Genomic DNA, 90354 nt, shown 5'->3' with positions numbered 1-90354 from the left:
TGCGGCGGCGTGCCGGACTCCGTCCGGCGTTACGGGCGCCAGGGGATGCGGTGGTCGGACCAGAAGTCCCAGGTGGCCATCATCGCCTCCCACCCGTCCGGGAACTTCACCGTCACGCCCAGTTGGACCGGTTCCGTCGACGGGTGGTCGTCCAGGAGGGACGCGACGCCCGCGCGGGCCACGATCACGCAGGCGTGCCGGTGGCGGGAGGCCAGCACGCACAGGCGGCCCGTCTCCAGGTGGAAGGCCGTGGCGTCGGGGCGGCCCGAGAGGGGGTGCAGGACCACCGTGAGGTCGTACTCGCGGCCCTGGAGACGGTTCGCGGTGTCCACGGTGACGCCCGCGACGCCCAGGCCGGCCAGCGCCGCGCGGACCGCGGCCGCCTGGTCACGGTGCGCGGTGCCCACGGCGATCCGGTCCGGGGTGAGCGGGGTCGGACCGCCGGGGTGCTCGTCCTGCGTCACCGCCCCCCGGTCCAACGCCCGACGGACCACCAGTGCCACCGCCGCGACCGCCTCCGGATCGGTACGCGGCGTGTGCCGCGCGGGCAGCTCCAGCAGGCCCCACCCCGACGCGGCGGCCTCGTCGAGCACCCGATCCGGGCCCGACCCGTCGGAGGCGACCCCGTACGACAGCCGCCGTTCGCCCGGACCCGTACCGCTGCGGAACTGGCTGTACGGGTAGAAGGCCCGCGAGACCAGCGGCGCCGCCGACGCCGGGAGCCGCCACGACACCGGCAGCCGGTGCTGCGGCAGGTGCGGGTTGTGCGCCAGCAGGGTGGACACCGCCGAGGCCGAGGGATCGTAGGATAGCCCCGCCCACTGCTCGGCGCCGACCACGCTGAACGGGTCCAACTGCCCCGGGTCGCCCACGAACAACGCCCGCTCGAACAGCCCCGCCACGGCCAACAGCGCGTCCGAGCGCATCTGGTACGCCTCGTCCACGATGGCGTGCTCCCACGGTTCGGCGTCCTTCACGTACGCCCACTTCGCCGCCGTCGACACGGTGATCGGCAGCTCCGTGAGGTCGCCGGGCTTCGCCGAGAGGGTGACCGACGGCAGTTCGCGCAGCGCCGGGTCGTAGGCGTCGCCCTCGCTGCTGTGCAACCGGCCGACCTTCAGCTCGGGGTCCTTGTCGTGCAGCCGCAGCACCAGGTCGTCCACCTGGGCGTTGGTCTGCGCGACCACCATCAGCCGGCGTCCCGCGGCGGCCAGTTCGCGCGCGGCCCGCACCACCAGCGTGGACTTTCCGGCCCCGGGCGGGGAGTCGACGACGACACCCCGGTCGGTGCCGTGCAGGGTGTCGTGCAGGATGGCGGCGGTCGCCCGGGCGGCCGCCGCCCCCGGGTCGAAGGCGGTCAAAGGATGTCTCCCTCGGTGACGGGGTCGGGGAGGGGGTGCGCGACGGTCGCCGAACCGGGCGGGCCGCCGTGGGTCCACGGGGTCCGCTCCGGATCCGGCAGCTTCGGGCCGCCGCGCGCATCGTGCTCGAACAGCGTCCAGCAGAGCCGGTCGCCCTTCTCCGGCACCGTGCCCGGCGCCGGTTCCCGGCCCGGGCCCATCTTGTCGAGCAGGCGCAGCACGATCCCCCCGGCCTCGTCGAAGCGTACGAACTCGGCGGCCTGCGGGCGCCCGTCCAGCGAACGGAACACCTTCACGCCGCTCCCGTCGGTCAGTTGTGGCCGGTCCTCGGTGACCACGGTGACCAGCGGTCTCGGGCGGGGGCGCGCCGACTGTGTCCACTCCATCGTCACTTCGGTCACCTCGCCGGCGAACGCCTCGCCCGCGAGGCGGCGGCCGGCCATCACCAGGGGGTCGTCCAGCGCCTCCTGGGCGTCGAGCCGGACCTGCTCCGTCTCCCGCGTGGCCAGCTTCTGCGCCGCCGTCACCGCGTCGTCGCGGCGCGGCTGCGGCGGCTCGCCCGCCCGTACGCGGTCGCGGTGGCCGGTGTACGACCAGCGGTCGCGGGTCCACCGCTCCTCGGTCCGCTCCCCGGCGGGCAGGGCGCGCAGCAGGTCCAGGGAGCGCCACACGGCGTCCCAGGTGGGGCGCAACTGCGCGTCGACCAGCTCGCGCACCACCCGCTCGGCCCGTTCGACGGCGCCCCGGTCGGTCGCCTTCCCCTCGGCGCCCTCGGCGCCCTCGGCGCCCTCGGCGCCCTCGGTGCCCGCGGCGCGCGCCGCGTCATAGCGGGCCATCGCAGGCGCCAGCAGCTTGTTGTCGAAGGCGGGGTCGGTGGCGGGGCCGGCGGGCGGGACCAGCAACTGCCCGTCCCGGTCGCGGGCCAGTTCCGCGCGCAGCGCGGCCCGTGCCCCGGTTTCCCCCTCGGGCGGCGCGATCCAGGCCAGCAGCGCCCCCAGGTGCTGGTCCTCGACGCTGCTCTGCCCGGTCGCCCAGTGCCGGGACAGCAGCTCGGTCGCCGACAGCAGCAGGGCGGAACCGGGCACCCGCGAGCGTTCCGCGAGGTGGGTGAACCAGCGGCCCAGCAGCGGGACGTGGGTCGGTACCGGGTAGGGGTTCTCGGGGTCCTCCTCCGCGGTGCGCCGGAACCGCATCGACCGCCCGAGCAGCCGGACGTACTCCACGCCCGCCCGGCTCGGCACGATCAGCTGCGGCGCGTCCACGCACAGCTCGGTCTCCACCTTGACCCGCTTGCCGGTCTCCGGGTCGGTCTCGGTGCGCTCGGCCGGCTCGACGACGTCCGCGTACCCGTCGATGTACGGCATCACCTGCCGGGCCAGTTCCGCCAGGAACTCCCAGCGCAGGTCCCGGTCTCGCGGCTGCGGTATGACCAGCAGGCAAGGGTCGTCCCGGTCGGTGCCGACCAGCGCGCCGAGCGGCGCACCGGCCTCGCCGGAGGTCGTCAGCGGTACGAGGACCAGCGGGCGTTCGCTCAGATGCCGGTGCCGTACGGTCGCCAGGGCTTCGGCCCGGCCCGAGCGGACCGCCTCGAGCCGCGCGAGGGTGTTCAGCAGGGGCATGCGGAGTCCTCCGGGTCCGGTGACGGGGTGCGTGCGGACGCGAGTGCCAACGCCTCGGCCCGCAGCCGGGCGGCCCGGCGCAGCGCGGCGGCGGTCGGGTCCTCGGCGGGCCCGGCACCGCCGGCGGCCGCCAGGGCCCCCTCGACGGTGGTCAGCCCGCCCAGCTCGGCGCGCAGGGACCGGCCGAGCGCGCCCACCTCGTCGGCGGCGCGGGCCCGCTGCCGGCAGTGGAAGGCCAGCTCGCAGGCGGCCAGGCATTCGGGCGCGTAGGAGGCGGGGACCGCCGAGACGGCCTCGGTGAGATCCTCGGCCGACCGCGCGGGATCGAAGCACAGGTGCTCGGGCAGCAGGGCGGCCAGCTCCTCGACCCGGGTCAGCCGCTCCAACTGGCGCCGGGTGACGGCACGCTCCCGGCGGACGTCGACCAGCGCGGCGGTCGGCAGGTTGGAGAAGTCCTTGGGGCAGACCAGCACCACCTCGTGGCCCACGGTGGCCCCGGGCAGCTTCTCGGCGGTGCCCTCCAGGGCCAGGACGTACACGGCGGCCTGCCGGGCGGCGGCGCCGACCTTCGCCGGGTCGGCGCTCCCGTCGATCATCGGGAACGACTTGATCTCCACGACCGTCCAGCGGCCGTCGGGGTGCACCACGACGGCGTCCGGCTCCAGGTACGCGGGGGAGCCCGCCACCTCCAGGGCCAGCATCGGGTGGTCCAGTAGCGTCCAGGCGCCGGTGGCGGTCGCCTCGCGCAGCGCGAGCGCGGTGCGGGCGGCCCGGCCCTGGGGTCCGGCGGCGGTGAGGTCGGGGACGAGGGCGGCCGGGCCGGGCGGGCCGGGCGGCTCGGTTCCGGCGCCGAGGCGTTCGTGCACCAGGCGCAGCAGCTCCGCTCCGCCGTCGCCCTTGACCTTGGCCTCGAACGAGTTGCCCCGGATGATCGCGAACTGTGACTGCCCGAAGGCGGAGGGCGAGCCGAGGGCCGAGGCCAGGGCCGTCTTGTCCACGCCGGCGCCGTCGAGCAGGGCCCGTCTGCCGCAGCCGGGGTTGGCGGCCAGCGCGGCGAGCGCCCGGGCGTCGAGCGGGCGGGGCGGCACGGCCGGCCCGCGCAGGTCGGCGAGCCGCTGCCGCAGGGGGGTCTGCTGCGGTGTCGTCTGCGAAGGGACGCGGGGCGGGTAGGAGCTCACGGGCGGAAGTGTCCCATCCGCCACTGACAATCGTGGCCCTCCGTCCGAAATCCGGCTGCGTCGCTCGGGAAGGGTGGCCGGTGGGGTGGACGCGGCGCGGTGCCCCGTCGCCGCGTCGTGGATGATGGACGGACGCATCCGTACGGATACGGGAGCTTTCCGTACATCGGTCAATCCATCCACCCGGACCGGGAGAAAAGCACATGGCCCCCCGCATCCTGCTGGCCCGCCACGGCCAGACGGCGTGGTCCCAGCTCGGCAAGCACACCGGACGCACGGACGTGCCGCTGCTGGAGGAGGGTCGGCGGGGCGCGAAGCTGCTCGGCGAGCGACTGGCCCGGGACCCGTGGGCGGGCCTGCGCGGCCTGGAGGTACGCACCAGCCCGCTGGTCCGGGCCGCCGAGAGCTGTGACCTGGCGGGCTTCGGGGCCCAGGCCGAGCCGTGGGACACGCTGATGGAGTGGGACTACGGCGATTACGAGGGCATGACCCCGGCCGAGATCCAGGCGGTCCGGCCGGGCTGGCTCATCTGGCGCGACGGGGCGGCCGGCGGCGAATCCGTCGCCGATGTCGCGGCCCGCGCGGACGAGGTCGTCGCCTGGGCCCGCTCGGCCGAGCGGGACGTCCTCGTCTTCGCCCACGGCCACATCCTGCGCACGCTCGCCGCCCGCTGGCTCGGCTTCGAGGCTTCCTTCGGCGCCCGCATCCGCCTGGACCCCACGTCCCTGTCGGTCTTGGGCTGGGCGTACGGCGCCCCCGCGCTGGAACGTTGGAACGACACGGGACACCTGGACGGCTAGAGCGCCCCAAGTGCCGTGTGCGCCATATCGTCATCGGGATTCGGCTGCGAGGATCAACGCATGACGATCACTTCCGTGGTGCTGCGGCGCCGAGTGGACGACCTCGAACGGGCCCTGCCCTTCTACGAGAAGCTGACGGGCGAGACGCCGGCCCGGTTCGCCTTCGCGGGGCTGGAGCTGGCGAGCGTGGGACCGTTCCCGCTGTTCACGGGACCGCCGGAGGTCGCGGCACGGTTCGCCGGGGTCTCGGCCACCCTGGGCGTCGCCGACCTCGACGCGGTGGTGGCGACCGGGGTGGAGGCCGGGGCGGAGTTGGTCGGGGCGCCGACGGACACGCCCAATGGGCGGCGGGCCGTCCTGCGCCATCCCGACGGCGCGGTGTACGAGTACGTCGGCGCCTGATCCGCGCGCCGCAGCGTCAGAACGGCGCCGCCTGGCGGGAGAGGAACGCGGCCACGCGCGGGGAGCGTTGGTGGGGGAGCAGGGTGCGGGCCGTCGTCGCCAGCATGGAGCGGATACGCGTCGATTGGACCTCGGCGAGCAGGTCCAGCACCCGGCCGCCCGCCCAGGCCGCCTCGTCGGGCGCCCCCGCGTGGGCCAGGTCACCGGCGAGTTCGGCTGTGTAGAAGGCCACGTTCCGCGCGAAGTGCGGGTCCTGGAGGTCCGCCGCGCGCCGGGCGTGCCGGGCCGCCCGCGCGTGCTCCCCCAGCGCCGCCCAGCAGCGGGACTCCAGGGACTCCAGTTCGGCCTCGCCGAAGAAGCTCATCCACTCCGGGTCGGCGCTCGCCTCCCCCCGCGCGAACTCCGCGTGCGCCCGCGTCAGGGCCTCCTCGCAGGACTTCCGCTCGCCCAGCCCCGCCCAGCCGCCCGCCTCCCGCAGCGCGAGCAGCGACAGCAGCCGCGGGGAACCCAGCGAGCGCGCGGCGCGGCGGCCCGCCTGGGCGGCGCGCACCGACTCGCGCGCCCGCCCGCAGTCGCGGGCCAGGAACGCCATGTTGCTGAAGGCGTGCGCCTCCAGGGCCGCGTTCCCCGCCACCCGGGCCGTCGCCAACGCCTCCGCGTAATGCGAGCGGGCGTCCTCGAAACGACCTGAGTCGTGGGCCAGCCAGCCCACCGAGACGGCCAGTTCCCCGGCGCCCGCGTGCAACCGGTCCTCGGTCGACTGGCGGGTTGCCCCCGCGTCCAGCAACGCGTAGGCGGCGCGCAGCGGTTCGGCCGCTCGCCGGTACAGGGCGTCGGCCCCGTGCCGGTCGTCGAGCAGCCGGATCTGGCGTACGGCGTCCTCGACGGCTGCGGCCTCCGCCGCGCCGGCCCGGGACGACGGCCGGCGCGGGTCGCCGGGCACGGTGAGGCCGAGCGTCGCGGCCGCCACGGTCGCGGAGCCGCCGGCCATGAACGCGCGACGCAGCACGTCACTCTCCTTGGAACGGGGGACGAAGGGGGTGGGGGCGGTCGGCGCCGGTGCGGTGCGCCGTCCGGAGCGCCCGCGCACCGACTCGCGCGGGAAGAACCCGAGATCGGCCGGTGTGCGACCGGGGAACATGTGCAGGAACACCCGCTCGTAGGCGTAGTTGGGGCAGCGGATCTCCCCGGACTCGACCCGGCCGATGTAACGGGCGTCGCAGGAAACCGTTTCGCCGATCTCGCGTGCCGCGCGGCGCACCATGGCCGCGAACTCGGCGGGGGAGTGGGCGCCGCGCAGCCGCCGGAAGGCGGTGTTGGGTGAGTGGGGGGACGCCGCCATGGACGTGACCTCTCTGGACTTCGGGCTGTGTAGACGCTGGTGCCCGGCGGGCATGAACGTACCGCCGCTGGAGGACCGTTCATGCGATGTTTGCCTACAAAACGGATATCTCACCCGTGATCCGCCATGAACTGCCATCCTTTGCGGCATCGTTGCGCCGCACCCGTTGACGTTCCGCCGCGTTGAACCCATGCGGAGTGGCTCGTACGCGGATCGAGGAGGGGTTCCCTTGATGGAGGGCGGCATGGAGAGCACTGGAACGAACACCGCGCCACGGCCGGGCGCAGCCCTGACGGCGGGAGGACCGGCCGACGCGCCCGATCTGGTGACCGTACCCACCCGCCAGGGTCTGGAGGCGGTCGACATCATCCGCCGGGCGACCGGCCACACCGCTCCGGGCGTCGGCCCCGTCCTGCACGACGGTTCCGGCGACACCCTGGGCTTCCTCGTCCCGCCCGGTACCGCCGACGCCTGGGACCTGCCGGGCAGCGCCTGTACGCAGACCAACGGGCGGGGCATGCGCTTCGGCGACCTGGCCGGCGGCGCCGCGGACGCCCCGCCGGCGGCCGGGGACCCCGCCTGGCTGCTCCCGCCGGAGGCCGTGGGACCGGTCACCGACCCCGACGTGCTGCGCGCCGCGCTCGGCGAGGCCGCCCGGCTGATCGAGGCGGCGGACAACTGCCGCTGAGGCGCCGACCGGCCAAGACATCGGGAGGCCCGGGCCCGGCGTCATACGCGCCGGTCATACTGGGGCCATGGCCGGTAAGAGCAGGGACAAGCGGCGCGGGACCGGCGAGGCGGTCGTCGCGCAGGTGGACGGCGGCCGGGCGGAGCTGGCACCCGACCGCGAACGCGCCCGGGCGTGGACGCTGCTCCTCGACGGGGCCCCGCAGTCACACGTCGACCTGGCCGATCCGCTCCACCTGGACTTCGCCTACCAGCGGCGCATCGGCCACCTCATCGACCTCGTCGCGCCCGACCGCCGCCCCCTGAACGTGGTGCACCTGGGCGGCGGGGCCCTGACCCTGGCCCGCTACACCGCCGCGAGCCGTCCCCGCTCCACGCAGCAGGTGGTGGAGATCGACGCCGCCCTGGTGGCCTTCGTACGGGAACACCTGCCGCTGGACCCGCAGGCGCGCGTCCGCATCCGGGCGGTGGACGCGCGGGCCGGGCTCGCCAAGGTGCCGGACGGCTGGGCGGACCTGGTCATCGCGGACGTGTTCAGCGGTTCCCGCACCCCCGCCCACCTGACCAGCACCGAGTTCCTGGACGACGTGCGCCGGGCCTTGGCGCCCACCGGGTGGTACGTGGCGAACCTGACGGACGGGCCGCCGCTCACCCATCTGCGGGGCCAGATCGCCACCGCCGCCTCCCGCTTCGGCGAACTGGCGCTGGCGGCCGACCCGGTGGTGTGGCGGGGGAAACGTTTCGGCAACGCGGTGCTCGTCGCCGCCGACCGGGAGCTGCCCGTCGCCGAGTTCACCCGAAGGGTGGCGAGCGACCCGCATCCCGGGCGGGTCGAGCACGGCCGGGCGCTGGCGGACTTCGCGGGCGGCGCGGCCCCCGTCGCGGACGCCTCGGCGGTGGCCTCGCCCGAGCCCCCTCCCTCGGTGTTCCGCTAGCCGCCCCCGGCCCCGCTCCCGGCGGCGCCCCCGGCCCCGCTCCCGGCGGCGCCCCCGGCCCCGCTCCCGGCGGCGCCCCCGGCCCCGCTCCCGGCGGCGGCAGCCCTGGCGCGCAGGCGGCGTTTGTCCGGCTTGCCGCGGTCCGTCAGCGGCAGGGCCGGCAGCCAGAACACCGCCGTCGGCCGGTGGTCGGGGGCCAGTTCGGCGGCCACCCGCGCGCACGCCCCGGCGGCGGCCCCGTCGGTGGGGGCGTGCCCGGCGGCCGGGACCAGGAAGGCGCACACCTGCTCGCCGGTGACGGCGTCCGGCCGGCCGACCACCGCGGCCTCGGCCACGGCGGGGTGCCGGCTCAGCGCCGCCTCGACCGGGCCGCAGTAGATGTTCTCGCCGTCCACCATCACCACGTCCTTGACCCGGTCGTCCAGGTACAGGTAGCCGTCCGCGTCGAGGTGCCCGAGGTCGCCCGTGCGCAGCCGGCCGTCGCGCAGCACCTCGGCCGTCAGGTCGGGCCGCCTCCAGTAGCCGGCCATCACCGTCCCGGAGCGCACCCACACCTCACCGGTGGCCCCGGGCCCGAGGACCGTCGTCCCGTCCGCACCCCGCACCTCCACCTCGACGCCGGGCGCGGGCCGCCCGACCGACGCGAGCAACTCGGGGCGGGTGGTCCGGGCGGCGTCGTGGTCCGCCTCCGAGAGGCGGCAGATCACCCCGGCCTCGTTCATCCCGTACCCCTGGCGCCAGCGCACCCCGGGGCCCCAGCGGGTCAGCGCCTGCCGCAGCCGTTCGGGGGCGATGGGGGAGTCACCGTACGAGACGCGCTCCAGACCGGGCACGCCCCGGGCGGTCGGCGGGTGGTCCAGAAGCCGGTACACCATCGAGGTCGTCAGGTAGGTGGAGACCGGCCCCAGCCGCCGGCAGGCGGCGGCGAACCCGCCCGGGTCGAACGGGCCGCCGAGGATCTGCGAACGGCCCCCCGCACGCAGCTGTTCGAGGCAGCGGCCCCCCGAGCGCTGGGCCAGGGAGGTCACCGACAGGTACACGGTCTCCGCGCCGCGGGCGCCGTCACGGGCCGCCAGCGCGGCGAAGGTGGACGCGACCCCCTTGGGCCGCCCGGTCGTGCCGCCCGTGTAGGTCACCCGGGCCACGTCCTCCTCACGCGCCCGCACCGGCACCGGCCGGGCCTCCCGGGCGGCGGCCCGCTCCAGCAGCCCCGCCAGGGTGATCCGCGCGGCGCCGGTGTCCGGAACGGGGGTGTCGTGGACCACCAGGACCGGTTCGCAGTCCCGCAGGAGAAAGTCCAGGCCGTGGGTGGCCGGCCCCACGCTCACCTGGGTCAGCCGCGCCCCCAGCACGTGCGCGGCCAGCCGCACCGGCAGCGCCTCGTACGGGTTCCCGGCCGTCACACAGGCCAGCCCGGTCCCGCGCCGCACGCCGAGCTCCTCCAGGGCGCCGGCCAGCCGGTAGGTCAGGGTCAGCACGTCGGCGTACGAGAGCAGGACCGCACCGGCGCCGATCGCGGGCCGCCCGGCGTACCGCTCGCACGCGCCGACCAACTCCGTGACGTACCGCGCCCCACCGCCCATGCCCACCGCTCCCGTCGTTCGCCGCGCCCGGGGCGACCGTATCCCTACCGTTCGTCGACCTGCACGCGCGGCGCCTCGTTGTACCAGGTGCAGAACACCGATGCCTCGCGGCCGTCCCGGGTGAAGGTGACGCGGATCCAGTAGTCCTGCTTCCACACCTGCATCCGCCAACCTCCCGCCGGCGTGGCGGAGACCAGCTCGGCGGAGGTCGCGCCGAGGTCGAAGACGACCCGGCCGCCCGAGACGGTGTACCCCTTCACGTCCTCTGACTCCCCCGCCGCCGCCCGGCGGGGCGGCGGCGAGGACTTCGGCTCGGCGGCGGAGGGCGGGAGCGTCACGGAGGCGGGAGCGGAGGCGGACGGCGAAGGGGACCCGGGCGACGGCGACGGCGTACCGGAGGGCGACGGCGGTGCCGCGGGCGTCTGCGAGCCCCACGTGGAGGACGACAGCGGCAGCGCGGCCAGCGGAACGGCGCGCGGGGGATCGTAGGCCGTTCCGGACATGACGGTGTGGACGCCCCACCACGACAGCGTCACCGCCGCCCCCGTGGCGAGCGTCCAGGCGAACGTGTGCAGAAGACCCCGGTGCATGAGGGCACATACTGCACCACGCGTCCCAAGGGTCGACCGACACCCCGCCCGGTAGCCCGAATGGACTACGGTGCCGCCATGGCAAGTGTGCTCGTGGTCGAGGACGACCAGTTCGTACGTTCCGCCCTCATCCGGCACCTGACCGACGCCTCCCACGCCGTGCGCAGCGTCGGTACGGCCCTGGAGGCCCTGCGGGAAGTCGCCCACCACCGCTTCGACGTGGTCATCCTGGACCTGGGCCTGCCTGACCTCGACGGGTCCGAGGCGCTGAAGATGCTGCGCGGCATCACCGACGTACCGGTCATCATCGCGACCGCCCGGGACGACGAGGCCGAGATCGTCCGCCTGCTCAACGACGGCGCCGACGACTACCTCACCAAACCCTTCTCGGTGGAACACCTGTCCGCCCGGATGGCCGCCGTGCTGCGCCGCTCCCGCGCCGCCGGCGCCGAACCGCCCCCGCGCGTCCTGCGGGTCGGCGGGCTCGCCATCGACCCGCTGCGCCGCCAGGCCGAGCTCGACGGGGCGGTACTGGACCTGACCCGCCGGGAGTTCGACCTGCTGGCCTTCCTCGCCGGGCGGCCCGGCGTCGTCGTGGCCCGGCGCGAGCTGCTCGCCGAGGTGTGGCAGCAGGCGTACGGGGACGACCAGACCATCGACGTCCACCTGTCCTGGCTGCGCCGCAAGCTCGGCGAGACGGCCGCCAACCCCCGCTACCTGCATACCCTGCGCGGGGTCGGCGTCAAGCTGGAGGCACCGCGGTGAGGCGGCGGCCGTGAGGTGGGCGCTGGTCAAGGTGTGCCTCGCCGTCACCGCCATGGTGGTCATCGCGTTCGCCGTCCCGCTCGGGCTGGTGGTGCGGGAGATGGCCAGCGACCGGGCGTTCTCCAACGCGGAGCGGCAGGCCGCGAGCATGGCGCCGACCCTGTCCATCACCACCGACCCCGTCCAACTGCGCAAGGCGGTCGAGTCCACGCAGATGGGAGCCGCCCAGCGGATGGCGGTCCACGTCCCGCCGATCGGCGACCGGGTGGCGGTGGACATCGGCGCCGGTTGGGCGGGCCCGCACGCCGTGGAGGAGACCCGGCGGATGGGCCGGGCCACGACCGCCTCGGTGGCGGGCGGCGGATCGGCGCTCCTCCAACCGACCGCGCTCGGCTCCGGTGACATCGCGGTCATCGAGATCTACGTACCGGAGCGCGAGGTCAGCAACGGAGTCACCACCGCCTGGCTGGTGCTGGCCGGGGTGGGGCTCGCGCTGATCGTCGGCTCGGTGGCGGTCGCGGACCGGCTCGGCGCCCGCCTGGTGCGCCCGGCGGAACGGCTCGCGGACGCCGCGCACCGGCTGGGGCAGGGGCGGCTCGGGGTGCGCGTGCCGGAGCAGGGGCCCAAGGAGCTGCGCTCGGCGGCCGTCGCGTTCAACGCGATGGCCGACCGGGTGGTGGAGCTCCTCGCCAACGAGCGGGAGTTGGCCGCCGACCTCTCGCACCGGCTGCGGACGCCGCTGACGGTGTTGCGGCTCAACGCGGCCTCCCTCGGGGACGGCCCGGCCGCCGAGCAGACGCGGGAGGCCGTGGAGCAACTGGAGCGGGAGGTCGACACGATCATCCGTACCGCCCGGGAGCAGCGTTCCCCGGCCGGCGCGGGCGGTCCCGGGGCGGGGGCGGGGGCGGGCTGCGACGCCTCGGAGGTGATCCGCGACCGGATGGCGTTCTGGTCGGCGCTCGCGGAGGACGAGGGGCGCGAGGTCCGCCTCGCCGGGGTGGACCGTCCCGTACGGATTCCGGTGGCCCGGCCAGAGCTGGCGGCCGCCTTGGACGCGTTGTTGGGCAACGTCTTCCGGCACACCCCCGAGGGGACGCCCTTCGCGGTCGACGTGCACGACGCGGGTGACGCCGTCATCGTCCTCGTGTCGGACGCCGGTTTCGGCATCGACGACCCGGACGCGGCCCTGCGGCGCGGCAACGACGGCGGCCGGGACGGCTCCACGGGGCTCGGCCTGGACATCGTGCGCCGGGTCGCGGAGTCGACGGGCGGGGACGTCCGACTGGGCCGTTCGGTGCTCGGCGGCACCGAGGTCCGCATGTGGATCGCGCTGGACGGGCGGGCGCGGGCGGAGGACCGGCGCAGCCGCCGCAAAGGACGCGGGGCCAAGTAGACGGCCGGCGCGCCCGGACGGCGGCCCACCGCTTGCCGCCCCCGGGACCGGCCCCGAGGGTGGCCGTGAAGGACCGACCCGTCACCACCACCGAAGGGGCCCCGATGCGCGTCATGCTCCGCGCCCACATGGACACCGCCGCCACCAATGAATCGATCAAGAGCGGCGCTCTTCCCCAGGCCATGCGCAAACTGCTGGAGATGCTCAAGCCCGAGTCCGCCTACTTCGGCCTCTCCGAGGGCGTCCGCTCGTGCTGGATCGTGTTCGACATGCAGGACAGCTCGCAGCTTCCGGCGATCGGCGACGAGTTGTTCAGCCAGCTGGGCGCCGAGATGGAGATCTGTCCCGTCATGACCGCCGAGGACCTGACCAAGGGCCTCCAGGCCATCGGGCGCTGAACCGCGGTCCCGCCGCCGCGGGCAGGCGGCGGAACACCCGTCTCGCACATCCGTTCAGTCGAGCCGGCCGCTGCGGGCCACACCGGCGTACCAGCGGGCGCTGGAGCGCGGGGTGCGGACCTGGGTTTCGTAGTCGACGTGGACGATGCCGAACCGCTTGGCGTACCCGTAGGCCCACTCGAAGTTGTCCATCAGCGACCACAGGAAGTAGCCCTCCACCGGGGCCCCGTCCCCGATCGCGCGGTGCACCGCCACGAGGTGCTCGCGCAGGTACCCGATGCGCCGGGGGTCGTGCAGGTCGGGGGCGTACGCGGCGCCGTTCTCGGTGACCAGCAGCGGCAGGCCCGGCGCCTCGCGGGCGAAGCGCACCAGCAGGTCGTGGAGGCCCGTCGGGTCGACGGCCCAGCCCATGTCGGTCACCTCGCCCGGCGGCTGGTGGAAGGCCACCGTGTCCGCGCCCGGCCAGGGCGAGTGGTCGGCGCAGCCGTGGCCGTCCGCGCGGGGGCCGCCCGGGGCGGCGCACCCCGACACCACCGCCGGCGTGTAGTAGTTCACCCCGAGGAAGCCCAGGGGCTGTCGGATCAGCGCCTCGTCGCCGGGCCGCAGGAACGCCCAGTCCGTCACCTTCGCGGTGTCCTCCAGCAGGTCCTGCGGATAGGCGCCGTGCAACAGCGGCCCGGTGAAGATCCGGGTCGCCAGCGCGTCGACCCGGCGCGCGGCGTCCGCGTCGGCCTCGGAGTCCGTCATCGGCCGTACCGCGCTCGGGTTGAGCGTGATGCCGACCCGCGCCGTCGAGGGCAGGACGCTCGCCGCCAGGCCGTGCGCGAGGTTCAGGTGGTGCGCCGCGCGCAGCGAGTCGGCGGGGGAGGTGCGGCCGGGCGCGTGGACCCCGGAGGCATAGCCCAGGAAGGCGCTGCACCAGGGCTCGTTGAGCGTCGTCCACATCCCGACCCGGTCCCCCAGCGCCCGCCCGACCTGCTCCGCGTAGGCGGCGAAGGCGTAGGCGCTCTCGCGCTGCGGCCAGCCGCCCGCGTCCTCCAGTTCCTGCGGCAGGTCCCAGTGGTAGAGCGTCGGGCAGGGCCGGATCCCGTACGACAGCAGCTCGTCCACGAGCGCGTCGTAGAAGCCGATGCCGCCCGCGCGCACCCGTGGCCAGGACACCGAGAACCGATAGGCGGTGAGCCCCAGTTCGGCCATCAGTGCCACGTCCTCGCGCCACAACCTCAGGTGGTCAGCCGCCACGTCCCCGGTGTCACCGCCGTGCACCTTGCCCGGGGTGCGGCAGAAGGTGTCCCAGATGGAGGGGCCGCGCGACTCGGCGCCGCCCTCGATCTGGTACGCCGCCGTGGCCGCGCCCCACAGGAACCCCTCGGGGAACTCCATCGCGTTCAACCCTTCACCGCCCCCTGCATGATGCCGCCGACGATCTGGCGGCCGAAGATGAGGAACACCAGCAGCAGCGGGAGCGTGCCCAGCAGCGCACCCGCCATGATCACGGACTGGTCCGGGATGTAGCCGCGGCCCAGGCCCGTCAGGGCCACCTGGACCGTCGGGCTGCCGTTCTGCGTCAGCGCGATGATCGGCCAGAAGAAGTCGTTCCAGGTCATCACGAAGGTGAGCATCCCCAGCACCGCCATCGCCGGGCGGGCGGCGGGGAAGACCACGTGCCACACGATCCGCAGCGAACTCGCCCCGTCCGTCCGAGCCGCCTCCACCAGCTCCACCGGCAGCGCCTGCGTCAGGTACTGCCGCATGAAGAACACCCCGAAGGCGGACACCAGCGCCGGCAGCATCACCGCCTGGAGCCGGTCCGTCCAGGACAACTCGGCGATCAGCATGTACAGCGGTACGACGCTCAACTGCGGCGGGATCAGCATCGTCGCCACCACCAGCGCCAACAGCCCGCGGCTGCCCCGGAACCGCAGCCGCGCGAACGCGAAGCCCGCCAGGGTGGACAGCAGCACCGTCCCCGCCGCGACCGTGCCCGCGACCACCAGCGTGTTCAGCAGTGCGGTGCCCATGCGGGCGTCGGTCCAGGCGATCGACAGGTTGCGGCCCAGGTTCCCGCCGAACCAGAACGGCGGCGGGGTCTGCGCCAGCCGGGTGTTGGTGCGGGAGGCCGCGATCGCCGTCCACACCAGCGGGAAGAGGGAGCCGGCGGTGAACAGTCCCAGGACGACGTACGTGGGCTTGCCCGCCCGCATGACCTTCACCGGGACCCTCCCCGCACCAGCCGGGCCGCGCCCGCGACCAGCAACAGCATCAGGAACATCGCCCACGCGATCGCCGACGCCCGCCCCAGGTGCAGGTTCACCCAGCCCTGCTCGTACAGGTACAGGCCCAGCGTCTGGAACTGGTGGTCCGAGCCGCCCGTGGCGCCCGAACCGCCGTTGAACAGCAGCGGCTCGCCGAACAACTGGGTGGCCCCGATCGTGGACACCACACAGGTGAAGAAGATCGTCGGCCGCAGGGAGGGCACCGTCACGTGCCGGAACTGCTGCCACCGCGAGGCGCCGTCCAGCGCGGCGGACTCGTACAGGTCACCGGGGATGGCCTGCATGGCCGCCAGGTAGATCAGCGCGTTGTAGCCGGTCCACCGCCACACCACGATCGTGGACACCGCCACCTGGGAGGCCAGGGTGCCGTTCTGCCAGTCGACGGGCCCGATCCCGACCGCCGACAGCGCCCAGTTGACCATGCCGTAGTCCCGGCCGAAGAGCAGCACGAAGACGAGCGTGGCGGCGGCGACGGACGTCGCGTACGGGGTCAGCACCGCGACCCGGAAGAACGCCGAGCCCCGCAGGCGGTAGTTGAGCAGATGCGCCAGGCCCAGCGCGATCGACAACTGCGGCACCGTCGACAGCAGCCCGATGGTGACCGTGTTGCGCAGCGCGTTCCAGAAGAACGCGTCGTCCCACAGCCGGGTGAAGTTCCGCAGCCCCACCCACCTCATCGAGTCCGGGGCGGTCAGCTCCACCTGGTGCAGCGCCGCCCACCCCGTGTAGAGCAGCGGGAAGAGCCCGAAGGCGGTGAAGAAGAGGAAGAAGGGCGCCACGAAGGCGTACGGGCTCAGCCGCAGGTCCCACCGGTAGCGGCGCGAGCGCCACACCTGGCCCCGGCCGCCCGCGTCCGCCCCCGCCGAGGGGGAGGACGCGGGCGACAGGAGGACGGTCTCGTCGGTCACCGCCGCCTCACTGGTCCAGGGCGTTGTCGATCGCCGCCACCGCGGCGTCCCAGCCCTCCTGCGCCGACCGGCCCTTCTGGTCGACCTGGAGCATTCCGATGTCCGCCAGGTTCTGCGCGATGACCAGGTCCTTGGGGCCGAGCACCGTCACCGGCACGCCCTCGGCCGCACGGGCGAAGATCTCTCCGATCGGCGCGTCGCCGAAGTACGCGTGGTGCGCCCCCGCCACCGTCGGCAGCTTGTACGCGGCGCTCGCGCTGGGGAAGCTCCCGCGCTTCTCGAACAGCTTCGCCTGCTGCGCCGGCGCCGTCAGCCAGGCGGCCAGCTTCGCCGCCTCCTGGGCGTGCTTGCCCGCCTTGGGCACCACCAGGAACGAGCCGCCCCAGTTGCTCGGCTTCGGGGCCGCCGCCACGTCCCACTTGTCCTTGCCCGCCGGGCCCGTCTTGTCCTGGATGTAGCCGAGCATCCAGGCCGGGCAGGAGACCGTCGCGAAGCTGCCGTTGGAGAAGCCCTGGTCCCAGGCCGGGGTGAACTGCTGGAGTTTCGCGCTCAGCCCCTCGGAGGCGAACCGGGCCGCCAGGTCGAAGGCCCCGCGCACCGCGGGGTTCGTCTTGTAGACGACCTTGCCCTGCTCGTCGTAGAACCGCTGGGCGTTGCCGCCGGTGACCGCCGCCATCACACCGGACGCCGAGTCCACGAACGCCTGGCCGTCGCCCGCCTTCGCCTTGTACGCCTTGCCCGTCTCCAGGTACTTGTTCCAGTCGCCCGCCCAGAGCGCGCCCACCGCCGCCCGGTCGGTGGGCAGCCCGGCCGCCGCGAAGAGGTCCTTGCGGTAGCAGATGCCCTGCGGGCCGATGTCGGTGCCGAGGGCGACGGTCGCACCGCTCTTGGCGGTGCCCTGCGCCCACTTCCACGGCAGGTACGCCGCCTTGTCCGCCCCCGGTGCCTTGCCGAGGTCGACCAGCTTGTCCGCCTGCGTCGAGGTGATCTCCGCGATGTTGTTGACCTCGACGGCCTGGATGTCGGCGAGGCCGCTGCCCGTGCCCAGGTGGGTGAGGAGCTGCGGGTAGTAGTTCTCGTTGCGCTCGATGGAGGTCTGCTCGATCCGCACGCCCGGGTGCTGCGCCATGTACTCGTCGTACAGGCCGGCCTCCTTGAGCCCGAAGGCGCCGAACACCCCGACGGTGAGGGTCGTCGTCGCCTTGCCGCCGGCCGCCGAGCCCTGCTCCGAGGGCTCGGCGGGGTCCTGGGAGCAGCCCGCGAGGAGCAGGGCCGCGACGGCGGCGACGGCCAGGGCTCTGAGGGACGTGGGGGTGTGGGGCCGGGATCGGGCTCGCATCGGGATCCTCCTGGGAAGGACAGGACGTGCCGGGTGTCGTGTGCCACAGTGTGGGAGCGCTCCCACCGCCGTCAAGAGGCGGTCAAGAGGTAGATTCACAGCCGGGAGGAAGCCATGAGCGGGCAAGGGCGCAGCGGGGGACGGCCGACCCTGGAGGAAGTCGCGGTGCGGGCCGGCGTGGGGCGCGGCACGGTCTCCCGGGTGATCAACGGATCCTCCAAGGTCAGCGAGCACACCAGGGCTGTCGTGGAGGCCGCCGTCGCCGAACTCGGATACGTGCCCAACCGCGCGGCCCGCGCCCTCGCCGCCAACCGTACGGACGCCATCGCCCTCGTCATACCCGAGCCGGAGGCCCGTTTCTTCGCCGAGCCCTACTTCTCCGACGTCGTGCGCGGCGTCGGCGCCACCCTCGCCGAGACCGACGTCCAACTGGTGCTCACCCTCGCGGGCGGCGAGCGGCAGCGCAGGCGGCTGGCCCAGTACCTCTCCGGGCACCGCGTCGACGGGGTGCTGTTGGTCTCCGTACACGCCGGGGACCCGCTGCCGGAGCTGCTGACCGAACTGGGCATCCCGGCGGTGATCAGCGGGCGCCGCTCGGCCGACGAGACGTTGCCCTGCGTGGACTCCGACAACCTGGCGGGCGCCGCCGGAGCGGTCCGCCACCTCCTGGGGCGGGGCCGGCGGGCGATTGCCACCATCACCGGGCCGCTGGACGTGTACGGGGCCCAGTGCCGCCTCGACGGCTACCGGCAGGCCCTCGCCGCAGCCGGGCACCCCGCGGACGAGTCGCTGATCGCGACGGGGGACTTCACCGAGGAGGGCGGCCGCCGGGCCATGCGGGAGCTGCTGGAGCGCCGGCCGGCCCTGGACGCCGTCTTCGCCGCCTCGGACGTCATGGCGGCGGGCGCCCGCCTGGAGCTGCGGGCGGCGGGCCGCCGGACACCGCGGGACGTGGCGCTGGTGGGCTTCGACGACTCGGTGGTTGCCCGGCACATGGACCCCCCGCTGACCAGCGTCCGCCAGCCGATCGAGGAGATGGGCCGGACGATGGCACGGCTGCTGCTGGAACGGATCGCGGGCGGCCCGGGCGACACCGCCGTGGTCCTGCCGACCGAACTGGTGGTCCGGGAGTCGTCCTGAGGCGCCGGACGGAAGGCGCACCGGGCGCACGGCGCGCAGGGGGGCCGACATGCGGAAGGCCCCGGCCGCTTCCGCGTACCGGGGCCTTCCCACAGGGTGAGTGACGGGACTTGAACCCGCGGCCACCTGGACCACAACCAGGTGCTCTACCAACTGAGCTACACCCACCATGCCCGGTCGCCTGAGCGACCGGCCGAAGAAAAGGGTACAGGGTCCGGGAGGGTGCTCGCTCCCCCCTTTCCCCGCCACCGTCCCCGGGTGGTGCTACTCGCCGGCTACGACGTACTTCGCGGCGATGCTGCGCGCCGTGTCCGAGTCGGGCCCGGGCTGCGGGACGAAGACCGCCTCGCGGTAGTAGCGCAGCTCGGCGATGGACTCCTTGATGTCCGCGAGCGCCCGGTGGTTGCCGTTCTTCGGCGGACTGTTGAAGTAGGCCCGCGGGTACCAGCGGCGCGCCAGCTCCTTGACCGAGGACACGTCCACGATCCGGTAGTGCAGGTACGACTCCAGCGCGGCCATGTCCCGCAGCAGGAAACCGCGGTCGGTGCCGACCGAGTTCCCGCACAGCGGCGCCTTGCCGGGCTCCTTGACGTGCTCCCGCACGTACGCCAGGACCTGCGCCTCGGCGTCCGCCAGGGTGGTTCCGCCGGCCAGCTCGTCGAGCAGGCCGGAGGCCGTGTGCATCTGGCGCACCACGTCGGGCATGGTCTCCAGGGCCGCGTCCGGCGGGCGGATCACGATGTCCACGCCTTCGCCGAGCACGTTGAGCTCCGAGTCGGTGACCAGTGCGGCCACCTCGATAAGTGCGTCGTCCGTCAACGAGAGCCCGGTCATCTCGCAGTCGATCCACACCATGCGATCGTTCATGGGCCCCAGCTTAGGGGGTGTCCGCCGGATCATGGCCGGGTCCGGCCCACCCGGCACTCGGTAAGCCGCGCGACGCGAAGGTCCCCCACATCGGGGACGGCCGATGTGGGGGACCTTCGTCGCGCGTTCGCGGTACGGGCTACGCGTGCTCGCGCAGGACCCGCCCCGGGGAGTACAGCTCGGTTACCGTCGGACCGGCCGCGGCCAGGGCCGCCGCCGCCCGCTGCGGGGTGCGCTGGTGCGGCACCGGACCACCCGACAGCTCGGCCACGTGCGGTACGTCGGCCTGCGGCCGGCGCGCCCGGTAGGCGGAGCGGTAGGCGGCCGGGGACGACCCCAGCTGACGCCGGAAGTGACCGCGCAGCGCGACGGGCGAACGGAACCCGCAGCGCCCGGCGACCTCGTCGACCGAGTAGTCGGAGGTCTCCAGCAGCCGCTGCGCCTGGAGCACCCGCTGGGTGATCAGCCACTGGAGCGGCGCGCTGCCGGTGAGCGAACGGAACCGGCGGTCGAAGGTGCGCCGGCTCATGTAGGCGCGGGCGGCCAGCGTCTCCACGTCGAACTGCTCGTGGAGGTGTTCCAGCGCCCAGGCGACGACCTCGGCCAGCGGGTCGGCGCCGATCTCCTCCGGCAGTGACCGGTCGAGGTAGCGCTCCTGGCCGCCGGTGCGGCGCGGTGGGACGACGAGCCGGCGGGCCAGTGCCCCGGCCGCCTCGCTGCCGTGGTCCGTGCGCACGATGTGCAGGCACAGGTCGATTCCGGCCGCGGTGCCCGCGGAGGTCAGTACGTCGCCGTCGTCGACGAACAGCTCGCGCGGGTCGACGTGGACGGACGGGTACCGCTTGGCCAGCGTCGGCGCGTACATCCAGTGCGTCGTCGCGGGCCGGCCGTCGAGCAGACCGGCGGCGGCGAGCACGAAGGCCCCCGTGCACAGTCCGACGATCCGGGCCCCCTCCTCGTGCGCCAGACGCAGTGCGTCGAGCGCCTCGGGAGGCGGCGGTGAGGTGATGGAGCGCCAGGCCGGAACGACGACCGTGCCTGCCCGGGCGATCGCCTCCAACCCGTACGGCGCGGTCAGTTCGAGTCCGCCGGTGGTCCGCAGCGGACCGTCCTCACCTGCGCACACGAGTAGTCGGTAGCGTGGAACTCCCGCGTCCTGCCGGTCGATGCCGAACACGGAAAGTGGAATGGAACTCTCGAAGATCGGTCCGCCGCTGAACAGCAGCACCGCGACGATCTCCCTGCGGCGACGCCCCGCGAGCTTCCGGCCCGCGTCCGCGACGACTGCGGTGGAATCCTGGCTCATGGCGCTAAGCCCCCCTTGGGTGTCGCGACTCCTTGGTCTGGTCGCACCTGCACGTTTCCCCTCGGCCTTGCACGTGGATCCCCCGCCGTAAATACATGATCGAATCTACTGCGTCCCGTGGTGTCGGCGTGACAAGTTCAGCACGCAGCGCTATGTCGACTTGGCAACTTGGCGAAAAGCATTCGATCAGTAAGCGTTCCACTCCGCTACCCGTTCAGGAAGCGCTCGGTCCGGCCATGGCCAGTACTCATGGGGTCGAGAGCCCGTCGACGCTCCGTCGTCGCTGGTGGTAGGGGGGTTGGGGGGACATTCCGGCAAGGAACGGACCCTGCCGGGAAGTTGGCCGAAAACAGGTGGGTGTGTACGTGCGAACCGGTCAGTCGTGCGGGGACATCGCGCCGGGAGCGTGACAGCCGCGGTGCGAACCGGCCCCGCCGCGCGAGTGCCGGCCGCGGTGGCCGGACCCGGAGGCCTCCTCGGTGCGGACCCGCGCCGCGGCCCGCTCCGCCCTCTCCGATTGCCGCAACAGGGCCCGGCAGGCGGCGGTGACGGCCGCCAGGCCGAGCGTCGCGACGGCGGCCCCGCCGAAGGAGGTCCCGTAGACGACCAGGACCACGGGGACGAGCAGACAACTGAACGCGGCCCAGCGCACGACCTCACCCGCCGGGTCGTCATGGGAGTGCCGCGCGGACCGCACGGAACGGTGAACGGGAGAAGGGGCGAAACGGGCTCCCCGTCCGGCGGACCGGGTGGGCTGCGTCGGCGGAGCGGGCTGGACGGGGTGATCCGGATGGCCGGGCACGTCGTACTCCCTGCGGGCTCTTCCTGGACGGTCGGACCCTTGTCCAACGGCGGGCGGCGGGGCTCGGTCACTGCGCGCACGGGTGGCGCGCCGCGCTTCCGTCACTGGCTGTAGGGGACAGCCGCCATTGCCAACGCGCCGCCCCTCGGGCATGCTCCCTGGGACGCTCCTCAAGGGCGGCAAGCCCTGTGCAGGACAAGGGTGTCGCCGTACTCTGAGAGGTAAGGGCACGGGAAGATGCTTCCCGGACAGGGCCCCCGTCACAGTGCGTCGCCGAAATCCCCCGTCGCTTCCTCCGAGCACCCTTCGCCGAGACACCCATGGCCGGTCACGAATACTCCGAACCCGCGGACCGCAAGCGCAAGCGCCTCGCCGACCCCGTGTCGGCCGACCTTCGCGCGGTGGAACAGACGCGCCTGCCCTGCGACCCGGCCTTCCGGCACGGCGTCGTGGTCGGCTTCGACGGCTCCACCTCCAGCGAGCGCGCCCTCGCGTACGCCATCGGGATGGCCCGGCGCTCCGGCTCCGGTCTGATCATCGTCCATGTGGCGAACCGGCTGCCCACCACCGTGTGGGCGGGCTGCGAGCCGCCCGTCTTCGTGGACGTCCCCGACCACCGCACGGAAGTGCTGGGGCTGGAGCTCGCCTGCGCGGACTACCTGGCCGAGGTGCCGTGGATCCTGGTCGAGCGGGGCGGCGACATCTGCCACGAGCTGGAGGAGGTCGGCCGCGAGTACTCGGCGGACGCCATCGTGGTCGGCTCCACGCACGGCATCGTCGGCCGGATCTTCGGCTCGGTGGCGGGGCGCCTGGCCAAACGGGCGCAGCGACCGGTTGTTGTGATTCCGTAACACTCCGTTCGCCGGTTGTGCGGTTGTGAACCCCCTTGTAAGGGGTAGATAAATGCTGCTGGGACGCAGCAAACAACTGCAGATCGAAGGGAGCCCGCCGTGGACAATGGTGTCTCTGCGGGAAGCACGGCCTCGACTTCGACCCTCGGGCACATAGCCCTGGGTCTCACCCTTCTCGCATTCGGTATCGGCCACACCGGCATCATCAGCGGCGTGAGCGCGGCCGACTCCGTATCCCTCGCGATGTACGTGGGCGGTCTCGCCCTCTTCGTCCTGGGACTTCTCGAATTCCGCGGCGGCAACGGCTTCAACGGCACCGCGTTCGCGGGCCTCGGAGCCTTCTGGTTCACCTGGGCCGGCGGAGCCGACGCCAAGGTCTCGGCCCACGCGGCGGGCCTGTTCCTGGTGCTCTTCGCCCTCCTCGCCCTCACCCTGACGGCGGGCGCGGCCGGCGGACTCTTCGGGCAGGGCGTCTACGGCCTGCTCACCCTTTCCCTGGTGCTCCTCGCGGTGGGCACCTTCGCCGGCAGCGGCGGACTGGGCAAGGTCGCCGGCTGGGTGGCGGCCGTCGCCGGCCTGCTGGCCTGGTACGGGGCGACGGCCGCCCTGGCCCACTGGCCGATGGCGGTCGGCCGGGGCTCCCGGCGGGGAGCCGTCGCCGCCTGACGAGGGCGTACGCGACCGGACGCGGACGCGCGCGTGAGAACGGGCCCCGGGGGAGAATTCCCCCGGGGCCCGTTCCGTGCCCATGCGCCGGTGTGCCTACTCGACCGTGACCGACTTCGCCAGGTTGCGCGGCTTGTCGATGTCCCGGCCCAGGGCCAGGGCGGTGTGGTACGCCAGCAGCTGGAGCGGGATGCCCATCAGGATCGGGTCCAGCTCGTCCTCGTTCTTCGGGACGACGATCGTGTGGTCGGCCTTCTCCTGCTCGCGGTGGGCGACCGCCAGGATCCGGCCGCTGCGGGCCTTGATCTCCTCCAGCGCCGCGCGGTTCTTGTCCAGCAGGTCGTCGTCAGGGACGATCGCGACCGTCGGCATCGCCGGCTCGATGAGCGCGAGCGGGCCGTGCTTGAGCTCGGACGCCGGGTACGCCTCCGCGTGGATGTAGGAGATCTCCTTCAACTTGAGGGAGGCTTCCAGCGCCACCGGGTAGCCGCGCACCCGGCCGATGAACATCATCGACTTGGCCTCGGCGTACTCCGCCGCCAGCTTCTTGATGTCCTCCTCGCCCTCCAGGATCTCCTGGATCTGGGCGGGCAGCTTGCGCAGGCCCTCGATGATCCGCTTGCCGTCGGTCACCGACAGGTCCCGGATGCGGCCCAGGTGCACGGCGAGCAGCGCGAAGGCCACGACCGTGTTGGTGAAGCACTTGGTGGACACGACGCAGACCTCGGGGCCGGCGTGCACGTACACGCCGCCGTCCGCCTCGCGGGCGATGGCGGAGCCGACCACGTTGACGACGCCGAGGACGCGGGCGCCCTTGCGCTTGAGCTCCTGGACGGCCGCGAGGACGTCGTAGGTCTCACCCGACTGGGAGACCGCGATGTAGAGGGTGTCCGGGTCCACGACCGGGTTGCGGTAGCGGAACTCCGAGGCCGGCTCGGCGTCGGCGGGGATGCGCGCCATGCCCTCGATGAGGCCGGCGCCGATCAGACCCGCGTGGTACGAGGTGCCGCAGCCCAGGATCTTGACCCGGCGGATGCCGCGAGCCTCGCGCGGGTCCAGGTTCAGGCCGCCCAGGTGGACGGTGGAGAAGCGGTCGTCGATCCGGCCGCGCAGCACGCGGTCGACGGCCTCCGCCTGCTCGGAGATCTCCTTGTGCATGTACGTGTCGTGGCCGCCCATGTCGTAGGAGGCGGCCTCCCACTCCACGGTCTCCGGCGTGGCGGTGGTCGTCGTACCGGAAGTGGTGTACGTACGGAAGTCGTCGGCCTTCAGCGTGGCCATCTCGCCGTCGTTCAGGGTGACGATCTGGCGGGTGTGGGCGACCAGCGCGGCGACGTCCGAGGCGACGAACATCTCCTTCTCGCCGATGCCGAGGACGACGGGGGAGCCGTTGCGGGCGACCACGATGCGCTCGGGGAAGTCGGCGTGCATGACGGCGATGCCGTAGGTGCCCTCGACGACCTTGAGCGCTTCGCGGACCTTCTCCTCCAGGGAGTCGGCCTGGGAGCGGGCGATCAGGTGGACGAGCACCTCGGTGTCCGTCTCGGAGACGAAGACCACGCCGTCCGCCTCCAGCTTGGCGCGCAGCTCGGAGGCGTTGTCCACGATGCCGTTGTGGACGACCGCGACCTTGTTCTCGGCGTCGAGGTGCGGGTGGGAGTTGATGTCGCTCGGGGCGCCGTGGGTGGCCCAGCGGGTGTGGGCGATGCCGGTGGTGCCGGCGAAGCGCTTGGGCACGCGGGATTCGAGCTCGCGGACCCGGCCCTTGGCCTTGACGACCTTCAGGGCCGCGGCCTTCGGGCTGTTGACGACGATGCCCGCGGAGTCGTAACCCCGGTACTCCAGGCGCTGGAGACCCTCCAGCAACAGCGGTGCGACGTCACGCTTGCCGATGTAACCCACAATTCCGCACATACGGTCTTGCCCCTCCTGAAGTCCGGTGGATCGTGCTCGTTGCCCGGCCCCGGGGGGCCGGCCCTGGTCGCCCTTGTCGGGCCCGCTCAGCCGTAGACGATGCGGCGCAGCTGCCGGAGCGAGAGCTCCGGGGGCGCCACGGCGCGGTGCGGCAGTTCGGCCGCGATGCGTTCGAAGATCTCCGCGTTGACGGAGCCGCCGGACTGCAGTTCGCGGTGGCGGCGGCGGACGAACGTCTCGGTCGTCTCGTCGAAGTAGGCGAGTACGTCGAGCACCACCCGGGCGGCTTCGCCTCGCTGGAGCGAGGTGCTGCGCATCAGGTGGTCGACGAGGTCGTCATGCGACGGGCGGCGGTCGAGCACTCGTAGATACTGACGGCCCGGGCGGCGGAACGCAAAGATCCTGCCCGAAACCGGGCAGGATCGGGCTGGTCTGGACCAGGGGAATGTGTTGTTCCGGTCAGGGTCGGTCAGAATTGCCCCAAAATGGCAGCTTTTGCGGTGATGAACTCATCGGCGGTGAGGATGCCGTCCTTGTGCAGCTCGCCGAGCTCGCGCAGTCGGCGCAGGAGCACGTCGTGGTCGGAGGCGGTGGGGCGGGGGGTCGAGAGGGGAGCGGTCGAGGTGACCGCGGGGGTCGGGGCGGCGCTCGGGGTGGCCGGGACGGCCGGGTGGGGGAGGCGTACGGTCACGGCCGCCGCGACCAGCGCGGTCAGCAGCTCCCTCTTGCCGAAGCCGAAGAGTTCCGCCGCGTACGGGTCGTACTTGGGCGCGGGCGCCGCCTGCGCACCCGTCAGAGTGAACCGGAGCCAGCCATTCGAGAGGCCCTTCGCCGGGACCCAGTCCACCGCCCGTACGTCCGCCATCCGGAACCGGCTCGGGCCGGCCGAGTGCTTGGCCTCCTCCGCGGTCCAGTTCCAGTCCAGCGTGATCGTGTCGCCGTCGAAGGACACCGCCGCGTCGCCCGCCTCGGCCGTCACCGGCACCGGCGGCCCGGGCAGCAGGTACGCGTCCGCCGGGCCGGGGTCGACCTGGTCGAGCAGCAGCGCGTTGCGCACCTCGTCCACGAAGTATTCGGCGACCGCGGCCCGGGCCGACTCCACGGTCAGCTTGTACGGGTCGGCGGCGTCGGGGAGCCGGCCGGCCGTGCCCTGGGTCAGCGGGTCGGCGGCGTCACGGAGCCGCAGCCGCAGTCGGCCCGACTTGCGGCCCGGTTCGTAGGAGATCCCGGCGATGGCCGGGAGCGGCACCGACAGTTCCCCGAGGGCCTGGCGCAGCGGGCCGACGTCCTTGTCCCGGCCCGGCACGATCCGTACCGTGTCGCCGTCGAAGGTCCATGTGCCGTCCTTCTGGATGATTTCCGCCATCTTGTCATTCTGTCACCGGTGTTGAGGCCCCCGATGGGCCTATACCTGGGCGCATGAGAGTCCTGCGACGCACGCTCGGCACCCTCCTCGTCCTCGGCGGCGCCGCGCTGTCCTGCGCCGCCGGCCAGGGCGTCGACGCGAAACCCGGGGAGGCCCGTCTCGCCGCCCGGGCCGCCGCGGCCCCGGCCCCCTACGAACGGCTGCTGCCCGCGCCGGCCTCGGTGCGGGTCGCGGGCGCCGGGTACCGCTTCGGGGCAGGCACGGTGATCCGTACCTCCGGCTCGACCGAGGAGGTCCGACGGGTCGGGGAACTCCTGGCGGAGCAGTTGCGCGGGCCGAGCGGACTACCGCTGCCGGTGGTCGACGGGGAGGGCGGGGACGGGGTCCGGCTGCGGTTGGACGGGTCGGCGCGGGGGCTCGGCGCGGAGGGTTACCGGCTGGAGACCCGGTCGGACGGGATCACCCTCACCGCCCGCACCCCGGCCGGGCTCTTCCACGCCGGCCAGACGCTGCGGCAACTGCTGCCGGTGAGCGGCGCGGGGACGGTGCCGGGCGGGACGGTCACGGACGCGCCGCGGTTCGCGTACCGCGGGGCGATGGTCGACATCGCGCGCCACCACTTCACCGTCGAGCAGGTCAAGCGGTACGTGGACCAGCTCGCCCAGTACAAGGTGAACACGCTGCACGTCCACCTCACCGACGACCAGGGTTGGCGGCTGGAATCCGCGTCCTGGCCGAGGCTCGCGCGCTACGGCGGCGGCAGCGAGGTGGGCGGCGGCCCCGGCGGCCACTGGACGAAGGACGAGTACCGGGACCTGGTGGCGTACGCGGGCGAGCGGTACGTGGACGTGGTCCCGGAGATCGACATGCCCGGCCATGTGAACGCGGCGCTGGCCTCGTACGCGGAACTGAACTGCGACGGCAAGGCGCCGGAGAGGTACACCGGGACGAAGGTGGGGTTCAGCTCGCTCTGCGTCGGCAAGGCGCGGACGTACGAGTTCATCGACGACGTGCTCGGGGAGGTCGCGGAGCTGACCCCGGGCAGGTACCTGCACATCGGGGGCGACGAGGCGCACGCGACGCCGGCGGCGGACTACGCGGCCTTCATGGACCGGGCCCAGGCGGTGGTCGGCAAGTACGGCAAGACGGTGGTGGCCTGGCACCAACTGGCGGCGGCCCGCCCGGCGCCGGGGGCGGTGCTCCAGTACTGGGGCCACGGCGGGACCCCGGAGAAGGAGAAGGAGCGGCTCGCGGAGGTGGCGAAGGCGGGCCACCCGCTGATCCTGTCCCCGGCGGACCGGCTGTACCTCGACATGAAGTACGACGCCACGACGAAGCCGGGTCTGAAGTGGGCGGGCTACGTCCCGGTACGGCGGTCCTACGACTGGGACCCGGGGACGTTCCTCCCGGGGGTCCCGCAGTCGGCGGTGCTGGGCGTCGAGGCCGCGCTGTGGACGGAGACCATCGGGACCCGGGCGGACTGGGAGCTGATGGCCTTCCCGCGGATGTTGGGCCTCGCGGAGCTCGGCTGGTCCCCGGCGGCGTCCCGCGACTGGCCGGCCTACAGCCGCCGCCTCGCCGCCCAGGCCCCCCGCCTGGACGCCCAGGGCGTCACGTACTACCGCGCGCCGGACGTGCCGTGGTCGTAGCCCCTGTCGCTTGAGCGCGCGGCCGAATGCCTCCCACATCCTGGGGTCCGTTGCGGGTTCCGTGCGACGATTTATGCTGCCGGGGGGCTGGTCGGTGCACAGCAAGAGGGGGAATTCCGGGTGGGGTTCGACGAGGAATGGGCGCAACTGCGGGCGGCGGCAGCCGAACGAGCGGCTTCGACAGCCGCCGTCATGCCGGGGGCTGCGACGGCGACTGCCACAGTCGGGACGGATCCGCTCGACGCGGCCCATGAGGCGGCACAAGCGCGGCTGGCGGAGTTCCGTAGCGGCGTGGTGCTGGTGCCGCTGGACGCCCAGGGCGGGTTGTGGGCCGCCGAACTCGGCGGTCTGGACTGGATCTGCGCGTTCTCGGACGAGGAGGTGTTGGCCCGGTTCGCCCAGGCGCGAGGTGAGGCCGGTCGGGAGTGGCCGTACCGGCGGGTGATCGGGGCACGGCTGTTGGACGAGGTGGTGCCGGCGCTGGACTTCCCTTGCGGGGTCGCGTTGAACGCGGCCGGACCTGACGGGGCGGTGTTCCCGCCGCTGCGCGGCATCGTGCCGGACGCGGCGGCGCTGGACGGGGAGGTGGCGGCGTGAGCGGGGACGGCGTTGACCTGGATGTGTCGAAGCAGGCGCTGGGGCAGATAGCCGAGGGGATCACGAAGGCGCTGGCCGAGTTGAAGGAACTCGGGATGGTGGGCACGGCCAGTATGGGTCGCGGTTTCTCGGATCTGTCGCTGTCGGGGATGGAGACGGGTCACGACGGCCTGACGTCTTCGTTCGGGTCGTTCTGCGAGCGTTGGGAGTGGGGTGTGCGCTCCCTGGTGCAGCAGGGCAATGACTTCGCGGCGAAGGTCGGCCTGTCCGCCGGCTTGGTGCACGAGCAGGAGCAGTACATCCAGGGCAGCTTCAAGGTGCTCGCCAACTCCGCGATGGGAAACCCCTACGCCTCCGAGGACGACATCACCAAGAAGGGTTGGGGTGATGTCCTCGCCGACAACCCGTACACGCAGATCAGGGAAGCGGACTACAGCCCGGAGTCCTTCGAGCAGGCCAACGAGAACAGCAAGGAAGCCTGGAAGGGCGCCGTCCGGGACCTCAACAGCTCCAAAACCCTCCTGCCCAACCAGATCATCGATGCCACCGGCCTACGGGACGAAGTAGACAAAAAGGTCAATGACATGGTCGGCCCGGCGCCCGAGCCCCGGGCGGGCGGTGAGCGCGGATGACCAACTGGGGCAAGCTGGTCGACAGTGGGCTGGGAGGGCTGGCGGACGGCTGGGACGCCACCAAGAAGGTCGTCGGCGAGGGCGTGGACATGGCCGCTCACGGGGTCGGCGACGTCCTGGACCAGGTGGGTGCGCACGACTGGGCGGACAAGGTCGAGGACTGGGGCGACGACATCGCCTCGGACCTCGGCGCCTCCGTAGGCGAGCAGCAGCTCGGCCAGTCGCAGCAGGCGAACGAACTGATCCATGGCAAGCCGTCGGCGATCCGGGAGTCGGCGGGACATCTCACCGACTTCCAAGCCGCGTTCGACCGGGTCGGCCAAGGTATGAAGGCGCTGGACTCCGGCCACTGGAAGGGGGCCGCGGCCGACACGTTCCGCGAGAAGTTCGCGATGCACCCCGCCGACTGGCTTCACGCCTCCGATGCGTGCCAGGCCGCAGCTGACGCCCTCAAGCACTACGCGGACACCGTGACATGGGCACAGCAGCAGGCCCAGCAGGCCATCGACCTCTACCAGCAGGGCGTGAAGGAGACGAAGGAGGCGGCGCGGGCATACAAAGCCAAGGCCGACGCCTACGAAGCCGCCGCCCGGGCCGGCCGCGACCCGGGCCCGTGCCCGGCACCTGGTGCCGACCCGGGCGAGGCGGCCCGCCACCGCGCCCAGGAGATCCTTGACGAGGCGCGCCGCCAGCGCAACGACGCCGCCGGCACGGCCCAGCGGGCCATCGACGCAGCCACCGCGAAGGCCCCTGCCATGCCGTCGGCATCCGACCGGGCGTGGGACAGCTTCCTCGACTACGAGGCCGGCCAGGCGGTGGAGCTGAACCATTTCGTAGGCGGCGTGGTCAAGGGCACGGCGGGCACCCTCAACTTCGCCCGCGGCCTGAACCCCTATGACCCCTACAACCTCACGCACCCGGCCGAGTACTCAGAGCACGTCAACATGACCTTGGCGGGCCTCGTCTCCACCGCGTCCCACCCCGAACGCATCCCGGGCGCGTTGCTGGACTCCTTCAAGGACGACTTCAGCGAGGGCCTCGGCCGCCTTGTCCCGGAGCTCATCGGCACCAAGGGCATGGGCGAAGCCCGCGCCGGTGTACGCGTGGCGGAGACGGCGGCGGCGAAGCCGTCCGCATGGTCGAACCTCGCCAAGCCTGCGAAGGGGGTGACGAAGCGGAAGGCGATCCACGCCGACTCGGTTGGAGAGGAACAGGCCCAGGAGTTCCTTGACGCAGAGTTCCCGTGGGTGAGGGACTTGAACAACAAAGGCAAGCCCGGCTACCAGTACAACTGCACGCACAACGTGGTCACCGTTGACAGGAGACTGGACGGGGTCGAGGTTTCCGCGGCGCCCAAGGTGGAAGCGGGTGACATCCCGTACAAGGAACTCGGGGTGGAACCCAGCGCGAAGAAAGTTGTCAACAGCTACGACGACATCATCAAGGACCTTGAGAAGCGGGGCGAGGGCTCCCGCAGTGTGGTGGCCATCTCCCGCAATGGGATGCCGGGCCATGTCTTCAACGCCGTGAACACCCCACACGGCGTGGTCTTCTTGGATGGCCAGACCGGCACACTGGCCAAACTCGAGACGTCGAACATCCGCGAGATCGCCCATGTCCCTTATCGCTAGTGCCGTCAGGAATCAGAAATGCTCACATTGAACGAGGCCATCGAGGCGGCCGGACCCTATCTCGAGCAGGCGTTCGCACGCGGGCGGTGGACGCTCGTCGTTCAGCCGGAGCTCAGCGAGGAGCACGAGCTGGCATGGCTCATCAGGATCGACACACAGGAGAGCATCGACGCAGGTGATCCATGGGTAGGACCCATGGAAAAGATGGTAATCGTGCCCAAGGACGGGCAGGCGGTCCACTTTCCGCCGACGCACCTGCCGCTCGACGAGTACCTCGCATACGTGCGCCACGGCGGCTGGGACACGGCCGGCAAGGCGAAGACCAATATCGCCGAGCCGTGGCAGCGGGCCCTGGAGTGGCTCCTCACCACCTACCACGGGCTGGTCGAGCTGGTGGGGATCGAGCCGGTCGCCGAGGACGCGGGTACGTGGTTGTTCGCGTGCCGGACCACTGCGCAGCCCGGTTACCCGCGGACGCCCATGCTGGCAGCCTCCGTGGTGGTACCCAAGAGCCCCGGACGGCCCTTCCATCCGGCCTCGAATGACCCGTGGGGGGACGCGGCGGACTACACCCGGACTCGGGAAGGGAGGGACCCGGAGGCGCAGGCGCGGCGGTTGAACTCGCGCGGGTGCGTTGTCACGGTGGCCGCCATGATCGCCGGGGCGCCGTCGTCGCCGTTGCCCTGGCAGCCGACGCACGAGGCGCCGGGGTGGTGGGAGCTGCTGCTCAAGCGGTACTTCCCCACCGCCGAGCAGCTGCGGTGCGCGAGCTGGGATGAGGTGATTCAGCGCGCCGAGGAGACCGGGCCGGACACCCAGGGTGTGGTGTGGGTGCGCCGGGCGATCGGCGGCACCGAGGTCAGCGGACACCTGGTGTACGTGCACAACCACAACGGCAGCGTCGTGTTCCTGGACGGCATGACCGGCGGCCTGGCCCGGCTGGACACCGTCGGTGTGGCGGGACTGGTGTTCGCGCGCTTCCGCCCCGGGGCGCCACAGTCCGCCGAGGATTTCGGGGCGGCCCGGCTCAAGGCCGAGGAGTGGTTGCGGCGGACGTACGAGGAGCCGGTGGAGCTGGTGGCGCCGGACCCGGCGGACGAGACCGCCCGGGGCTGGCTGTTCGCCTGCCAGACCACGGCAGCGCTGAGGGGCGGGGACTGGCGACACTCGATGCTCGACGCCGCGGTGGTCGTGCCGAAGGGGCCGGGGGAGCCGTTCCTGCTGCCCAACTCCGACCCGTGGGGATTCTTCGCCCGCTGGGACCGGGGTGAGGAGGCGGGCCCCACCCCCGCACCGGGCAAGGCCGACTGGTTCGCCTCCACGATGAGCCAGTTGGGACCGATCATGGAGGTGTCCGAGTTCCCGACCGTCGTGGACTCGATCCAGGCGATCGCGGCGCTGCCGCCAGGAGGGCGCGCCCTGGTATGGGTACGCCGCCTGGATGGCCGGGGCCGGGAGTCCACGGGCCTGCTGCTCACCGGTCTGCGCTCCGAGGCCGGGTTCGTGGGACTGGTGGACGGAGCAGCGGCGGAGTTCAAGAACCTGGATGGGCTGCGGGAGTCCGGCGTCCGGGTCATCCGGTACCGCTGACGTCGAAGGAGCCAGGGCCGCCGGCCTGGCTCAGGGTCGGGTGGCGGCCTTCACGCCGTGGATGAAGGCCGCCCAAGTGGCCGCGCCGCACCGGAGGCCGGGCCGAGCGGTGTCCTTGCTGTCCCGCACGGCGCGGCCACCGTTGGTGGTCTCCGCGACCTCGACGCAGTCGCCCGTCTGGGAGGAGTAAGACGACTTCCGGTATCCGCTGACTATCTCTGCAGTCATGGTCTCTCTTCCGTGCCGTAGGGGATGCTGTTTACGAGCTGGAGAATGCGGTCAGCGGTCTCCTCTGGGGATAGTGCCGACGAGCGTAGCCCGTCGAACGCGTTGACGTAGAGCGCCAGATCGTCCGGTGCTTCGATGACGGAGGTGTTGGGCAGGTTCTCGACCGCCACGGCCTCAACGTTCGGCTCACCTCCGAAGGAGAAGCTGACGAAGGGGCCGGTCGTGCCCGCCTCACGGCTCGCAGAGGCCGGCAGCATCTGCACGGTGACGTGCGGGCGTTGCGCCGCGTCCAAGAGGCGTCGCCACTGCCGTACTGCGAGCGTGGGGTGATGTGCGAGGGACGTGATCGCGGGCTCCCAGATGACGGCAGCGACCTTGACCTCGCCTTCCTCCACACGCCGCTGACGTTCCTGTCGGACCTGCACGAGTTGTGCGATCTGGTCCTGCGAGAGGTGGAACGGCCCAGCGGAGATGACGGACTTGGCGTAGTCCGGCGTTTGCAAGAGGCCAGGAATCAGGGCGGGTTGCCAGGTGCGGATATGCGTCGCATCGTTTTCCAGCGTGATGTGATCCGCATAGTCAGGCGTGACAGCCTCTTGGAAGTCGAGCCACCAACCACGCTGATTGCTTGTCTTCGCCCAAGCCTCCAGCCGTGCACGTTCCTTGGGGTCGTCAACGCCATAGCAGTCCAGGAGTGTGCGTACTTCCAGCGGCGAGGCGGACGTGAGACCGCCTTCCAGACGGCTGACCTTGGACACCGACTTCAAGATGGCCTCGGCGGCCGTGGCCTGGTCGGCGCCGGCTGCCTCGCGGTGCCGCTTCAAAGCCGCCCCGAGCCTCCGGCTCCGGACGGTCGGCCTTCCCCCTGCGGGCATGGCAGCTCCTCTCAACTTCCGTAACAGTCTGCCCGTTTGGAAGTAGCGGGTGCCAGAAAGACCATCCGAACGCGTGATTTGCAAGTTTGCACTTCGTTCTGCTTGCGGAGGCTGTCCGTGCGGACCTACGGTGATGCCTGTCACGTTCTGTGTGTGCCTCAGAGCGCAGCGTGTCGGCAAGGGAAGACCCCCGCGACTGCGCGAACAGTCCGGGGGCGTGGTCAACGCTTAGCAGAGGAGCGTCAACGTGTTGCATTTTATCGGGCTGGCGGCACCGACCCGGCAATGGTGGCGGCGGCAAGTGCTCGTGCTCGCCACCTACGGGATCGATCTCGGGCCGCGCGTCATCCACGGGCGGGCGGTGGTGAGGTGACCGCCGGGACGGAGGAAGTGGTGCGGCGGTGGCGGCGGGACGCGCGGTGTGTGGGGCTCGCGCGCGGCAAGTAGCGCAAGGCGTTGGCTGACTGGGGGTTGTCCGAGTTGGAGGGGGACGCGCTCGTCGTCGCCTCCGAGCTCGTCACGAACGCCGTCCGGCATGCCCTCGCGCCACGGGACCGGGAGATCGAGACCCGGTTCGTGCGGCTCCCCGCCGGGGTGCGGGTCGAGGTGCACGACGCCAGCGACGCCCCGGCCGTGCCGGCGCTCCCCGACCCGCACGGCGACGGCGGGCGCGGGCTCTACCTCGTCGCCGCCCTCGCCGACCGGTGGGCCGTCGGGGAGCGGGTCGGGCCCGGGAAACGGGTGTGGGCCGAGCTGGAAGTGAAGAAGGTCCCCCGGTGAGGGGGGTGGTGAGTCCGTCCGACTGGCTGCTGACCGCCGACCGGACCGGCAGCACCCCCGTCCACGAGGTCGAGTGCACCACCTGCCTCGACGGCTCCGGCCCCGCCGAGGACCCCTACGGTACCGACGTCTGGGCCCTGCGCCACGCGTCCGCGACTCGGCACACCGGCTACCGCCGCATCGTCACGGACTTCCGCCGGGCGCTTCCGGCGCAGCCGGGCGTTCCCGCCACGCACGCTCCCACTGGCGGGTCAGTCCCGGGTAGATGACCAGGTGGCGGAACGGCGCGACGAGGGCCATGTAGAGCCGGCCGAACCGGCCGTTGGGCTTCACCAGCACCGCCATCCGCAGCTCGTACCCGCCGTCCCCGGCCGGCACCCAGCCCAGGTGCATGAGGGCGTGGACGGTCTTGTTCGCCAGTTCGCGGACCGCCTCGTCGTGGGTCTCGTACACAGTGGTGAACGGGCCGTCCGCACCCGAGCCGTCCGCCGTTTCGCGCAGTTCGGCCGGAACGCGCTTGCGCAGGGACTCGACCCGCGCGCCCGCCCCCGTACCGGGCCGGTCCCAGCCGAAGAGGGCGCCGAGCTTCCGACGCACCGCGAACAGGGCGCGGGCCGGCGGGCCCTGCTGGTCGAGCCGGCCGGCCGCCGAGATCGCGGCGAGCATCACGGGGAAGTCGTCCGGCCCGGCGCCGGGCGTGCGGTACGACCACACGTCTTCGATGTCGAAGTCGTGGGCGAACTCGTGCACTCGCCAGGGCCGTTCGGTGTGGGCCGTGCGGGGAAGTCTCATGGCTGCCGCCACCTCTCCCGCAGCGGGACGTCGTCGCCCCGCCACCCCGTTATACGCGCGAGACCATCGGCCCCGGTCGGGAGAGCTCGATCCTACGAACTTCCGTAGGCCGTCCCGTGGTTCAAGGCGTCGAATCATCCGGCGGCGGGTCGCGACCCAAGATCACGTCGGCGGCGGACGTTAACAGGGTCCAGGCTTGGACGGGCGCATTCCGGTAAACATTTCACATCCTCTGGCAAAAGATTTGCCTGGCCCTTGCCTTGTCAGGGGTGACCCGATGGGATGCGCGAGTCCCTTTGCCTAATGCGAACACCGAGGTCGAGTCACATCGTGCGTCAGATATCCTCCGCCGCCAGGCTTCTTGCTGTCGCGGCCCTTCCGCTGGCGCTGACCGCCTGCTCCTTCATCACCCCGAAGGCCGCCCCGAAGCCCGCCGGCGCCGCTGCGGACGCGTCGAAGCCCGCCGCGGCGCCGGCCGCCGATCCCAACAAGGGCCTGCTGACGGGCAAGCAGCTCAAGGCGGCGCTCGCGCCCGCCTCGTTCTTCCCGGCCGGCTTCATCGTCGAACCGGAGGGCGCGCGCGACACCGGCAACGGCTACCGGCTGCCGGTCACCGCCGACGTGCCCACCCCCGACTGCACCAGGCTCGACGGAACCTCATGGACGGGAATCACCGGGATCGACGGCGTCTCGTTCGCGCAGAACGATTACGTGAACAAGAACTCCTCCGAGGAGTTCGCCCAGGAGATCGACGTCTACCGGGACACGACTGCCACGACCGTGCTCGACGCGCTGGGCAAGATCTCCAAGGCGTGCCCCAGCTACACCGACAGCAACACCCAGGCGAAGGTGACGGTCACCGAGAAGCCCCTGGCGGGGGTCGGTGACGGCGCCTGGACCATCACCCTGACCAGCAAGGCGTGGCAGGGCGGCACCACGCTGATGGCCGCGCGGGTCGGCACCTCGGTGGTGTCCGTGCTCGTCAGCAGCGGCACCGACAACGGCATGACGGGCGCCACCAAGCTGACGAAGCAGCTGGTGGCGTCCCTCACCGGCAAGGCGTGACGGCAGCCGCCCCCTTAAGGGCGGCGCGCCAGCAGGTGCGCGTCGAGGAAGCCCCGCTCGGAGGCCGGGTCGTGGAGCAGCCGGGCGAACGGGGTGAGCCCGGCCCCCGTCAGCAGTTCCGCGAACCGGTCCACCGGATAGCTGTAGGCGGGCGTCACCTTGTGGTCGAAGCGGACCGGCTCCGCTCCGTCCGTCGCGAAGAACGAGACCAGGAGCAGGCCCCCCGGTGCCAGGACCCGCACCTGCTCGGCGAGCAGCGCGGGCAGTTCGCCGGGCGGGGTGTGGATCACCGAGTAGTGGGCCAGCACGCCGCCCAGCGCGCCGTCCTCGACCGGCAGGGCCTCCATCCGCGCTTCCTCGAACCGCAGCGCCGGATGGGCCCGCCGGGCGTGGCCGACCATCGCCGGGGAGAGGTCGAGCCCGAAGGCGTCCAGCCCCAGGTCGTGCAGCATCGCCGTCAGATGTCCCGGCCCGCACCCGACGTCGGCCGTCCGCCGGTTCCCCGTCCCGCGCACCAGCTCGGCGAAGGTGGCGACCATGGCCCGCGTGAACGGCCGCGTCTCCAGCCGGTCGGCGAACATCGACGCGTACAACTCGACGACCCCGTCGTAGGCCGCCCTGGTCTCGTCCTGGTGCTCCATCACGGGAACGAAGCTAACAAAGCTCACACCCGTGCGCGTTCGGCAGCCGGGCCGGCGTCGAGGGACCGTATCGACGCCCGCCCGGGGGCCGGTCACCGACGCGCGTAGGGCGCGACGGGGTTCTTGAGGGTGCCGATCAGTTGGAGCGCCGCGGAGGGGTCGGCGAGGTCGACCATCTGTCGGTTGTTCCGGAGCTGGAGGCGGTTCAGGCAGGACAACTGGAACACCGGGGCGAAGAGGTCGTAGCGGGCGAAACGGTCCGCCAGCTCCGGCACCGAGTCCTGGTAGGCGTGGGCGCAATCGGCCACCGCCCGCCAGAAGGTCTCCTCCTCACAGATGTCCTCCGCCGCCAGGATCGGGCCCAGGAAGCGGAAGAAGCAGTCGAAGACGTCCGTGAAGACCGACAGCAGCTTCATGTCCTCCGGGACGTCCACCCGGATCCGCTCGACCGCCGGCGGCAGGACCGCGTCCGGGTCCATGACCACGATTTCCTCGGCGATGTCCTTGAAGATCGCCCGCTTCACCACACCGCCCTCGATGACGAGGATCGTGTTCTCGCCGTGCGGCATGTACGCGAGGTCGTACGCGTAGAAGCAGTGCAGGAGGGGGACGAGGTAGGCGCGCAGGTACGCGGCCAGCCACTCCTCGACCGGCAGCTTCGATTCCTCGATCAGGGCGCCGACGAAGGACTTGCCCTCCTCGTCCACGTGCAGCAGGGACGCCATCGTGGCGAGGCGCTCCCCGTCCCGCAGCGAGGCGACCGGGGATTCGCGCCAGAGCGCCGCCAGCATCTTGCGGTACGGCGAGTGGCGGTCCGTCGCGCGCTCGTACTGCCGGTGGCGGTAGCCGATCGCCGCCCGCTCGCGGATGATCGAGAAGTCCACCGACCGTAGGACGTCATCGGACCCGATCAACCGGTGGAGCCAGTCGTTGATCGCCGGGGTGGCCTCCATGTACGCCGCCGACAGCCCGCGCATGAAGCCCATGTTGAGCACCGAGAGGGCGGTCTTGACGTAGTGCTTCTCGGGGGCGCTCGCGTTGAAGAACGTACGGATCGACTGCTGGGCCAGGTAGGCGTCCGCGCCCTCGCCGAGCAGGACGAGCCGGCGGTCGGCGATCTCCGCCGCGAAGGTGACCGTCGTCTTGTTCCACCACTGCCAGGGGTGGACGGGGAAGAGGTGGTAGTCCGCCGGGTCGAGGTCCAGCGAGGCGAGGCGGGCGGCGAAGGCCGCGACGGTCTCCTCGCCCAGCTCCTCGCGCATGAAGGAGTCGTGGTCCAGGCCCGCGCCCGCCGTGAAGGCGGAGACGTCCTTGTGGGCCGCCACCCACACCAGGTGGACCGGGCTCGCCGCCTCCGGGGCGTACGTGAGGTAGTCGTGCACGCCGAAGCCCAGCCGGCCGTTGTTCGCGACGAAGCAGGGGTGGCCTTCGGTCATGCCGGTCTCGATGTCCTGGAACGAGGACGCGGCGAGGACGGACGAGGAGACCTGCGGCTTGGTGTACTTGAACCCGGCGCCCGCCAGGGTGGAGGAGATCTCCTCCAGGTACACCGGCAGGACCTCCGCCCCCAGGCCGAGGGTCTCGCGCAGTTCGATGTGGAAGTCCAGTGCGTCGGGCGGTAGTTCGGCGCCGTCGCGCCGGCGGGTGATCGAGGACTCGTCCACCGCCCAGTGGTCGAGCGCGTACAGGGCGGCGCGGAAGCGGTACTCCACGCCGCCGTCGTCGCTCGTGACCGCGTACCACCCGTCGCCCACCGGCTTCGGGGTCAGCAGCCGCTCGTGGGAGAACTCCGCGAGGGCCTTGCGGACCAGGGCGCGGTTGGCCCGCGCCCAGAGGTCGGGGGTGAGGTGGGAGACGGCGTCGGCGAGACTCATATGGATCCCTCCCGGGTCGCCGCTTCGAACTGCTCGCGGGTGCAGAAACTCAGCAGGGCTTCCTTCTCGGGCTTCTGCACCGGACCGGCCGGTACGAAGCCCACGGCCGCGTTGAGCGCGTGGACGGCGGTGTTGCGCACGTCCGGCTCGACCACCACCCGACGGGTGGCCGGGTCCGCGAACAGGGCCGCCATGACGGTGGTGATCACCGCGCGGGTGAAGCCGTGGACGGGCGTGTCGCCGGGGGCGACCAGGAAGTGCATGCCGACGTCCCCTGGTTGGGCGTCGTACAGTCCGACCAGCTCCAGCCGGCTCGGATCGTACGTCTCCATCAGGAAGGCGGGCCGGCCGTCGTGGAGGCCGATGAACGCCTCGTGGTGCTCGGCCGCGGCGATCCGCATGTACTCGCGCTCCACGTCCGGCAGGGACGCGTCCCCCATCAGCCAGAACGCCGCCTTGGGGTGGGTGACCCAGCCGTGCAGCAGTTCCGCGTCCGAGAACGGGTCCAAGGGGCGCAGCGCGAAGTCGCCGAGGGCCGGATCGGTACGGGTGAACAGGAGTTCGGTGGTGCTCATACGAGGGTGCCTTCCGGGGCGGCGAACTGCTGGAACGCGATGGACTTCTCGACCTTGTAGTGCTCGCGGCCGAGGAGTTCTCCGATGATGTACGCGTTGCGGTACGCGGCCATGCCCAAGTCGGGGGAGGTGACGGAGTGGTTGTGGACGGTGCCGTTCTGCAGGAAGATCCCGCGCCCGGTGACGTCGATGCTGTAGTTGCGGGCCGCGTCGGGCCGGCCGTGCCCGTCGAAGCGCAGCCGCTCGCGCACGGGCGCCAGGAAGCCGGGCAGCGTGTAGCGGTAGCCGGTGGCGAGGACCAGGCCCTCGGTGGTGAGGGAGAAGTCCCGCTCCTGTTCCTCCTGACGCAGGCCGAGCGTGTACGTGCCCGAGGTGGTGTCGTACGCGGCGGAGTTCAGGGAGGTGTTGGTCAGCAGGGTGGTCGGGACCGGGCCGGGGCTGCTGATCCTCTTCTGGTAGAGCAGGTCGAAGATGGCGTTGATCAGCTCGCCGTCTATGCCCTTGAACAGGTTCTTCTGCTGCGTCTCCAGCCGGTAGCGGGTCTCCTCGGGCAGCGCGTGGAAGTAGTCCACGTACTCGGGGGAGGTCATCTCCAGCGTCAGCTTCGTGTACTCCAGCGGGAAGAACCGCGGGGAGCGGGTGACCCAGTTGAGCCGGTAGCCGTGTACGTCGATCGCGCCGAGCAGGTCGTAGTAGATCTCGGCGGCGCTCTGCCCCGAGCCGACGAGGGTGATCGACTCCTTCTGCTGGAGCTGCGCCTTGTGGTCCATGTAGGCGCTGTTGTGGGTGAAGTCGCCGCCGAGGCCGGCGCAGGCGGGCGGGACGAACGGCGGGGTGCCGGTGCCGAGGACCAGCCGGCGGGCGCGGTGGGTCTCGCCGCGGTCGGTGTGGACCTCGTACAGTCCGGCCCGTTCGTCGTAGGTGACCTCGGTGACGGAGGTCGAGTACAGGACGTTGTCGAGGCGGTCGGCGGCCCAGCGGCAGTAGTCGTCGTACTCCGCGCGCAGCGGGTAGAAGTTCTCCCGGATGTAGAAGGAGTACAGCCGGTCCTTGTCCTTGAGGTAGTTCAGGAAGGAGAAGGGCGACGTCGGGTCGGCGAGGGTGACGAGGTCCGACATGAACGGCGTCTGGAGGTGGGCGCCGTCCAGGAACATCCCGGCGTGCCACTCGAAGTGCGGCTTCGACTCGATGAAGAGGCCGTCGAGTTCGTCGATGGGCGCGGTCAGGCAGGCGAGTCCCAGGTTGAAGGGGCCGAGGCCGATCCCGATGAAGTCGCGGGGTTCACGAGTGGACGGCAAGGGAGGCTCCCAGGTACTGCTCGGCGTGTGCGGCGAGGAGGTCGAGGACGGCCGCGATGTCGGCCGCCGTGGTCTGCGGGTTGAGGAGGGTGAACTTGAGGTACTGCCTGCCGTCGACCTTGGTGCCGGCGACGACGGCCTCGCCGGAGGCGAACAGGGCCTTGCGGGCGTGCAGGTTGGCCTCGTCGACCAGGTCGGGTCGTAGGTCGCCCTGCGGGGAGTAGCGGAAGACGAGGGTGGAGATCCGCGGGCGTACGACGACCTCGAAGCGGGGGTCGGCGTCGAGCAGCTCCCAGCCGGTCGCGGTCAGGTCGACGACCTCGTCGAAGAGCGAGCCGATGCCGTCGGCGCCCATCACGCGGAGCGTCATCCAGAGCTTGAGGGCGTCGAAGCGGCGCGTCGTCTGGAGGGACTTGTCGACCTGGTTCGGGATCCTTCCCCGCAGCCCTCCGGGCGCGGGAGGTGCCCCCACCTGCGCGGTAGGGAGCGGGTTGAGGTAGTCCGCGTGGTAGGTGGCGTGCTGCATGGTGTCGCGTTCGCGGACCAGCACGGCGCTCGAACTGACGGGCTGGAAGAAGGACTTGTGATAGTCGACGGTGACGGAGTCGGCGTGCTCGATGCCGTCGAGGAGGTGTCGGCGGGTGGGGGAGACCAGCAGTCCGCAGCCGTAGGCGGCGTCCACGTGCATCCACGTGGAGTGCTCGGCGGTCAGGCGGGCGATCTCGGGGAGCGGGTCGATGGACCCGAAGTCGGTGGTGCCGGCGGTGGCGACGACGGCCATCGGGATCAGGCCGTCGCGGGCGCAGCTCTCCAGTTCCAGGGCCAGGACGGAGGTGTCCATCCGGCGGTCCCGGTCGACGGGGACGGAGATGACGGCCTCGTAGCCGAGCCCCAGCATGGCGGCGGACTTGTGGACGCTGAAGTGGCTCGCCTCGGAGGTCAGGATGCGCAGCCGGGGCAGGAGCGCGGCCTTGGCGAGGTCGCGGCCGTCGGCGCGGGCCCGCCGGGCGGCGATGCGGCACGCCTCGTCCCGGGCCAGCAGCAGGGCGTGGAAGTTGGACTGGCTGCCGCCGGAGGTGAAGACGCCGTCGGCGCGGGGGCCGAGGCCGATGCGGCCGGCCGTCCAGTCGATCAGTCGGCGCTCGATGAGCGTGCCGCCGATCGACTGGTCCCAGGTGTCCAGCGAGGAGTTGACCGCGGAGAGGATCGCCTCGCCGAGCACGGCGGGGATGACGACGGGGCAGTTGAGGTGCCCGAGGTAGCGGGGGTGGTGGAAGTAGACCGCGTCCCGGAGATAGACCTCTTCGAGTTCGTCGAGGGCGGCGGCCGGGTCTTCGAGGGGTTGGTCGAGGTCGATCCCGTTGATGACCGGGGCGAGTTCGTCGACGGCGATACCGGTGTGAGGTCGTTCCGTGGTGGCCAGTTTTGCGGCGACGCGGTCGATGCCCTCGGTCACGGAACGCCGGTAGAGGTCCGCGGTCGTCTCGTTGAGCAGATGCGAACGCATCAACTTTCCTCCGGACAGGGGAAGGGGGGGTGGGCTGTGCTTCTTAGGTTAGCCTAACCTAACTTCCCCGCAAAACATTGAGGGCCCCGGCCGATCGGCCGGGGCCCTCAATGAAATGGCTTCTGTGCCGCGGGAGTTGATCCTTACAGCGCCGCGCTCGGGTCCTCGCTGGGAGCCCGGCCCCCGTACGCCTCCGCGAGGAGTTCCTCCTCGCTCGCGCCGAGCCGCCAGTAGCCCGTGAAACGCACCCGACGCCGGTCGACCCCGCGGTCTCCCACCAGGTGGCGGCGTACGGCTCGGATCGTCCCGGACTCGCCGGCGATCCAGGCGTACGGGGCCGCGGCGGCGGGCGGTTCGGCCGACCGGACGGCCGCCAACAGCCGATCGGCCCGCTCCCGGCCGGCGCCCGCGCCGCGCACCACCCAGGTGATGTCCGCGTCCGCGCGGGTGTCCAGGGGGAGGCGGTCGTCCTCGTGCGGGACCTCGAACCAGGCCTTGAGGCGGGTGCCGGAGGGGAGCCGGTCCAGGATCGCGGCGGCAGCGGGCAGGGCGGTCTCGTCCGCGTACATCAGGATCAGGTCGGCGTCCGCCGGCGGCAGGAACCGCACGGACTTGTTCTCCGCGACCGCCGGTCCGATCGCGAGGATCCGGCGACCGGTGACCGCCCGTCCGGCCCACGCGGAGGCCGGGCTCGCGTCCCCGTGGAGCACGAAGTCGATGTCGACCTCGTCCACGCCCTCGGTCGTACGCCGCTGCTCGCGCACGGTGTACGAGCGCATCGCCGGGCGCTCCGCCTCGGGCATGGCGCGCCACGCGCCGAACCAGGTGTCCTCGTCGGTGGACGGGAGTGCGGTGTGTTCCCGGTGCGGGGGCGGGAGGAAGAGGGAGAGACTCTGGTCGTAGCCGCCCGAGCGGAACCCGGCGAGGGACTCGCCGCCGAAGGTGACTCGGAGGAACGAGTGGCCGAGGCGGCGGGTGCGGAGCACTTCCAGCGCGAAGAAGCGGAAGTGGGCGACGGCGGTGTCGGTGTCGGTGTCGGTGTCGGTGTCGGTGTCGGTGTCGGTGTCGGCGTCGGCGTCGGCGTGGGTGTGGATGGCGGTCATGCGGCGGGTCCCCCTGGGAGTCGATCGGCGGCGCCGGAAGAGGGCTGGTTCAGCTGACCTTCTTGGCGTTCTGGATCGACTTGGCGAGGTCTTCGAGGATCTTGGCGCACTTGTCGTACGAGTAGATCGGCTCGGTGACGCGCGGGGTGACCTGACCGGCCTTGACCGCCGGCAGTTCGGCCCAGGTCGGCTTGGCCTTCAGCTCCTCCGGCTGGAGGGTGCCGGTCCGGTTGTCCAGGAGGATGACGTCGGCCTTGTACTTGCCGGCGTTCTCCCAGCTCAGGCTCTCGAAGAAGCCGCCCTGGTCCAGCTTTTCGGGAATGACGAATTCGACGCCGAGCGACTCGAAGTACTTGAGGTCGGCGGAGGTCTTGGGGGTCGAGACGTAGAACAGGTCGGCGGCGCCGGAGCCGACGAGCACCTTGATGCCCGGGTTGGCCTTGGTGGCCTCGCGGACCTTGGCGGAGGCGGCCTCGAAACGGGCCTTGGCGTCGACGGTGGCCTTGGAGTTCAGGTCGGCGCCGAGGGACTTGGCGAGGGCGGCCGTCCGCTCCAGGGACTTGTCGAGGGTGGCGTCGCCGCCCACCGAGATCGCGGCGGCCGGGGCCAGCTTGAGGATCTTGTCCTTCGACGCCTCGGGGAGGTACCAGTAGCTGCCGTCCCAGGTATTGGTGACGAGCAGGTCGGGCCGCAGGGCCGCGTACTTCTCGACGTTGAACTCGTCGTAGACGTTGCCCAGGATCTCGACCTTGGAGATGTCCATGGTTCCGGCCTGCACGTCGGGCTTGCCGTCGGCGGTCTTGGTCGGGCCGAACACGCCCTTCACCTTGACGCCGTAGTCGGAGAGCGCGGCCGCCGTGCCGGTGAAGGCGACGATGTTCTTCGGCGTCGACTTGGCCGTGACCTCCTTGCCGAGGTCGTCCTTGAAGCTCCAGGAGCCGGAGGCGGCGGCGCCCTTGTCCGATTCGCCTGCTCCGCCCTTGGCCTGGCCGGTGCCCCCGCAGGCGGAGAGCGCCGCGACGAGACCGAGGGCGCCGCCGGCGGCGATGAGGCCGCGCCGTGTGAAGGGGGAGGTCCGGGACTTGGGCATGTCGATGTCCGCTTTCGTGCGTGGTGCGTGCCGGCGGCCACGAAGGCCGTTCGAGGGAAGGTTAGCCTAACCTTGCTCGATACGGGTAAGGGGGCCCTAACTTCCACCGGGCCCCCTCGCCCGTCACGCGTCCCCGAGCGGACCGACCGTCAGCCGGCGAAGCCCAGTTCGCGGGCGATGAGCATGCGCTGCACCTCGCTCGTGCCCTCGCCGATCTCCAGGATCTTGGAGTCCCGCCACATCCGGGCCACCGGGTACTCGTTCATGAACCCGTACCCGCCGTGGATCTGCGTCGCCTCACGGGCGTTGTCGACGGCCACGGTGGAGGAGTACAGCTTCGCGATCGCCGCCTCCTTCTTGAACGGCTCGCCCGCCACCAGCCGTGACGCCGCGTCGCGCCAGCCCACGCGGGCCATGTGCGCGCGCATCTCCATGTCGGCCAACTTGAACTGGATGGCCTGGTTGTCCCCGATCGGCCGGCCGAACGCCTGCCGCTCCTTCGCGTACTTCACCGACTCGTCCACGCAGCCCTGCGCCAAGCCGGTGGCCAGTGCCGAGATCGCGACGCGCCCCTCGTCGAGGATGCGCAGGAACTGGGCGTACCCGCGGCCCTCCTCGCCCACGAGGTTGGCGAGCGGGACGCGCACGTTGTCGAAGGCCAGCTCCCGGGTGTCCGAGGAGTTCCAGCCGACCTTGGAGTACGGGGCCGCGACCGTGAAACCGGGGGTGCCGGACGGGACGATGATCGAGGAGATCCGCGGCCGGCCGTCCTCGGTGCGCCCGGTGACGGCGGTGACGGTGACCAGACCGGTGATGTCCGTACCGGAGTTGGTGATGAAGCACTTCGAGCCGTTGATCACCCACTCGTCGCCGTCCTTGACGGCGGTGGTGCGGCTGCCGCCCGCGTCCGAGCCCGCGCCCGGCTCCGTCAGCCCGAAGGCACCGAGGATCTCGCCGGAGCACATCCGCGGCAGCCACTCCCGCTTCTGCTCCTCGGTGCCGAACCGGAAGATCGGCATGGCGCCGAGCGAGACGCCGGCCTCCAGGGTGATGGCGACCGAGGAGTCGACGCGGGCCAGCTCCTCCAAGGCGATGCCGAGGGCGAGGTAGTCACCGCCCATGCCGCCGTACTCCTCGGGGAAGGGCAGGCCGAACAGGCCCATCCGACCCATCTCGCGGACGATCTCGTACGGGAACTCGTGCCGCTCGTACAGGTCGCCGATCTTGGGCGCGATGACGTCGTGGGCGAACTCCTCCACGGTACGGCGGAGTTCCTCGTGCTCGGGGGTGAGCCGGTGGTCGAGGGACATGGTTCTCGTTACTCCTTGTGGGGCTGTGTCTCATTCACGAGCGCGCGGACGGTACGGGAGGGGCTCGGTCGGCCCAACCGCTCGGCCATCCACACGCTCGTGGCGGTGAGGGCGGCCAGATCGACACCGGTCTCGATGCCGAGACCATCGAGCATCCACACCAGGTCCTCGGTGGCGAGGTTGCCGGTGGCGCTCTTCGCGTACGGGCAGCCGCCGAGACCGCCGGCGGAGGCGTCGACCGTGGTCACGCCGTGTTGGAGCGCGGCGTACGTATTGGACAGGGCCTGCCCGTAGGTGTCGTGGAAGTGCACGCCGATCCGCTCGGTCGCGACGCCTTCCTCGTTGAGGGCGGACAGCAGCGCCCGGACATGGCCGGGGGTGGCGACGCCGATGGTGTCGCCCAGACTGAGCTCGTCACAGCCGAGGTCGAGCAGCGCCTTGGCGGTACGGACCACCTGGGGGACCGGGACCGCGCCCTCCCAGGGGTCGCCGAAGCACATGGACAGGTAGCCGCGGACGTGGGCCCGCCGCTCCTTGGCGCGGGCGACGACCGGCTCGAACATGGCGAGGGACTCGGCGACGGTGCGGTTCAGGTTGCGGGCGGCGAAGGTTTCGGTGGCGGAGCCGAATACCGCGATGCGGGTCGCCCCGAGGGCGAGCGCCCGGTCGAGCCCGCGCTCATTGGGGACGAGGACGGGCAGGGCCGCGTCGACGTCCGCGAGGAGCGGGAAGAGCTGCTCGGCGTCCGCCAGTTGGGGCACCCACTTGGGGTGGACGAAGCTGGTCGCCTCGATGGTGGTCAGCCCGGCTTCGGCGAGGCGGTGGACGAACTCGGCCTTCACCTCGGTCGGGACGGCGGTCTTCTCGTTCTGCAGGCCGTCGCGGGCGCCGACCTCGTGGATACGCACGCGGGCGGGGAGGCCGGGGTCCGGGACGGTCATGGGGAGGTCGTTCACGCGCCCTCTCCCTCCGCTTCGGGGGTGACGACGGCCAAGACCTGGTCCATGGCGACGGTGGTGCCGGGGAAGACGTCGAGTTCGGTGACGGTCCCGGCGTGCGGGGCGGAGATGACGTGCTCCATCTTCATCGCCTCGACGACGAGGAGGCTCTGGCCGGCGGTGACGTGGTCGCCGACGGCGACCTTGACGACGGTGACGGTGCCGGGCATGGGGGCGGCGAGGGTGTCGGCCCCCGCGCGGCCGGCTCCGCTGAGGGTCGCGGTGACGGGGTCGTGGGTCTGGAGGTGCCAGGTGTCGCCGTCGCGGCCGAGCCAGACCCCCTCCGGGGAGGTGGCGTGGGTGAAGCGGTGGGTGACGCCGTCGAGTTCGATGGTGAGGTGGGTGGTGGTGCGGGTGACGATCCGGCCGCGGGCCGGTGCCGCTGGATTCGGCGCGGCGCCGTCGTCGGCTGAGAGGAGCAGTTCCGTTTCGGCGCCCAAGGGGCGGGTGCGGACCGTGAGCGGGTCCTGGCCCGGGAGGCGGAAGTGGTGGACCGTCCAGGCGGGGGTGCCGCCCAGGCGCCAGCCGGTGGGGGCGTCGAAGGGGTCCACCCAGCCCGGGGTCCCCGAGCCGCCGGCAGGGTTTCGGGAAGGGCCGGGGTGGGGGGCATGCAGCAGCGCGGCCGCCCCGTACACCTCCGGCGGGACGCCGTCCGGCAGCAGGGACGGCAGGTCGCGCTCGACCAGCCCGGTGTCCAGGTCGCCCGACACCACGTCCGGGTGGGCCAGCAGGCGCCGCAGGAAGCCGGTGTTGGTCTGGACGCCCAGGATGACCGTGTCGGCCAAGGCACCCCGCAGCACCCGCAGGGCCGCCGCGCGGTCGGGCCCGTAGGCGATGACCTTCGACAGCATCGGGTCGTAGGTCGACCCCGTGTCCACCCCCGCCACCAGGCCCGAGTCGGTACGGACCGCCCCGTCCGACGGCTCCGACAGCGCGAGGACCGTACCGCCCGACGGCAGGAACCCGCGCGCCGGGTCCTCCGCGCAGATGCGGGCCTCGATCGCGTGGCCGGTCAGGGCGACCTCGTCCTGTGTGAAGCCCAGTTCGGCCCCGGCCGCCACCCGGAGCTGCTGCTCCACCAGGTCCAGCCCGGTGATCAGCTCCGTCACGGGGTGCTCCACCTGGAGCCGGGTGTTCATCTCCATGAAGTAGTACGAGGACGGGTCGCCGCCCGGCACGATGAACTCCACCGTGCCCGCCCCGACGTACCCGCAGGAGCGGGCCGCCTCCACCGCCGCCGCCCCCATCGACGCCCGCAGCTCCGGCGTGAGCAGGACGGACGGGGCCTCCTCGATCACCTTCTGGTGGCGCCGCTGGAGCGAGCACTCGCGCTCGCCCAGATGCACCACGTTGCCGTGTGCGTCCGCCAGCACCTGGATCTCGATGTGCCGCGGCCGGTCCACCCACCGCTCCACGAGCAGGGTGTCGTCGCCGAAGGAGGAACGGGCCTCGCGGCGGGCCGCCGCGATCTCCTCGCCGAGCAGGTCCGCGTCCCGTACCAGGCGCATGCCCTTGCCGCCGCCGCCCGCCGAGGGCTTGAGCAGCACCGGCATGCCGATCTTCTCGGCGGCGGAGGCCAGTTCGGCGTCGGTCAGGCCGCTGCCGGAGGAGCCGGGGACGACCGGGACGCCGGCCGCCTTCACGGTCTCCTTCGCCCGGATCTTGTCGCCCATCAGCGAGATCGCCGAAGCCGGCGGTCCGATGAACGCGAGCCCGGCCTCCTCGCAGGCCGCCGCGAAGGCCGCGTTCTCGGCGAGGAAGCCGTAGCCGGGATGGACGGCCTCGGCACCGGTGCGGCGGGCGGCGTCCAGGAGCCGGTCCACGGACAGGTAGCTCTCGGCGGCCGCCGCCGGGCCGATCCGGACGGCCGTGTCGGCCTCCCGTACGTGGCGGGCGTCCGCGTCCGCGTCGCTGAAGACGGCCACGGAGCGGATCCCGAGCTGTCGCAGCGTCCGGATGACGCGTACCGCGATCTCGCCGCGGTTGGCGACCAGAACAGTGCTGAACATCGAAGAGGTCCTCACGTCACATACGGAAGATGCCGAAAGTCGAATCGCCCAACGGGGCGTTGGCGCACGCGGTCAGGGCCAGTCCCAGCACCTGCCGGGTCTCCAGCGGGTCGATGACCCCGTCGTCCCACAGTCGCGCGGTGGCGTAGTAGGCGTTGCCCTGCTCCTCGTACTGCGCGCGGACCGGGGCCTTGAAGGCCTCCTCGTCCTCGGCGGGCCACTCCCGGCCCGCGCCCTCGATCTGGTCGCGCTTGACGGTCGCGAGGACGGAGGCGGCCTGCTCGCCGCCCATCACCGAGATCTTGGCGTTGGGCCACATCCACAGGAAGCGGGGCGAGTAGGCGCGGCCGCACATCGAGTAGTTGCCCGCCCCGTACGATCCGCCGACGACCACGGTCAGCTTCGGCACCCGGGTGCAGGCCACCGCCGTGACCATCTTCGCGCCGTGCTTGGCGATGCCGCCCGCCTCGTAGTCGCGGCCGACCATGAACCCCGAGATGTTCTGGAGGAAGAGGAGCGGGATGCCGCGCCGGTCGCACAGCTCGATGAAGTGGGCGCCCTTCTGGGCCGACTCGGAGAAGAGGATGCCGTTGTTGGCGACGATGCCGACGGGGTGGCCGTGGATGCGGGCGAAGCCGGTGACGAGCGTCTGCCCGAACTCGGCCTTGAACTCCTGGAAGCGCGAGCCGTCCACGATCCGGGCGATGATCTCGCGGGCGTCGTAGGGCGTCCGGGAGTCGACGGGGACCGTGCCGTACAGCCCGTACGGGTCGACCTTCGGCTCTTCGGGCGCCTCGACCGACCAGGGCAGGGCCCCGCGCTCGGGAAGGGTCGCCACGATGTTGCGCACGATCCGCAGCGCGTGCGCGTCGTCCTCCGCGAGGTGGTCGGTGACGCCGGAGGTCCGGGAGTGGACCTCGCCGCCGCCGAGCTCCTCCGCCGTGACGACCTCGCCGGTCGCGGCCTTCACCAGCGGGGGGCCGCCCAGGAAGATCGTGCCCTGGCCGCGGACGATGACGGCCTCGTCGCTCATCGCCGGTACGTAGGCGCCGCCCGCGGTGCAGGAGCCGAGGACGGCCGCGATCTGCGGGATGCCGGCGCCCGACATACGGGCCTGGTTGTAGAAGATGCGCCCGAAGTGGTCCCGGTCGGGGAAGACCTCGTCCTGCATGGGGAGGAAGGCGCCTCCCGAGTCGACCAGGTAGAGGCAGGGGAGACGGTTCTCCAGCGCCACCTCCTGGGCCCGCAGGTGCTTCTTGACGGTCATCGGGTAGTACGTGCCGCCCTTGACGGTCGCGTCGTTCGCGACGATCACGCACTCGCGGCCACTGACCCGGCCGATGCCCGCGATGACCCCGGCGGCCGGGGCCGCGCCCCCGTACATGCCCTCGGCGGCCAGCGGGGCCAGCTCCAGGAAGGGGGAGCCGGGGTCCAGGAGGGTGTCCACGCGCTCCCGCGGGAGCAGCTTGCCCCGGGCGGTGTGGCGGGCGCGGGCCTTCTCACCACCGCCGAGGCGGGCCGCTTCCAGCCGGGCGCGCAGGCCCTCGGCGAGTTCCCGGTGGGCGGCCTCGTTGGTCCGCCAGGCCTCGGACGCCGGGTCCGCGGCGCTCGTCAGCACTGGTGCCTGCTGCATCGGTCGAGCTCCCTTGCTCGGTCCACGTAAACCGGTCACGCTGTTAATGAACGTTAACGCTTGTGGGGCTTAGGTTAACGAGCGCTAACGGCCCTGTCTAGAATGGATTCCCATGAGCACCAGAGCGGCCGCCCCGACCCGTCGCGAGCAGATCCTCAGTGAGGCCGCTCGACTCTTCGCCGAGCGCGGCTTCCACGGCGTGGGCGTGGATGAGATAGGGGCCGCGGTGGGCATCAGCGGACCCGGCCTGTACCGCCATTTCGCGGGTAAGGACGCGATGCTCGCCGAGCTGCTCGTCGGGATCAGCGAACGCCTGCTGACCGGGGGCCGGCGCCGGGTGGAGGAGGCGGCCGGAGACCCGGCGGCGGTCCTGGCCTCCCTCGTCGAGGGTCACATCGACTTCGCGCTCGACGACCGCGCGCTGATCACCCTCCACGACCGGGAGCTGGACCGGCTGCGCGAGGCCGACCGCAAGCTGGTGCGCCAGCTCCAGCGGCAGTACGTCGAGCTGTGGGTGGAGGTCGTCCGGCAGCTCCACCCGGAGGTGGGCGAGTCGGAGGTACGGGTCTCCGTGCACGCGGTGTTCGGCCTGCTGAACTCCACCCCGCACCTGGCGGCCCTGGGCCGGGAGGCGACCGAGTCGCTGCTGCGACGGCTGGCCAACGGCGCTTTCGGAGCGCTGTCGGGGTGACGCCCGGTGTCCGCTGGTCGGGATGGAACAGACGGCTCCGCCCGGGCGGCGGCAGAATGAACCGTATGCCGAAGCCGATAGAGACGCCCGCCCCGCCCGTGGGAACGCCCAGCCGCGCCGAACTCATCGACCACCTGGTCCGCACCCGGATCGCGGGCGACGTGGCGACGGCGCGCGAGAACAACCTCTCCCACTACCGCAAGCTCGCCAACGGCGACCGGCACTACTGGCTCGGCCTGGAACTCGGCGACCGCTGGACGGACGAACAGGACGTCCTGGCCGTGATGGCCGAGCGGTGCGGGGTCGTGGACGACGCGGAACACCGGTACGGGCAGGACACCATCGACCCGGAACTGACCGTCGCCGCCCTGGACCGGATGGCGGCGCGGCTGCGCAAGGCGGCGCTCGACCGCCAGCGCGTCCTGCTCGCCACCGGGCACCCGGGCGGCCTCCTGGACGTCCACCGGGCGACGGCGGCGGCGCTGCGGGACGCGGGCTGCGAGATCGTGGTGATCCCGCAGGGCCTGACGGCCGACGAGGGCTCGGTGTGGCAGTTCGCCGACGTGGCCGTACTGGAGCGCGGGGCCACCCTGTGGCACACCCACTCCCCGGCCCCGATGGCGGCGATCCTGGACGGCCTGGCCGCGGCCGGGCGCCCGCAGCCGGACCTGGTCGTCGCCGACCACGGCTGGGCGGGCTGTGCGGCCCAGCGGGGGCTGGACGCGGTGGGCTACGCGGACTGCAACGACCCCGCGCTGTTCCTCGGCGAGGCGGAGGGCACCCTCCAGGTGGCGGTCCCGCTGGACGACCACGTGCGCGACCCGCGGTACTACGACCCGATGGTGGCCTACCTGCTCTCGGCGGCGGGCCTGCGGTGACCGTGCGGGGCCTGCGGTGACCCGGTAGGGCCTGCGGCAGGCGGCGGCCCCGCGTTAGGCGCCGGGCGGGCCGGGGTCGGCCCGCCCGGCGGCGGCCGGTCAGCGCAGCCAGCCACCCGTGACGGTCTGGACGGCCGAGCCGTCGAGGTCGGCCAACTTCGGGGCGACGAACTCCCGCGCCCAGTCGGAGGTCTGGACCCGGAACGGCACCTCCGACGCGTCCAGCAGGGCGACCACGGGTTCGGCCGCCTCCTCGGAGGTCTGCGAGGTGTCGGCCCCGTACGACTTCATCGTGCGCTCGACGTACGCCTGGAGCGCGCCGCCGTACGGGCCGGCCGCCTCCACCATCGCCGGTACGTCGATCTGCTGGTTGGTCACGAACTCGCTGGTCACGGCGCCCGGTTCGACCACCGCCACCCGCACGCCGACGCTCGCCGCGACCGGCGCGAGCGACTCCATGAACCCTTCCACGGCGAACTTGGCGGCGCAGTAGGCCTCGTTGAACGGCTGGCCGACCACCCCGCCGACGCTGGTCACCGTGATCAGCCGGCCGCCCGACGCCCGCAAGTGCGGCAGCGCGGCGAGCGTGAGTTCCACGACGCCGAAGTAGTTGACTTCCATCGCGGCCCGGACGGGCCCCATGCCCTGCTGCTCGACGGTCCCGGCGAACCCGGCGCCGGCGTTGTTGACGACCGCGTCCAGCCGGCCGTGTTCTGCGACGACCTCCGCCACACAGTCCGCCACGGATGTCGCCTCGGTCACGTCCAGCCGCCTGACCTGCACCTTGTCGGCGACACCGGCCGCGCGGGCGGCCTCCAGCAGGGCGTCCGCCCGGCCCGGTTCGCGCATCGTCGCGACGGTGTGCCAGCCGGCCCGGGCCGCGCCGACGGCGGCGGCCAGGCCGATGCCGGAGGAGGTGCCGGTGATGAGAACGGTCTTGGTGGTCATGGGGGTCTCCGTCTGCGAGGGGTTCGGCGTAACCGGTAAGTGCGTGTGCACACACATTATCTTCGTGTGCGTGTGCACGCAACATTCCTCCCGGTAGGCTGGCCCCATGGCGCAGAACAACCTCACCCTGGGTGACCTCACCCCCCGCGACCACGCCTTCTACGGCCTTGTCTGGGCGGGCTCCACGCTCAGCGCCCGCGTGGACCAGGCCCTGGCGCGCCGCCACGACCTCCCGCTCTCGTGGTTCGAGGTCATGCTGTGGCTGCGCGCGCAGGAGGAGCCGGTCGCCGCCTCCGAGCTGGGGGCGATGACCCTGCTCAGCCGCAGCCAGGTCTCCCGCGTCGCCGACTCGCTCCAGGCGCGCGGCCTGGTCGAACGGATACCGTCCCCGACTGACGCCCGCTCGGTCCGCATCGCCCTCACCCCGGCGGGCCACCGCGCCTTCGAAGAGGCCGACGCCACCCGCCGCGAAGTCCTCGCCGATGTCTTCGACGACCTCCTCGACGACGCGGACATCGCCGCCCTGGAAGGCATCTGGGCCAAACTCAAGTCCCGTCCGGCGCCTCGCGCGCAGTAGGCGTCGGGTCCAGGTACACGCGACGGATCGCGGGCCAGCGCTCGCGCAGTTGGGACTCCGCGTCCTCGCACGCCGCCTCCACCTGTCGCGCCGACGCCAGGTCGTGGAAGTCGATCTTCGCCGCGATCAGCACCTCGTCCGGCCCCTGGACCAGCGTGGTCAGCTCCAGCACGCCCTCGATGTGCGGCACCGAGAGGAGTTCCTCGCGCACTTCCGCGCGCGTCGCCGCCGGCAGCGGCCGTCCGATCAGGTACTGAGCGTTCGAGCGGCCCAGTTCCCACGCCACCCACACCAGCAACAACCCGATCAGCAGCGACGCGACGCCGTCGTACGCCCCCGAGCCCGTCAGCTGCGCCCCCAACAGGCCGCCGGCCGCCAGGACCAGGCCGATCAGCGCGGCCACGTTCTCCAGCAGGACGGCCTTCACCGCCGTGTCCGGGGTGTGCTTCACGTACAGCCCCAGTGGGGCGCGCAGCCGCGCCGCCTCGCCCCGCACCTGCCGCCAGGCCACGAGCAGCGAGTAGCCCTCCAGCAGGAAGGCGACCGCGAGGATGATGTACGAGACCGTCGGATCGCCCGGGTCCTCGCCGTGCAGCAGCGTGTGGATGCCGTCGTACACGGCGAAGACCGCGCCGCCGACGAAGGTGGCGATCGAGGCGAGCAGCGCCCAGATGTAGCGCTCCGGCCCGTACCCCAGGGGATGGGCCTCGTCCGCCGGGCGGGCGCTGCGTTTCAGCGCCGTCAACAGCAGCACCTCGGTGACGGTGTCGGCCACCGAGTGCGCGGCCTCCGACAGCATCGCGCTCGATCCGCTGACGATCCCGCCGACGGCCTTGGCGGCGGCGATGCCGAGGTTGGTGACGACCGCGACGACGACCGTCCCGACGCTCTCGGGGCTGTCCGGGCTGTCCGGGCTCTCGGGGCCGCCGGAGGTCGGGGACTGCGCCGGGTCGGTCGCTTCCGGCGCTCCGGGCGGCCCGGGTGCTTCTGAGGTCATGCGGCGACGGTAGGCGCGGCTATCCGCGCGGGACGCGTACGACACCCTCCTGGATGACCGTCACGGCCAACCGGCCGTCCTGCGTCCAGATGCGGGCCTGGCCCAGGCCCCGGCCGGCCGCCGCCGAGGGGGACTCCTGGTCGTACAGCAGCCATTCGTCGGCGCGGAAGGGCCGGTGGAACCACATCGCGTGGTCCAGGGAGGCGCCGACCACGTCGCCGACGGCCCAGCCGCCCCGGCCGTGCGCGAGCAGCACCGAGTCGAGGAGCGTCATGTCGGAGACGTAGGTGGCCAGGCAGGTGTGCAGCAGCGCGTCGTCCGAGTCGAGCTTGTCGGCGGTACGGAACCACACCTGCGAGTGCGGCTCGCGCGGCTGCCCGACCGAGCCCCAGGGGGGAGTCGTCGCGTACCGCAGGTCCACCGCGCCGCGGGCGTCGATCAGTCGCTCCACCGTGCCCCGGTCGCGGAAGACCTCCCGGTAGAGCGGCAGCGACTCGGCGGCCGTGGGCAGGGTCTCCGGGTCGGGCGCGTCCGGCATCGCGCGCTGGTGGTCGAGCCCCTCCTCGTACGTCTGGAAGGACGCGGAGAGGTGGAAGATCGGCTGCCCGTGCTGGACGGCGACGACCCGGCGCGTGGTGAAGGAGCGCCCGTCGCGGATGCGGTCGACCGAATAGACGATCGGCGCGCCGGGATCGCCGGCGCGCAGGAAGTAGGAGTGCAGCGAGTGCGCGCCCCGGTCCTCGGGCACGGTGCGACCGGCCGCGACCAGCGCCTGGGCGGCGACCTGACCGCCGAACACCCGCGGTACCAGCGACGGACGGCTGGTACCGCGGAAGATGTTCTCCTCGATCTGCTCCAGGTCGAGCAGGTCGAGGAGCGTCGTCAGTGCCTCGTTCATGGGACGGGGACTGGGTTCCCTACAGGCCCATGGACTTGGCGATGATGGACTTCATGACCTCGCTGGTGCCGCCGTAGATGCGGTTCACGCGGTTGTCGGCGTACAGGCGGGCGATCGGGTACTCGTTCATGTAGCCGTACCCGCCGTGCAGCTGGAGGCACTTGTCGATGACGCGGTGCGCGACCTCGGTGCAGAACAGCTTCGCGGAGGCGGCCTCGGCGGCCGTCAGCTCGCCGGCGTCCAAGGCCTCCAGCGCGCGGTCGGCGACGGCCTCGGCCGCGTCGACCTCGGCCTGGCAGGCGGCCAGTTCGAACTTGGTGTTCTGGAAGTGCGCGACCGGCTTGCCGAAGACGGTGCGCTCGGTCACGTACTGCTGGGCGAAGCGTATGGCGGCCTTGGCCTGGGCGTACGCGCCGAAGGCGATGCCCCAGCGCTCGGAGGGCAGGTTCGCGCCGAGGTAGTAGAAGCCCTTGTTCTCCTCGCCGAGCAGGTCCTCGACCGGCACCTTGACGTCGACGAACGCGAGCTCGGCGGTGTCGGAGGTGCGCAGGCCCAGCTTGTCGAGCTTGCGGCCGATGGAGTAGCCCTCGGACTTGGTGTCCACGGCGAAGAGGGAGATGCCGAAGCGGCGGTCGTCCTCGCGCGGGGCGGAGGTGCGGGCGCAGACGATCACGCGGTCGGCGTGGACGCCACCGGTGATGAAGGTCTTGGCGCCGTTGAGGACGTAGTGGCTGCCGTCCTCGGAGAGCTTGGCGGTGGTCTTCATGCCCGCGACGTCGGAGCCGGTGCCGGGCTCGGTCATCGCGAGGGCCCACATCTCCTCGCCGCTGACGAACTTCGGCAGGTAGCGCTTCTTCTGCTCGTCGCCGGCCAGCATCTTGATGTAGGGGAGGGCGAGCAGCACGTGCACGCCGGAACCGCCGAAGTTGACGCCCGCGCGCGAGGTCTCCTCGTAGAGGACGGCCTCGAACTTGTGGGTGTCCAGGCCCGCGCCGCCGAACTCCTCGGGCACGTTGATGCCGAAGACGCCGAGCTCGCCGAGCTTGTAGTAGAAGTCGCGGGGCGCCTGGCCGGCCTGGAACCACTCGTCGTAGACGGGGACGACCTCGGCCTCGATGAAGGCGCGGATGGTCTCGCGGAATGCCTCGTGGTCCTCGTTGAAAACGGTACGGCGCACGGCCGGACTCCCTTCGTCGCGGCGGTCCGCCGCCCTTGGCTAAGCGCTTGCTCAGATTAAGTTACCGGCGAGTTGCCACCGCTGTCCAGGGTACGCAGCGCGAACCACAGTTCCATCCTGGTGTCGGGGTCGTCGAGGTCGCGCCCGAGGAGGACGGCGCAGCGGGCAATGCGCTGGCGGACCGTGTTGCGGTGGACGCCGAGGGCGGCGGCGCTGCGGTCCCAGCTGCCGTGGTGGGCCAGCCAACCGCGCAGGGTCGCCGTCTGGGCCCGCGTGAGCGGCGCCAGCAGCGCCTCGGCGTGCGCGCGGGCCTCCGCCGGGTCCAACAGGCCGGGCAAACCCCCCTCGGAGTGCCGGGCCAGGGGGGTCCTGGCCGCCTCGGCGCGCTCCAGGGCGCGGCGGGCCTGGGCGTCGGCGGTCGCCAGCGCCCCGGGCGCGGCAGGTGCGCTGACCCCGAGGCGCCAGCCGGGCTGTGGGGCGGGGTCGCGGTCGGTGAGCAGGCGGGGCCCCGGGCCGTGCGCGTCCATCAGTACGGTGCCCAGCGCGCCCGCGAGGGCCTGCGGGTCCCCCGCGCCCCGGGCGTGGACCACGCGCCAGGGCCCGGCGCCGGCCAGCGCCTCGGCGGGGTCGCCGCCCAGCAGCAGCCGGGTCAGTGCGGCGGCCTCGGTACCGGCCGGGCGGCGCGTGGTGAGCAGGCCCAGCAGGACGGCGGCGATGGCGGTGATGGCGTGGTCCCCGGCGGTCCGCTCCGGCACGGCGACACCCAGCACCGGTGCGGGGGCGGGGGCTACGTCCGGGGCGGGGGTGGTCTCCTGCGCGGGGCCGCCGGGCTGGTGGGGGGCAGGAGCGGGGTGCGGGACCGGCCCGCCGCCCAGGGCGTACGCCGAGAGGTGCCAGCCGGCGGCGGAGTCCGTCGCGGTGGCCGGCCCGCCCGGGGCGGCCACCCGCGCGAGCAGTGCCTCCTGCGCGGCGGCGGCCCCGGCGGGCACCGCGCGACCCGCCTCCCGGACCTCACGCGACCCACCCGACCCGGCGCCGCCCGGCACCAGGACGACCCGCCCCCCGAGGCTCGCCGCCAGCCGCCGCAGCACCGCCGGGACCGGCTCCGGCCGGGCGGCGGCCGCCGCCAGCGCCTGCTGCGCCTCGGTGACCCGGCGCAGCTCGCGCGTCCGGGCCTCCGCCATCAGCCGCCACACGGTACGGGCGACGGCGGTGAACGGGGTCCCGGGCGGCACCTCCAGCAGCGGCAGCCCGTGCCGGGCGCAGGCCGCCACCAGCTCCGGTGGCACCGCCTCGTGCACCGGCGCCAGCCCGAACCCGAGCGCCGCCGCGCCCGCCGCGACCAGCCGGGCCGCGTACCCGTCGGCGTCCGACCCGAGCTGCGCCCCGGCGGTGAGCAGCAGCTCCCCGCCCAGCAGGTACGGCGACGGGTCGGCCATCTCCGACGCGTGGACGGCGTGCACGACGACCCCCTCCACCCCCTCGACCTCCTGGGCCGCGTGCAACCCGCGCAGGCCCAGCTCCCGGTCGGCGAGCAGGGCGGAGAGGGCGACGCCCGGGGTCGGCGGCTGGTCCGGCATGGATACTCCGTATATATCGGTGCTGCCTGATGGAGGAAACGTACACTTCGCGCGCTCGGGCTGTCCCCTTACGCTCGAAGGACCGCACACCCCCTCCGGAAGGCACCCCCCATGAGCACGCAGCCGCGCGGACCCGTCGACTCCTCCCGCATCCCGCGCTACGCGGGCCCGGCGACCTTCGCCCGGCTGCCGCGCCTGGACGAGGTCGGCTCGGCCGACGTGGCCGTCGTCGGCGTCCCGTTCGACTCCGGTGTCTCCTACCGGCCGGGTGCCCGCTTCGGCGGCAACGCCATCCGGGAGGCGTCGCGCCTGCTGCGCCCGTACAACCCGGCGCAGGACGCCTCCCCGTTCGCGCTCGCCCAGGTCGCCGACGCCGGTGACATCGCCGTGAACCCCTTCAACATCAACGAGGCCGTCGAGACGGTCGAGGCCGCCGCCGACGAGCTGCTCGGCGCCGGCTCCCGCCTGATGACCCTCGGTGGCGACCACACGATCGCGCTGCCGCTGCTGCGCTCGGTCGCCAAGAAGCACGGCCCGGTCGCGCTGCTGCACTTCGACGCCCACCTGGACACCTGGGACACCTACTTCGGCGCCGAGTACACGCACGGCACCCCGTTCCGCCGCGCCGTCGAGGAGGGCATCCTCGACACCGAGGCGCTCTCGCACGTCGGCACGCGCGGCCCGCTCTACGGCAAGCAGGACCTCGACGACGACGCCAAGATGGGCTTCGGCATCGTCACCTCGGCCGACGTCTACCGGCGCGGCGCCGACGAGGTCGCGGACCAGCTGCGCCAGCGCATCGGCGACCGCCCGCTCTACATCTCCATCGACATCGACGTGCTGGACCCGGCGCACGCGCCCGGCACCGGCACGCCGGAGGCGGGCGGCATGACCTCCCGCGAGCTGCTGGAGATCATCCGCGGCCTGTCCTCCTGCAACCTGGTCTCCGCGGACGTGGTCGAGGTCGCCCCGGCGTACGATCACGCCGAGATCACCTCGGTGGCGGCCTCGCACACCGCGTACGAGCTGACCACGATCATGAGCCGGCAGATCGCGGCGTCGAAGACGAAGTAGGACCCGAGAAGGACGAGTAAGCACACGTGACGCACGACCACGACCTGGTACTCCGTCCCACCGAAGCCCAGACGGCCGCCGCGCTCGCGCCGCCTCCCGGGCGGACGGGCGGGGACCTGGTCGTGGAAACGCTGCGCTCGCTCGGCGCCACCACCGTGTTCGGGTTGCCCGGACAGCACGCGCTGGCCGTCTTCGACGCGGTGGGCCGCTCCGACCTGCGACTGGTCGCCCTGCGTACGGAGAACAACGCCGGCTTCGCGGCCGACGCGTACGGCCGCCTCACCGGGGAGGCCGTCCCGCTGCTGCTGTCCACCGGCCCCGGCGCGCTGATGGCCCTGCCGGCGCTGGCGGAGGCGGCGGCGGCCTCCGCCCCGGTGCTGGCCATCTCCTCGCAGGTGCCGAGCGCGGGGCTGGGCGGCGGGCGGCGCGGGCACCTGCACGAGCTGCGGGACCAGTCGGCGTCCTTCCGGGACGTGGTGAAGTCCGTCCACACCGCCCGCACCCCGTCCCAGATCCCGTCGGTCATCGCGGAGGCGTGGAAGTCGGCGCTGAGTGCCCCGCACGGGCCCGTCTGGATCGAGATCCCGGAGGACGTCCTCCGCGCGGAGACGATGATCCCCCAGGTCACGGGCGTGGACGCGACCGCCCACGAGCTCGTCCCGCGCCCGGAGCTGACGGCGCTCGCAGCGCACTGGCTGTCCGAGGCCGGCCGCCCGGTGATCATCGCGGGCGGCGGGGTCGTGCGCGCGGACGCGGCGGGGAAACTGAAGCAGCTCGCGGAACGCCTCAACGCGCCCGTCGTCACCACCTTCGGCGGGAAGGGCGCCTTCCCCTGGACCCACCCGCTGTCCCTCCAGTCCTGGTTGGAGGACCGCCACATGACGGACTTCCTGGAGGACGCGGACGTCCTGCTGGTGGTGGGCTCGGGACTCGGGGAACTCTCCTCGAACTACCACACGTTCTTCCCGACGGGCCGCGTCGTGCAGATCGAGGCGGACCTCGGGAAGCTGGAGTCCAACCATCCGGGCCTCGGCATCCACGCGGACGCCCGGCTCGCGCTGCAAGCCCTGCTGGAAACGGTCCCGGAACGGGAGGACCCGGCGGCGCCCGCGCGGGTGCGGATGGTCCTGGACGAGATCGCGGGCCGGCTGGCCGACCAGGACGTGGCGCTGGAGCAGGGCCTGCTGGCCTCCATCAGGTCGGCCCTGCCGCCGCGCTCGCCGTCGTTCTGGGACATGACGATCCTGTCCTACTGGGCGTGGTCCGCCTTCGACGCGAAGCACCCCAACACCATGCACTCGGCGCAGGGCGCGGGCGGGCTCGGCTACGCCTTCCCGGCGGCCCTCGGGGCGTGCGTCGCGGAACCGGGCACGCCGGTGCTGGCCGTCTCGGGCGACGGCGGCGCGATGTACTCGATCGCGGAACTGGCCACCGCGAAGCAGCACGAGCTGGACGTGACCTGGCTGATCGTGGACGACGGCGGCTACGGCATCCTGCGCGAGTACGGCTGCGCGACGGGTACCGACCTCAGCGGCCCGGACTTCGTCGCCCTGGCCGCCTCCTTCGGCGTCCCGGCCGCGATCACCTCGGCGGCCACCCTGCGCGAGGACCTCACCACGGCCCTCACCTCCCCGGGCCCCTCGGTCCTGGTCCTCCCCACCACCCTGAAGATGTTCGCCCCGACCCACCGCTGACCGTCAGGCCGCCTCGTGCTCCTGCGAGGCGAAGACGACGACTGACGTCTCACCGACCAACTTCAGGGTCAGCTCCGACTCCATGGCCCGAGCGAGCCGCGCGAGCAGCGGCACGGTCGGCACGGTCCCGCCCAGCTCCAGCTTCGAAACCTGCGGCTGCGTCATCCCGGCCCGCCGCGCCGGCTCGGTCTGCGACATCCCGAGCTCGGTCCGCCGGTCGTACACGGCCTGCCCGAGCTCGAACGCCAGCCGGATCTCCTCGCGGCGCCTCGACGTTCGTGGGCTCTCGCCGGACCCCGGATCGAGCTTCCGCTCCCGGGCGAGCTTCCACCGCGCGTGGCTCACCATGACGCTGCCCCCTCCCCGGCTCGCCCACCGGCGCGCAAACCCGTTCGATTGTTGCGGCGGGATGAAATCCGCCGGTCGGGGCGTTGGTGCTTCCGGCAGGGCACCATCGACGGGGAGGCACGACGTGGCGGCGGCGGAGACGGAAACAGGCGGAAAACCGGGCTGGGGCAGGCGGCTGACCGCGTACACCTGGCGGTACAAGGCCAACGTGCTGCTCGCGCTCGGGTCCTCGCTGGCCGGTATGGCCGTCCTGGCGCTCGTGCCACTGGTCACCCGGACCATCATCGACGACGTCATCGGCGACAAGAGCAAGCCCATGGGCCCCTGGGCCGGCATGCTCATAGCCGCCGCCCTCCTCGTGTACGTACTGACCTACATACGCAGGTACTACGGCGGGCGCCTCGCCCTCGACGTCCAGCACGACCTCCGCACCGAGATGTACGGGACCATCGCCCGCCTCGACGGCCGCCGCCAGGACGAGCTGTCCACCGGCCAGGTCATCGGCCGGGCCACCAGCGACCTCCAACTGATCCAGGGCCTGCTCTTCATGCTCCCGATGACCATCGGGAACTTCCTGCTCTTCGGGATATCCCTCGGCATCATGCTGGCGCTGTCCCCGCTGCTCACCCTCGTCGCCCTCCTGATGGCCCCCGCCCTCTGGTACATCGCCAAGCGCAGCCGCAAGAAGCTGTTCCCCGCCACCTGGTACGCCCAGAGCCAGGCCGCCGCCGTCGCCGGCGTCGTCGACGGGGCCGTGACCGGCGTCCGCGTCGTCAAGGGCTTCGGGCAGGAGGAACAGGAGACCGGCAAGCTCCGCGAAGCCGGCCGCCGGCTGTTCGCCGGGCGGCTGCGGGCCATCCGGATGAACTCGAAGTACACCCCCGCCCTCCAGGCCGTGCCCGCGCTCGGGCAGGTCGCGATGCTGGCCCTCGGCGGTTGGATGGCCACCCGCGGCCAGGTCACCCTCGGTACCTTCGTCGCCTTCTCCACCTACCTCGCCCAGCTCGTCGGCCCCGTCCGCATGCTCGCCATGGTGCTGACGGTCGGGCAGCAGGCCCGCGCCGGCGTCGAGCGCGTCTTCGAGCTGATCGACACCGAGCCGGTGATCGAGGAGGGCACGACCGACCTGCCCGCCGACGCGCCCGCCACCGTCGAGTTCGAGGACGTCCGCTTCGGCTACGACCCCCGGCGGCCCGTCCTCGACGGGTTCTCACTGCGCATCGCGGAGGGCGAGACCGTCGCCCTCGTCGGCTCCTCCGGCAGCGGCAAGTCCACCGTCTCGCTGCTCCTGCCCCGCTTCTACGACGCCGACCGGGGCACCGTCCGCGTCGGCGGCCACGACGTGCGCGAGCTGACGTACGCCTCGCTGCGCGGCGCCATCGGCCTCGTACCCGAGGATTCGTTCCTCTTCTCCGATTCCATCCGCGCGAACATCGCCTACGGGCGCCCCGAGGCCGACGAGGAGCAGATACGGGCCGCTGCCCGAGCCGCCCAGGCCGAAGGGTTCATCGAGGCGCTGCCCGCCGGGTACGACACCAAGGTCGGCGAGCAGGGTCTGACCCTCTCCGGCGGCCAGCGCCAGCGCATCGCGCTCGCCCGCGCCCTCCTCACCGACCCCCGACTGCTGCTCCTGGACGACGCCACCTCCGCCGTCGACGCCCGCGTCGAGCACGAGATCCACGAGGCGCTGCGCGCCGTCATGGCCGGCCGCACCACCCTGCTCATCGCGCACCGCCGCTCCACGCTCGCGCTGGCCGACCGGATCGCCGTCCTCGACCACGGCCGTCTCTCCGACATCGGCACCCACGAAGAGTTGGAGCGCCGCTCCCCCCTCTACCGCAGGCTGCTGACCGACCCCGACGCCCTCGGCGCCGCCTCGCCGCACGTCCCCGAGGCCGCCGCGATGGCCGAGTTCGAGCGCGACCTCGAACGGGACATCGAGATCGAGGCGGAGATCGACTCGGAGCCGGTCAACGCCAAGCGCCGGGTCTCCGGCGGGGTCACCCCCGAGCTGTGGCGCCGCCAGGACGAAGCGAAGGCCGACGGAGCCAAGCAAAACACCCCCGCCGCTCCCGCCGCTCCCGCCGCTCCCGCCGCTCCCGCCGGTACGACCGTCGCGATCGCCGTGGTCGGGCCCCCCACCGCCGCCGTCGCCGGCGGCCCGGCCACCCCAGAACTGCTCGCGCAGGTCGACGCCCTGCCGCCCGCGAACGACCTGCCCGACGTGGACGAGGACCGCGCCGCCTCCGCCGAGGAGAGCTACGGCCTGCGCCGGCTGCTCCGCGGCTTCTGGGCGCCGCTCGCCATCAGCCTCGGCCTCGTCGCCGTCGACGCGGGCTCCGGCCTGCTGCTGCCGATCCTGATCCGGCACGGCATCGACAAGGGCGTCGAACAGGCCGCGCTCGGGGCGGTCTGGGTGGCCGCAGGGCTGGCCCTGGCCGTCGTCATCGGCCAATGGGCGGCCCAGTTCGCCGAGACCCGGATGACCGGGCGGACCGGCGAGCGCGTGCTCTACGCCCTGCGCGTCAAGATCTTCGCCCAGCTCCAGCGCCTCGGGCTCGACTACTACGAGCGCGAGCTGACCGGCAAGATCATGACCCGGATGACCACCGACGTGGACGCCCTGTCCAGCTTCCTCCAGACCGGTCTGGTCACCGCCGTCGTCTCCGTCTTCACCTTCTTCGGCATCCTGATCGCCCTGCTCGTCCTCGACGTGGAACTGGCCCTGATCGTCTTCGCCACGCTCCCGCTGCTGGTCCTCGGCACCGTCGTCTTCCGCCGCAAGTCGGTCGCCGCGTACGAGCTCGCCCGCGACCGGGTCAGCGCCGTCAACGCCGACCTCCAGGAGTCCGTGGCCGGACTGCGCATCGTCCAGGCGTTCCGGCGCGAGGGCGACGGGGCCGTCCGCTTCGCCGGCCGCAGCGACTCCTACCGCCAGGCCCGGGTCCGCGGCCAGTGGCTGATATCCGTCTACTTCCCCTTCGTGCAGCTACTGTCCTCTGCCGCCGCGGCGGCCGTGCTGATCGTCGGTGCGGGCCGGGTGGAAGCCCAGACGCTCACCACGGGCGCCCTCGTCGCCTACCTGCTCTACATCGACCTGTTCTTCGCGCCCGTCCAGCAGCTCTCCCAGGTCTTCGACGGGTACCAGCAGGCCACCGTCTCGCTCGGCCGCATCCAGGACCTGCTGCGCGAGCCGACCACCACCCCGCGGCCCGCCGAGCCGCGCCCGGTGCCCGAGCTGCGCGGCGAAATCGCCTTCGAGAACGTGCGGTTCGCCTACGGGACCGCCGAGGAGCGCGGCGGGAAGGGGGAGGCGCTGGCCGGGATCAGCCTGCGGATACCGGCCGGGCAGACCGTCGCGTTCGTCGGCGAGACCGGCGCGGGGAAGTCCACGCTGGTCAAGCTGGTGGCCCGGTTCTACGACCCGACCTCCGGCCGGGTCACCGCCGACGGCGCGGACCTGCGGGAGTTGGACCTGACGGCGTACCGCCACCGGTTGGGGGTCGTCCCCCAGGAGGCGTACCTCTTCCCGGGTACGGTCCGTGACGCCATCGCCTACGGTCGGCCCGAGGCGAGCGACGCCGAAGTGGAGGCCGCCGCGCGCGCGGTCGGCGCCCACGACATGGTCGCCACCCTCGACGGCGGCTACCTGCACACCGTCGCCGAACGCGGACGCAACCTCTCGGCGGGTCAGCGCCAGTTGATCGCGCTGGCCCGCGCCGAACTCGTCGACCCGGACGTCCTGCTGCTGGACGAGGCCACGGCCGCGCTCGACCTGGCCACCGAGGCGCAGGTCAACCTCGCCACCGACCGGCTCGCCGGCAAGCGCACCACCCTCGTCGTGGCCCACCGCCTGACCACCGCCGCCCGCGCCGACCGCGTGGTGGTCCTCGACCGCGGCGCGGTGGTGGAGGACGGCACGCACGCCGAACTCCTGGCGCGCGGCGGCAGGTACGCGGAACTGTGGCGGACCTTCGCCGGAGAGGACGAGCGGGCCGCCGCCTGAGGCCACTGCCCGAGGCCGCCGCCCCGGGCGCTGTCGTCGTCCCGGTGCAACCTTCCGCGCATCCGGGACGTCGTACGGGCGTACGTGTTACGTACGACGGATCGGGGGGCCGGGGTGTCGACACAGGGGTGGAAGCGGCGCAAGCGCCGGTGGGAGGGGCGGGGCCGGGGGAGTGCGAGGGCCCTGGGCGTGTTCGCGGCGGCGCTGTGGCTCGGCGGGGCCGCGCCGTTCACCGCGCCCCCGGCGCGGGCCGCCGCCGAGGACGACCTCTGCACGGGCCGGCTGGTCAAGGTACTGCCGCTCCCAGCCGGGGAGGGCGAGGTGCGCGTCTACAAGAGCCGAGCCCGGGTGTGCGCCCTGACCCTCGCGTGGCGCCCGGGCGAGCGCCGCCGGATGGCGGTGAGCGTTCAGCCGCGTGGCGGTGTCCCGGTCGCCGATGCGGGGCGGTTCACCCGTTACGCGGGCCCCGTCACCGTGGGCGCGATCAGCCGGTGCGTGTATGTAAGGGGGAACGTAGCGGCCGGATCGGTCGATTCCGGCTGGTTCCTGTGCTGACGACTTCCCCGCGGCCCAACTTGGTCTGTTCAGAGGCGCGTTGGCCCCGCTAGGTTCACGGCGACCGAAGTGAACGCAAGGGGAGGGTGAATGCGCAAGACGCTCGGATGGCTGCTGTCGCTCGTGGTGCTCATCGGCACCATGGGCGCGGCCGGCGCCACGGCACAAGCGGCCACCGCCGCGGGGCCGGCCGCCGCCGCGGACATCAAGGACCAGATCCTCGGCATCCCGGGGATGAGCCTGATCGAGGAGAAGCCGTACCCGGGGTACCGCTTCTTCGTGCTCGACTACGAGCAGCCGGTCGACCACCGTCAGCCCTCGAAGGGAACCTTCAAGCAGCGCCTGACCCTGCTGCACAAGGACACCTCCCGGCCCACGGTCTTCTACACCTCGGGCTACAACGTCAACACCAGCCCGCGCCGCAGCGAGCCGACGACGATCGTCGACGGCAACCAGGTGTCCCTGGAGTATCGATTCTTCACGCCCTCCCGGCCCGATCCGGCCAACTGGGCGAACCTGGACATCTGGCAGGCCGCCAGCGACCAGCACCGTATCTTTACCGCCCTGAAGAAGATCTACAGCAAGAACTGGATCGCCACGGGCGGCAGCAAGGGCGGCATGACGGCGACGTACTACGAGCGCTACTACCCGCGGGACATGGACGGCGTCGTCGCCTACGTCGCGCCGAACGACGTCAACAACAAGGAGGACTCGGCGTACGACCGGTTCCTCGCCAAGGTCGGCACCAAGGAGTGCCGTGACAAACTGAACGCCGTCCAGCGCGAGGCGCTCGTCCGTCGCGAGCCGCTGGAGGCCAAGTACGCGGCGGCCGCCGCCGACAACGGCTGGACCTTCACCACCGTCGGCACCCTCGACAAGGCGTACGAGGCCGTGGTGCTCGACTACACCTGGGCCTTCTGGCAGTACAGCCTGCTCGCCGACTGCGCCGGCATCCCGACCGCGGCGACCGCCTCCGACCAGGAGATCTGGGACACCGTCGACACCATCTCCGGCTTCTCGGCCTACACCGACCAGGGACTGGAGACGTACACGCCGTACTACTACCAGGCGGGCACACAGCTCGGTTCGCCCGACATCAAGCAGCCGCACCTCAAGGGGCTGAGCCGCTACGGTTACCAGCCGCCGCGCGACTTCGTGCCGGGTGACATCCCGATGACCTTCCAGCCGGGGGTCATGGCGGACGTCGACGCGTGGGTGCGCACCCACGCGGACCGGATGCTGTTCGTGTACGGGCAGAACGACCCGTGGGGCGCCGAACCGTTCCACCTCGGCTACGGGGTGAAGGACAGCTACGTGATGATCGCGCCGGGCGCCAACCACGGGGCCAACGTCGCCAAGCTCCAGGACGGCGAGCGGACCCTGGCGACCGCGCGGATCCTCCAGTGGGCCGGCGTGGCCCCGGCCGCCGCCCTCGCCGACGCGGGCCGCGCGACGCCGCTGGCCAAGCCGGACCCGCAGCTCGACCAGCAGGACCTCCCGCGGCAGGCGCAACTGCGCCCGTAGCTCCCGGGTCCGTGGCTCCCGGGTCCGGCGCTCTCGCGTCCGTGGCTCTCCGGTAGCAGGGGCCGCGGGCCGGCGTACGGCTCAGTCGTACGTCAGCCCGTGGCCCAGCGGGTAGCGGCCCGGAACCGGGACCGGGAGGCGGCCCGAGGGCCGCCGCGCCCCGGTGATCACCCGGGCCGCCGCCCGCATCTCCACGTCCGTCCAGGAGTACGTGGCCAGCTCCGCGGCGCACTCCGGCAGCCGGGCGCCGTCGTACGGGTTGCGGATCGCGACCATCACCACCGGTACCCCGGTGGCCAGAAGGTCCGCCACCAGCGTCCGCTGGGGGTCGTCGCCCTCCGGGACGTTGTACGTGCACACCAGCACCGCCGCGTGACCCGCCGCCGCCGCCACCGCCCCTTCGGGGGCCACCGCCGAGGCCCGGCAGCCCAGGGCCGTCAGCTCCCGCGCCAATACCTCCGTAGGGGGACCGGTCGTACCGCTGGGGGAGGGCGGGGCGGCCCCCGTCACCAGCACCCGGGGCGCGGCAGGGGCGTCCAGTGGCAGCAGCCCGGCGGGGTTGGCCAGCAGGGTCGTCGTACCGGCGGCGATCTCGTCGGCGGCCGCGAGGTGGTCGGGCGCGCCCACCACGTCCGTCAGGTCCGGCGCCGCGGTGTACGGCGCTGCGAACAGGCCCCGACGCGCCTTGAGTTCGAGGATGCGCAGCACCGACTCCTCGATCCGGGTCGTGCTCAACTCACCCGACTCGACGGCCGCCAGCACGCTCCGGTAGGCCAACGCCAGGTCCGGCGGGTTCAGCAACTGGTCGCAGCCGGCCTTGAGCGCGAGGACCGGAACCCGGTCGTCGCCGTACTTCTGGCGGACCCCGGCCATGTCCAGCGCGTCGGTGACCACCACCCCGCCGAAGCCGAGGCGTTCGCGCAGGATGCCGGTCACGATCGGCCGCGAGAGGGTCGCCGGGTCCCCCGAGGGATCCAGCGCGGGGAAGACGATGTGCGCCGTCATGACGGCGTCCACGCCCGCCGCGACGGCCGCCCGGAACGGCGGTTCGTCCAACTCCTCCCACTGGGCGCGGCTGTGCCGCATCACCGGGAGACCCACATGGCTGTCGGTCTCGGTGTCGCCGTGTCCGGGGAAGTGCTTGGCGGTGGCGGCCACCCCCGCCCCCTGGTAGCCGCGCACCTGGGCGGCGACCAAGGCCGCCACGGCCTGCGGGTCGGCGCCGAAGGACCGTACGCCGATCACCGGGTTCGCCGGGTTCACGTTCACGTCCGCGACGGGCGCGTAGTCCTGCCGGATGCCCATCGCGGCCAGTTCGGCCCCGGCGATCCGCGCGGCCCGGCGGGCCTCGGCGGTCGAGCCCGTCGCGCGGTGGCCGGCGCCCAGCGCCATCGCCCCCGGCAGTAGGGTCGCGGGTTTGCCGACGCGGGCGACGGCGCCGTGCTCCTGGTCCGTGGACAGCAGCAGCGGGACGCCCGCGCCCGAGCCGCCGGCCGCCTGCTGGAGCCCCTGCGACAGGGCGGCGATCTGCTGCGGGGTACGGGTGTTGTGGGCCCACGCGAAGTAGATGACCCCGCCCAGGTGGTAGCGGGCGACGAGTTCGGCGGCGGTGCGCACCCCGAACTGGGCCTGGTTCACCCGCGCGTCCGCCGGGTCGGGTGTGGTCGCCGAATGCCCGTAGGCCCGTGACACGAACAGTTGCCCGACCCTCTCGGCCAGGCTCATCCCGTCGATCAGCCGGCGCAGCTCCGCCCGGTCGGGGTGACGCCCCCGCCGGCCCCCGGGCCCGGAGCCCGGCGGACGCGGGTCGTCGGGGGCGCCGCCGGGGACGCCGTCCGGAGCGCCGTCCGGAGCGCGACGGACGCCCGAGGCGGAGGAGGCCGCCCCGGTGGCCGTGACGGCGGCCAAGGCGGCCGCGGTGAGCAGGGTCCGGCGGGAGGCGTGGTTCGGCACGCGCCGGACCCTACTGCCGGGCCGGGTCCCCGGTGCCACGGACACTCGCGCAGTCCCCCGGAAGTGGCCCTTGGGGAGCAGTGGCCGCGCCATCGGGCCGCGCGGCGCCGCCGGTCGGGGCTGCCCAGTGCGCCCGGAGGGTGCGTACGGCCGCGGTGATCGCGGGACGGCGGGCCGCTCCCGTGCGCCAGAGCGCGTACAGCCGGCGCACCGGCCCCGGTTCCAGCGGTACGGCCACCGCCCCCTCGGGCAGCGCGCCCGTCCCCAGACGCGGTACGACCGCCACCCCGAGCCCCGCCGCCACCAGGGCGACGATGGTGTGGTTCTCCTCGGCCACGTGCGCGATGTCGGGCTCGAAGCCGGCCGTGCGCAGGGTCCGCACCAGCCAGTCGTGACAGACCCGCCCGGGCGGCTGGCACACCCACCGTTCGCCGCCCAGGTCCGCCCGGCGGATCACGGTGCGCCCGGTGAACGGGTGCCCGGCCGGTACGACGAGGTCGCAGTGGTCGTCGCCGATCACCGCCTGCTCGATGCCCTCGGGGGCCGGGAGCGGGGCGATGTCCCAGTCGTGCGCGACCGCCAGATCGGTTACGCCGCGCGCCACGAGGTCCACCGACAGGTGCGGGTCCACCTCCGTCAGGCGGACGTCCAGCGCGGGGTGCCGGGCCGCCAGCTCCGCCAGCACGCCCGGCAGCAGCCCGCGCGCCGCCGAGGCGAACGCGGCCACCGTCAGCAGCCCGCTCGGCTGCCCGCGCCGCTCCTCCAGCGTCGTCTCGGCCCGCTCCACGATGGCCAGCAACTGCCGCGCGGTGTCGGCGAGGTGGCGCGCCTCCTCGGTGAGGGCGACCCCACGGCCGCGCCGCTCCAGCAGCGTGGTGCGGGTCTCCCGCTCCAGTTTGGCGATCTGCTGCGAGACGGCCGAGGGGGTGTAGCCGAGGGCGGCCGCCGCGCCCGCGACCGAACCGTGGACGGAGACGGCGTGCAGGGCGCGCAGCCGCGACAGGTCGAGCATGCCGTGATGGTAGCGCCACCCGACTCGGACGCGTAAGCGTTGCTTCATCCATCTCGGAAGAGATCCGCGCTGGTGCTACATGGTCCGGCCGTCGATGCTCGGAGCATGCGTCCCGTACACACCGCTCTCGCCGTACTCGTCACCGCCGTCTGGGGGTTCAACTTCGTCGTCATCGAGATCGGCCTCGGCCACTTCCCGCCGCTGCTGCTGTCCGCCCTGAGGTTCCTCGTCGCCGCGCTGCCCGCCGTGTTCTTCGTCGGCCGGCCCAAGGTGGCCTGGAAGTGGATCGTCGGCGTCGGAGTGGCCCTCGGAATCGCCAAGTTCGGCCTGCTGTTCACCGGCATGGCCGCCGGGATGCCCGCCGGTCTGTCCTCCCTCGTCCTGCAGATCCAGGCCGTCTTCACCGCTGTCCTCGCCGCCCTCGTGCTGCGCGAGCGACCCGGGCCGCTGCGGCTGTCCGGCATGGGCGTGGCGCTCGCGGGGATCGCCGTCGCCGCCGTGGACGAGGGCACTTCGGGCCCGGTCGTCGGGTTCACGCTCGTGGTGGCGGCCGCCGCCTGCTGGGGCGTTTCCAACGTGCTGACCCGCAAGGCCGCCCCGCCCGACGCGCTCAACTTCATGGTGTGGGTGTGCACCGTCCCGGTGCTGCCGCTGTTCGGTCTGTCCCTGCTGTTGGAAGGCCCCGAGCGGGACCTGGCCGCGCTGCGCGCCCTGGACTGGTCCGGGGTCGCCGTCATCGGGTACGTCGCCTGGGTGTCGACGGTGTTCGGCTTCGGTGCGTGGGGCTACCTGCTGCGCCGCTACCCGGCCTCCGCCGTGGCCCCGTTCTCGCTGCTGGTCCCCGTGTTCGGCATGTCCTCGGCCGCGCTGGTGCTCGGGGAGGGCGTCTCGGGCGCGCGCTGGCTGGCCGCCGCCCTGCTCGTCGGCGGGGTGGGGCTGACGTCGTTGGCGCCCGGGCGCGCGAAGGGCCGTACGGCGCGGGTCAGCCCGACGGGTCCTCCCGCAGCGGCAGCCGCCAGTCCTGCCCCGTGAGGGTGACGCCGTAGGAGCGGTGCGGATGCTCGGCGACCAGGGTGAAACCGGCCCGTTCGTAGAGCGAACGGGCCGATTCCAGTACGTCGTTGGTCCACAGGACCAGCTCGCGGTAGCCCACCGAGCGGGCGAAGGCCACCACGGCGTCGACGAGCAGGGCGCCGACACCGTGGCCCCGCGCCTCCGGCTCGACCAGGAGCAGCCGCAGCCGTGCCGTGCCCGCCGGCCCGCTCTCCCGTACGCACATCACCGAGCCGACCGGCCGACCGTCGAGCTCGGCGATCCAGACCCGCTCCAGGTGCGGGTCGTGGTCCTCGGCGAAATCGGCGACGATCCGGGCCACCAGGCCCTCGAACTGCTGGTTCCAGCCGTACTCGGCGGCGTAGAGCGAGCCGTGCCGCTGCACGATCCAGCCCAGCTCGCCGGGCTCCGGGCCGCGCAGCCGTACCGGTCCGGCCGACGGGTCTCCGGGGGGCCTCATGGGGCCCGAGGATAGCCCCGCCGCCTCCGGCGCTCCCGCCTGCCGGCCCCGCACGTCGCCCGCCTTGGGTAATGGAAAAGTAAAGACCTGGGGTCGGGTGCAACCACCGGCGCCGGTGGCGGGTCGTATGGAACGTCGGCGCTTCCGGGAGGGGATCTGGGGGGATCGGGAAGTCCGACACGGGAGGGGTAACCGTGAGGGGGTCCGGCCGGAAGGCCGGGCCCCTTTTCGGTTCGTCCCCGGGCTCGCGGTCCACGGGTTCGGTTTGTCCACAGGCGCGGCGCCCTGTCGGCGGCGGCCGGTAGTTTCTAGGCATGACGAGCAACGGGGCAGTGCAACTCGCGGTGGTCGAGGGGGTGCTGGAACGCATCACCTACGCCAACGAGGAGAGCGGCTACACGGTCGCCCGGGTCGACACCGGCCGGGGCGCCGGAGACCTGCTGACCGTCGTCGGCTCCCTGCTCGGCGCGCAGCCCGGCGAGTCGCTGCGCATGGAGGGCCGCTGGGGTTCCCACCCCCAGTACGGCAAGCAGTTCAGCGTCGAGAACTACTCCACCATCCTGCCCGCCACCATCCAGGGCATCCGGCGCTACCTGGGCTCCGGCCTCATCAAGGGCATCGGCCCGAAGATCGCCGAGCGCATCGTCGACCACTTCGGCACCGACACCCTCGATGTGATCGAGGGCGAACCGAAGCGGCTGATCGAGGTGCCCGGCCTCGGACCCAAGCGGACCAAGCTGATCGGCGCCGCCTGGGAGGAGCAGAAGGCCATCAAGGAGGTCATGGTCTTCCTCCAGGGCGTCGGCGTCTCCACCTCCATCGCCGTCCGCATCTACAAGAAGTACGGCGACGCCTCCATCTCCGTGGTCCGCAACCAGCCCTACCGGCTCGCCGCCGACGTCTGGGGCATCGGCTTCCTCACCGCCGACCGCATCGCGCAGGCCGTCGGCATCCCGCACGACAGCCCGGAGCGGGTCAAGGCCGGGCTCCAGTACGCCCTGTCCCAGTCCACCGACCAGGGCCACTGCTTCCTCCCGGAGGAACGGCTGATCGCCGACGGGGTCAAGCTCCTCCAGGTGGACACCGGGCTGGTCATCGAATGTCTGGCCGAGCTGGCTGCGGACCCGGAGGGCGTCGTCCGGGAGTCCGTGCCCGACCCGCAGGGCGGCCCGCCGCTCACCGCCGTGTACCTGGTCCCCTTCCACCGGGCCGAGCTGTCGCTGGTCGGCCAGGTCCGGCGGCTGTTGCACGCGGAGGAGGACCGGATGCCCGGCTTCCAGGACGTGGACTGGGACAAGGCGCTGGCCTGGCTGGCCACCCGTACGGGGGCCACGCTTGCCCCGGAGCAGCGGGAGGCGGTCCGATTGGCCCTCACCCGCCGGGTCGCCGTCCTCACGGGCGGTCCCGGCTGTGGCAAGTCCTTCACCGTGCGCTCGATCGTGGAACTGGCCCGGGCGAAGAAGGCCAAGGTGGTGTTGGCCGCGCCCACCGGCCGGGCGGCGAAGCGGCTCTCGGAGTTGACCGGGGCCGACGCCTCCACCGTGCACCGGCTGCTCGAACTCAAGCCGGGCGGGGACGCGGCCTACGACCGGGACCGGCCCTTGGAAGCCGATCTCGTCGTGGTGGACGAAGCCTCGATGTTGGATCTGCTGCTGGCGAACAAACTGGTGAAGGCGGTGGCCCCCGGCGCTCACCTGTTGCTCGTGGGGGACGTGGACCAGTTGCCGTCCGTGGGCGCGGGCGAGGTGCTCCGGGACCTGCTCGCCGAGGGCGGACCGGTGCCCGCCGTCCGACTGACGAGGATCTTCCGCCAGGCCCAGCAGTCGGGCGTGGTCACCAACGCCCACCGGATCAACACGGGTCTGCCGCCCATCACCGACGGGCTGCCGGACTTCTTCCTCTTCCCGGAGGAGGACACCGAGGAGGCCGGCCGGCTCACCGTGGACGTGGCCGCACGGCGGATTCCGGCCAGATTCGGCCTTGACCCGCGCCGTGACATCCAGGTGCTGGCGCCGATGCACCGGGGCCCCGCCGGGGCCGGCAACCTCAACGGTCTGCTCCAGCAGGCGGTCACCCCCGCCCGCCCCGGCCTGCCCGAGAAGCGGTTCGGCGGCCGGGTCTTCCGGGTGGGTGACAAGGTGACCCAGATCCGGAACAACTACGAGAAGGGCGCCAACGGCGTCTTCAACGGCACGGTCGGCGTTGTCACCGGCCTTGACCTGGACGAACAGCGTCTGACGGTGCGGACGGAGGAGGACGAGGAGGTCGCCTACGAGTTCTCCGAGCTCGACGAGCTGGCGCACGCGTACGCCGTCACCATCCACCGCTCGCAGGGCAGCGAGTACCCGGCGGTCGTGATCCCCGTCACCACCGGCGCTTGGATGATGCTCCAGCGAAATCTGCTCTACACGGCGGTGACCAGGGCGAAGAAATTGGTCGTTCTGGTCGGGTCACGCAAGGCGCTCGGCCAGGCGGTGCGTACCGTTTCCGCAGGCAGGAGGTACACGGCGGTCGCCCCCAGACTGTCCGGCCGGATACCGGTGGGAAACATCACCTAAATGATCGATCATTTTGGGTTCCCCCTCGTGCGCACAGGGGGCAGGATGTTCAGATTGAAGGCACTCAGTGCCGTCATATGCACCAAAGGCCGACCCCGAGTGCACTCTCCTGCGCCAAATGGGGGAAGGTAGAGGCAGTCAGGGCACCTCGAAGAAGAGGCACTACGTCGGTGAGGGATGACGTGAGCGACAACTCTGTAGTACTCCGGTACGCGGACGGTGAATACACCTACCCGGTGGTCGAGAGCACCGTCGGTGACCAGGGCTTCGACATCTCGAAGCTGCGGGCCCAGACCGGGCTCGTCACCTTGGACAGTGGCTACGGCAACACCGCCGCCTACAAGTCCGCGATTACCTACCTCGACGGCGAGCAGGGAATCCTGCGCTACCGCGGCTACCCGATCGAGCAGCTGGCCGAGCGTTCGACCTTCATCGAGGTCGCCTACCTGCTGATCAACGGGGAGCTGCCGACCGTCGACCAGCTCGCGTCGTTCCGCAACGAGATCACCCAGCACACGCTGCTGCACGAGGACGTCAAGCGGTTCTACGACGGCTTCCCGCGCGACGCGCACCCGATGGCGATGCTGTCCTCCGTGGTCAGCGCGCTGTCGACGTTCTACCAGGACAGCCACAACCCGTTCGACGAGAAGCAGCGCCACCTCTCGACGATCCGGCTGCTGGCCAAGCTGCCGACGATCGCGGCGTACGCGTACAAGAAGTCCGTCGGCCACCCGGTGGTCTACCCGCGCAACGACCTCGGCTACGTCGAGAACTTCCTGCGCATGACCTTCTCGGTGCCGGCCCAGGAGTACGACCTGGACCCGGTCGTGGTCTCGGCGCTCGACAAGCTGCTGATCCTGCACGCGGATCACGAGCAGAACTGCTCGACCTCCACCGTGCGTCTGGTCGGCTCCTCGCAGGCGAACATGTTCGCCTCGATCTCCGCCGGCATCTCGGCGCTGTGGGGTCCCCTGCACGGCGGCGCCAACCAGTCGGTGCTGGAGATGCTGGAAGGCATCAAGAACGACGGCGGCGACGTCGACGCCTTCATCCGCAAGGTGAAGAACAAGGAAGACGGCGTCCGGCTCATGGGCTTCGGGCACCGCGTCTACAAGAGCTTCGACCCCCGGGCGAAGATCATCAAGGCGGCGGCGCACGACGTCCTCTCCGCGCTCGGCAAGAGCGACGAGCTGCTCGACATCGCGCTCAAGCTGGAAGAGCACGCGCTGGCCGACGAGTACTTCGTCGAGCGCAACCTCTACCCGAACGTGGACTTCTACACCGGTCTCATCTACCGGGCCATGGGCTTCCCGACCGAGATGTTCACCGTGCTCTTCGCGCTCGGCCGGCTCCCCGGCTGGATCGCCCAGTGGCACGAGATGATCAAGGAGCCCGGCTCCCGCATCGGTCGTCCGCGCCAGATCTACACCGGCGAGGTCCTGCGCGACTTCGTCCCGGTCGAGGCCCGCTGACCCGAGGCACCTCAGGCCCGGAAGGGCCCGCGCACACGAAAAGCGCCCCGCCGTCGATCCCCCCACGGGTCGACGGTCGGGGCCCTTTCCTTCCCCCGGAACGGATTCCCCCCACGGGACCCGAGCCGGGGTGTCGGCGAGGAGTGCGGGCGTGCACTCCAACGGGGTTTTGCCGGGACCCGTACGGGTCGGGAGGGCCGCTCAAAGCTCCCCGGGGCGCACGTGTCCCGGCCGGCTGATGCCCGGGACGTCCCCCAAGACCTCCCGCGAACGTCCCCCAAGACGTTCCTGGCATCACCCCATTAGACCCGGGCATCCGCCGGATGGTTACGTTCGAATCACTGTGATCTGCGTCTCGCGTGAAGAACCTGTGTGTGCGGTGCGAAGGGAATCCTCTAACGGAACGACCGCAACCGCAGGCTGTTGGTCACCACGAACACCGAAGAAAAGGCCATGGCCGCACCCGCGATCATCGGGTTGAGCAGCCCGGAGGCCGCCAACGGCAGCGCGGCCAGGTTGTAGCCGAAGGCCCAGAAGAGGTTGCCCTTGATGGTGGCCAGGGTCCGCCGGGACAGACGGATCGCGTCCGCCGCCACCCGCAGGTCGCCCCGTACGAGGGTCAGGTCGCCCGCCTCGATGGCCGCGTCCGTACCGGTCCCCATGGCCAGGCCCAGATCGGCCCGGGCGAGGGCGGCCGCGTCGTTGACGCCGTCCCCGACCATGGCGACCGTACGGCCCTCGGCCTGCATGCGGCGTACGACCTCCACCTTGTCCCGGGGGAGCACCTCGGCGATCACCTCCTCGATCCCCACCTCGCGGGCCACCGCCTCGGCCACCGCCCGGTTGTCGCCGGTCAGCAACACCGGCGTGAGGCCGAGCGCCCGCAGCCGCGCCACCGCCTCCGCGCTGGTCTCCTTCACCGCGTCGGCCACGCTCAGCACCCCGCGCACCTCCCCGTCCCAGGCCACCAGCACCGCGGTGGCGCCCGCCGCCTCGGCGCTCGCCACGGCCGCGGCCAGAGCGGCGGGGAGGGCGGCGATGCCCCGCTCCGCGAGCAGCCGCTCGCGGCCCACCAGCACGGAGCGCCCGTCCACCAAGCCCCGTACGCCGAGCCCGGCGAGGCTCTCGAACCCCTCGGGGACCGGCAGGGTCCCAGCCCGCTCGGCGGCGCCCACCGCGATCGCCCGGGCGATGGGGTGCTCGGAGGCGTGCTCCAGGGAACCGGCCAGGCGCAGCAGCTCCGTCTCGTCCACACCGGGGGCGGGGTACACCCCGGTCAGGGTCATCCGGCCGGTGGTCACGGTGCCGGTCTTGTCCAGGACGACGGTGTCCACCCGGCGGGTCGACTCCAGCACCTCCGGCCCCTTGATCAGGATGCCGAGCTGGGCGCCCCGGCCGGTTCCGACCATCAGCGCGGTCGGCGTGGCCAGCCCGAGGGCGCACGGGCAGGCGATGATCAGGACGGCCACGGCGGCCGTGAACGCGGCCGTCGTGTCGTCGGTGATCAGCAGCCAGGTCATCCACGTCCCGAGGGAGAGCAGCAGGACGACGGGTACGAAGACGGCGGAGATCCGGTCGGCGAGGCGTTGCACCTCGGCCTTGCCGTTCTGCGCCTCCTCGACCAGCCGGGCGATCCGGGCCAGTTGTGTGTCCGCGCCGACCCGCGTCGCCTCGACGAGCAGCCGCCCGGACGTGTTGACGGTGGCGCCGGTGACGGGGTCGCCGACGCCCACGTCGACGGGAACGGATTCGCCGGTCAGCAAGGACACGTCCACGGCCGAGCCGCCCTCGACCACCGTGCCGTCGGTGGCGATCTTCTCGCCGGGCCGGACCACGAAGCGGTCGCCGACGGCGAGCGCGCCCACCGGGATCCGCACCTCACGGCCGCCGCGCAGGACGGCGACGTCCTTGGCCCCCAGCTCCAGCAGCGCCTTGAGGGCCGCGCCCGCCTTCCGCTTGGAGCGGCCCTCCAGATAGCGGCCCAGCAGGATGAAGGTGACGACGCCGGAAGCGACCTCCAAGTAGAGGGAGTCGCCCGTCCGGGACGCGGTGAGGTCGAAACCGTGCCGCATCCCGGTCATGCCGGCGTGGCCGAAGAACAGCGCCCACAGGGACCAGCCGAACGCCGCGAGCGTGCCGAGGGAGACCAGGGTGTCCATGGTGGCCGCGCCGTGCGTCGCGTTCGTCCAGGCGGCCCGGTGGAAGGGCAGGGCGCCCCACACGGCGACGGGCGCGGCCAGGGTCAGCGAGAGCCACTGCCAGTTGTCGAACTGGAGGGCCGGGACCATGGCCAGGACCACGACCGGCAGCGCCAGGGCGGCGCTGACGAACAGGCGTTGACGGAGCGCGGCGAGCGCCGCGTCGGCCGGGAGGGTGTCCGTCGCCGTGTCGGGGGCGGCGGTGTCGAGGCCGGCGGTGTCCGGGGCCGGGGGCGCGGGGGGCGGCGGGGGTTCCTCGGCGGTGTAGCCGGTCTTGACGACGGTGGCGATCAGGTCGGCCACCCCCACGTCACCGGTGTAGGAGACCTTCGCCTTCTCGGTGGCGTAGTTCACCGTGGCGCTGACCCCGTCCATCCGGTTCAGCTTCTTCTCGATCCGGGCGGCGCAGGAGGCGCACGTCATCCCGCCGATGGTCAGCTCGACCTCGGCGGCGGCGGCCACCGCCGCCGGTCCTTCGTGCACTGCGCTGCCGCTCATCTCCGGCTCCAAGGGAAAGGCCGGGCCGTTCGGGACCAGTATGGGCGGTCCCGTACGACCCGGCGGGGTCCTTCCGCAGTTCTACCCGGCCTCAGGCCCGGCCGGCCAACTCGTACCCGGCCTCGTCCACGGCGGCGCGCACGGCCTCCTCGTCGAGCGGGGCGGCGGAGACCACGGTGACCTCGCCGGTCGTGGCGACGGCCTTGACCGAGCTCACGCCCGGCAGCTCCGAGATCTCGGCGGTCACCGCGCCCTCGCAGTGGCCGCAGGTCATGCCGGTCACCCGGTACACGGTGGTGGTCTGGGTGTCCGTCTCGGCGCTCATGTCGTTCTCCTCTTCGAGGGCGTGTCGGTCGCGGGCGGGGAGGTACCTTCCACCTTCCTCCCCGTCCTTCGCCAGTGTACCCCCAGGGGGTATTTAGGGAAGCGTGGCGCGGTGCGGTTCGGACCACACCGTTCAACCGTCGTGGCGCCCCCGGTTGCCCGGCCTGCGGGCCACCCAGGCGCGGATCGTATCGTCGTACCAGTAGGGCTTGCCGTGCTCCACATGGTCGGGAGCGGGCAGCAGTCCGTGCTTGCGGTAGGAGCGCACGGTGTCCGGCTGGACCCGGATGTGGGCGGCGATCTCCTTGTACGACCACAGCTGTCGGTCGCTCATGCACGACACCTCCTTGTCCACGGCGCAGGGGCCGGCCGGGAGGCCGTCGGGGGAGCCGGCGCGTGGACGGACGATCACTCGGGTTGTGCCCGGCGAACGACGCCCGGTGGGGGCAGGGGAGGGCCTGTCGAGGGCCTGTGACGGAAAACCCGCGTAACGCGGACATGCGTGACGCTCCGGGGACCTCCGTGACGCCCGTGGCACGCGGGCCGGCGGGGTCGGGCGCCGGGCTCAGCGGTAGAGCGCGGGCCGTTCCACCAGCTCCACGGGGGTCCTGGCACCGCTGCGCGCGGCGGCGAGTCCGGCCTCCGAGACGGCCGCCGCCGCGTATCCGTCCCACACGTCCGGCCCGTCGATCCGCCCCCGCGCGGCCGCCGCCACCCAGCGCCGCACCTGGCGGTCGTAGGCGTCCGCGAACCGGGTGAGGAAGTCCTGCGCGATCTCCCCGCCCCACCGGCCCCCCGACTGGACGACCATCGCGTGACCGTCCCCGATCCGGGCGCTGCCCGACTCGCCGACCGCCTCGCACTGCACCTGGTAGCCGAAACCGCAGTTGACGAAGATCTCCACGTCGACGATCACCCCGCTCGAGGTCTCCAGCAGCACCAGGCGCGGATCGCTCAGCCCCCGCGGCGCGGCCGTGGACGGGGTGGGCGACAGGACGGTCACCGCGGTGATCTCCTGTCCCAGCAGCCAGCGCGCCGCGTCCACCTCGTGGACCACGGAATCGCTGATCAGCATGTCGCTGGTGAAGAAGGAGGGCGAGGCGGCGTTGCGGTGTCGGCAGTGCAGGAACAACGGCCGGCCGATCCCGCCCGCGTCCAGCAGCTCTTTCAGCCGCTCGTACTCGGCGTCGTGACGCCGCATGAAACCGACCTGGACCAGCCGACGGCCCAGCCTCCGCTCGGCTTCCAGCACCCGCAGGGCGCCCGCCGGATCGGGGGTCAGCGGCTTCTCGCACAGCACCGGCAGCTCCCGCGCCAAGGCGTGCAGGAGCGCCTCCTCGTGGGCCGGTCCGGGGGAGGCGATCAGTACGGCGTCCACCCCGGGCGCGGCGATCGCCGCCGCGGCGTCGGTGTGCGCGCTCACGCCGTCCAGGCCGGCGACCGCCTCCTTGACGCGGTCGCCGTCCGGGTCGGCCACGGCCACCACCCGCGCCCCGCCGACCGTCCGGCCGATCCGGCGGACGTGGTCGGCGCCCATCTTCCCGGTGCCGATGACGGCGATGCCGAGCGTGCTGGTCATGTGGGGATCCCCCTAAGGTGTCGGGCTTGAGGCGTCGGGTGTCAGCGGGCGCCGCAGGAGCGCAGGTAGGAGCGGGTCCGGCGGGCGATCGGCAACGGCCGGTCCGGCGGGCAGGGGTACATGTCCTGCTCGACGATGGCGAACAGGTCCACGTCGAGCGCCTGCGCGGCGGCCAGTACGGGTTCCAGCGCGGGCACCCCGGACGGCGGCTCGCACATCACCCCCCGCGCCACGGCCGGCCCGAACGGCACCTGCCCCGCCACGACTTCGGCCAGGACGAGCGGATCCACCTGCTTGAGGTGCAGGTACCCGATCCGCTCGCCGAAGGTCTCGACGGCCCGGACGCTGTCCCCACCGCAGTACGCGTAGTGACCGGTGTCCAGGCAGAGCGAGACCAGCTCCGGGTCCGTGGCGTCGAGGAACCGGGCGACGTTCACCGGGGTGTCGATGTGGGTGTCCGCGTGCGGGTGCACCACGATCCGCAGCCCGTACCGCTCGCGCACCTCCCGGCCCAGGCGCTCGGTCTGCGTGGTCAGTTCGCGCCAACCGGACGCCGTGAGGGTCCGGTCCTCCAGCACCTCGCCGGTCTTGTCGTCGCGCCAGAACGACGGGATGACGACGAGGTGCTCCGCCCCCATGGCCCGGGTGAGCTCCGCGATCCGCGACACGTGCTCCCAGGTCTGCTCCCACACGCCCGGCCCGTGATGGAGTCCCGTGAAGACGGTGCCGGCGGACACCCGCAGGCCGCGCGCGGCCGTCTCGTCGGTGAGGCGGGCCGGATCGGTGGGCAGGTAGCCGTACGGGCCGAGCTCGATCCACTCGTACCCGGCGTCCGCGACCTCGTCCAGGAAACGCTCCCACGGCGTCTGGAGGGGATCGTCCGGAAACCAGACGCCCCACGAGTCCGGCGCCGAACCGACGCGGATACGGGTCAGCGCCGCTGGGGAGGACGGGGGAGTGGAGGACGGCGAGGACGTCATGGCGGCCACCTTAGGGTGCGAGGCTCGGAAGGGGACGGGGAAGAGCAGTGGGAGAGGAAGTGGGACCAGTGGCATCGAACAGCGGGGACGGGGACGCGTTGGACCCGGTGCGGACCACCGGGGACGGGGGCGCGTTCGACCTGATCACGATGGGGCGCATCGGAGTGGATCTCTACCCGCTGACCACCGGCGTACCGCTCGCCGAGGCGGAGACCTTCGGCAAGTTCCTGGGCGGCTCCCCGACGAACGTGGCGGTGGCGGCGGCCCGCCTCGGCCGCCGGGTGGCCGTGATCACCCGGACCGGGGCCGACCCCTTCGGCGCGTACCTGCGCGCGGAACTGCGGGGCTTCGGCGTCGACGACCGGTGGGTGCGCGAGGTGGCCGCCTATCCGACTCCCGTCACCTTCTGCGAGATCTTCCCGCCGGACGACTTCCCGCTCTACTTCTACCGCTTCCCGAAGGCACCGGACCTGGAGATCGCGCCCGACGAGATCGACGCCGACGCGGTGCGGGCCGCCCGGGTGTTCTGGATGACGGGTACGGGCCTGAGCGTGGAGCCGAGCCGCAGCGCCACCCTGGCCGCGCTCGAAGCCCGCTCGAAGTCCGGGACCACCGTCTTCGACCTCGACTGGCGGCCGATGCTGTGGAGCGACGAGCCGGGGCCCTGGTACGAGCGGGCGCTCGGCCTGGCCACGGTGGCGGTGGGCAACGCCGAGGAGTGCGCGATCGCCACGGGCGAGCGCGAACCGTACGCGGCGGCGCGGGCGCTGCTCGCCGCCGGGGTGGAACTGGCCGTCGTCAAACGAGGCCCGGCCGGGGTCCTCGCCGTCCACCGCGACGGGACGGCCGTGGAAGTGCCGCCGGTGCCGGTGGAGGTCGTCAACGGCCTCGGGGCGGGCGACGCCTTCGGCGGCGCGCTGTGCCACGGGCTGCTCGCGGGCTGGGACACCGGCCGCGTGGTGCGCTTCGCGAACGCGGCGGGCGCCATCGTCGCCTCCCGCCTGGCCTGCTCGACCGCGATGCCCTACGCGAAGGAGGTCGAGGAGGTGCTGGAACAGTGACGGTGACCGCCTCCCACGCCATGGCCTCGACGGCCCTGCGGGTGCTGGAGCTCGCCCCCGGCGAGTCGTACGCGCACTCCTGCGGCGACCACGAGTGGATCGTCCTGCCCCTGTCCGGCGGGTGTGTGGTCGACTGCCGCGCACCAGACCCGCAAACGATCGAACTAGCCGGCCGGGACAGCGTGTTCACCTCCGTGAGCGACTTCGCCTACCTCCCGCGCGACGGCCGCGCCGACATCCGCTCCCGCGCCGGCGGCCGGTTCGCGCTCGTCGGGGCGCGCTGCGAGCGGGCGTTGCCCGCCCGGTACGGGCCCGCGGGGCAGGTGCCGGTCGAGCTGCGCGGCGCCGGGCAGTGCTCCCGCCAGGTCAACAACTTCGCCGCCGCCGACGCGTTCGCCTGCGACCGGCTCATCGCGGTCGAGGTCCTCACCCCCGGCGGCAACTGGTCCTCGTACCCGCCCCACAAACACGACGAACACCACCCCGGCGAGGAGTCCCGGTTGGAGGAGATCTACTACTTCGAGATCGCCCCGCACGACGGCACTCCCGGGCGCGGGTACCAGCGTGTCACCCCCTCCCCGGCAGGGAAGACCGACATCCTCACGGAGGTGAGGACCGGGGACGCCGTGCTCATCCCGGACGGCTGGCACGGCCCGTCCATCGCCACTCCCGGACACGACATGTACTACCTGAACGTGATGGCCGGACCCGAAGGCCCGCGGGAGTGGCTGATCCGCGACCACCCCGACCACGGCTGGATCCGGTCCACCTGGGCCGGCGGGGAGATCGACCCCCGGCTGCCGTTCTACCGAGCGGAGGACCACCGCCCATGACCACGATCCGGCTCACCGTGGCGCAGGCCCTCGTACGGTTCCTCGCCGCCCAGTACACCGAACGCGACGGGCAGCGTCGCCGGCTGATCGCCGCCACCTGGGGGATCTTCGGGCACGGCAACGTCGCCGGGATCGGGCAGGCCCTGCTGGAGAGCGGCCGGGAGGAGATGCCCTTCCTCCAGGGACGCAACGAGCAGGCCATGGTGCACGCGGCCGTCGGGTACGCCCGCCAGTCCGGGCGGCTGTCGGCGCACGCCGTGACGACCTCCATCGGGCCCGGCGCGACCAACCTCGTCACGGGGGCCGCCCTCGCGACCGTCAACCGGCTGCCGGTGCTGCTGCTGCCCGGGGACACCTTCGCCACCCGGCCCGCCGATCCGGTGCTCCAGCAACTGGAGGTGCCCTACGCCGGTGACGTCTCCGTCAACGACACCCTGCGGCCCGTGTCCCGCTACTTCGACCGCGTCACCCGCCCCGAGGCGCTGATCCCCGCCGTCCTCCAGGCGGTACGGGTGCTCTCCGACCCCGTCCAGACCGGCGCCGTAACCCTCGCGCTGCCGCAGGACGTACAGGCCGAGGCCCACGAGTGGCCCGAGGAGTTCTTCGCCGAGCGGGTGTGGCGGGTGCGCCGGCCCCGGCCCGACCGGGACGAGTTGGCAGCCGCCGCCGAAGCGGTACGGGCCTGCGCGCGCCCCCTGCTCATCGCCGGCGGCGGCATCCGGCACAGCGCCGCCCAGGCCGCCCTCGCGGAGTTCGCCGAAGCCACCGGGATCCCGGTCGCGGTCACCCAGGCGGGCAAGGGCGCGCTCGCCTTCGACCACCCCGCCGAGGTGGGCGGCATCGGACACACCGGCACCGCCACCGCCGACGCCCTCGCCCGCGAAGCCGACCTGGTGATCGCCGCGGGCACCCGGCTGACCGACTTCACCACCGCCTCCGCGACCCTGTTCCAGAACCCGGCCGTCCGCTTCGTCGGGCTGAACCTCGACCCGTACGACGCCCACAAGCTCGCCGCCCGGACGGTCGTCGGCGATGCGCGGGCGAGCCTGGAAGAACTCCGGGACGCGGTCACCGGGTACCGCGTGGACCCCGTGTACGAGGCGACGTACCAAGAGGACAAGCGCGACTGGGAGCGGCTGGTCGAGCGGGCCTGCGCGAGCGACGACGAGGACGCCGCCCCGACGCAGGCACAGGTGCTCGGTCTGCTCGACCAAGTCGTCGACGCCTCCGACATCCTGATCAACGCGGCCGGCTCGCTCCCCGGCGACCTGCACCGGCTGTGGCGCCCCCGCTCCGCCGACCAGTACCACGTCGAATACGGCTACTCCTGCATGGGCTACGAGATCCCCGCCGCGATCGGCACGGCGCTGGCCGCGCCCGGACGGCCCGTGTGGGCGCTCGTCGGCGACGGCACGTACCTGATGAACCCGACCGAGATCGTCACCGCCGTGCAGGAGGGCGTCCCCGTCAAGGTCCTCATCCTCGACAACCACGGCTACGCCTCGATCGGCGGCCTGTCGGGGGCGGTGGGCGGCGAGGGCTTCGGCACGGCGTACCGCTTCCGGGCGGCCGACGGCACGTACACCGGTGCGCCGCTGCCGGTGGACCTCGCGGCCAACGCGGCCTCCCTGGGGATGTCCGTCATCCGCGCCGAGACCGTGCGTGACCTGCGGAAAGCCCTCGTGGAGGCACGGGCCTCGGACCGTCCCACATGTGTCTACACGCAGACCCGAACACCCGACACTGTGTCGGGCCCACCCCCGCCGCAGGCGTGGTGGGATGTTCCCGTGGCCGAGACCGCGACCCGTGCGGCGGCGGCCTCGGCCCGCGAAGAGTACGACCGGCAAGCCGCGCAGCGACGTCGCCATCTGTGAAGGAGCAAGGCACATGAAGACCGTCAACCACTGGATCGGTGGCAAGACCGTCGAGGGCGCGTCGGGCAACTACGGCCCGGTCACCGACCCGGCCACCGGCGAGGTCACCACGCAGGTCGCCCTGGCGTCCGCCGAGGAGGTCGACGCGGCCGTACAGGTCGCCGCCGAGGCGTTCCGCAGCTGGGGCCAGTCCTCGCTGGCCGCCCGTACGAAGGTGCTGTTCGCCTACCGCGCGCTGCTGGACGCCAACCGCGACGCCATCGCCGAGCTGATCGTCGCCGAGCACGGCAAGGTGCACTCGGACGCGCTGGGCGAGGTCGCGCGCGGCCTGGAGATCGTCGAGCTGGCCTGCGGGATCACCACGCAGCTCAAGGGCGAGCTGTCGACGTCGGTCTCCAACCGCGTCGACGTCTCCTCCATCCGCCAGCCGCTGGGCGTGGTCGCGGGCATCACCCCGTTCAACTTCCCGGCGATGGTGCCGATGTGGATGTTCCCGCTGGCCGTGGCCTGCGGCAACACCTTCATCCTCAAGCCGAGCGAGAAGGACCCGTCGGCCGCGAACAAGCTGGCCGAGCTGGCGACGGAGGCCGGCCTCCCGGCGGGCGTCCTGAACGTCGTCCACGGTGACAAGGTCGCCGTCGACGCGCTGCTCGCCCACCCCGGCGTCGCCGCCGTCTCCTTCGTCGGCTCCACGCCGATCGCCCGCCACATCCACACCACCGCCTCCGCCAACGGCAAGCGGGTCCAGGCGCTGGGCGGCGCCAAGAACCACATGCTGGTGCTGCCGGACGCCGACCTGGACGCCGCCGCCGACGCCGCCGTCTCGGCCGCCTACGGTTCGGCGGGCGAGCGCTGCATGGCGATCTCGGCGGTCGTGGCCGTCGGCTCGATCGCCGACGAGCTGGTGGACAAGATCCGCGAGCGCGCCGAGAAGATCAAGATCGGTCCCGGCAACGACCCGACCTCCGAGATGGGCCCGCTGATCACCGCCGCCCACCGCGACAAGGTCGCCTCCTACGTCAAGGGCGCCGCCGACCAGGGCGCGGACGTGGTCCTGGACGGCACCGGGTACACGGTCGAGGGCAACGAGAACGGCCACTGGATCGGCCTGTCGCTGCTGGACAACGTCAAGACCGACTCCGACGCCTACCGCGACGAGATCTTCGGGCCGGTGCTGTGCGTGCTGCGCGCCGAGACCTACGAGGAGGGCGTGGCACTCATCAACGCCTCGCCGTTCGGCAACGGCACCGCGATCTTCACCCGCGACGGCGGCGCCGCCCGCCGCTTCCAGCTGGAGATCCAGGCCGGCATGGTCGGCGTGAACGTGCCGATCCCGGTGCCGGTGGGCTACCACTCCTTCGGTGGCTGGAAGGACTCCCTCTTCGGCGACCACCACGTCTACGGCAACGACGGCATCCACTTCTACACCCGGGGCAAGGTCGTCACCACCCGTTGGCCGGACCCGTCCGAGGCCCCGGTGGGCGTCGACCTCGGCTTCCCGCGCAACCACTGAGGTACTGAGAGGTACCGGGACATCCCTGCCGTCCGACCGCTCGCCCCCCGCAACCCTCACGCGGGGGGCGAGCCCGTTACGCCCCGCCCTGTCCTGCCCCGCCCCGTCAGCGGGCTTCGGCCAGGTCGGCCGCCGGCTCGGACGGTTCGGCCTCGGCCCGGTGTCGGCGTCGGCGCAGGACCCGCACGGCGAGGGTGGCGCCCGCGAGGAGGAGGACGGCGCCGCCCGCGGGCCACGGGACGGCGAGGAAGTCCGTACCGGCCCGCGCGCGCAGTTCCGGGTAGGCGGTGGCGTCGGCCTTGACGTGGACGTGCACCCGGTCCGACTGCGGGGCGTCCGGCCATGGCTCGGTCAGCTCGATCCGCTGCCCCGGGAGCAGCACCAGCTTCAGGTCGCGGGCCGGCCGGTCCAGTACCGTACGCCCGAACAGACCCTCGGCGGACACCGTCACCCGCGGCTCGACCACCACGTTGCCCCGGTTGACCAGGCTGTACGAGAGCGTCGCGGAGGCGCTCTCGACCCAGGTCAGCAGGGGCGCGTGCCGTTCGACCCGGACGTCCTCCACGGACAGCCCCGGCGTCACCGGCCCCGACACCCGCACGTACAGGCGGGCGCCCACCGAACGCCTCACCCCGACCTGAACCTTGCCGTCCTGCCGCACCCCCTCCACCGCGGTGTTCAGCGCCACGATGCCGCCGATGTGGTCGCCCGGGGCGGCGTCCGCGGGGACCTTCACCGTGAAGGGGACGTCCTTGCGGCCCTTGGGCGGGACGGTGACCGGGTGCGCCGTCTCGGGCGGCAGGGTGATCCAGGCTCCGACGTCCTTGGGTTTCGTCTCGACCGGCAACAGCGCGAAAGCGCCCCCGACCGGCGTGTTCACGGCGTCGGTCGCGAAGACCCGGAAGGTCAGCTCCTTGTCGGAGGAGTTCAGGATCGTCACGCTGTCGACGACGGTGCTCCCGGCGGCGCCCTGGTGAAAGAAGTACGGCCGGTTCGTCATCGCCGCTCCGGGCGGCGGCGTCGGGAACACCCCCCAGGTGCCGTTGTCGGCGGCGCTCGCGGCGGGCGCGCCGAACAGCAGCGCCGCGACGGGCAGCAGCAGGCCGAGGAACAGGTTGTACCGGGAGGGGGTGCCGGGGCGGGAGGGGGTGCGGGGGCGCATGTCGGTGCTCCAGTCGGGCCACGTCTACGGGCGGGGCTCCGCGGGGGCGGCACGGCAGGCGCCGCACCACCCCCGCGGTGCCGGATCAGGCGATCGAGAAGGTCACGACCGACTCGTAGGTGTCGGCGAACATGAACGGCGGCAGCTGGAGCATCGCCGCGCCGCCCACCGCGAACTCGCCGCCGGTCAGCTCGTCACCGCCGGCCGCCTGCGAGGCGATCTTCATCGGGGTGTCCGTGATGGCCCCGGGCGCACCGGCGGTGCAGGTGCTCGGGCTGTCCGGGTTGGTCACCGTGCAGGACGGTTGGATGCCGATCTGCGCCTTGGCCATGGAGTGGCCGGTGACCGCGTTCAGGAACGGCGTACGGGTCGCCGTGACGTCCCAGCCGAGCGAACCCCCGCGGAAGTCCTGCACGGTGGCCGCGTTGAACGCGCCGAACACCGACTGCGCCTTGCCGTTGATGGTCACCGCGCCGAAACTGACCGCCGGCAGGCCGTCCTTCGGTCCGAGGGCCAGCGGCCCGGGCAGCACCTCGACGTCGACGGGGTTCTTGACGCCGGCCTGGTCCTCGACGAACACGAACGACCTGTACGGGGAGACCGAGCCGTCGATCCTGATCGCGTCGGCCTTCTTGGTGACCCTCAGGTCGCAGGTCGCGGCGCCGGACGCGTCCGCCGTACCACTGCCGGTGTCACCCGTGGCCGTGCCCGCGAGGAGCGCGGAGCAGGTCACCGGACCGGCCGGGAAGTTGGCACCCGTCACGGCGACGACCGTGCCCGCCTTGCCGCTGTTGGGCGTGACCTTGGTCGTCACCGGGTCCTTGGGCAGCGCCTCGACCGCGATCGAGCCGACGGAGGCGCTGGGGCGGGGATCAGGCGTACAGGTGGTGGTGTAGACGGTGCCGCCGAGGTCGGCGTCCGTGACCACCTGGTCGATGGTGATCTGCAGCGTCGTGCCCTCGCTGCCGTCCGGGATGCTGATGGTCCCGCTGAAGGCGGGCGGGTCGGACTTCTTGTTGGCCTCTTGGTGGCTGGGCACGGCCGGGCTGGTGACCGTCTGGGCGACCCCGCCGACGAGCAGCTTCGCCTTGATGGTGTTGACCGTGTCGATGGTGAACATCGGGATGACGGGGGTCTCGCCCGGGTCGATGGTGATGGGGACGCTCTGACCGGCCTTCGCCGTGTCCGGCACCGTGATCGTGTAGTCCTGGGTGCCGTTGGCGCCCGGCTGGGGGGCGGGGGCGACACACTTCACCGGCACCGGGGTGGTCTTGGTAGCGGCCTGGGCCGTCCCCGTCATGGCCACGACGCCACCCGTCAGGGCCAGGGACAACGCGCCCGCCCCGGCCAGCACTCTTCGTCGGAACGTTGTACTCACTGGGTCGCGACTCCTTCGTCAGACGAACCTCCCCCCACCCGCTGTGAGGGGGAGGGCGAGCCGGTGCGGAGGTCGACATTGACGCGTCGCGGTGATGAGAAGTCAATGACTTGCCCGGCGCCGAAGCGCACAGACATTGATGTCCCATCAGGCCGGGTGAGGGGCGCCGGAATCAGGGAGTGGTCGGGGTGTGCAGGAGGAGGTTCGGGGTGCCGGCGGGGAGGCCGGTGATCCGGTCGGGAACGGCGCTGCGCAGCAGGTTCCGGGTGACCTGGGCGGGCGTCTTCGGGGTGCCGTCCGCCAGGATCAGCGCGACGACCCCGGCCGCGTGCGGGGCGGCCATGGAGGTGCCGGTGGCCCGGGCGAGGGCGGTGGCGGAGCCCTTCCAGGCCGAGGTGATGCCCACGCCGGGGGCGGAGAGGTCGACGCACGGTCCGTACGCGGAGAAGGCGGCGCGGCGGTCGGTGGTGTCGGTGGCGCCGACGGTGACTGCGTCGGGGACGCGGGCGGGGGAGCCTGTACAGGCGTCCTTGCCGGAGTTCCCGGCGGCCACGGTGAAGGTGATCCCGGCGGCGACGGCCCGGGTGACGGCCGCGTCGAGGGCGCGGCTGCGGGTGCCGCCCATGCTCATGTTGGCGACGGCGGGCGCGGCGGAGGTGGCGGTGAGGGACGCGGGGTCGGGGGCGGCGGCCGGCGTGGGGCCGGTCGCGGGTGTGGCGGGCGTGAGGGCCGGTACGGCGGGTGTGGCGGGCGTGGGGTCCTGGACGGTGCCCTTGGCCGCTTCCTTGGCCGCTTCCTTGGCCGCTTGTTTGGCCGCCGCGGTCTTCGCTGCCGCCGCCGTGGCGGCCTTGGTGGCGTCCTTGACCATCCAGTCGATGCCGTTGACGAGGGACGACAGGCGCCCGCTGCCCCGGCAGTTCGCCACCTTCACCGAGACGAGGGAGACCCCCTTCGCCACCCCGTACGTCGCCCCGCCGATCGTCCCCGCCACATGCGTGCCGTGGCCGTTGCAGTCGTCGGAGCCCTCCAGCCACACGGCGTTCACGCCGGCCCGGGCGCGGCCCCCGAACTCCTGGTGCAGCGTGTTGATCCCGGTGTCGATGACGTACACGGTCACGCCCTCGCCCTCCGTGG

General features: G+C 72.4%; 79 protein-coding genes, 1 tRNA gene and 1 pseudogene (1 of these 81 cut by a window edge). 33 read left to right on the top strand and 48 right to left on the bottom strand.

Annotated elements, in window-relative coordinates:
- Nucleotides 1-29 precede the first annotated feature (29 nt).
- The 3 genes from ABZ934_RS11050 to ABZ934_RS11040 are packed head-to-tail and all read right to left on the bottom strand — an operon-like array spanning nt 30 to nt 4158.
- Nucleotides 30-1361, bottom strand: coding sequence for an AAA domain-containing protein (locus tag ABZ934_RS11050; RefSeq protein WP_361311313.1), 1332 nt, complete (start codon nt 1359-1361; stop codon nt 30-32).
- Nucleotides 1358-2980, bottom strand: a complete 1623-nt coding sequence (locus ABZ934_RS11045) for a hypothetical protein (RefSeq protein WP_361311310.1) — start codon at nt 2978-2980, stop codon at nt 1358-1360. Before ABZ934_RS11045 ends, ABZ934_RS11050 begins: the two co-directional genes overlap by 4 nt.
- Nucleotides 2968-4158, bottom strand: a complete 1191-nt coding sequence (locus ABZ934_RS11040; protein ID WP_361311308.1) for a hypothetical protein — start codon at nt 4156-4158, stop codon at nt 2968-2970. The genes ABZ934_RS11045 and ABZ934_RS11040 overlap by 13 nt, the downstream gene beginning before the upstream one ends.
- A 203-nt stretch (nt 4159-4361) precedes the next feature.
- Between ABZ934_RS11040 and ABZ934_RS11035 the strand changes: the two genes are divergently transcribed.
- A complete protein-coding gene (locus ABZ934_RS11035) occupies nt 4362-4958 on the top strand; it encodes a histidine phosphatase family protein (protein WP_361311306.1) in 597 nt (198 codons plus the stop codon).
- Nucleotides 4959-5018: 60 nt separating this feature from the next.
- Nucleotides 5019-5360, top strand: a complete 342-nt coding sequence (locus ABZ934_RS11030; protein ID WP_361311303.1) for a VOC family protein — start codon at nt 5019-5021, stop codon at nt 5358-5360.
- Between the two features lie 16 nt (nt 5361-5376).
- Here the strand turns inward: ABZ934_RS11030 and ABZ934_RS11025 are convergent, their stop codons facing one another.
- Nucleotides 5377-6702: a tetratricopeptide repeat protein gene (locus ABZ934_RS11025; RefSeq protein ID WP_361311301.1), complete on the bottom strand. Its 1326-nt coding sequence runs from the start codon at nt 6700-6702 to the stop codon at nt 5377-5379.
- A 244-nt stretch (nt 6703-6946) separates the two neighbouring features.
- Between ABZ934_RS11025 and ABZ934_RS11020 the strand changes: the two genes are divergently transcribed.
- Together ABZ934_RS11020 and ABZ934_RS11015 are read left to right on the top strand one after the other, a co-directional pair.
- Nucleotides 6947-7390, top strand: a complete 444-nt coding sequence (locus ABZ934_RS11020) for a hypothetical protein (protein ID WP_361311299.1) — start codon at nt 6947-6949, stop codon at nt 7388-7390.
- Between the two features lie 67 nt (nt 7391-7457).
- The gene (locus tag ABZ934_RS11015; protein ID WP_361311296.1) at nt 7458-8324 is read left to right on the top strand and encodes a fused MFS/spermidine synthase; all 867 of its coding nucleotides are present in this window, start codon (nt 7458-7460) and stop codon (nt 8322-8324) included.
- On the opposite strand, the gene ABZ934_RS11010 is transcribed toward ABZ934_RS11015, so the two are convergent.
- Nucleotides 8321-9907: an AMP-binding protein gene (locus tag ABZ934_RS11010; protein WP_361311293.1), complete on the bottom strand. Its 1587-nt coding sequence runs from the start codon at nt 9905-9907 to the stop codon at nt 8321-8323. The genes ABZ934_RS11015 and ABZ934_RS11010 overlap by 4 nt on opposite strands.
- Before the next feature lie 44 nt (nt 9908-9951).
- Nucleotides 9952-10497: a hypothetical protein gene (locus ABZ934_RS11005; RefSeq protein ID WP_361311290.1), complete on the bottom strand. Its 546-nt coding sequence runs from the start codon at nt 10495-10497 to the stop codon at nt 9952-9954.
- Nucleotides 10498-10575: 78 nt separating this feature from the next.
- On the opposite strand from ABZ934_RS11005, the gene ABZ934_RS11000 reads away from it, so the two are divergent.
- From ABZ934_RS11000 to ABZ934_RS10990, 3 genes are all read left to right on the top strand, one after another.
- Complete coding sequence (locus ABZ934_RS11000) at nt 10576-11262, top strand: response regulator transcription factor (RefSeq protein WP_361311287.1); 687 nt, start codon at nt 10576-10578, stop codon at nt 11260-11262.
- Nucleotides 11263-11272: 10 nt separating this feature from the next.
- A complete protein-coding gene (locus tag ABZ934_RS10995; protein WP_361311284.1) occupies nt 11273-12655 on the top strand; it encodes a HAMP domain-containing sensor histidine kinase in 1383 nt (460 codons plus the stop codon).
- Between the two features lie 65 nt (nt 12656-12720).
- Nucleotides 12721-13053, top strand: a complete 333-nt coding sequence (locus ABZ934_RS10990; RefSeq protein ID WP_361311281.1) for a DUF3303 family protein — start codon at nt 12721-12723, stop codon at nt 13051-13053.
- Between the two features lie 54 nt (nt 13054-13107).
- Here the strand turns inward: ABZ934_RS10990 and ABZ934_RS10985 are convergent, their stop codons facing one another.
- The 4 genes from ABZ934_RS10985 to ABZ934_RS10970 form a co-directional block, all read right to left on the bottom strand.
- A complete protein-coding gene (locus ABZ934_RS10985) occupies nt 13108-14436 on the bottom strand; it encodes a GH1 family beta-glucosidase (protein WP_361311278.1) in 1329 nt (442 codons plus the stop codon).
- 5 nt (nt 14437-14441) lie between these two features.
- Nucleotides 14442-15257, bottom strand: a complete 816-nt coding sequence (locus ABZ934_RS10980; RefSeq protein ID WP_361311409.1) for a carbohydrate ABC transporter permease — start codon at nt 15255-15257, stop codon at nt 14442-14444.
- Nucleotides 15258-15262: 5 nt separating this feature from the next.
- On the bottom strand, nt 15263-16162 hold the full coding sequence (locus ABZ934_RS10975; protein ID WP_361311407.1) for a sugar ABC transporter permease: 900 nt from the start codon (nt 16160-16162) through the stop codon (nt 15263-15265).
- An 82-nt stretch (nt 16163-16244) separates the two neighbouring features.
- Nucleotides 16245-17576 (bottom strand): extracellular solute-binding protein, encoded by a 1332-nt coding sequence (locus ABZ934_RS10970; RefSeq protein ID WP_361311276.1) that lies wholly within the window; start codon nt 17574-17576, stop codon nt 16245-16247.
- A gap of 114 nt (nt 17577-17690) precedes the next feature.
- On the opposite strand from ABZ934_RS10970, the gene ABZ934_RS10965 reads away from it, so the two are divergent.
- A complete protein-coding gene (locus ABZ934_RS10965) occupies nt 17691-18716 on the top strand; it encodes a LacI family DNA-binding transcriptional regulator (RefSeq protein ID WP_361311275.1) in 1026 nt (341 codons plus the stop codon).
- 95 nt (nt 18717-18811) lie between these two features.
- Here ABZ934_RS10965 and ABZ934_RS10960 read toward each other — a convergent pair.
- The 4 genes from ABZ934_RS10960 to ABZ934_RS10945 form a co-directional block, all read right to left on the bottom strand.
- Nucleotides 18812-18884: transfer RNA gene (locus ABZ934_RS10960), tRNA-His, on the bottom strand.
- A 96-nt stretch (nt 18885-18980) separates the two neighbouring features.
- A complete protein-coding gene (gene orn, locus ABZ934_RS10955) occupies nt 18981-19583 on the bottom strand; it encodes an oligoribonuclease (protein ID WP_361311272.1) in 603 nt (200 codons plus the stop codon).
- Between the two features lie 139 nt (nt 19584-19722).
- On the bottom strand, nt 19723-20889 hold the full coding sequence (locus ABZ934_RS10950) for a helix-turn-helix domain-containing protein (RefSeq protein WP_136214349.1): 1167 nt from the start codon (nt 20887-20889) through the stop codon (nt 19723-19725).
- A gap of 376 nt (nt 20890-21265) precedes the next feature.
- Nucleotides 21266-21586, bottom strand: a complete 321-nt coding sequence (locus tag ABZ934_RS10945; RefSeq protein ID WP_361311269.1) for a hypothetical protein — start codon at nt 21584-21586, stop codon at nt 21266-21268.
- A gap of 425 nt (nt 21587-22011) precedes the next feature.
- Here ABZ934_RS10945 and ABZ934_RS10940 point away from each other — a divergent pair, with 425 nt between their 5' ends.
- Both ABZ934_RS10940 and ABZ934_RS10935 read left to right on the top strand, forming a co-directional pair.
- Complete coding sequence (locus tag ABZ934_RS10940; RefSeq protein ID WP_361311267.1) at nt 22012-22542, top strand: universal stress protein; 531 nt, start codon at nt 22012-22014, stop codon at nt 22540-22542.
- A 99-nt stretch (nt 22543-22641) separates the two neighbouring features.
- A complete protein-coding gene (locus ABZ934_RS10935; RefSeq protein WP_361311265.1) occupies nt 22642-23208 on the top strand; it encodes a GPR1/FUN34/YaaH family transporter in 567 nt (188 codons plus the stop codon).
- A 96-nt stretch (nt 23209-23304) separates the two neighbouring features.
- Here ABZ934_RS10935 and glmS read toward each other — a convergent pair whose 3' ends face one another.
- The 3 genes from glmS to ABZ934_RS10920 all read right to left on the bottom strand — a co-directional run bounded on the left by glmS (nt 23305) and on the right by ABZ934_RS10920 (nt 26488).
- Complete coding sequence (glmS, locus tag ABZ934_RS10930) at nt 23305-25122, bottom strand: glutamine--fructose-6-phosphate transaminase (isomerizing) (protein ID WP_361311262.1); 1818 nt, start codon at nt 25120-25122, stop codon at nt 23305-23307.
- Between the two features lie 86 nt (nt 25123-25208).
- Entirely contained in the window at nt 25209-25484 is a 276-nt protein-coding gene (locus tag ABZ934_RS10925) for a hypothetical protein (RefSeq protein ID WP_361311259.1), read from the bottom strand.
- Nucleotides 25485-25591: 107 nt separating this feature from the next.
- Nucleotides 25592-26488, bottom strand: a complete 897-nt coding sequence (locus ABZ934_RS10920; RefSeq protein ID WP_361311258.1) for a DUF4429 domain-containing protein — start codon at nt 26486-26488, stop codon at nt 25592-25594.
- Between the two features lie 53 nt (nt 26489-26541).
- On the opposite strand from ABZ934_RS10920, the gene ABZ934_RS10915 reads away from it, so the two are divergent.
- The 5 genes from ABZ934_RS10915 to ABZ934_RS10895 all read left to right on the top strand — a co-directional run bounded on the left by ABZ934_RS10915 (nt 26542) and on the right by ABZ934_RS10895 (nt 32587).
- Entirely contained in the window at nt 26542-28137 is a 1596-nt protein-coding gene (locus tag ABZ934_RS10915) for a beta-N-acetylhexosaminidase (RefSeq protein WP_361311255.1), read from the top strand.
- 120 nt (nt 28138-28257) lie between these two features.
- On the top strand, nt 28258-28734 hold the full coding sequence (locus ABZ934_RS10910; RefSeq protein ID WP_361311253.1) for a hypothetical protein: 477 nt from the start codon (nt 28258-28260) through the stop codon (nt 28732-28734).
- Nucleotides 28731-29366 (top strand): hypothetical protein, encoded by a 636-nt coding sequence (locus ABZ934_RS10905; protein WP_361311251.1) that lies wholly within the window; start codon nt 28731-28733, stop codon nt 29364-29366. Before ABZ934_RS10910 ends, ABZ934_RS10905 begins: the two co-directional genes overlap by 4 nt.
- Nucleotides 29363-30997: a putative T7SS-secreted protein gene (locus ABZ934_RS10900; RefSeq protein ID WP_361311248.1), complete on the top strand. Its 1635-nt coding sequence runs from the start codon at nt 29363-29365 to the stop codon at nt 30995-30997. The genes ABZ934_RS10905 and ABZ934_RS10900 overlap by 4 nt, the downstream gene beginning before the upstream one ends.
- 18 nt (nt 30998-31015) lie before the next feature.
- Entirely contained in the window at nt 31016-32587 is a 1572-nt protein-coding gene (locus tag ABZ934_RS10895) for a YrhB domain-containing protein (RefSeq protein WP_361311245.1), read from the top strand.
- 30 nt (nt 32588-32617) lie between these two features.
- On the opposite strand, the gene ABZ934_RS10890 is transcribed toward ABZ934_RS10895, so the two are convergent.
- Together ABZ934_RS10890 and ABZ934_RS10885 are read right to left on the bottom strand one after the other, a co-directional pair.
- Nucleotides 32618-32815: a DUF397 domain-containing protein gene (locus ABZ934_RS10890; protein ID WP_361311242.1), complete on the bottom strand. Its 198-nt coding sequence runs from the start codon at nt 32813-32815 to the stop codon at nt 32618-32620.
- Nucleotides 32812-33690, bottom strand: a complete 879-nt coding sequence (locus ABZ934_RS10885) for a DUF5753 domain-containing protein (protein WP_361311240.1) — start codon at nt 33688-33690, stop codon at nt 32812-32814. The genes ABZ934_RS10890 and ABZ934_RS10885 overlap by 4 nt, the downstream gene beginning before the upstream one ends.
- 247 nt (nt 33691-33937) lie before the next feature.
- Here ABZ934_RS10885 and ABZ934_RS10880 point away from each other — a divergent pair, with 247 nt between their 5' ends.
- A complete protein-coding gene (locus ABZ934_RS10880) occupies nt 33938-34063 on the top strand; it encodes a hypothetical protein (RefSeq protein ID WP_361311237.1) in 126 nt (41 codons plus the stop codon).
- Between the two features lie 83 nt (nt 34064-34146).
- The gene (locus ABZ934_RS10875) at nt 34147-34470 is read left to right on the top strand and encodes an ATP-binding protein (RefSeq protein WP_361311234.1); all 324 of its coding nucleotides are present in this window, start codon (nt 34147-34149) and stop codon (nt 34468-34470) included.
- A gap of 183 nt (nt 34471-34653) precedes the next feature.
- Here the strand turns inward: ABZ934_RS10875 and ABZ934_RS10870 are convergent, their stop codons facing one another.
- On the bottom strand, nt 34654-35262 hold the full coding sequence (locus tag ABZ934_RS10870) for a DUF2867 domain-containing protein (protein WP_361311231.1): 609 nt from the start codon (nt 35260-35262) through the stop codon (nt 34654-34656).
- A gap of 330 nt (nt 35263-35592) precedes the next feature.
- Here ABZ934_RS10870 and ABZ934_RS10865 point away from each other — a divergent pair, with 330 nt between their 5' ends.
- Entirely contained in the window at nt 35593-36327 is a 735-nt protein-coding gene (locus ABZ934_RS10865; RefSeq protein ID WP_361311229.1) for a hypothetical protein, read from the top strand.
- A gap of 14 nt (nt 36328-36341) precedes the next feature.
- Here ABZ934_RS10865 and ABZ934_RS10860 read toward each other — a convergent pair whose 3' ends face one another.
- The 11 genes from ABZ934_RS10860 to ABZ934_RS10810 form a co-directional block, all read right to left on the bottom strand.
- Nucleotides 36342-36971 (bottom strand): class I SAM-dependent methyltransferase, encoded by a 630-nt coding sequence (locus ABZ934_RS10860; protein ID WP_361311226.1) that lies wholly within the window; start codon nt 36969-36971, stop codon nt 36342-36344.
- 89 nt (nt 36972-37060) lie between these two features.
- Nucleotides 37061-38842 (bottom strand): IucA/IucC family siderophore biosynthesis protein, encoded by a 1782-nt coding sequence (locus ABZ934_RS10855; RefSeq protein WP_361311224.1) that lies wholly within the window; start codon nt 38840-38842, stop codon nt 37061-37063.
- Nucleotides 38839-39417 carry a GNAT family N-acetyltransferase gene (locus tag ABZ934_RS10850; protein WP_361311221.1) on the bottom strand — a complete coding sequence of 193 codons (579 nt, stop codon included), beginning with the start codon at nt 39415-39417 and terminating at the stop codon, nt 38839-38841. The genes ABZ934_RS10855 and ABZ934_RS10850 overlap by 4 nt, the downstream gene beginning before the upstream one ends.
- Nucleotides 39414-40715 (bottom strand): SidA/IucD/PvdA family monooxygenase, encoded by a 1302-nt coding sequence (locus ABZ934_RS10845; RefSeq protein ID WP_361311219.1) that lies wholly within the window; start codon nt 40713-40715, stop codon nt 39414-39416. Before ABZ934_RS10845 ends, ABZ934_RS10850 begins: the two co-directional genes overlap by 4 nt.
- On the bottom strand, nt 40699-42222 hold the full coding sequence (locus ABZ934_RS10840) for an aspartate aminotransferase family protein (RefSeq protein ID WP_361311217.1): 1524 nt from the start codon (nt 42220-42222) through the stop codon (nt 40699-40701). Before ABZ934_RS10840 ends, ABZ934_RS10845 begins: the two co-directional genes overlap by 17 nt.
- Nucleotides 42223-42365: 143 nt before the next feature.
- Complete coding sequence (locus ABZ934_RS10835) at nt 42366-43325, bottom strand: siderophore-interacting protein (protein ID WP_361311215.1); 960 nt, start codon at nt 43323-43325, stop codon at nt 42366-42368.
- 49 nt (nt 43326-43374) lie between these two features.
- A complete protein-coding gene (locus tag ABZ934_RS10830; protein ID WP_361311213.1) occupies nt 43375-44415 on the bottom strand; it encodes an ABC transporter substrate-binding protein in 1041 nt (346 codons plus the stop codon).
- 149 nt (nt 44416-44564) lie between these two features.
- A complete protein-coding gene (locus ABZ934_RS10825; protein ID WP_361311211.1) occupies nt 44565-45725 on the bottom strand; it encodes an acyl-CoA dehydrogenase family protein in 1161 nt (386 codons plus the stop codon).
- Nucleotides 45726-45733: 8 nt separating this feature from the next.
- Nucleotides 45734-46666 (bottom strand): hydroxymethylglutaryl-CoA lyase, encoded by a 933-nt coding sequence (locus tag ABZ934_RS10820; RefSeq protein WP_361311405.1) that lies wholly within the window; start codon nt 46664-46666, stop codon nt 45734-45736.
- Between the two features lie 11 nt (nt 46667-46677).
- Nucleotides 46678-48732 (bottom strand): biotin carboxylase N-terminal domain-containing protein, encoded by a 2055-nt coding sequence (locus ABZ934_RS10815; protein ID WP_361311208.1) that lies wholly within the window; start codon nt 48730-48732, stop codon nt 46678-46680.
- A 16-nt stretch (nt 48733-48748) separates the two neighbouring features.
- A complete protein-coding gene (locus ABZ934_RS10810) occupies nt 48749-50365 on the bottom strand; it encodes a carboxyl transferase domain-containing protein (RefSeq protein ID WP_361311205.1) in 1617 nt (538 codons plus the stop codon).
- A 112-nt stretch (nt 50366-50477) separates the two neighbouring features.
- Here ABZ934_RS10810 and ABZ934_RS10805 point away from each other — a divergent pair, with 112 nt between their 5' ends.
- Nucleotides 50478-51056, top strand: a complete 579-nt coding sequence (locus ABZ934_RS10805) for a TetR/AcrR family transcriptional regulator (protein WP_361311203.1) — start codon at nt 50478-50480, stop codon at nt 51054-51056.
- 56 nt (nt 51057-51112) lie between these two features.
- The gene (locus ABZ934_RS10800; protein WP_361311200.1) at nt 51113-51934 is read left to right on the top strand and encodes a phosphatase; all 822 of its coding nucleotides are present in this window, start codon (nt 51113-51115) and stop codon (nt 51932-51934) included.
- A 99-nt stretch (nt 51935-52033) separates the two neighbouring features.
- On the opposite strand, the gene ABZ934_RS10795 is transcribed toward ABZ934_RS10800, so the two are convergent.
- The gene (locus ABZ934_RS10795; protein ID WP_361311198.1) at nt 52034-52882 is read right to left on the bottom strand and encodes an SDR family NAD(P)-dependent oxidoreductase; all 849 of its coding nucleotides are present in this window, start codon (nt 52880-52882) and stop codon (nt 52034-52036) included.
- A 106-nt stretch (nt 52883-52988) separates the two neighbouring features.
- Between ABZ934_RS10795 and ABZ934_RS10790 the strand changes: the two genes are divergently transcribed.
- Entirely contained in the window at nt 52989-53459 is a 471-nt protein-coding gene (locus ABZ934_RS10790; RefSeq protein WP_361311195.1) for a MarR family transcriptional regulator, read from the top strand.
- Here the strand turns inward: ABZ934_RS10790 and ABZ934_RS10785 are convergent.
- Genes ABZ934_RS10785 through ABZ934_RS10770 form a run of 4 tightly spaced genes read right to left on the bottom strand, consistent with a single transcriptional unit; the run spans nt 53428 to nt 58111 of the window.
- The gene (locus ABZ934_RS10785) at nt 53428-54456 is read right to left on the bottom strand and encodes a cation diffusion facilitator family transporter (protein ID WP_361311192.1); all 1029 of its coding nucleotides are present in this window, start codon (nt 54454-54456) and stop codon (nt 53428-53430) included. The two genes, ABZ934_RS10790 and ABZ934_RS10785, sit on opposite strands and share 32 nt — an antisense overlap.
- 19 nt (nt 54457-54475) lie before the next feature.
- Complete coding sequence (locus ABZ934_RS10780; protein ID WP_361311190.1) at nt 54476-55354, bottom strand: acyl-CoA thioesterase II; 879 nt, start codon at nt 55352-55354, stop codon at nt 54476-54478.
- 19 nt (nt 55355-55373) lie between these two features.
- Complete coding sequence (locus ABZ934_RS10775; RefSeq protein WP_361311188.1) at nt 55374-56531, bottom strand: acyl-CoA dehydrogenase family protein; 1158 nt, start codon at nt 56529-56531, stop codon at nt 55374-55376.
- Between the two features lie 56 nt (nt 56532-56587).
- Entirely contained in the window at nt 56588-58111 is a 1524-nt protein-coding gene (locus tag ABZ934_RS10770; RefSeq protein ID WP_361311185.1) for a helix-turn-helix domain-containing protein, read from the bottom strand.
- A 111-nt stretch (nt 58112-58222) separates the two neighbouring features.
- Here ABZ934_RS10770 and speB point away from each other — a divergent pair, with 111 nt between their 5' ends.
- On the top strand, nt 58223-59185 hold the full coding sequence (gene speB / locus ABZ934_RS10765) for an agmatinase (protein ID WP_136216469.1): 963 nt from the start codon (nt 58223-58225) through the stop codon (nt 59183-59185).
- A gap of 26 nt (nt 59186-59211) precedes the next feature.
- Nucleotides 59212-60879, top strand: a complete 1668-nt coding sequence (locus ABZ934_RS10760) for a thiamine pyrophosphate-binding protein (RefSeq protein ID WP_361311181.1) — start codon at nt 59212-59214, stop codon at nt 60877-60879.
- A 3-nt stretch (nt 60880-60882) separates the two neighbouring features.
- On the opposite strand, the gene ABZ934_RS10755 is transcribed toward ABZ934_RS10760, so the two are convergent.
- A complete protein-coding gene (locus tag ABZ934_RS10755; protein WP_361311178.1) occupies nt 60883-61227 on the bottom strand; it encodes a helix-turn-helix transcriptional regulator in 345 nt (114 codons plus the stop codon).
- A 124-nt stretch (nt 61228-61351) separates the two neighbouring features.
- Between ABZ934_RS10755 and ABZ934_RS10750 the strand changes: the two genes are divergently transcribed.
- The 3 genes from ABZ934_RS10750 to ABZ934_RS10740 all read left to right on the top strand — a co-directional run bounded on the left by ABZ934_RS10750 (nt 61352) and on the right by ABZ934_RS10740 (nt 67312).
- Nucleotides 61352-65233, top strand: a complete 3882-nt coding sequence (locus ABZ934_RS10750) for an ABC transporter ATP-binding protein (protein WP_361311176.1) — start codon at nt 61352-61354, stop codon at nt 65231-65233.
- Nucleotides 65234-65347: 114 nt separating this feature from the next.
- Nucleotides 65348-65788, top strand: coding sequence for a hypothetical protein (locus tag ABZ934_RS10745; protein ID WP_361311173.1), 441 nt, complete (start codon nt 65348-65350; stop codon nt 65786-65788).
- 90 nt (nt 65789-65878) lie between these two features.
- Nucleotides 65879-67312, top strand: coding sequence for a S28 family serine protease (locus ABZ934_RS10740; RefSeq protein WP_361311170.1), 1434 nt, complete (start codon nt 65879-65881; stop codon nt 67310-67312).
- Nucleotides 67313-67393: 81 nt separating this feature from the next.
- Here ABZ934_RS10740 and ABZ934_RS10735 read toward each other — a convergent pair whose 3' ends face one another.
- Both ABZ934_RS10735 and ABZ934_RS10730 read right to left on the bottom strand, forming a co-directional pair.
- Entirely contained in the window at nt 67394-69265 is a 1872-nt protein-coding gene (locus ABZ934_RS10735) for a glycoside hydrolase family 3 N-terminal domain-containing protein (RefSeq protein WP_361311168.1), read from the bottom strand.
- Between the two features lie 10 nt (nt 69266-69275).
- A complete protein-coding gene (locus ABZ934_RS10730; RefSeq protein WP_361311165.1) occupies nt 69276-70277 on the bottom strand; it encodes a LysR family transcriptional regulator in 1002 nt (333 codons plus the stop codon).
- Nucleotides 70278-70382: 105 nt separating this feature from the next.
- Here ABZ934_RS10730 and ABZ934_RS10725 point away from each other — a divergent pair, with 105 nt between their 5' ends.
- Nucleotides 70383-71309 (top strand): EamA family transporter, encoded by a 927-nt coding sequence (locus ABZ934_RS10725; RefSeq protein WP_361311163.1) that lies wholly within the window; start codon nt 70383-70385, stop codon nt 71307-71309.
- Here the strand turns inward: ABZ934_RS10725 and ABZ934_RS10720 are convergent.
- Nucleotides 71260-71751, bottom strand: a pseudogene (locus ABZ934_RS10720) (GNAT family N-acetyltransferase); the annotation flags it as partial. The gene ABZ934_RS10725 and the pseudogene ABZ934_RS10720 sit on opposite strands and share 50 nt — an antisense overlap.
- Nucleotides 71752-72104: 353 nt before the next feature.
- Here ABZ934_RS10720 and ABZ934_RS10715 point away from each other — a divergent pair.
- On the top strand, nt 72105-74348 hold the full coding sequence (locus ABZ934_RS10715; protein WP_361311160.1) for an ATP-dependent RecD-like DNA helicase: 2244 nt from the start codon (nt 72105-72107) through the stop codon (nt 74346-74348).
- Between the two features lie 182 nt (nt 74349-74530).
- Complete coding sequence (locus ABZ934_RS10710; protein WP_048479416.1) at nt 74531-75820, top strand: citrate synthase; 1290 nt, start codon at nt 74531-74533, stop codon at nt 75818-75820.
- A gap of 395 nt (nt 75821-76215) precedes the next feature.
- Here the strand turns inward: ABZ934_RS10710 and ABZ934_RS10705 are convergent, their stop codons facing one another.
- From ABZ934_RS10705 to ABZ934_RS10685, 5 genes are all read right to left on the bottom strand, one after another.
- Nucleotides 76216-78516 carry a heavy metal translocating P-type ATPase gene (locus tag ABZ934_RS10705; protein ID WP_361311156.1) on the bottom strand — a complete coding sequence of 767 codons (2301 nt, stop codon included), beginning with the start codon at nt 78514-78516 and terminating at the stop codon, nt 76216-76218.
- A 91-nt stretch (nt 78517-78607) separates the two neighbouring features.
- Complete coding sequence (locus ABZ934_RS10700; RefSeq protein WP_361311153.1) at nt 78608-78841, bottom strand: heavy-metal-associated domain-containing protein; 234 nt, start codon at nt 78839-78841, stop codon at nt 78608-78610.
- 132 nt (nt 78842-78973) lie between these two features.
- Nucleotides 78974-79174, bottom strand: a complete 201-nt coding sequence (locus ABZ934_RS10695; protein ID WP_361311151.1) for a MerR family transcriptional regulator — start codon at nt 79172-79174, stop codon at nt 78974-78976.
- Nucleotides 79175-79405: 231 nt separating this feature from the next.
- Entirely contained in the window at nt 79406-80419 is a 1014-nt protein-coding gene (locus ABZ934_RS10690) for a Gfo/Idh/MocA family oxidoreductase (protein ID WP_361311149.1), read from the bottom strand.
- A gap of 41 nt (nt 80420-80460) precedes the next feature.
- Nucleotides 80461-81399 carry a sugar phosphate isomerase/epimerase gene (locus ABZ934_RS10685; protein ID WP_361311146.1) on the bottom strand — a complete coding sequence of 313 codons (939 nt, stop codon included), beginning with the start codon at nt 81397-81399 and terminating at the stop codon, nt 80461-80463.
- A 107-nt stretch (nt 81400-81506) separates the two neighbouring features.
- Between ABZ934_RS10685 and iolC the strand changes: the two genes are divergently transcribed.
- From iolC to ABZ934_RS10665, 4 genes are read left to right on the top strand one after another with little or no spacing between them, the layout of a single operon-like run.
- A complete protein-coding gene (iolC, locus tag ABZ934_RS10680; protein ID WP_361311402.1) occupies nt 81507-82460 on the top strand; it encodes a 5-dehydro-2-deoxygluconokinase in 954 nt (317 codons plus the stop codon).
- 20 nt (nt 82461-82480) lie between these two features.
- Nucleotides 82481-83293, top strand: coding sequence for a 5-deoxy-glucuronate isomerase (gene iolB / locus ABZ934_RS10675; protein ID WP_361311400.1), 813 nt, complete (start codon nt 82481-82483; stop codon nt 83291-83293).
- Entirely contained in the window at nt 83290-85167 is a 1878-nt protein-coding gene (gene iolD, locus ABZ934_RS10670; RefSeq protein WP_361311144.1) for a 3D-(3,5/4)-trihydroxycyclohexane-1,2-dione acylhydrolase (decyclizing), read from the top strand. The genes iolB and iolD overlap by 4 nt, the downstream gene beginning before the upstream one ends.
- Nucleotides 85168-85180: 13 nt before the next feature.
- Entirely contained in the window at nt 85181-86680 is a 1500-nt protein-coding gene (locus tag ABZ934_RS10665) for a CoA-acylating methylmalonate-semialdehyde dehydrogenase (RefSeq protein ID WP_361311141.1), read from the top strand.
- A 106-nt stretch (nt 86681-86786) separates the two neighbouring features.
- Here ABZ934_RS10665 and ABZ934_RS10660 read toward each other — a convergent pair whose 3' ends face one another.
- From ABZ934_RS10660 to ABZ934_RS10650, 3 genes are all read right to left on the bottom strand, one after another.
- Nucleotides 86787-87842 (bottom strand): DUF916 domain-containing protein, encoded by a 1056-nt coding sequence (locus ABZ934_RS10660; RefSeq protein WP_361311139.1) that lies wholly within the window; start codon nt 87840-87842, stop codon nt 86787-86789.
- 85 nt (nt 87843-87927) lie between these two features.
- Complete coding sequence (locus ABZ934_RS10655; RefSeq protein WP_361311137.1) at nt 87928-89220, bottom strand: hypothetical protein; 1293 nt, start codon at nt 89218-89220, stop codon at nt 87928-87930.
- Nucleotides 89221-89392: 172 nt separating this feature from the next.
- Nucleotides 89393-90354, bottom strand: the 3' portion of a protein-coding gene (locus ABZ934_RS10650; protein WP_361311134.1) for a S8 family peptidase. The gene runs 388 nt beyond the window's last position; the window shows 962 of its 1350 coding nt (coding positions 389-1350); the start codon falls outside the window, past its right edge — the gene reads right to left on this strand; the stop codon is at nt 89393-89395.

This window comes from Streptomyces sp. NPDC046557, from assembly GCF_040645975.1.
Taxonomy (GTDB): Bacteria; Actinomycetota; Actinomycetes; order Streptomycetales; family Streptomycetaceae; genus Streptomyces.
The sequence above is the reverse complement of the archived record's forward strand: the minus strand, read 5'-3'. Positions and strand labels throughout refer to the sequence as shown.

What these genes read in the sequence shown, in the direction of transcription:
- ABZ934_RS11045 (WP_361311310.1), bottom strand. Translation starts at nt 2,980, where the DNA reads ATGCCCCTGCTGAACACCCTCGCGCGGCTCGAGGCGGTCCGCTCGGGC.
- ABZ934_RS11035 (WP_361311306.1), top strand. Translation starts at nt 4,362, where the DNA reads ATGGCCCCCCGCATCCTGCTGGCCCGCCACGGCCAGACGGCGTGGTCC.
- ABZ934_RS11030 (WP_361311303.1), top strand. Translation starts at nt 5,019, where the DNA reads ATGACGATCACTTCCGTGGTGCTGCGGCGCCGAGTGGACGACCTCGAA.
- ABZ934_RS11025 (WP_361311301.1), bottom strand. Translation starts at nt 6,702, where the DNA reads ATGGCGGCGTCCCCCCACTCACCCAACACCGCCTTCCGGCGGCTGCGC.
- ABZ934_RS11020 (WP_361311299.1), top strand. Translation starts at nt 6,947, where the DNA reads ATGGAGAGCACTGGAACGAACACCGCGCCACGGCCGGGCGCAGCCCTG.
- ABZ934_RS11015 (WP_361311296.1), top strand. Translation starts at nt 7,458, where the DNA reads ATGGCCGGTAAGAGCAGGGACAAGCGGCGCGGGACCGGCGAGGCGGTC.
- ABZ934_RS11010 (WP_361311293.1), bottom strand. Translation starts at nt 9,907, where the DNA reads ATGGGCGGTGGGGCGCGGTACGTCACGGAGTTGGTCGGCGCGTGCGAG.
- ABZ934_RS11005 (WP_361311290.1), bottom strand. Translation starts at nt 10,497, where the DNA reads ATGCACCGGGGTCTTCTGCACACGTTCGCCTGGACGCTCGCCACGGGG.
- ABZ934_RS11000 (WP_361311287.1), top strand. Translation starts at nt 10,576, where the DNA reads ATGGCAAGTGTGCTCGTGGTCGAGGACGACCAGTTCGTACGTTCCGCC.
- ABZ934_RS10985 (WP_361311278.1), bottom strand. Translation starts at nt 14,436, where the DNA reads ATGGAGTTCCCCGAGGGGTTCCTGTGGGGCGCGGCCACGGCGGCGTAC.
- ABZ934_RS10980 (WP_361311409.1), bottom strand. Translation starts at nt 15,257, where the DNA reads ATGCGGGCGGGCAAGCCCACGTACGTCGTCCTGGGACTGTTCACCGCC.
- ABZ934_RS10970 (WP_361311276.1), bottom strand. Translation starts at nt 17,576, where the DNA reads ATGCGAGCCCGATCCCGGCCCCACACCCCCACGTCCCTCAGAGCCCTG.
- ABZ934_RS10965 (WP_361311275.1), top strand. Translation starts at nt 17,691, where the DNA reads ATGAGCGGGCAAGGGCGCAGCGGGGGACGGCCGACCCTGGAGGAAGTC.
- orn (WP_361311272.1), bottom strand. Translation starts at nt 19,583, where the DNA reads ATGAACGATCGCATGGTGTGGATCGACTGCGAGATGACCGGGCTCTCG.
- ABZ934_RS10950 (WP_136214349.1), bottom strand. Translation starts at nt 20,889, where the DNA reads ATGAGCCAGGATTCCACCGCAGTCGTCGCGGACGCGGGCCGGAAGCTC.
- ABZ934_RS10940 (WP_361311267.1), top strand. Translation starts at nt 22,012, where the DNA reads ATGGCCGGTCACGAATACTCCGAACCCGCGGACCGCAAGCGCAAGCGC.
- glmS (WP_361311262.1), bottom strand. Translation starts at nt 25,122, where the DNA reads ATGTGCGGAATTGTGGGTTACATCGGCAAGCGTGACGTCGCACCGCTG.
- ABZ934_RS10920 (WP_361311258.1), bottom strand. Translation starts at nt 26,488, where the DNA reads ATGGCGGAAATCATCCAGAAGGACGGCACATGGACCTTCGACGGCGAC.
- ABZ934_RS10915 (WP_361311255.1), top strand. Translation starts at nt 26,542, where the DNA reads ATGAGAGTCCTGCGACGCACGCTCGGCACCCTCCTCGTCCTCGGCGGC.
- ABZ934_RS10900 (WP_361311248.1), top strand. Translation starts at nt 29,363, where the DNA reads ATGACCAACTGGGGCAAGCTGGTCGACAGTGGGCTGGGAGGGCTGGCG.
- ABZ934_RS10895 (WP_361311245.1), top strand. Translation starts at nt 31,016, where the DNA reads ATGCTCACATTGAACGAGGCCATCGAGGCGGCCGGACCCTATCTCGAG.
- ABZ934_RS10890 (WP_361311242.1), bottom strand. Translation starts at nt 32,815, where the DNA reads ATGACTGCAGAGATAGTCAGCGGATACCGGAAGTCGTCTTACTCCTCC.
- ABZ934_RS10885 (WP_361311240.1), bottom strand. Translation starts at nt 33,690, where the DNA reads ATGCCCGCAGGGGGAAGGCCGACCGTCCGGAGCCGGAGGCTCGGGGCG.
- ABZ934_RS10870 (WP_361311231.1), bottom strand. Translation starts at nt 35,262, where the DNA reads ATGAGACTTCCCCGCACGGCCCACACCGAACGGCCCTGGCGAGTGCAC.
- ABZ934_RS10855 (WP_361311224.1), bottom strand. Translation starts at nt 38,842, where the DNA reads ATGAGTCTCGCCGACGCCGTCTCCCACCTCACCCCCGACCTCTGGGCG.
- ABZ934_RS10850 (WP_361311221.1), bottom strand. Translation starts at nt 39,417, where the DNA reads ATGAGCACCACCGAACTCCTGTTCACCCGTACCGATCCGGCCCTCGGC.
- ABZ934_RS10840 (WP_361311217.1), bottom strand. Translation starts at nt 42,222, where the DNA reads ATGCGTTCGCATCTGCTCAACGAGACGACCGCGGACCTCTACCGGCGT.
- ABZ934_RS10835 (WP_361311215.1), bottom strand. Translation starts at nt 43,325, where the DNA reads ATGACCGCCATCCACACCCACGCCGACGCCGACGCCGACACCGACACC.
- ABZ934_RS10830 (WP_361311213.1), bottom strand. Translation starts at nt 44,415, where the DNA reads ATGCCCAAGTCCCGGACCTCCCCCTTCACACGGCGCGGCCTCATCGCC.
- ABZ934_RS10825 (WP_361311211.1), bottom strand. Translation starts at nt 45,725, where the DNA reads ATGTCCCTCGACCACCGGCTCACCCCCGAGCACGAGGAACTCCGCCGT.
- ABZ934_RS10820 (WP_361311405.1), bottom strand. Translation starts at nt 46,666, where the DNA reads ATGACCGTCCCGGACCCCGGCCTCCCCGCCCGCGTGCGTATCCACGAG.
- ABZ934_RS10815 (WP_361311208.1), bottom strand. Translation starts at nt 48,732, where the DNA reads ATGTTCAGCACTGTTCTGGTCGCCAACCGCGGCGAGATCGCGGTACGC.
- ABZ934_RS10810 (WP_361311205.1), bottom strand. Translation starts at nt 50,365, where the DNA reads ATGCAGCAGGCACCAGTGCTGACGAGCGCCGCGGACCCGGCGTCCGAG.
- ABZ934_RS10805 (WP_361311203.1), top strand. Translation starts at nt 50,478, where the DNA reads ATGAGCACCAGAGCGGCCGCCCCGACCCGTCGCGAGCAGATCCTCAGT.
- ABZ934_RS10800 (WP_361311200.1), top strand. Translation starts at nt 51,113, where the DNA reads ATGAACCGTATGCCGAAGCCGATAGAGACGCCCGCCCCGCCCGTGGGA.
- ABZ934_RS10795 (WP_361311198.1), bottom strand. Translation starts at nt 52,882, where the DNA reads ATGACCACCAAGACCGTTCTCATCACCGGCACCTCCTCCGGCATCGGC.
- ABZ934_RS10790 (WP_361311195.1), top strand. Translation starts at nt 52,989, where the DNA reads ATGGCGCAGAACAACCTCACCCTGGGTGACCTCACCCCCCGCGACCAC.
- ABZ934_RS10785 (WP_361311192.1), bottom strand. Translation starts at nt 54,456, where the DNA reads ATGACCTCAGAAGCACCCGGGCCGCCCGGAGCGCCGGAAGCGACCGAC.
- ABZ934_RS10780 (WP_361311190.1), bottom strand. Translation starts at nt 55,354, where the DNA reads ATGAACGAGGCACTGACGACGCTCCTCGACCTGCTCGACCTGGAGCAG.
- ABZ934_RS10770 (WP_361311185.1), bottom strand. Translation starts at nt 58,111, where the DNA reads ATGCCGGACCAGCCGCCGACCCCGGGCGTCGCCCTCTCCGCCCTGCTC.
- speB (WP_136216469.1), top strand. Translation starts at nt 58,223, where the DNA reads ATGAGCACGCAGCCGCGCGGACCCGTCGACTCCTCCCGCATCCCGCGC.
- ABZ934_RS10755 (WP_361311178.1), bottom strand. Translation starts at nt 61,227, where the DNA reads ATGGTGAGCCACGCGCGGTGGAAGCTCGCCCGGGAGCGGAAGCTCGAT.
- ABZ934_RS10740 (WP_361311170.1), top strand. Translation starts at nt 65,879, where the DNA reads ATGCGCAAGACGCTCGGATGGCTGCTGTCGCTCGTGGTGCTCATCGGC.
- ABZ934_RS10730 (WP_361311165.1), bottom strand. Translation starts at nt 70,277, where the DNA reads ATGCTCGACCTGTCGCGGCTGCGCGCCCTGCACGCCGTCTCCGTCCAC.
- ABZ934_RS10725 (WP_361311163.1), top strand. Translation starts at nt 70,383, where the DNA reads ATGCGTCCCGTACACACCGCTCTCGCCGTACTCGTCACCGCCGTCTGG.
- ABZ934_RS10715 (WP_361311160.1), top strand. Translation starts at nt 72,105, where the DNA reads ATGACGAGCAACGGGGCAGTGCAACTCGCGGTGGTCGAGGGGGTGCTG.
- ABZ934_RS10705 (WP_361311156.1), bottom strand. Translation starts at nt 78,516, where the DNA reads ATGAGCGGCAGCGCAGTGCACGAAGGACCGGCGGCGGTGGCCGCCGCC.
- ABZ934_RS10700 (WP_361311153.1), bottom strand. Translation starts at nt 78,841, where the DNA reads ATGAGCGCCGAGACGGACACCCAGACCACCACCGTGTACCGGGTGACC.
- ABZ934_RS10695 (WP_361311151.1), bottom strand. Translation starts at nt 79,174, where the DNA reads ATGAGCGACCGACAGCTGTGGTCGTACAAGGAGATCGCCGCCCACATC.
- ABZ934_RS10690 (WP_361311149.1), bottom strand. Translation starts at nt 80,419, where the DNA reads ATGACCAGCACGCTCGGCATCGCCGTCATCGGCACCGGGAAGATGGGC.
- ABZ934_RS10685 (WP_361311146.1), bottom strand. Translation starts at nt 81,399, where the DNA reads ATGACGTCCTCGCCGTCCTCCACTCCCCCGTCCTCCCCAGCGGCGCTG.
- iolB (WP_361311400.1), top strand. Translation starts at nt 82,481, where the DNA reads ATGGCCTCGACGGCCCTGCGGGTGCTGGAGCTCGCCCCCGGCGAGTCG.
- iolD (WP_361311144.1), top strand. Translation starts at nt 83,290, where the DNA reads ATGACCACGATCCGGCTCACCGTGGCGCAGGCCCTCGTACGGTTCCTC.
- ABZ934_RS10665 (WP_361311141.1), top strand. Translation starts at nt 85,181, where the DNA reads ATGAAGACCGTCAACCACTGGATCGGTGGCAAGACCGTCGAGGGCGCG.
- ABZ934_RS10660 (WP_361311139.1), bottom strand. Translation starts at nt 87,842, where the DNA reads ATGCGCCCCCGCACCCCCTCCCGCCCCGGCACCCCCTCCCGGTACAAC.